The organism is Variovorax sp. YR634 (assembly GCF_900106655.1).
Taxonomy (GTDB): Bacteria; Pseudomonadota; Gammaproteobacteria; order Burkholderiales; family Burkholderiaceae_C; genus Variovorax.
In genome coordinates, this window is record NZ_FNOL01000015.1 from 57,672 (window position 1) to 159,242 (window position 101,571).

General features: G+C 66.2%; 106 protein-coding genes (1 of these 106 cut by a window edge). 53 read left to right on the top strand and 53 right to left on the bottom strand.

Annotated features, from left to right (window positions below):
* The 3 genes in view from BLV60_RS22675 to BLV60_RS22685 are tightly spaced (at most 31 nt apart) and all read left to right on the top strand, a layout consistent with a single transcriptional unit that may run on beyond the window.
* Nucleotides 1–1,097 carry the 3' portion of a peptidase domain-containing ABC transporter gene (locus BLV60_RS22675; RefSeq protein ID WP_093057544.1) on the top strand. Its footprint begins 724 nt before the window's first position, so 1,097 of the gene's 1,821 nt are visible here — the last part of the coding sequence; its start codon lies beyond the left edge, outside the window; it ends in the stop codon at nucleotides 1,095–1,097.
* A 31-nt stretch (nucleotides 1,098–1,128) separates the two neighbouring features.
* A complete protein-coding gene (locus BLV60_RS22680) occupies nucleotides 1,129–2,445 on the top strand; it encodes an HlyD family type I secretion periplasmic adaptor subunit (RefSeq protein WP_093057545.1) in 1,317 nt (438 codons plus the stop codon).
* Nucleotides 2,442–4,016 (top strand): TolC family protein, encoded by a 1,575-nt coding sequence (locus tag BLV60_RS22685; protein WP_093057546.1) that lies wholly within the window; start codon nucleotides 2,442–2,444, stop codon nucleotides 4,014–4,016. The genes BLV60_RS22680 and BLV60_RS22685 overlap by 4 nt, the downstream gene beginning before the upstream one ends.
* A 15-nt stretch (nucleotides 4,017–4,031) precedes the next feature.
* Here the strand turns inward: BLV60_RS22685 and BLV60_RS22690 are convergent, their stop codons facing one another.
* The 16 genes from BLV60_RS22690 to BLV60_RS22765 form a co-directional block, all read right to left on the bottom strand.
* Nucleotides 4,032–5,465 carry a sigma 54-interacting transcriptional regulator gene (locus BLV60_RS22690; RefSeq protein WP_093057547.1) on the bottom strand — a complete coding sequence of 478 codons (1,434 nt, stop codon included), beginning with the start codon at nucleotides 5,463–5,465 and terminating at the stop codon, nucleotides 4,032–4,034.
* A 10-nt stretch (nucleotides 5,466–5,475) separates the two neighbouring features.
* On the bottom strand, nucleotides 5,476–7,518 hold the full coding sequence (locus BLV60_RS22695; RefSeq protein WP_093057548.1) for a TadG family pilus assembly protein: 2,043 nt from the start codon (nucleotides 7,516–7,518) through the stop codon (nucleotides 5,476–5,478).
* 10 nt (nucleotides 7,519–7,528) lie between these two features.
* On the bottom strand, nucleotides 7,529–8,062 hold the full coding sequence (locus BLV60_RS22700) for a TadE/TadG family type IV pilus assembly protein (protein ID WP_256329465.1): 534 nt from the start codon (nucleotides 8,060–8,062) through the stop codon (nucleotides 7,529–7,531).
* A complete protein-coding gene (locus BLV60_RS22705; protein ID WP_093057549.1) occupies nucleotides 8,059–8,532 on the bottom strand; it encodes a TadE/TadG family type IV pilus assembly protein in 474 nt (157 codons plus the stop codon). The genes BLV60_RS22700 and BLV60_RS22705 overlap by 4 nt, the downstream gene beginning before the upstream one ends.
* A 42-nt stretch (nucleotides 8,533–8,574) precedes the next feature.
* Nucleotides 8,575–9,003, bottom strand: a complete 429-nt coding sequence (locus tag BLV60_RS22710; protein ID WP_256329466.1) for a DUF3613 domain-containing protein — start codon at nucleotides 9,001–9,003, stop codon at nucleotides 8,575–8,577.
* The gene (locus tag BLV60_RS22715; protein WP_176928892.1) at nucleotides 9,000–9,890 is read right to left on the bottom strand and encodes a tetratricopeptide repeat protein; all 891 of its coding nucleotides are present in this window, start codon (nucleotides 9,888–9,890) and stop codon (nucleotides 9,000–9,002) included. The genes BLV60_RS22710 and BLV60_RS22715 overlap by 4 nt, the downstream gene beginning before the upstream one ends.
* The gene (locus tag BLV60_RS22720) at nucleotides 9,887–10,843 is read right to left on the bottom strand and encodes a type II secretion system F family protein (protein WP_093057550.1); all 957 of its coding nucleotides are present in this window, start codon (nucleotides 10,841–10,843) and stop codon (nucleotides 9,887–9,889) included. Before BLV60_RS22720 ends, BLV60_RS22715 begins: the two co-directional genes overlap by 4 nt.
* Entirely contained in the window at nucleotides 10,840–11,844 is a 1,005-nt protein-coding gene (locus tag BLV60_RS22725) for a type II secretion system F family protein (protein WP_093057551.1), read from the bottom strand. Before BLV60_RS22725 ends, BLV60_RS22720 begins: the two co-directional genes overlap by 4 nt.
* Nucleotides 11,837–13,150 carry a TadA family conjugal transfer-associated ATPase gene (locus tag BLV60_RS22730; RefSeq protein WP_093057552.1) on the bottom strand — a complete coding sequence of 438 codons (1,314 nt, stop codon included), beginning with the start codon at nucleotides 13,148–13,150 and terminating at the stop codon, nucleotides 11,837–11,839. Before BLV60_RS22730 ends, BLV60_RS22725 begins: the two co-directional genes overlap by 8 nt.
* A 4-nt stretch (nucleotides 13,151–13,154) precedes the next feature.
* Entirely contained in the window at nucleotides 13,155–14,438 is a 1,284-nt protein-coding gene (locus BLV60_RS22735; protein ID WP_093057553.1) for a CpaE/TadZ family protein, read from the bottom strand.
* 36 nt (nucleotides 14,439–14,474) lie between these two features.
* The gene (locus BLV60_RS22740; RefSeq protein WP_093057554.1) at nucleotides 14,475–15,827 is read right to left on the bottom strand and encodes a type II and III secretion system protein family protein; all 1,353 of its coding nucleotides are present in this window, start codon (nucleotides 15,825–15,827) and stop codon (nucleotides 14,475–14,477) included.
* A gap of 39 nt (nucleotides 15,828–15,866) precedes the next feature.
* Nucleotides 15,867–16,868 (bottom strand): Flp pilus assembly protein CpaB, encoded by a 1,002-nt coding sequence (gene cpaB, locus BLV60_RS22745; RefSeq protein WP_093057555.1) that lies wholly within the window; start codon nucleotides 16,866–16,868, stop codon nucleotides 15,867–15,869.
* A gap of 74 nt (nucleotides 16,869–16,942) precedes the next feature.
* Nucleotides 16,943–17,449: an A24 family peptidase gene (locus BLV60_RS22750; RefSeq protein ID WP_256329469.1), complete on the bottom strand. Its 507-nt coding sequence runs from the start codon at nucleotides 17,447–17,449 to the stop codon at nucleotides 16,943–16,945.
* A 10-nt stretch (nucleotides 17,450–17,459) separates the two neighbouring features.
* Complete coding sequence (locus BLV60_RS22755; protein ID WP_093057556.1) at nucleotides 17,460–17,645, bottom strand: Flp family type IVb pilin; 186 nt, start codon at nucleotides 17,643–17,645, stop codon at nucleotides 17,460–17,462.
* Between the two features lie 425 nt (nucleotides 17,646–18,070).
* Nucleotides 18,071–19,555 (bottom strand): L,D-transpeptidase family protein, encoded by a 1,485-nt coding sequence (locus BLV60_RS22760; protein ID WP_093057557.1) that lies wholly within the window; start codon nucleotides 19,553–19,555, stop codon nucleotides 18,071–18,073.
* Nucleotides 19,522–20,625 (bottom strand): nuclear transport factor 2 family protein, encoded by a 1,104-nt coding sequence (locus BLV60_RS22765; protein ID WP_093057558.1) that lies wholly within the window; start codon nucleotides 20,623–20,625, stop codon nucleotides 19,522–19,524. The genes BLV60_RS22760 and BLV60_RS22765 overlap by 34 nt, the downstream gene beginning before the upstream one ends.
* Nucleotides 20,626–20,782: 157 nt before the next feature.
* Between BLV60_RS22765 and BLV60_RS22770 the strand changes: the two genes are divergently transcribed.
* The 10 genes from BLV60_RS22770 (at nucleotide 20,783) to BLV60_RS22815 (ending at nucleotide 30,746) form a co-directional block, all read left to right on the top strand.
* A complete protein-coding gene (locus BLV60_RS22770; protein ID WP_093057559.1) occupies nucleotides 20,783–21,745 on the top strand; it encodes a LysR family transcriptional regulator in 963 nt (320 codons plus the stop codon).
* 130 nt (nucleotides 21,746–21,875) lie between these two features.
* Complete coding sequence (locus BLV60_RS22775) at nucleotides 21,876–22,397, top strand: cupin domain-containing protein (RefSeq protein ID WP_093057560.1); 522 nt, start codon at nucleotides 21,876–21,878, stop codon at nucleotides 22,395–22,397.
* Nucleotides 22,398–22,434: 37 nt separating this feature from the next.
* Complete coding sequence (locus BLV60_RS22780) at nucleotides 22,435–23,442, top strand: hydroxyquinol 1,2-dioxygenase (protein WP_093057561.1); 1,008 nt, start codon at nucleotides 22,435–22,437, stop codon at nucleotides 23,440–23,442.
* Nucleotides 23,443–23,526: 84 nt separating this feature from the next.
* On the top strand, nucleotides 23,527–24,990 hold the full coding sequence (locus BLV60_RS22785; RefSeq protein WP_093057644.1) for an aldehyde dehydrogenase family protein: 1,464 nt from the start codon (nucleotides 23,527–23,529) through the stop codon (nucleotides 24,988–24,990).
* Between the two features lie 44 nt (nucleotides 24,991–25,034).
* Nucleotides 25,035–26,288 (top strand): ABC transporter substrate-binding protein, encoded by a 1,254-nt coding sequence (locus BLV60_RS22790; protein ID WP_093057562.1) that lies wholly within the window; start codon nucleotides 25,035–25,037, stop codon nucleotides 26,286–26,288.
* Nucleotides 26,289–26,293: 5 nt separating this feature from the next.
* Nucleotides 26,294–27,013: an ABC transporter ATP-binding protein gene (locus tag BLV60_RS22795; RefSeq protein ID WP_093057563.1), complete on the top strand. Its 720-nt coding sequence runs from the start codon at nucleotides 26,294–26,296 to the stop codon at nucleotides 27,011–27,013.
* Nucleotides 27,010–27,726: an ABC transporter ATP-binding protein gene (locus BLV60_RS22800; RefSeq protein ID WP_093057564.1), complete on the top strand. Its 717-nt coding sequence runs from the start codon at nucleotides 27,010–27,012 to the stop codon at nucleotides 27,724–27,726. Before BLV60_RS22795 ends, BLV60_RS22800 begins: the two co-directional genes overlap by 4 nt.
* A complete protein-coding gene (locus BLV60_RS22805) occupies nucleotides 27,719–28,582 on the top strand; it encodes a branched-chain amino acid ABC transporter permease (protein WP_093057565.1) in 864 nt (287 codons plus the stop codon). The genes BLV60_RS22800 and BLV60_RS22805 overlap by 8 nt, the downstream gene beginning before the upstream one ends.
* A 14-nt stretch (nucleotides 28,583–28,596) precedes the next feature.
* Nucleotides 28,597–29,604, top strand: coding sequence for a branched-chain amino acid ABC transporter permease (locus tag BLV60_RS22810; protein WP_256329473.1), 1,008 nt, complete (start codon nucleotides 28,597–28,599; stop codon nucleotides 29,602–29,604).
* Between the two features lie 134 nt (nucleotides 29,605–29,738).
* Entirely contained in the window at nucleotides 29,739–30,746 is a 1,008-nt protein-coding gene (locus tag BLV60_RS22815) for a Bug family tripartite tricarboxylate transporter substrate binding protein (protein WP_093057567.1), read from the top strand.
* Nucleotides 30,747–30,768: 22 nt separating this feature from the next.
* On the opposite strand, the gene BLV60_RS22820 is transcribed toward BLV60_RS22815, so the two are convergent.
* Together BLV60_RS22820 and BLV60_RS22825 are read right to left on the bottom strand one after the other, a co-directional pair.
* A complete protein-coding gene (locus tag BLV60_RS22820; protein WP_093057568.1) occupies nucleotides 30,769–32,226 on the bottom strand; it encodes an esterase-like activity of phytase family protein in 1,458 nt (485 codons plus the stop codon).
* A 79-nt stretch (nucleotides 32,227–32,305) separates the two neighbouring features.
* A complete protein-coding gene (locus BLV60_RS22825) occupies nucleotides 32,306–33,091 on the bottom strand; it encodes an IclR family transcriptional regulator domain-containing protein (protein ID WP_093057569.1) in 786 nt (261 codons plus the stop codon).
* 138 nt (nucleotides 33,092–33,229) lie between these two features.
* Between BLV60_RS22825 and BLV60_RS22830 the strand changes: the two genes are divergently transcribed.
* The 4 genes from BLV60_RS22830 (at nucleotide 33,230) to BLV60_RS22845 (ending at nucleotide 37,006) form a co-directional block, all read left to right on the top strand.
* The gene (locus BLV60_RS22830; RefSeq protein WP_093057570.1) at nucleotides 33,230–33,931 is read left to right on the top strand and encodes a 3-oxoacid CoA-transferase subunit A; all 702 of its coding nucleotides are present in this window, start codon (nucleotides 33,230–33,232) and stop codon (nucleotides 33,929–33,931) included.
* Nucleotides 33,932–33,991: 60 nt separating this feature from the next.
* Nucleotides 33,992–34,633, top strand: a complete 642-nt coding sequence (locus BLV60_RS22835) for a 3-oxoacid CoA-transferase subunit B (RefSeq protein WP_093057571.1) — start codon at nucleotides 33,992–33,994, stop codon at nucleotides 34,631–34,633.
* Between the two features lie 32 nt (nucleotides 34,634–34,665).
* Nucleotides 34,666–35,871 (top strand): 3-oxoadipyl-CoA thiolase, encoded by a 1,206-nt coding sequence (gene pcaF, locus BLV60_RS22840; RefSeq protein WP_093057572.1) that lies wholly within the window; start codon nucleotides 34,666–34,668, stop codon nucleotides 35,869–35,871.
* A 130-nt stretch (nucleotides 35,872–36,001) separates the two neighbouring features.
* A complete protein-coding gene (locus tag BLV60_RS22845; protein WP_093057573.1) occupies nucleotides 36,002–37,006 on the top strand; it encodes a Bug family tripartite tricarboxylate transporter substrate binding protein in 1,005 nt (334 codons plus the stop codon).
* A gap of 16 nt (nucleotides 37,007–37,022) precedes the next feature.
* Here BLV60_RS22845 and BLV60_RS22850 read toward each other — a convergent pair whose 3' ends face one another.
* Both BLV60_RS22850 and BLV60_RS22855 read right to left on the bottom strand, forming a co-directional pair.
* Nucleotides 37,023–37,460, bottom strand: a complete 438-nt coding sequence (locus BLV60_RS22850; protein WP_256329476.1) for a ribbon-helix-helix domain-containing protein — start codon at nucleotides 37,458–37,460, stop codon at nucleotides 37,023–37,025.
* Nucleotides 37,461–37,542: 82 nt separating this feature from the next.
* The gene (locus BLV60_RS22855; protein WP_093057574.1) at nucleotides 37,543–38,121 is read right to left on the bottom strand and encodes a DJ-1/PfpI family protein; all 579 of its coding nucleotides are present in this window, start codon (nucleotides 38,119–38,121) and stop codon (nucleotides 37,543–37,545) included.
* 357 nt (nucleotides 38,122–38,478) lie between these two features.
* On the opposite strand from BLV60_RS22855, the gene BLV60_RS22860 reads away from it, so the two are divergent.
* Nucleotides 38,479–38,895 carry a hypothetical protein gene (locus BLV60_RS22860; RefSeq protein ID WP_093057575.1) on the top strand — a complete coding sequence of 139 codons (417 nt, stop codon included), beginning with the start codon at nucleotides 38,479–38,481 and terminating at the stop codon, nucleotides 38,893–38,895.
* Between the two features lie 22 nt (nucleotides 38,896–38,917).
* Here the strand turns inward: BLV60_RS22860 and BLV60_RS22865 are convergent, their stop codons facing one another.
* Nucleotides 38,918–39,433, bottom strand: a complete 516-nt coding sequence (locus BLV60_RS22865; RefSeq protein WP_093057576.1) for a DinB family protein — start codon at nucleotides 39,431–39,433, stop codon at nucleotides 38,918–38,920.
* Between the two features lie 124 nt (nucleotides 39,434–39,557).
* Here BLV60_RS22865 and BLV60_RS22870 point away from each other — a divergent pair, with 124 nt between their 5' ends.
* Nucleotides 39,558–40,154, top strand: a complete 597-nt coding sequence (locus BLV60_RS22870; RefSeq protein WP_093057577.1) for a TetR/AcrR family transcriptional regulator — start codon at nucleotides 39,558–39,560, stop codon at nucleotides 40,152–40,154.
* 4 nt (nucleotides 40,155–40,158) lie between these two features.
* Here BLV60_RS22870 and BLV60_RS22875 read toward each other — a convergent pair whose 3' ends face one another.
* From BLV60_RS22875 to rtcR, 6 genes are all read right to left on the bottom strand, one after another.
* Entirely contained in the window at nucleotides 40,159–40,389 is a 231-nt protein-coding gene (locus tag BLV60_RS22875) for a hypothetical protein (RefSeq protein WP_093057578.1), read from the bottom strand.
* A 140-nt stretch (nucleotides 40,390–40,529) separates the two neighbouring features.
* The gene (locus BLV60_RS22880) at nucleotides 40,530–41,480 is read right to left on the bottom strand and encodes a bifunctional Delta(1)-pyrroline-2-carboxylate/Delta(1)-piperideine-2-carboxylate reductase (RefSeq protein ID WP_093057645.1); all 951 of its coding nucleotides are present in this window, start codon (nucleotides 41,478–41,480) and stop codon (nucleotides 40,530–40,532) included.
* 8 nt (nucleotides 41,481–41,488) lie between these two features.
* Nucleotides 41,489–42,349 (bottom strand): alpha/beta hydrolase, encoded by an 861-nt coding sequence (locus tag BLV60_RS22885; protein WP_093057579.1) that lies wholly within the window; start codon nucleotides 42,347–42,349, stop codon nucleotides 41,489–41,491.
* Entirely contained in the window at nucleotides 42,346–42,921 is a 576-nt protein-coding gene (locus BLV60_RS22890; protein WP_093057580.1) for a 3'-5' exonuclease family protein, read from the bottom strand. Before BLV60_RS22890 ends, BLV60_RS22885 begins: the two co-directional genes overlap by 4 nt.
* Before the next feature lie 4 nt (nucleotides 42,922–42,925).
* The gene (locus tag BLV60_RS34875) at nucleotides 42,926–43,786 is read right to left on the bottom strand and encodes a 2'-5' RNA ligase family protein (RefSeq protein ID WP_371127395.1); all 861 of its coding nucleotides are present in this window, start codon (nucleotides 43,784–43,786) and stop codon (nucleotides 42,926–42,928) included.
* Between the two features lie 16 nt (nucleotides 43,787–43,802).
* A complete protein-coding gene (rtcR, locus tag BLV60_RS22905) occupies nucleotides 43,803–45,410 on the bottom strand; it encodes an RNA repair transcriptional activator RtcR (RefSeq protein WP_093057581.1) in 1,608 nt (535 codons plus the stop codon).
* A 212-nt stretch (nucleotides 45,411–45,622) separates the two neighbouring features.
* Between rtcR and BLV60_RS22910 the strand changes: the two genes are divergently transcribed.
* From BLV60_RS22910 to rtcA, 6 genes are all read left to right on the top strand, one after another.
* A complete protein-coding gene (locus BLV60_RS22910) occupies nucleotides 45,623–47,176 on the top strand; it encodes a vWA domain-containing protein (protein ID WP_093057582.1) in 1,554 nt (517 codons plus the stop codon).
* Nucleotides 47,177–47,962: 786 nt separating this feature from the next.
* Nucleotides 47,963–49,186 (top strand): RtcB family protein, encoded by a 1,224-nt coding sequence (locus tag BLV60_RS22915; RefSeq protein WP_093057583.1) that lies wholly within the window; start codon nucleotides 47,963–47,965, stop codon nucleotides 49,184–49,186.
* Nucleotides 49,187–49,267: 81 nt separating this feature from the next.
* Nucleotides 49,268–49,918, top strand: coding sequence for a zinc-ribbon domain containing protein (locus BLV60_RS22920; protein ID WP_093057584.1), 651 nt, complete (start codon nucleotides 49,268–49,270; stop codon nucleotides 49,916–49,918).
* A 2-nt stretch (nucleotides 49,919–49,920) separates the two neighbouring features.
* Complete coding sequence (locus BLV60_RS22925) at nucleotides 49,921–50,874, top strand: ribonuclease Z (RefSeq protein ID WP_256329480.1); 954 nt, start codon at nucleotides 49,921–49,923, stop codon at nucleotides 50,872–50,874.
* Between the two features lie 29 nt (nucleotides 50,875–50,903).
* On the top strand, nucleotides 50,904–51,752 hold the full coding sequence (locus BLV60_RS22930; protein WP_093057586.1) for a nucleotidyltransferase domain-containing protein: 849 nt from the start codon (nucleotides 50,904–50,906) through the stop codon (nucleotides 51,750–51,752).
* Nucleotides 51,745–52,782: an RNA 3'-terminal phosphate cyclase gene (gene rtcA / locus BLV60_RS22935; RefSeq protein ID WP_093057587.1), complete on the top strand. Its 1,038-nt coding sequence runs from the start codon at nucleotides 51,745–51,747 to the stop codon at nucleotides 52,780–52,782. Before BLV60_RS22930 ends, rtcA begins: the two co-directional genes overlap by 8 nt.
* A 1-nt stretch (nucleotide 52,783) precedes the next feature.
* On the opposite strand, the gene BLV60_RS22940 is transcribed toward rtcA, so the two are convergent.
* Complete coding sequence (locus BLV60_RS22940; protein ID WP_093057588.1) at nucleotides 52,784–53,233, bottom strand: MarR family winged helix-turn-helix transcriptional regulator; 450 nt, start codon at nucleotides 53,231–53,233, stop codon at nucleotides 52,784–52,786.
* A gap of 74 nt (nucleotides 53,234–53,307) precedes the next feature.
* Here BLV60_RS22940 and BLV60_RS22945 point away from each other — a divergent pair, with 74 nt between their 5' ends.
* The 5 genes from BLV60_RS22945 (at nucleotide 53,308) to BLV60_RS22965 (ending at nucleotide 58,122) form a co-directional block, all read left to right on the top strand.
* A complete protein-coding gene (locus BLV60_RS22945; RefSeq protein WP_093057589.1) occupies nucleotides 53,308–54,303 on the top strand; it encodes a Bug family tripartite tricarboxylate transporter substrate binding protein in 996 nt (331 codons plus the stop codon).
* A 7-nt stretch (nucleotides 54,304–54,310) separates the two neighbouring features.
* Nucleotides 54,311–55,282, top strand: coding sequence for an amidohydrolase family protein (locus BLV60_RS22950; RefSeq protein ID WP_093057590.1), 972 nt, complete (start codon nucleotides 54,311–54,313; stop codon nucleotides 55,280–55,282).
* Between the two features lies 1 nt (nucleotide 55,283).
* The gene (locus BLV60_RS22955) at nucleotides 55,284–56,498 is read left to right on the top strand and encodes a 3-hydroxybenzoate 6-monooxygenase (protein WP_093057591.1); all 1,215 of its coding nucleotides are present in this window, start codon (nucleotides 55,284–55,286) and stop codon (nucleotides 56,496–56,498) included.
* A 16-nt stretch (nucleotides 56,499–56,514) separates the two neighbouring features.
* Nucleotides 56,515–56,925, top strand: a complete 411-nt coding sequence (locus tag BLV60_RS22960) for a DoxX family protein (RefSeq protein WP_093057592.1) — start codon at nucleotides 56,515–56,517, stop codon at nucleotides 56,923–56,925.
* 135 nt (nucleotides 56,926–57,060) lie between these two features.
* Complete coding sequence (locus BLV60_RS22965; protein WP_093057593.1) at nucleotides 57,061–58,122, top strand: maleylacetate reductase; 1,062 nt, start codon at nucleotides 57,061–57,063, stop codon at nucleotides 58,120–58,122.
* A gap of 24 nt (nucleotides 58,123–58,146) precedes the next feature.
* Here BLV60_RS22965 and BLV60_RS22970 read toward each other — a convergent pair whose 3' ends face one another.
* Together BLV60_RS22970 and BLV60_RS22975 are read right to left on the bottom strand one after the other, a co-directional pair.
* Nucleotides 58,147–58,503, bottom strand: a complete 357-nt coding sequence (locus BLV60_RS22970) for an alpha/beta hydrolase (RefSeq protein WP_093057594.1) — start codon at nucleotides 58,501–58,503, stop codon at nucleotides 58,147–58,149.
* A 114-nt stretch (nucleotides 58,504–58,617) separates the two neighbouring features.
* Nucleotides 58,618–60,282, bottom strand: a complete 1,665-nt coding sequence (locus tag BLV60_RS22975; protein WP_093057595.1) for an adenylate/guanylate cyclase domain-containing protein — start codon at nucleotides 60,280–60,282, stop codon at nucleotides 58,618–58,620.
* Nucleotides 60,283–60,338: 56 nt separating this feature from the next.
* Here BLV60_RS22975 and BLV60_RS22980 point away from each other — a divergent pair, with 56 nt between their 5' ends.
* Complete coding sequence (locus BLV60_RS22980) at nucleotides 60,339–61,058, top strand: Crp/Fnr family transcriptional regulator (protein ID WP_093057596.1); 720 nt, start codon at nucleotides 60,339–60,341, stop codon at nucleotides 61,056–61,058.
* Nucleotides 61,059–61,070: 12 nt separating this feature from the next.
* On the opposite strand, the gene BLV60_RS22985 is transcribed toward BLV60_RS22980, so the two are convergent.
* Nucleotides 61,071–61,544, bottom strand: a complete 474-nt coding sequence (locus BLV60_RS22985) for a DoxX family protein (RefSeq protein WP_093057597.1) — start codon at nucleotides 61,542–61,544, stop codon at nucleotides 61,071–61,073.
* Between the two features lie 131 nt (nucleotides 61,545–61,675).
* Nucleotides 61,676–62,605 (bottom strand): LysR family transcriptional regulator, encoded by a 930-nt coding sequence (locus BLV60_RS22990; protein ID WP_093057598.1) that lies wholly within the window; start codon nucleotides 62,603–62,605, stop codon nucleotides 61,676–61,678.
* Nucleotides 62,606–62,762: 157 nt separating this feature from the next.
* Here BLV60_RS22990 and BLV60_RS22995 point away from each other — a divergent pair, with 157 nt between their 5' ends.
* The 4 genes from BLV60_RS22995 to BLV60_RS23010 all read left to right on the top strand — a co-directional run bounded on the left by BLV60_RS22995 (nucleotide 62,763) and on the right by BLV60_RS23010 (nucleotide 66,335).
* Complete coding sequence (locus BLV60_RS22995) at nucleotides 62,763–63,602, top strand: intradiol ring-cleavage dioxygenase (RefSeq protein WP_093057647.1); 840 nt, start codon at nucleotides 62,763–62,765, stop codon at nucleotides 63,600–63,602.
* A 33-nt stretch (nucleotides 63,603–63,635) separates the two neighbouring features.
* Nucleotides 63,636–64,241 (top strand): nuclear transport factor 2 family protein, encoded by a 606-nt coding sequence (locus tag BLV60_RS23000; protein WP_093057599.1) that lies wholly within the window; start codon nucleotides 63,636–63,638, stop codon nucleotides 64,239–64,241.
* 6 nt (nucleotides 64,242–64,247) lie between these two features.
* Nucleotides 64,248–65,228: a Bug family tripartite tricarboxylate transporter substrate binding protein gene (locus BLV60_RS23005; protein ID WP_093057600.1), complete on the top strand. Its 981-nt coding sequence runs from the start codon at nucleotides 64,248–64,250 to the stop codon at nucleotides 65,226–65,228.
* 348 nt (nucleotides 65,229–65,576) lie between these two features.
* A complete protein-coding gene (locus BLV60_RS23010) occupies nucleotides 65,577–66,335 on the top strand; it encodes a sulfite exporter TauE/SafE family protein (RefSeq protein ID WP_093057601.1) in 759 nt (252 codons plus the stop codon).
* Between the two features lie 15 nt (nucleotides 66,336–66,350).
* On the opposite strand, the gene BLV60_RS23015 is transcribed toward BLV60_RS23010, so the two are convergent.
* The 5 genes from BLV60_RS23015 to BLV60_RS23035 form a co-directional block, all read right to left on the bottom strand.
* Entirely contained in the window at nucleotides 66,351–66,710 is a 360-nt protein-coding gene (locus BLV60_RS23015) for a DUF1428 domain-containing protein (protein WP_093057602.1), read from the bottom strand.
* A 70-nt stretch (nucleotides 66,711–66,780) separates the two neighbouring features.
* Nucleotides 66,781–68,253, bottom strand: coding sequence for a DHA2 family efflux MFS transporter permease subunit (locus BLV60_RS23020; protein ID WP_093057603.1), 1,473 nt, complete (start codon nucleotides 68,251–68,253; stop codon nucleotides 66,781–66,783).
* A 37-nt stretch (nucleotides 68,254–68,290) separates the two neighbouring features.
* Nucleotides 68,291–68,710 (bottom strand): VOC family protein, encoded by a 420-nt coding sequence (locus BLV60_RS23025; protein ID WP_093057604.1) that lies wholly within the window; start codon nucleotides 68,708–68,710, stop codon nucleotides 68,291–68,293.
* A gap of 17 nt (nucleotides 68,711–68,727) precedes the next feature.
* Nucleotides 68,728–69,255: an SRPBCC family protein gene (locus BLV60_RS23030; RefSeq protein WP_093057605.1), complete on the bottom strand. Its 528-nt coding sequence runs from the start codon at nucleotides 69,253–69,255 to the stop codon at nucleotides 68,728–68,730.
* 42 nt (nucleotides 69,256–69,297) lie between these two features.
* Nucleotides 69,298–69,735 carry a VOC family protein gene (locus BLV60_RS23035; RefSeq protein ID WP_093057606.1) on the bottom strand — a complete coding sequence of 146 codons (438 nt, stop codon included), beginning with the start codon at nucleotides 69,733–69,735 and terminating at the stop codon, nucleotides 69,298–69,300.
* 131 nt (nucleotides 69,736–69,866) lie between these two features.
* Here BLV60_RS23035 and BLV60_RS23040 point away from each other — a divergent pair, with 131 nt between their 5' ends.
* Nucleotides 69,867–70,520: a TetR/AcrR family transcriptional regulator gene (locus BLV60_RS23040; protein WP_093057607.1), complete on the top strand. Its 654-nt coding sequence runs from the start codon at nucleotides 69,867–69,869 to the stop codon at nucleotides 70,518–70,520.
* Nucleotides 70,521–70,538: 18 nt separating this feature from the next.
* Here the strand turns inward: BLV60_RS23040 and BLV60_RS23045 are convergent, their stop codons facing one another.
* From BLV60_RS23045 to BLV60_RS23090, 10 genes are read right to left on the bottom strand one after another with little or no spacing between them, the layout of a single operon-like run.
* Nucleotides 70,539–71,030 carry a MarR family winged helix-turn-helix transcriptional regulator gene (locus BLV60_RS23045; RefSeq protein ID WP_093057608.1) on the bottom strand — a complete coding sequence of 164 codons (492 nt, stop codon included), beginning with the start codon at nucleotides 71,028–71,030 and terminating at the stop codon, nucleotides 70,539–70,541.
* Between the two features lie 46 nt (nucleotides 71,031–71,076).
* On the bottom strand, nucleotides 71,077–72,834 hold the full coding sequence (locus BLV60_RS23050) for an acyl-CoA dehydrogenase family protein (RefSeq protein WP_093057609.1): 1,758 nt from the start codon (nucleotides 72,832–72,834) through the stop codon (nucleotides 71,077–71,079).
* Nucleotides 72,835–72,847: 13 nt separating this feature from the next.
* Complete coding sequence (locus BLV60_RS23055; protein ID WP_093057610.1) at nucleotides 72,848–74,593, bottom strand: tannase/feruloyl esterase family alpha/beta hydrolase; 1,746 nt, start codon at nucleotides 74,591–74,593, stop codon at nucleotides 72,848–72,850.
* Nucleotides 74,594–74,639: 46 nt separating this feature from the next.
* Entirely contained in the window at nucleotides 74,640–75,374 is a 735-nt protein-coding gene (locus tag BLV60_RS23060; protein ID WP_093057611.1) for an ABC transporter ATP-binding protein, read from the bottom strand.
* Nucleotide 75,375: 1 nt separating this feature from the next.
* Nucleotides 75,376–77,190: a branched-chain amino acid ABC transporter ATP-binding protein/permease gene (locus BLV60_RS23065; RefSeq protein ID WP_093057612.1), complete on the bottom strand. Its 1,815-nt coding sequence runs from the start codon at nucleotides 77,188–77,190 to the stop codon at nucleotides 75,376–75,378.
* Nucleotide 77,191: 1 nt separating this feature from the next.
* Nucleotides 77,192–78,232: a branched-chain amino acid ABC transporter permease gene (locus tag BLV60_RS23070; RefSeq protein WP_093057613.1), complete on the bottom strand. Its 1,041-nt coding sequence runs from the start codon at nucleotides 78,230–78,232 to the stop codon at nucleotides 77,192–77,194.
* Nucleotides 78,233–78,254: 22 nt separating this feature from the next.
* Nucleotides 78,255–79,400: an ABC transporter substrate-binding protein gene (locus BLV60_RS23075; RefSeq protein WP_093057614.1), complete on the bottom strand. Its 1,146-nt coding sequence runs from the start codon at nucleotides 79,398–79,400 to the stop codon at nucleotides 78,255–78,257.
* Nucleotides 79,401–79,457: 57 nt separating this feature from the next.
* Nucleotides 79,458–80,222 (bottom strand): SDR family NAD(P)-dependent oxidoreductase, encoded by a 765-nt coding sequence (locus tag BLV60_RS23080; protein WP_093057615.1) that lies wholly within the window; start codon nucleotides 80,220–80,222, stop codon nucleotides 79,458–79,460.
* A 20-nt stretch (nucleotides 80,223–80,242) separates the two neighbouring features.
* Entirely contained in the window at nucleotides 80,243–82,096 is a 1,854-nt protein-coding gene (locus BLV60_RS23085; RefSeq protein ID WP_093057616.1) for a feruloyl-CoA synthase, read from the bottom strand.
* Nucleotides 82,093–82,866 carry a crotonase/enoyl-CoA hydratase family protein gene (locus BLV60_RS23090; RefSeq protein WP_093057617.1) on the bottom strand — a complete coding sequence of 258 codons (774 nt, stop codon included), beginning with the start codon at nucleotides 82,864–82,866 and terminating at the stop codon, nucleotides 82,093–82,095. The genes BLV60_RS23085 and BLV60_RS23090 overlap by 4 nt, the downstream gene beginning before the upstream one ends.
* A gap of 104 nt (nucleotides 82,867–82,970) precedes the next feature.
* Between BLV60_RS23090 and BLV60_RS23095 the strand changes: the two genes are divergently transcribed.
* Nucleotides 82,971–83,837, top strand: coding sequence for an amidohydrolase family protein (locus BLV60_RS23095; protein ID WP_093057618.1), 867 nt, complete (start codon nucleotides 82,971–82,973; stop codon nucleotides 83,835–83,837).
* 12 nt (nucleotides 83,838–83,849) lie between these two features.
* Here BLV60_RS23095 and kefC read toward each other — a convergent pair whose 3' ends face one another.
* Both kefC and BLV60_RS23105 read right to left on the bottom strand, forming a co-directional pair.
* On the bottom strand, nucleotides 83,850–85,715 hold the full coding sequence (gene kefC, locus BLV60_RS23100) for a glutathione-regulated potassium-efflux system protein KefC (protein WP_093057619.1): 1,866 nt from the start codon (nucleotides 85,713–85,715) through the stop codon (nucleotides 83,850–83,852).
* A gap of 2 nt (nucleotides 85,716–85,717) precedes the next feature.
* Entirely contained in the window at nucleotides 85,718–86,467 is a 750-nt protein-coding gene (locus BLV60_RS23105) for a glutathione-regulated potassium-efflux system oxidoreductase KefF (protein ID WP_093057620.1), read from the bottom strand.
* A gap of 92 nt (nucleotides 86,468–86,559) precedes the next feature.
* Between BLV60_RS23105 and BLV60_RS23110 the strand changes: the two genes are divergently transcribed.
* Entirely contained in the window at nucleotides 86,560–87,180 is a 621-nt protein-coding gene (locus BLV60_RS23110; RefSeq protein WP_093057621.1) for a ParA family protein, read from the top strand.
* Nucleotides 87,181–87,258: 78 nt separating this feature from the next.
* Nucleotides 87,259–87,729 (top strand): MaoC family dehydratase, encoded by a 471-nt coding sequence (locus tag BLV60_RS23115; protein WP_093057622.1) that lies wholly within the window; start codon nucleotides 87,259–87,261, stop codon nucleotides 87,727–87,729.
* A 27-nt stretch (nucleotides 87,730–87,756) separates the two neighbouring features.
* Here the strand turns inward: BLV60_RS23115 and BLV60_RS23120 are convergent, their stop codons facing one another.
* From BLV60_RS23120 to BLV60_RS23130, 3 genes are all read right to left on the bottom strand, one after another.
* Nucleotides 87,757–88,053 (bottom strand): DUF4148 domain-containing protein, encoded by a 297-nt coding sequence (locus BLV60_RS23120; RefSeq protein WP_093057623.1) that lies wholly within the window; start codon nucleotides 88,051–88,053, stop codon nucleotides 87,757–87,759.
* Between the two features lie 126 nt (nucleotides 88,054–88,179).
* Nucleotides 88,180–88,641 carry a tRNA (uridine(34)/cytosine(34)/5-carboxymethylaminomethyluridine(34)-2'-O)-methyltransferase TrmL gene (gene trmL, locus BLV60_RS23125; RefSeq protein ID WP_093057648.1) on the bottom strand — a complete coding sequence of 154 codons (462 nt, stop codon included), beginning with the start codon at nucleotides 88,639–88,641 and terminating at the stop codon, nucleotides 88,180–88,182.
* A gap of 31 nt (nucleotides 88,642–88,672) precedes the next feature.
* A complete protein-coding gene (locus BLV60_RS23130) occupies nucleotides 88,673–89,416 on the bottom strand; it encodes a ComF family protein (RefSeq protein WP_093057624.1) in 744 nt (247 codons plus the stop codon).
* Between the two features lie 23 nt (nucleotides 89,417–89,439).
* Between BLV60_RS23130 and BLV60_RS23135 the strand changes: the two genes are divergently transcribed.
* The 8 genes from BLV60_RS23135 (at nucleotide 89,440) to BLV60_RS23165 (ending at nucleotide 95,977) form a co-directional block, all read left to right on the top strand.
* Nucleotides 89,440–90,354: a class I SAM-dependent methyltransferase gene (locus BLV60_RS23135; RefSeq protein WP_093057625.1), complete on the top strand. Its 915-nt coding sequence runs from the start codon at nucleotides 89,440–89,442 to the stop codon at nucleotides 90,352–90,354.
* Nucleotides 90,355–90,590: 236 nt separating this feature from the next.
* Entirely contained in the window at nucleotides 90,591–91,067 is a 477-nt protein-coding gene (locus BLV60_RS23140) for a DUF2244 domain-containing protein (protein ID WP_093057649.1), read from the top strand.
* Between the two features lie 61 nt (nucleotides 91,068–91,128).
* Entirely contained in the window at nucleotides 91,129–92,307 is a 1,179-nt protein-coding gene (gene coxB / locus BLV60_RS23145; RefSeq protein WP_093057626.1) for a cytochrome c oxidase subunit II, read from the top strand.
* Between the two features lie 46 nt (nucleotides 92,308–92,353).
* On the top strand, nucleotides 92,354–93,994 hold the full coding sequence (ctaD, locus tag BLV60_RS23150) for a cytochrome c oxidase subunit I (protein ID WP_093057627.1): 1,641 nt from the start codon (nucleotides 92,354–92,356) through the stop codon (nucleotides 93,992–93,994).
* Nucleotides 93,995–94,021: 27 nt separating this feature from the next.
* The gene (locus tag BLV60_RS34565; protein ID WP_019656111.1) at nucleotides 94,022–94,135 is read left to right on the top strand and encodes a cytochrome oxidase small assembly protein; all 114 of its coding nucleotides are present in this window, start codon (nucleotides 94,022–94,024) and stop codon (nucleotides 94,133–94,135) included.
* Nucleotides 94,136–94,168: 33 nt separating this feature from the next.
* Complete coding sequence (locus BLV60_RS23155) at nucleotides 94,169–94,795, top strand: cytochrome c oxidase assembly protein (RefSeq protein ID WP_093057628.1); 627 nt, start codon at nucleotides 94,169–94,171, stop codon at nucleotides 94,793–94,795.
* Nucleotides 94,792–95,022, top strand: a complete 231-nt coding sequence (locus BLV60_RS23160; protein WP_093057629.1) for a DUF2970 domain-containing protein — start codon at nucleotides 94,792–94,794, stop codon at nucleotides 95,020–95,022. The genes BLV60_RS23155 and BLV60_RS23160 overlap by 4 nt, the downstream gene beginning before the upstream one ends.
* A 73-nt stretch (nucleotides 95,023–95,095) precedes the next feature.
* Nucleotides 95,096–95,977, top strand: coding sequence for a cytochrome c oxidase subunit 3 (locus tag BLV60_RS23165; protein WP_093057630.1), 882 nt, complete (start codon nucleotides 95,096–95,098; stop codon nucleotides 95,975–95,977).
* Between the two features lie 77 nt (nucleotides 95,978–96,054).
* Here the strand turns inward: BLV60_RS23165 and BLV60_RS23170 are convergent, their stop codons facing one another.
* Nucleotides 96,055–96,285 (bottom strand): twin transmembrane helix small protein, encoded by a 231-nt coding sequence (locus BLV60_RS23170; protein ID WP_093057631.1) that lies wholly within the window; start codon nucleotides 96,283–96,285, stop codon nucleotides 96,055–96,057.
* 27 nt (nucleotides 96,286–96,312) lie between these two features.
* Between BLV60_RS23170 and BLV60_RS23175 the strand changes: the two genes are divergently transcribed.
* From BLV60_RS23175 to BLV60_RS23200, 6 genes are read left to right on the top strand one after another with little or no spacing between them, the layout of a single operon-like run.
* Nucleotides 96,313–97,164 (top strand): SURF1 family protein, encoded by an 852-nt coding sequence (locus BLV60_RS23175; protein ID WP_093057632.1) that lies wholly within the window; start codon nucleotides 96,313–96,315, stop codon nucleotides 97,162–97,164.
* A complete protein-coding gene (locus BLV60_RS23180) occupies nucleotides 97,151–97,831 on the top strand; it encodes a hypothetical protein (protein WP_093057633.1) in 681 nt (226 codons plus the stop codon). Before BLV60_RS23175 ends, BLV60_RS23180 begins: the two co-directional genes overlap by 14 nt.
* Nucleotides 97,832–97,839: 8 nt before the next feature.
* The gene (locus BLV60_RS23185; protein ID WP_093057634.1) at nucleotides 97,840–99,072 is read left to right on the top strand and encodes a COX15/CtaA family protein; all 1,233 of its coding nucleotides are present in this window, start codon (nucleotides 97,840–97,842) and stop codon (nucleotides 99,070–99,072) included.
* Nucleotides 99,069–99,974, top strand: coding sequence for a heme o synthase (gene cyoE / locus BLV60_RS23190; RefSeq protein WP_093057635.1), 906 nt, complete (start codon nucleotides 99,069–99,071; stop codon nucleotides 99,972–99,974). Before BLV60_RS23185 ends, cyoE begins: the two co-directional genes overlap by 4 nt.
* A 10-nt stretch (nucleotides 99,975–99,984) precedes the next feature.
* Nucleotides 99,985–100,602 (top strand): SCO family protein, encoded by a 618-nt coding sequence (locus BLV60_RS23195; protein WP_093057636.1) that lies wholly within the window; start codon nucleotides 99,985–99,987, stop codon nucleotides 100,600–100,602.
* A gap of 16 nt (nucleotides 100,603–100,618) precedes the next feature.
* Complete coding sequence (locus BLV60_RS23200) at nucleotides 100,619–101,440, top strand: DNA alkylation repair protein (RefSeq protein WP_093057637.1); 822 nt, start codon at nucleotides 100,619–100,621, stop codon at nucleotides 101,438–101,440.
* Nucleotides 101,441–101,571: the final 131 nt, after the last annotated feature.

Below are 101,571 nucleotides of genomic sequence, written 5' to 3' on the forward strand. Positions count from 1 at the left end.
AGACCTACAACTCATGGCTCACCGAGAGCTTCAGCAAGAACGGCCAGATCGAAACCGCGCGCGACGGCACCACCGTGCTGCTCACCGTGTTCTCCGTCGTCGTGGTGACCGTGGGCGCGGTCTCGGTGATGGAGCAGTGGATGACGGTGGGCGGCCTCGTCGCATCGAACATGCTGGCGCTCAAGGCGCTGCAGCCGGTGGCGGGGCTGGTATCGAACTGGCGCTCGCTGGCCACCGCGAAGGAAGCCGCCAAGCGGCTCGAAACCGTTCTGCGCGAACCGGTCGAGAAGCCGCCCACGGGCATGACGCTGCCGCAGCCGCTGGGCCGCATCACCCTGAAAGACGTGAGCTTCAGCTTCACCGAAACGGCGCAGCAGCCGGTGCTGGAAAACGTCGACCTCGACATCGGCCCGGGCGGGCTGCACGTGATCGTCGGGCGCAACGGCGCGGGCAAGTCCACGCTGGTGAAGCTGCTGTCGGGCCTGTACACGCCCACGCGCGGCATCGTCAGCATTGGCGAGTACGACCTCTCGCAGTTCGGCCGCGAAGAGCTGTCGCACTGGATCAGCTATCTCTCGCAGGAGGTCTACTGGTTCGGCGGCTCGCTCATCGACGTGATGCGCCGCACGGCCCCGGGCCAGAGCGACGAGCAGATCGTTGCGGCCTGCAAGCTCTCGGGCGCGCACGACTTCATCTCGCGGCTGCCCGACGGCTACCGCACCATGGTCGGCGAAGGCGGCACCGGCGTGTCGGTGGGCGAGCGGCGCAAGCTGGCGCTGGCCATGAGCTTTCTGCGCAAGCCCTCGGTGCTGGTGCTTGACGAGCCCAGCAACGACCTCGACTTCCAGAGCGAGCGCAACCTGCTCGCCACGCTGCTCGCGGTGGCCAAGGTGCGCACCGTGGTGGTGGTCACGCATTCGCTGCGCATCGTCTCCGCCGCCAGCGTGGTCTACCACGTCACGGGGCTGGGCAATGTGGAGCAGGGCACGGCTGCGCTGATGGTGCCTAAGCTGTTCGGCGTGAAGAAACCGCTGGTCGCGCTGGGCGATGCGGAAGACGGTGCAGCGGGGGCCACGGCCTCCCGCTCGATGGCGTGATGCGCGAATGACGAGTGACCGGGGACGCGACTTGAAATCAGATTTGCCGCAGATTCTTCAGGACGAGAACGACAAGCGCGCGGCCCAGACCTCGCCGCAGGGGCGGCGGCGCCAGTGGATCATCGGCGGCGCGATCGGCGTGCTGGCCCTGGTGGGCCTTGGCTTCCCGATGGAGACCGTGGTGGTCGCGCCCGGCCGCGTGATCCCTTCTGACCGCGTCAAGTCGATCCAGCACCTGGAAGGCGGCATCGTCAGCAACGTGCTGGTGAAGGAAGGCGACAAGGTCAAGCAGGGGCAGTCGCTGGTCGAGATCGACCTGGGCGGCAGCGGCCTCAACCTCGAAGAACTCACTGCCCGCTATGCCGCCACGCAGGCTACCCGCGTGCGCCTCATCGCCGAGAGCCGCGGCCAGCCGCTCAAGCGCGAATCTTTTGCCGCCGACATCGACGAGGCCGTGTTCGAAGGCGAGACCGGCGCCTACCAGGCGCGCGCGCTCGAACAGCGCGGCGTGATGGCCGGCGCCGTGTCGGGCCTGGAGCAGGCGCGCAGCAAGCAGCTGGAGCAGCAGGCCAAGGTCAAGGGCTTGAGCGACCGGTTGGTGCTGGCGCAAAAGGAACTCGAAATTTCCGAGCAGCTGCTCAGCGAGAAGCTGGTCGGCCAGGTCGAGGTGCTGGAGAAGCGGCGCCAGGCCGAGAGCGCGCGCAGCGAACTCGCGGTGGCGCGCCAGGGCGTGATTTCGGCCAACGCTTCCATCACCGAGGCGCAGGCCAAGATGGCCGAGGCCGAAGGGCGCTTTCGCCGCCGCGCATCGGATGAACTGGCCACGGTCGAGCGCCAGTTCGCCAGCCTGAGCGAAGACCTGGCGCGTGCCCGCACCCAGCGTTCGCGCACGGTGGTGAAGGCGCCGTCGGACGGCATCGTCAAGGGCCTGCGCAACTCCAGCCCGGGCTGGGTGGTGAAGCCCGGCGAGTCGATTCTCGAAGTGGTGCCCGACGAGGACGAAATCATGGTCGAGGCGCGGCTCAATCCCAACGACCGCGGCTTCATCGAAGTGGGCCAGCAGGCGCGGGTGAAGATCACCGCCTACGACTACCTGCGCTACGGCGCGGTCGACGGCAAGGTCAAGCTGGTGGCGGCCGATGCCGACCGCGACCCGGCCATTTCCAGCGGTGCGCCGTACTACCGGCTGCTCATCAGCATGTCTCAGTCCCACGTGGGGCGCGACGAGAACCGCATTACCGCCGGCATGGAGTCCGAAGTGGACTTGCGTGTGGGCACCGACCCGTTCATCTGGTACATCCTGCGACCTGTGCTCAAGCTGCGGCGCGAAGCCTTCCGCGAACCATGAAGTACCGCAAACCGGTCGACCTGCGCCGCATGGGCTCCGGCGCTGTCTGCGCAGCGTTGTGCGCGAGCTTCGCGCTGCCACCCGCTGCCTTTGCGCAGGAGCAACAACAGCAGCAGCAGGAGGCAGGTGCCACGCTCATGCTTGCGCGCCGCCTGTCCCCGCCGTCGCTCGGCGCCGCGAGCTACACCCAGCAGGTGAAGCAGGCCCTGATAACGCTGTCGCAGGAATACCCTGAAGTGCAGACCGCGCAGGCGGCAGCCAACACCAGCAGCTACAGCGTGGATGCGGCCAAGCAGGCGCGCTACCCGCGCTTCAAGCTCGGCACTTCGTCCGGCAACTACAACAGCGGCGCGGAAAACGCCAAGACCCAAAGCTACACCGTGCTCACCGCCGAGGCGCGCATGAGCCTGATCGACGGCGGTGCCATGAGCGCCGCGCAGCGCGCCGCCGAAGCGGGCAACCAGGCGGACGACGAAGCCGTCATCACCACCTCGCAGAAGGTGGTGCTGGACGCGCTTACCGCCTACCTGCAGGTGCAGCGCTTCGACCTCAAGAAGCAGATCGCACACAAGGCCACCGAAGTGGTGGCCGAAATCTCCAAGGCCGAGGCCCGCCGCGTGGCGCTGGGCGTGAGCGGTGACAACGACCTGAACATGGCCGCCTCGCGGCGCGCGCTGGTGGCCGCGCGCGAGTCCGACTTCGAGGCGCAGCGCGACGAGGCGCTCGCCAAGTTCCGCAACTACTTCAAGTTCTCGCCCAATCCCGAGTCGCTGCCCGTGCTCGCGGCACCGACGCAATGGCGCATCGGCTCGCAGGAAGAGGCGCTGCGCCGTGCAGAGTCGCGCAGCACTGAAATTGCAGAGGCGCAGGGCCGCATCGACCGCGCCAAGGCGCTGGCCGACCAGCAGGACGCGAGCCTCTACCCGTCGCTCGACGCCGTGCTCGTGAAGAGCAAAGACCCGCGCGGCGTTTCGCCGCAGGACCCGACGCGCGCGGCCGTCGAACTCAACTGGAACTTCGGCAACGGCTTCGACCGGCAGCTGCGCCTGAAGTCGGCGCTGGCCGAAGTCGCCAACCAGGAAGCCAAGCTCGAAGGCGTGAAGCTCAACCTGTTCGAGCTCACGTCGGCATCGTGGTCGCGCACCGTCTCCGGCCGCGAGCGCGAGAAGCAACTGATGGAAGCCGTCAGCACCGCCGGCCAGGCCTTCCGCGGCCGCCGCCGCCTGATGGAGTTCGGCCGCGAGACCCTGCCCAAGGTGCTCGACGCGCAGCTCGACTACTACACGCTGCTGTTCGACTACGTCGACGGCGTGTTCGACCTGCGCATCTCCGAGCTGCGCCTGGCGCGCACCACTGGAGAACTGCGCATCGACCCGGTGGGCACCAACGGCTGGATCGACCGCCTCTTCGGCGCGCCCAGCCGCCAGGTGCTGACGGAAGACGGCCTGCTGGCAAAGCTCTGTATCTCGAGCAACACGGCCTGCGCGAGCGAGCCGGTGGCCGAGCGCAGCGTGGACGCGGCTGGAGCGAACCCGCCGCTGCGCAAGACCCCGCGCCTTTCGACGCCCTGAGGCCGCTGTCGTCGGTCAGGCGTCTTCGGGGATGCCTGGCTCGCCGTCGAGGATCTGGTACTTGCGCATCTTCTCCCACAGCACCTTGCGGCTGATGCCCAGGTGCTGCGCGGTGTCCTGGCGCTTCCAGTCGTTGATCTCCAGCGCCGCGATGATGCGATTGCGCTCGCTGCTGTTCCAGCCCTTGCGGTCGGCGCTGCCATCGAGCGAGCTGCCATTGCCGTTGCTGCTGCCGCCGCCCATGCCATTGCGGTCGGCGAAGATCGCCGGCGCGGGCGTGCCGCGCGTGAGTGCGATCGCGCGCTGGATCAGGTTCTGGTCCCAGGCGTGCAGTTGCCGCGCGATCACGCCCACGCGCTCCGCGAGATTGCGCAGCTGCCGCACGTTGCCCGGAAAGTAGGTCTCGGCCACCGCGTCGCTGAGCCAGTGCGGCGTTTCGCCGAGCGTTTCGAGCTCGTCGCCCAGCACGTTGGTCAGCAGCGCCTTGAAGATCGCGATCTTGTCGACCTCGCCGCGCTCTTCGAGGCTGGGCACGTGCAGCTCGATCACAGCGAGCCGGTAGAACAGGTCGGCGCGGAACTCGCCGCTCGCCACCATCTCGCGCAGGTTGCGGTTGGTGGCCGCCACCAGCCGGAAGTCGACGCGCACCGGCGCCGTCGCGCCCAGCCGCGTGACCGCACTGTCTTCCAGCACGCGCAGCAGCTTGACCTGCTGGTAGCGCGGCAGGTCGCCGATTTCGTCGAGGAACAGCGTGCCGCCCGTGGCCTGCTCGAAGTAGCCGCGATGCGCATGCACCGCGCCCGTGAAAGACCCCTTGGTGTGGCCGAAGAACAGCGACTCGAAAAGCCCGTCGGGAATCGCGCCGCAGTTCACCGCCACGAACGCGCCCTTGCTGTAGTGCTGGTGCCCCAGGTGCAGCTGCTGCGCAATGCGCTCCTTGCCCACGCCCGTTTCGCCGCGCACCAGCACGCTGTGATCGCAGTCGGCAAAGGCGCCCACCTCGGCCAGCAGCGCCTTCATTGCTTCGGAGTGCGCCACCAGCACATCGGGCGGCTGCGGCGCAACCTCGCGCGCGCGCAACTGCCGCACCAGCTTCGCGACCATCGTGCGCAACTCCGCGCAGGTGAAGTCGTACGGCAGCACGTGCAGATATTCGGGCGGATAAGTGCGCGAATCGCGCTCGCGCGACCCCGCCGCAACCCAGATCACCGGCATGCCCTGCAGCAGCTCGGTGGCATGCGCCAGCCCGCCGCTGTCGATGACAGTGACGCTGATGATCGCCACCGAAGGACGCAGCGCGGCACCGCGATCCTGCGGCGGAGGCGGCAGGCCATCGGCCCGGATCACCTCCACGTCGAAGCTCGCCATGCACCGCGCGATGCGGTCGAGGATGTCGGCTTTGCCTTCCCAGACAAAGAGGTCGAGTTCGTCGAAGTTGGAGGCGCTCATAAAAATCGATTCAATAAACCAGTTGCGCTCCACCTTGGCACGTGAGTCTTGCTCCCACTTCGGTCTTCGCGAGATCGATGCCCAGCGCCGTGATCAATGTATTCACCAGAGGATCCAGAAGGGGTGAAAGTGCGCTGGAGATCACTCCACGCAACAATCCAACCACCGTGTCGATAATGTTTCCAACGCCCACCAGCAGGTCGCCGAGGGCACTGTCGACCGACGGCTTGTACATGTGGATGTCGATCTGCGCCAAGGTCTGGCTCAGGCTGCCGACAAGGTTGCTCGCGACCACGGGCTGGTAGGGCGTGGGTATCTGGGTGGCAGAGATGTCGGGCAGGTTGGCATCCGCCGGTGCTGCGAAGTCCAAGGTATCGCTCGATCCGAGTACGGGGGTATTGGTCATCAGGCCGATGCCGCCTCCGGCGAAGGCCTGGCGATCGGCTGTGCTCTTCTGGCTGTCGGGGACCCAGGTGTTTCCCTTTTTCCAGGAGTAGGAGCAAAGCAGTGCGAGGCAAGTCTTTCTGACAGTCATCGAACCGATATCAACCAGGGGAATGGGTTCGACATTCGGGGGATCTTTGCTGGCGAAGGCTTGTGCGGCAGCATCCGCGGCACTGTTGCCGATCTTCCCCACGCGCAGGGTGGCAGCCGAGGTGTCTGCAATCACGGAAAGCGTCTTACTGCCGCCAGCAGGACAGCTGTATTTGTCGACGCGCGCCTTCCCTGCGGCAACGTCGAGGTTGATGTCGATGCGAAACGGCGATGACACCAGGCGCAGGTCCGTCACCTTATTTTCGCAACCGATGCAGAGCACGTTGCTCAATACGCCAACCAAGTCTAGATGAAGGAGGCTGTTGAGCAGATCGGTCACGGGCTGCGTCAGCTTGAGAACCTCGTTGAGCAGGCCGGTGACACCGTTCAGCGCGGTCGTGAAATCCACCGATATCAGCGCACGCACCTGGGCCGTGCGCACGCGGATGCCGTTGGCCCCTAACGGATCTAGCATGGCCAGTTCCGGATTTCCGATGGCTGAAACCTGTGGCGGTTCGATGACCTTGACGGTGGTAACGACGTTGGCCAGGCCCAGCAGATTGGCAGGCGCGCTGACGGTGGCCGCATGCTGGCTATTCGCAAGTTGCACGAAGGCCTGCGTCAGCTGGAAGGCCTGCAGGTTGACGTCCAGGGCGCTGCTGGGCGTACCTGTGGCTACGCCCAGGATCTCGGCAACGCTGAGTTGGACGTTGGAGACTTGCGTGGTCAGGGCCACCATGTCGTTGAAACCGTTGAGTGCCACGTCCGCCAAGGCCCCGTTCTTTTGGAGAACCGTTGCGAGTGCCTGCAGCAGCTTGCCTGCTGTGATTTGCGAGTTGAGCACCTGCTCGTACTGGCCAGCCTGCAGGCCGACCTGCAGTGCGATGGCATCCAGGAAAGACAGCAGGTTGACCTGGGTGGTCACCAAGCCTTGCCAGCCAACCGCGGTGAGCGCCACGTTGCCGCCCAGGAGCTTGCCGAAGACGGTGTCCAGCAGTGCGGATTTGGTCGTGTCAACAGTCAGCAGCGTGCTCCGGATGCTGAGCATCGCCTGGGGAACCGACTGGTAGGCGATCGCCGAGACGACGATCGAATGCTGCGCGTTACCGGTGAACGAAAGCGGCAGCATCGAAGGGCTTCGCGTGATGGAGATGCGCACCGCATTCAACTGCTCTCCCGGATTCGGCGCGCCGAAGTAGAGCGGAGGCGTGCGAGAGAGCGGGTCCCAGTTCCCGCATTCCACCTCGGCATTTACCAGAGGATCGATACCGACAGGGAAGTTCTTGGCGGCGTTGTCCTTCGCTGCCTGTTGTGCGGGCGCGCATGCCGAGGGCTTCAATGCCTGCGCACCAGCCAGCGCGGCGAGGTCAACGGTTTTCTGCAGTTCCCGCTTCATGAAGAACAGGTAGCCGAGTTCCGTTCCGATCAGAACGATCAGGATCAGGCTCATGGCAATGGCCGTGTTGACCAGGATCGAGCCGCGATGCCGTTGGCGAAGAGATGGCGATTCATGTCTCATGGCGTGCCTTTCAGGACGGAAGCGCGGCGGCCGCCCGGCCCGTGACGGTATCCGGCATCCAACGACTGGTGTCCAGGAGAGGCAGCGACGGCAGCAACCGGTTCGCGCTGTAGGGATAGGCCACGGTCACTACTGCACCCGTGGCGGGAGCCGAGCCGCCCGCGCCCGTCATCACCACCGTCACGGTCACATGACTCTTGATCCAACCGAGGCGGCTCGTCGAGTCGGCATTGCTGGCTTCCGGCACGACCAGCGAACCAGCCAACGATTCATGGACGGCGTCCTGGACCCGCTGCTTGCGCAGGGCGTCGTCCGAAAGACCCATCATCGACGGCTGCGACAGCGCGCGCGCGCCGTCCTCGCCGGCCCGCGATACGGCCTGCTGAACGTACAAGACCGACCCGAACGTGGCGATGCCATAGATGACCAGGAACAGGAACGTGAACGTGAACGCGAACTCGATCGCCGCAATGCCGCGTTGACGGCATTGGCGGCCAGTGGCGAATCGGGCCCCTTCCCGTGGCGTTGCGACGCGCTTCATCATGGTGTCCTCCCGTCGAGCAGCATGCTCGCCTTGGCAACCAGGGTGTCGGGTACGGCAAAAGCGGGGAGCGGCGGCAGCATGTCCTTGAGGCCCGATGCCGTGATCGTGACTACGATCTGGCAGCGCTGTTCCCAGAGGATGCTGCACACGCGGGTGGCCGAGCAGTCGTTGCTGGCTACCTGGCAGATCTTGGCGTCCACGGTCGGGGCGATGGGCAGCAGGCCGCTGGCCTGATCGCGCGCGACGTCGTACGCCTTCGCGGCTCTGGTTGTCGCGCCGACCGGATAGCGAAGCGCGGCGCGCGCGCCGTCCTCGGCGGCGTTCTGCAGGCCAAAGCGAATGGCGAAAAGGACGCCGTAGCAAATGATGGCGTAGAGCAGGGTGAAGAAGATCAGAAAGGCGATCGCGAACTCAAGCGCGTAGACGCCGCGCTGGGTGCGCGGATTCGTCCGAGGGGGCGAGAGTCTCATGGTGTGCGGTGGTGGTTCGAGCAGGAACGCCGCCTTGGCGGCCTACTTGCTGCCGCTCGTGTTGCTGCCGGTCTTGACCGTCGAGTTCAGCCGCTCGGGGATCGGGTATTCGAAGCTCTTCAGATAGCGCTCGTAGCTTCGCCGTGCGACATCGCCCGCAATCGGACGCGGAGTGGGCGAGGCGATGCCGCCATCGCGTTGCCATGCGAGCAGGCTCGATGCAGCGTCCCCAACCTGCAAGGGCGGCGCGTCCTCGAAGTCGGCCATTTCATACGCTGCCGCCTGCCCGACGCCTTCTTGCATCGAAGCGCCCGAGGCCGGTGCAGCCACAGGGGTTGCTTGTGGTGTCGGTTTCGCCTCGGGTGCGAGCGCGGTGGGTGCGGTCTGCGCGGAAGCGGCGGCGACCATCAGCGCAAGGGCGAGTCCGGTCACGGGCCAGGCGGTGTTGGAGCGGGGAAGGCGATTGTTCATTCTGTACCTCGTGTGATCGGGCTGATGGAGGTGGCCGGACCTGCATTGGCCTGCGCTCCGCCCATGCCTGGCCAGCGTGCGGCCTTGAGACGCAGGGGTATGGCGTTGTCGTCCGGAGCACTCGCGCGTGCAATCGCAGGTTGGGGAGTAGGCTGCGCGGAAGCCAAAGGCGCACTGCCAAGTTGACGTGCGCTCTCGCGAATCGCGGCGCGTGTTGCGGGCGACATGCGGTGGGCCTCCATCAGTGCGTCGGCTTGGGCCTGCTGTTGCGTAACCTCGAGGTACAGCGCGAGGTTGGCTTGTGCCTGGGTATTGTCGGAGCGAAGTTGCAGCGCTTGCATCAACGGCAGGCGCGCCTGCGCGATGAGTCCCGCGCGCAAGCTGGCGTAACCGAGGTCGCTCAGAAGTACTGCGTCGGTAGGGTTGCGCCGTTGTGCTTCCTTCAGCAGTGCGACGGCTGTGGAATAGTCGCCGCGCCCGCCTGCCAGCAGTCCGAGGCCGTGGTAGCCGGCGCCTTCGAGCGGGGTACCAATCAGGCGCTTGTAAGAAGCCTCACTGCTTGCCGTCTCGCCCGTCTGGCGCAGTGCGTCGGCACGCAGGCGACTCGATTCGGGAGATACGCCCCAGCGTTGCTCGAGGGCATCGATATGCGCAAGCGATGCGAACCACAGGCCGTCCGTCTGCATCTGCTCGACGAGCTTCATGTACGTTGCGGCGGTGTCGATGTTCGTCGCGTTCTTCTGCGTCGCAGCAGTCTCTGCCGCCATCCGCTGTTGCGCATCGGCGGCTGCCGGATACAGGCCTTTGGGCCCACCGCAGCCGGCCAGCATCACCAGGGCCACGAGCAGCGCGCAAGCGCACTTTGAGTCTTGCAAGACGATGTTCATTTGGACATGGCTCCCAGTGAACGGATGATGGCGATGAAGCCTGGGCCAGCGGTCACGATCACGAGCGCCGGCAGAAGCGTGCTGACCATCACGCCGGTCATCTTCACGGTGATCTTGCCGATGCGTGCTTTCATTTCCGACTTGCGGTGTTCGCGCAATCGGTCGCTGAAGATGCGCAGGGGTTCCTGGACGGCACCGCCATGACGATCGACCTGCACAAGCAAGGAGACCATGCCCGCGAGGTTTTCGTTCGCATGCAAGGTTCCGAGGCGCGCAAGCGAATGTTCGCGCGTGCGGCCGCGGCTGTATTGGCTGTTGGCGAGCGTCAGCTCATGGCCCAGTACCGGCATGACGTGTGCGAAATCGTTGGCCATGATCTGCAGGCTCTGGTCGAGGCTCAAGCCTACGCCCTGAAGAAGCCGAAGGAGGTCAATGAAGAGCGGCAGCTCATGTGCCACGCGCTCGCGCCGCTTGGCGGCGAGTCGGCCGAGCAACCATTTCGGGACCATGAAACCAATGCCGATGGCCGATGCTGCAATGATGGTCAGCTTTCTCGTCGAGACGAGACCGGGCCAGAACAACAGAGCCAGCGTGGGCAGCAGAATTGCCAGCGCGATCCGTGTCACCAGAAAAACGAGTTGCGCCCGCATCGAAGAAAAGCCGCATTGATCGATCAACCGCCGGTCTTCATCGGCGACCAGGGCCTTGCCGATCCGGGTATTGAGCCAATGCAACGGCAGGTCGGCGTCGGCGCGTCTCGCGGCCTCGACTTCCGATGAAGCATCGACGACTGCATCGATGACTGCATCGTCGCGGTGAAGTGCCCGGCCCAAGGCTTTGCTGCGCTGGGCGCGCCGCACTTCGTTGACCAGCAGGCCAGCTGCTGCGGTGCAAAGACCCAGCGCCAGCAACACGAGACTCCAAACGGCGAGCTGCGCGGGAGTGAACATCATGTCAACCTCGCCAGTCGATAGAGCAGCACGGTGCCGAGCAACTGCAGGCCTACCGCACCGAAGATCATCATCTGGCCGGTGGAGTCGTACCACATCCGCAGGAAGTAGCCCGGGTTGGAGATGATGATGAAGCCGCCCACGCCCAAGGGCAGGAGGCCAAGGATCCACGCCGAAAGCCGCGTCTCGGCCGACATTGCGACGAGTTCGTGCTGGGCCTGCTCACGGTCGCGCATGAAGTTCGCAACGCGTTCCAGCAGCAGGTCCGCACGTCCGCCATAGCGCACGCCCAGCCCGAGGATAGATGCCAGGAGATACATTTCCTCGACGCGCACGCTGGCCGCCGTCTGGTGCAGTGCACGGTCGAGGTCCACGCCGGCGCGCACCAGATTCGCCGAACGTTCGAGATAGCTTTGCAGCGGTGGCTGCGTCGATGAAATCGCCAGTTGAAACGCGGCTTGCGTGGAGTTGCCGATGGTGATGAGGCGCACCATCGAATCGATAAATGCGGGAAGCTGGCTGACCAGTTGGCGGCGAAACTTCTGAAGACGCAGCCACAGCCCGAACAGCGCCAGGGCCAGCAGCACGACGAATGTCGCGATAGCGCCGATCCAGCCGGCGAACAGGCCGGCCACTGCGCTCAGGGCCACGATCGCGAGAGCAGCCAATGCAATCGCCTGCACCGAAATGGCACCTTCCAGCCAGGACGGCAATAACGCCTGGAGGCGGGCCCTGCGGGTTGGAGTCGCTGGTGGCTCGCCGCCGGCATTCATCCACGGGTCTGCCGCGATGCCGCTGCCGGGCGTGTCGATGAACGACGTGCGCGGCGAAGCCGACAGCGAAGCTTCCACGGCGACTGCAACGGCCTTGGCCTCGAGTTGCTGCGCCAGATGGCGATAGACAGCTTGCCGCTCTTGACGCCCTCGCGCCCATTGCCAAAGCAGAATGCCTGCCGCCGCGAGCAGCAACGCTAGGCAAACTACGATCAGCAGAATCTCATCCACGGCGATCCCCTTGCGAACGCGTCATCATCTGCCGGAACCGTGTGATCTTGGGCGAGTGGGGTGCAATGCCGAGGGATATCCACCGGTCGCGCTCTTCGCCGTCGGGCGACACGATCGGGTCATATCGGTATAGCTCCTGCATCGCCACGACGTTGTCGTTGACGCCCGTGATTTCGCTCAGCGACACGATGCGCCGTTGACCACCAGACATGCGCCCGATCTGCACAATGAAGTCGATGGCGTTGGCAATCTGGCGGCGCAAGCTCACTTCGCTACCCTGGTAGCCCGCAAAGCCCGCAAGCATCTCTAGGCGATAGAGGCATTCACGAGGCGAACTGGCGTGGATGGTGCCCATCGAGCCTTCGTGACCCGTGTTCATCGCCTGCATCATCTCGATTACCTCGGCGCCCCGGACTTCGCCAACGATGATGCGGTCCGGCCGCATGCGCAGGCTGTTGCGCAGCAGGTCGCGGATCGAGACCACGCCGGTGCCGTCGAAGCCGCCAGGACGGCTTTCGAGGCGCACCACGTGGGTGTGGCCGAGCGAGAGTTCCGCGGTGTCTTCGATCGTGATCACCCGTTCGGCGGGCGGGATGAAGCTAGCGAGGGCGTTGAGCAGAGAGGTCTTGCCGGAACTCGTGCCGCCGCTGACCAGGATGTTGCAGCGTGCGCGTACGGCGATCTCGAGCAGTTGAGCCATGCCTGCATCGAAGGTGCCCAGCTTGACCAAGTCTGCCGGTGTAAGCGGCTCCTTGCGGAATTTCCGGATCGACACCGAAAGTCCGTCGATGGCCAGGGGTTCGATGATGACGTTGATGCGGCCTCCGTCGGGAAGCCGCGCATCGACCATCGGGTTGGCTTCATCGAGCCGTCGGCCCAGTGGGGCAAGGATGCGGCGCACGATGCGCATCACGTGTTCGGTATCGGCGAAGCGCAGCGTTTCGCGTTCGAGCACGCCATTGCGCGATACGTACACGTTCGTGTGCCCGTTGATGAGGATGTCTTCGACCGCGGGATCGTTGAGCAGGTCTTCCAGCGGGCCGAAGCCCGCCAGCTCCTTTGTGAGCGCGTCGGAGATGAGCTGCATTTCGCGATCGTTGATCGGCACGCGGCGCAGCCGTACAAAGCTGTCGACCTCCAACTCGACGAACTGCTGGATCGATGCTCGCGACCAGCGACCGAACTCTGCCCCGAGCTCCTCGATGCGGCTGAGCAAATGGTCGTGCGTCCAGCTCTTGATGTCCTGGAACTGCTGCGAATTGATGAATGCCTGATCGTCGTCGGCAAATTCGATATCGGTGGACATTGGCTCAACTTTCGTTTGAACTCTTCCAGAGCCCGGTGATTTGCGACATCAGTGCAACCCAGCGCTGATCTTTCGCTGGCGGTTGGCCCGACGCGGACATGTACTGCTGATGGAGGCTTCGAGCGAGGCCCGTGACGGCCTGTGAATAGGGGTCGCTACGCGCGGTACGCACCAGCATTTCCCCGCGGCTTGCGGCCGCCAGCAACGGTGCGCTGCGCGCGGGCAACACATGAAGCAGCGGCAATTCGAGGCGCTCGGCGATGTCCTTCGCCGACAGGCCGACATGACTGTCGAATTTGTTCACGACCAGGGATAGCTGCTCGGTCTCGACGCCGCGTGCGCGAAGCTCTTTCAACAGATTGGCTGTGGAGACGATGGCACCGATGCTCTGGTCGCACACGACCCAGGTCTGCTGTGCCTCGCGCAGGGTTTGAGCGATGAAGTCGACGGTAGAGAAGCCGCCGAGGTCCGCGATCTGGAAGTCGAAGAAGTCGGAGAGTCTCTTGATCAGCGCCACGGAATCGGCATGCGAGATCTCTCGCACCTGCGACAGGCTGGCGGGCAGTGGCAGCACGGCGACACCGCTGGTGTGGTGCGCAAGGGCCGTGTGCAGCAGCGTCTGGTCAAGGCGCCGCAGGTTGCGCACGCCGTCGACGAAGCTGAAGCCGCTCTGGGTGTCGAGGTAAAGCAAGCCGTCGCGCGCAGGGAGGCCGAGATCTAGCAAAGCCACCCCGTGCCGCGTCGCGCGCGACGGTGGTCTTGCGGGCGCGTGGGCCAACTGAGCATTCAGCATGAGGGCCAGGCTGGTCGCCAGCGTGGTCACTCCCAGCCCAGCGCGCGCGCCAAGCAACGCGAGGGTGTTGCCGCGGGTACCGCCTTGCAAGCTGCTGCGCCGCTCGAGCAGTGTTTTCAATGTGGTCACTGCTTCACTCGGCGCTGCTGCAACATCGACGAAATCATCGACGCCCGCGCGCAGAGCTGCAAGCATCGCCGTGGGCTCCGCCGACGTTCCCATGGCAAGCACTGGCAAAGCGGGCCAGTCCCTTTTAAGCCGCTGGTGAAGCTGGTTGGCACCAGCCATCTGGTCGGGTGAAAAGTCGATGAATATCGCGACAGGACCGAGCAGGGCGATGCGCTCGTCGATCGACTTCGTGTCTGGAGCAAGCACGACCACGGAACCCAGCCGCCCGAGCGCGTCGGTCAGCCAGGTGATGTGGCTGCCGTTGCTCGATGCGAACAAGTAGGTCTCCGCGCCCGTTTCCGGAATGCTGTCGCGTGGTGCGTTCATGAGGTCAGCATTTCTGGCGTTCACGCCGGTGTCTCTTCAACGCGAGAAGCCTGGAAGCGCGGTGTTGGCTGCGCCGCCCAGGAAGATCGAGCGCCACACCGCGCCGTCGCGTTGTTCTGCGGTACCCGGCAGGAATGGAGCGAGATCGGTGTTGCGTGCGATGGGCTTGACCAGATGCGGCGTCACCATGATCACCAGTTCCTTCTCGCTCATCGTGTACTTGTTCTGCCTGAAGAACGAACCGAGGATCGGGATGTCGCCGAGCAGCGGCACCTTGTCGACATTGGATGACGTGGTGCGACTCACCAAGCCGCCGATGACGAAGCTCTCGCCGTCGCCGAGTTCGACGGTTGTGTCCGCGCGGCGCGTCGTGATTGCGGGAACCGCGACGCCGTCGATGCTCAGGGCGTTGGTGTAGTCGAGGTCGCTTGCTTCCGGCGCGACCTTCAGGACGATTCGGTCGTTCGACAGGACCGTGGGGGTCACCGACAGCCCGATGCCGAAAGGCTTGTACTCGATAGTCGTCGTGCCGAGGCTTTGCGGTACCGGAATCGGCAACTCGCCGCCGGCGAGGAAGCTTGCGCTCTGGCCCGACATCGCCACCAGTGTCGGTTCCGCAAGCACGCGGGCGAGGCCGTTACCTTCGAGCAGATTCAACGTCAACGTCATGCCGCGGCCCTTGTTGGCGTTGCCGAAGCCCAAGGCAAGGCTGAATGCGTCGGCGAGGGCCCCGGACGGGCTGATGTTGCTGAAACTGAAGCCATGGCTGTTGGCGCCATAGGACGAGAGATTGAACCCCGCTTCTTTCAACACGCTTCGACTGAACTCCACGACCTTGACCTCGACTTGCACCGTGTGGCTGCGCACGTTCACGATGGAGCGGTCTACCAGCGGGGTCTTCTCGTCTGCGCTCGAAAGGGCGATGTCCGTGGCTTGCTGGTGAGCCGGGAGGCTGTCGGTGGAGCCCGTCACGATTGCCGCACGGCGGCGCACTTCCACTGCGTAAGTCGTGGCGGCCGGGTTGCCTTTTTCCCAGACCATCAAGGTCGTGCGGCCGGCGGCCTTGGCCGTGACGATGAGGCGTGCGGCGGGTGAACCCGCAGCCTTTCGGGTCAGCGTTACGCCGACCACGGCTTCGTCCGCGATGGCCATGCGGTCGATGCCCTTGTCGACCAGCAATTCTTTTTGCGTGCCGGCCTGCATGACGAGCGTGTCGGATTGTTGGCGCGCCGGGCTCGCTGGCTTTGCCTGCGGACCGGCGGCCCGCGAGATGGAGGGGAAAGCGCTGATCGAAGCGAGAGACAGCGCAATGAACACGAGACGAAACTGCTGCGGCCCATTTCGGGTGGACTGGCGATGAAAATCGTCCGACTTCACGCGGTGCGGCATGTGTTTTCTTTCTTGTTGGGCGGTCATTGGCTCGGCCAGTCAATAGCGCACGGTTTCACTGCGTTCGCCGCGAATCACTTCAACTTCAGTGCCTCCGCGTGCGGGCAGGCCGGAATTTCCGGGAGAGGGCGACCGGGCTGCCGCATGGGGGCGTCGACTGCCTTCAGCCACGTTGCCGGAAACAAAATCCATTGCCGTCAGGCCGGCTTGCGCCTTGTCCAGTCCCCCAAGCGGCGCCCGGCGTGGTTCGCCAGGCTTGGCGGGTGCGATCGTCAAGGCGGTAGGCAATTCCGCGAAGAGCTTGGGGTCGGGCTCGGCAGTGTCGGTCGGGTTGCGCAGTGCAAGCAGCAGCCGGCCGCTGGATTCGCCGAGCGTCAGCCTATTGATCTCGTCGACTGCAACTGCCAGAACGGCTGTCCTGGCTGCTTCGGTGCGTTGTGTGGGTGGCTGTGCCGTGCCCGCCTTGCCGTCGGCTCCCTTGGGCTGCATGCCGTCGACGGAAGCGCTGCCGAATGCCAGCACGCGCTTGCGTGCGAGCAGCAGTCGGGCCTGGCTGCGGTCGATGTCCTTGCCATCTGACTTGAACATCACGAAGACATCGACGAAGTCGCCTGGCTGAACCTTGTTGCCGACGCCCATGACTTCGTCGGCCTTGACGGCCACGGCACGCTCCCCCTCTGCCACGCGCAGCGCGAGACCCGAGACCAACTGTCCTTCCTGCAACGGCGTGCCCTCGCCGAGATTCAGTACCGGTACACGGCCGACGGCATCAGCGGTCGTCTGGAATGCACCTGCGGGATTGATCGGCAGGCGTTCGATGCGCAGTGCCTCGGCGGCAATGACTTGTCCCGCCAGCAGGGGCTTCGACGCGACGACCACGGGATAGGTTGTCGTTTCCCGCGCCTTCGTCGGCGCAGCAGTTGGTGCAGCAACGGTTTTTGTGGGCGGAGGCGCTTGGCGGCTGAGCATCCACGCGTAGCCACCCAGTGCAATGGCGAGCAGCACGAGGATGGCAGCGACTATCTTGGTGAGGTGGATCATGGGCGGCGTGTTGAAAGTGAGGGGGTGGGCGACACGGAAATCGACGATCCGCGGGCTTGCCGCTGTGTGTGCGATTACCTCTGTCGCCCCCAAATCAGCCATACCGCGGTGGCCAGAGACAGATAGGCCGCATAAGGGACAAAACGCGCACGGCGTTCGATGGGCACTGCGCCTTCGGCTGTCGCGCGTTGCCTCGAAAGCAGGAGTGCGAGCCGTGGAAACAGCGGCCAGCGCTGCAGAGCCAGCCAGAGGATGCCGTGAGCCGCGGCGAGAAGACTGCCTCCGATCCAGACAGGAAAGAGTGCGGCTGGGCCGATCCACAGACCGAGAGCGCCTGCGAACTTCACGTCGCCTGCTCCCATGACGCCGAGGGCGTAGAAAAGCAGGAGAACACCGAATCCCGCGGCAAAGCCGAGCAAGGCTTCCGACCAGCCGATCCCCACGGGTTGGAAGCCGAGGGCGAGCTGTGCGAGCGCCGCAACGGCGCCCGACAGCACCAGCCAGTTGGGAACGATGCGCCTGCGAAAGTCATGGACGGCGATCAGGGCCAGCCAGAGAAGCAGGACGAATTCCGGTCGCAAATCGATGCTCTCAGCTGTCCGCTTTAGGCAGCTTTCCCCCGATGTAGCTGAACATATCAATCAGTGCCTTGCCGATGCCACTTGTTTCGGAAAAGATCCCAATCAAGATAATTGCCATGAGCCCCGCAATAATTCCATATTCAATTGCGGTTGCACCTTCTTCGTCGCGCAGAAAACGAGTAATAGAGCTAAGCATGATTTCCCCTTTCAGGAAGTGTTAACAAAGGCTTGCAAGGTGGATGTTATACAGCGTAACTCCGTGTATCAACAAGGCAAACCCGCAAGACTTTCGCCCAGGTGTGCTAGCCAAAAGGAGTAAAGCAGGGTGGCTGCAAGCCTCCTGCCAGCCCGAGCCAGGAAGAGACCTGGTCAGCTGGTGGACAGTTTGGAAGTGAATTTTTCCCTCTGTAGGGCGCGCGGCGCCTCCCATGAAGAGGGGATGCGACGTTACGTCGCCGGGAACGCGCGAAACGGGGGTGTTACGGGAACAAGTGCGTTACGTGTTACGTAGCACGAAGCCCCAAAGGGCCAGATGTAACAGTGAAAAAAGGCTAAACCCGTGAGCAAAAAGTCACGGGTTTGAGGGGGTGACCCCGTCGCCGAGAGGGATTCGACCGGGCCTCAGCCCAGGATTTCTTCGTGAAAGAGCTTCCAGTCGGTACCCTGGCGCAACCAGTACTGGCGCCGGGAACGTCCGCTCTTCTCGCCTTCGAACACTTCGCCGAAGGTAACAATCATGGTGTCGTCACCGTCCCGCCAGTGGAGGTACGACATGTCCTTGAATTGCACGCGCTTGCCCTGCGCGTATTTCACTTCTTCGTCGACAGCCGAAATTCCTTCAGTGGATTTCTTGCTGCTGCGCTGGAAATCGGGCAGATAGAATTTCTTCAATTGCGCTTCATTTCCATTGGCTCGCGCATCTTTCCAGCCATTGATAGCGCTTGTAATTGACTGGGTTTCTTTTTCGGCCTGCGGTTGTGAAATCCATTGCAGGCTGCGCGCGGTCACCACCGGGGTGGCGCCAATTTGCACTTTTCGCAAAAGCTGCTTCAGGTCAGGGTTTGCCATGACCACGCAGCCGTCGCTGGCCAGCGGCGCCCGGGCGAACTGCTGGGGCGGGGTGCCGTGCAGCCAGATGCCGCCGCCGGTCTTGCCGCGCCGCACGTCGTACGGATTGGGGTAGTTGATGGGCAGGGCGCCCGCGCCGTAGAAGTCTTTCAGCGACTTCGGATCGAGGCTGCTGGTGATGTAGTACACGCCCAGCGGGGTGCGCGCGTCGCCCTCGGTGACCTTGTCGGTGCCCGACTTGCCGACCGAGATGTAGTAGTCGGCCGTGAGCTTCAGGCCCTTGTCCGAGTTCTCGAACAGGTACAGCCGCGAGCGCGAGGCGTCGACGGCAATGGCGTAGCGGCTGCGGGTCGAGAGCGTCAGGAACTGCGACGGCACGGTGTTGGCCGGCGGACGCTCGCGCAGGGCCTGCAGGCGGCGCTTCGATTCCTCGTGCAGCTCGGCCATGGCGGGGTTGCCGCGCATCTTCGCGATGCTGGCGGTGTCGGGCAGGGCATTCGACGGGGGCACTTGCGCCGCGAGCAGGTCGCCGTAGACGAGCTGCGCAAGCTGGAAGTTCGGATAGTCGCGCACCAGGTCGCGGGCCTTGGCCAGCGCAGGGCGGGCCTGGCCACGGCCAAACATTTCATAGACCGCGATCAGGCGGGCTTCGGCGTTGCTGGCTTCCTGGATGGAGGAGGCGGATGCCGCCCTGCGTGTGGGCCTTGTTGCCGTCGCGGCAGCTGTTCGGGCCTCTGCAGCGGCCACGCCCTTCTTGCCCTTGGCGGAGGCAGACCGGCCGTTCGCACCGCGCGTGGCGGAACGGCTGCTGTTCGCAGCCTTGGCCTTGGTGCTGCCGCTGGCGGCTTTGGCGCTGCCTGCCTTGTGGGTGCTGTTCGACGCCAGCGCCGCACCGGGCGCCGCCAGCATCAGCGCCGATGCGGTCATCAGCGCTGCGAGCAGTTGTCCGCTGCGCAGACGAAACGGGGGATTCTGAAGCCGGCCGAGCCGGACGATGTCTGCCACTAGCCGCCGACGCTTTCCTTGCGAATGTGCCATTGATTGCCGGAGCGCTGCAGGTCCAGCGTCTTGCGGCTCGAAACGTTGAGGTTGTCCGCGCGATAGATCTGGCGGAACTTGGCCGTCGCGTTCTGTCCGTCGACTTTGATCGCGAGGTTCTCGATGTTCACGCTGATGCTCGACTTGCCGACGATGCGGGCGCGGCGATCTTCTTCCCAGCTCTTGCGGCTCTGGCCGCCGGTGGGCGTGAAGTCGGGGCCGTAGGCCGCGAGGTAGCGGTCCATGTCCTGGCTGGCCCAGGCCGAAGCCCAGGCGCGCACTGCGGATTCGACTTCGGCATTGGAAGCGGTGCTGGCGGCGGGGGCCGGTGCGGGGGCTGGAGCCGGCGCCGCTTCGGGCGCCTTTGCCTCGGGCGCCTTGGGCGCGGCGGCCACCGGTGCGGGAGCGGCTGCAACTTTGACTGGCGGCGGCGGCGCAGCGGGGGCTGGCGCGGGAGCCGGCGCCTTTGCCGCCGGGACAGGTGCTGCCGAGGCCACCAGGGCTGCCGGCTTGGCGCCCGGCGGTGTCGGCGTGAAGAGCGTGCGGATCACCGCCAGCTTGGGCTGCACGGCCGTGTTGTTCTGGTCGAGCTGCAGGGCCTTGCTGTAGGCCTGGCTGGCCAGCCGTGCATACACGTCGCCGAGGTTTTCCTGGGCGGTGGCGTAGCTGGGGTTGGTGCGAATGGCGCTTTCGAGGGCGCTGCGTGCCTTGTCGAACTGGTTCTGGCTCGCGTAGATCACCGCGAGGTTGTTGTACGGCTCGGGCAGCTCGGGCGCGTCCAGCGTGAGCTGGGTGAAGGCGGCGATGGCCTCGTTGCGCTTGCCGGTGTCGAGCTGGATCACGCCCTTGAGAAAGCGCATCTGCGGGTCGCGTGGCTTGTCTTTGAGGAAGGCGTCGGCCTTCGTCAGGGCCTCGTCGAGCTTGCCGGCCTGCATGAGCTTGTCGACCTCCTCATGCTCGATGGCGGCCAGCGCCGGGAGCACGGCGCCACAGGTTGCCGCGGCCAGAAACAGGGCGCGCACGGTGGGGGAGAAGCTGAAACGGGCGCGTGGCCGGGGGCTCTTGGGCATTGCGGACAAGACCTCGTAGGGGTGGGTGATGCGGCAGGGATTGTAAGTGGGGCACGTAACTCCCCGACACAGGGATAACGGTCTTTCGAGGCCTTTAGGCTTGCCCGCAACGTCCCGTGGCGCCCCGCGCCGACCGGCCCCGCAGTACAGTGCCGCCGTGGACCGCCTCCAAAGCATTGAAACTTTCGTTCGCGTCGCGCAGACCCAGAGCTTTGCGGAAGCGGCGCGGCAGCTGCGCGTGGCCAACTCGGTCGTCACCACGCGGGTCAAGCAGCTCGAAGAGTTCCTGGGAGCGCCGCTGTTCCACCGCAGCACGCGCGTGGTGAGGCTCAGCGACATGGGCCAGGCCTTTCTGCGCGACTGCACCGAGCTGGTGGGGCGCGCCAACGACATCGTCGACCAGATGCGCGATGCGCGCGGCACGCCCTCGGGCATCCTGCGCGTGCATGCACTCACCGGCATGGTGCTGGGCCGTTTCGCCACGCTGCTGCGCGAGTTCCAGACGACCTACCCTGACATCCACCTCGAGCTGATCGTGAGCGACGCGGTGGCCGACCCCGTGAAGGCCGGCGTCGACTGCGCGCTGCAGATCTTTCCCGCGGCCTCGCAGGAGCTGGTGTCGCGGCCGCTCTTTCCGGTGCGGCGAGTGCTGTGCGCCACGCCGGCGTACCTCGAAGCGCACGGCACGCCCGCTGCGCCGCGCGACCTGCACCGGCACAAGCTGGGCCTCTACTCGGGCTACCCCACGCGCGACCGATGGACCTTTCACCACGAGGGCGAGCAGACCACCATCTACCTGAACGCCGCGCTGCTGACCAACAGCGTGCACCTGCTGCGCGAATATGCACTGGAGCATGCGGGCATCGTCTGCCTGCCCACGCTGGTGGCGGGCGACGCCATTGCGCGCGGTGAGCTGCGCGTGGTGCTGGCCGAGCACCAGCTATCGTCGTTTTCGCTGAGCGCGGTTTATGCGGGCACCTCGCGCAATGCACTGAAGCTGCGGCTATTCATCGAACACATCGCAACCCGCTTCACGCGCGTGCCGCCGTGGGACGCCACGCTGATCGAGCGAGGCCTTATTCCTGCCGAGCTCATCGAGTTCAGCCGCTCCAGCGGATAGCGTCCGAACGGGGGTAAACCCCTGCGATTGTTCGGAAGCTCCGAATAATCCTCTTCCAAACTGGTCCCTACCGGTGCCGCCGCTTGACTCCTAGAGTTCACCCATCACTGGAGACAACAGGAGACAAGCCATGACAGCCACCACTGCGACCGCCTACAAGACCCGCTTCGGTTCACTCAAGCACTTCGAGAAGGGCCACGTCGAGCCCATCGACGACGACGTTCGCCACTACGCCTTTTCCAACTGCTTCGAGATCGCGAGCATCAGCAAACCCTACGAGAAGGTCGTGTTCGGCCAGAACCAGATCTACGTATTGGAGACGCTGCGCGCCGAAGGCACCTCGCCCTGGTACACCTGCGCGCACGACGAGTTCGCGCTCGTGATGGACGGCGACGTCGAAGTGCACCTCGTGCAGCTCGACGACGGCCAGGCAGTGGCCGACAAGGAAAAGAACGGCGCCGTGCTCGTCAAGGGCGAGCCCAAGGGCAAGAAGATGGGCTGGATGAAGCTCTCGCGCGGCCACCAGGGCCTGCTGCCGAAGAACACCGCCTACCAGTTCCGCAGCGCTGGCGAGCCGGGCGTGATCGTCCTGCAGAGCTGCAAGGGCGATCTGTCGGTCGAGAAGTGGGCCGACATCTGCCAATCGCACTGAGTGCATTGACCGCACCCGAATCCAGGAGCCACACACCATGAACGCACCCGCAGAACTCGCCAAGGTGATCGCGTCGCAGCCCGACGCCACGCTCGGCTACAAGGACTTTTCGCTCGGCAGCTTCAGCTTCCGCCGCGACGAATACTTCGTGCACATCGGCTGGAAGACCCGCGACGGCCGCCCCATGAGCCACACCATGGACGCCGGCAGCTACCTGCGCGCACTGATGCGCGACGTGGCCTGGGGCTTCTTCTACGGCTGGGTCAACTTCGACGACGTGTTCGGCACCGTCAATCACTACGAGTCGGTCGACCTGTACGCCGGCAGCTTCAACGGCACCATGAAGGACGCGGGCATCGACCTGCTCGAGAACTTCCCGACCGCGCAGATCCGCGCCACCTTCGAGGCCATGCTCGACGACTGGACCAACGAGAGCTTCGACCCCTTCGCCGCGCCGCAGGAAACCGGCTCGCCCTACGGCCGCAAGAACGGCAACAACACCGCCAAGATCACGAGGGCGCGCGAACTTGCCAAGCGCTGCGTGGGCCTGAAGGGCGACCTCGACCTGCGCAGCGACGAACGCGGCGCTCCGGTGAACCGCGCCTTTGCCGACGTGCCGCAGGGCCAGCCCGAGCTGCACCCCGAGCCCGGCTTCGAGAACGACGTGCACGCCTTCAATCTCTTCGGCTTCCTGAGCCGCTCGCAGGTCACCTGGAACCCGAGCTTCACCTCGGTGGTGAAGCACAGCTACATGTGCCCGACGACCGAGGAGCACATCCTGCCGATCATCCACGGCAACGATCGTGTCGAGTGGTTCTTCCAGATGACCGACGAAATCCACTGGGACTGCGGGGACAAGAACACCGGCAGGCCCATGGCCCGCGTGATCATGAAGGCCGGCGACATGGCAGCCATGCCCGCCTACTGCCGCCACCAGGGCTTCAGCCCCAAGCGCTCGATGCTGCTGGTGTGGGAGAACGGGTCGCCGAGCCTGGTGTACGAAATCCAGAAGGGCGAGAGCCCGGAGATTCCGGTCGAGTTCTGACCGGTTTTTTTTCTCCCTCCCGACGCCCTTCCATCCAACTCTCCCCAAGCGGGGAGGGAGAGGAAACTCATGCCTGCTCTTTCCATTCGCCACCAGCTCTTCATCGACGGCCGCTTCGTCGATGCCGAATCCGGCGAGACCCTCGCCACGCTGAACCCGCACGACAACACGCCCATCGTTAATGTCGCGCTCGCCGGCAGGGCCGACGTCGACAAGGCCGTCGCCGCGGCGAAGCGTGCCTTCCCCAGATGGAGCCGCATGGCTGCCGCCGACCGTGGCCGCATCCTGCTGAAGCTCGCCGACCTCATCGAAGCCAACGGCGAAGAGCTCGCGCGCCTCGAATCGCTCGACACCGGCCACCCGATCCGCGATTCGCGCCGGCTCGACGTGCCGCGCACGGCAGCGTGCTTCCGCTACTTCGGCGGCATGGCCGACAAGTTCCAGGGCGAGACCATTCCGGTCGAAGAGGGCTTTCTCAACTACACGCTGCGCGAGCCCGTCGGCATCGTCGGCCAGGTCGTGCCGTGGAACTTTCCGCTCATGTTCACCAGCTGGAAGATGGCGCCCGCCCTCGCGGCCGGCAACTGCATCGTGATGAAGCCGGCCGAGATCACGCCGCTGAGTTCGCTGCGCATCGCCGAGCTGATGGCCGAGGCCGGCCTGCCGCCCGGCGTGGTCAACATGCTGCCGGGGCTCGGCAGCGTGGCGGGGCAGTACATCGCCGAGCATCCGGAGATCGCCAAGATCGCCTTCACCGGCAGCACCGCCACGGGCCGGCGCATCGTGCAAGCCAGCGCGGGCAACCTGAAGAAGGTGCAGCTCGAACTCGGCGGCAAGGGGGCGAACATCGTCTTCGAAGACGCGAACCTGCAGGCCGCAGTCAACGGGAGCGCGTGGGCCATCTTCCACAACCAGGGGCAGGCCTGCATTGCGGGTTCGCGGCTGATGCTGCACGAGAAGATCGCCGATGCCTTCCTCGAGCAGTTCATTCCGCTTGCGAAGTCGATCCGCCTCGGCAACCCGCTCGACGAGGCGACGGAGATGGGCCCGCTCACCAGCGCGCAGCATCGCGAGCGCGTGCTGAGCTATGTGGAAGTGGCGCTGGGCGAGGGCGGCGAACTGCTCGCGGGCGGCAAGTCGCCAGGCGGCGATCTTGCGAAGGGTTGCTACGTCGAGCCCACCGTGATGCGCGCCAGGTCATACAAGGACCGCGTCGCGCAGGAAGAGGTGTTCGGCCCCTTCGTTACCGTGCTCACCTTCAAGAACGACGAAGAGGCGATGCAGATCGCCAACGGCACCGACTACGGCCTCGGCAGCGGCCTCTGGACCAACAACCTGCAGCGCGCCCACAAGGTCGCGCGCGACCTGCACGCCGGCATGGTCTGGATCAACAGCTACAAGCGCGTGAACCCCGGCTCGCCCTTCGGCGGCGTCGGCCAGAGCGGCTACGGCCGCGAGATGGGGTTCGATGCGATGCGCGAATACACGCAGGTGAAGAGCGTGTGGGTGAACGTCGACGCGCAGATACCGCCGCACTTCGCGCGCTGACCCCTGATCGGGCGGCACAAAAAACACAAGAGACGGAGACAACCATGACATTCAATCGCAGACAGTTCACGCAGGCCACGGCCGCGCTGGTGGCTTCGGGCGCAACGCCACTGGTGTTCGCGGCCGACACGCTGAAGATCGGCTACGTGTCGCCGCAGACCGGTCCGCTCGCGCCCTTCGGCGAGGCAGACAAATGGGTCATCGACCAGATGAAGACCGCCTTCAAGGACGGTATCAGTGTCGGCGGCAAGAAATACGCGGTGCAGATCGTGCTGAAGGACAGCCAGTCGAACCCCAACCGAGCGGGCGAGGTGGCGAACGACCTGATCCTGAAAGACAAGGTCGCGCTGGTGCTCACCGCCGGCACGCCCGAAACCGCCAACCCCGTGAGCGATGCGTGCGAACTCAACGAGGTGCCCTGCATCTCCAGCGTGGTGCCGTGGCAGCCCTGGTTCTTCGGCCGCAAGGGCGACCCGGCGAAGGGCTTCAACTGGACGTATCACATGTTCTGGGGCCTCGAAGACGTCATCGCCAACTTCACCAACGGCTGGAAGACGCTCGCCACCAACAAGAAGGTGGGTGGCCTGTTCCCGAACGACGGCGACGGCAACGCCTGGGGCGACAAGGAGCTGGGCTTCCCCAAGCCACTCGCGCAGATGGGCTTCACGCTCACCGACCCTGGGCGCTTCCAGAATGGCACGCAAGATTTCAGCGCGCAGATCGCGGCCTTCAAGAAAGAGGGCGTCGAGATCGTCACCGGCGTGGTGATTCCGCCCGACGCCAAGACCTTCCTCACCCAGGCGCGGCAACAGGGCTTCAAGCCGAAGATCATCACGCTCGGCAAGGCACTGCTGTTCCCTGGCGCGATCGAGGCGCTGGGCGACCTGGGCGATGGCCTGTCGACCGAGGTGTGGTGGAGCCCATCGCATCCGTTCACCTCGAGCCTCACGCAGCAAAGCGCCAAGGTGCTGGCCGATGCCTATGAAGCCGGTGCGAAGAAGCAGTGGACGCAGCCCATCGGCTTTGCGCATGCGTTGTTCGAAGTGGCAGCGAATGCACTCGGGCGTGCCAAGTCGCTGAAGGCTTCGGACGTGCGCGACGCCGTGGCATCGACCTCGATCAACTCGGTGGTCGGCCCGGTGAAGTGGGGCGGCCAGGGGCCGTTCAAGAACGTCAGCAAGACACCGCTGGTGCTCGGCCAGTGGGGCAAGGGCCAGAAGTACAAGGTGGAGCTGACCATCGTGAACAACGAGGCGGCGACGAACATTCCTGCCGGCGGCAAGCTGCGGCTGCTCTGACCGTCATGACGCTGCTGGCACTGCATGCCGTGAGCAAGTCCTACGGAGCGCTCAAGGTCACGGACGACATCACGCTGTCGGTGGCCGAGGGCGAGACGCTGGGCATCCTCGGGCCGAACGGCGCGGGGAAGACCACGCTGTTCAACCTGATCTCGGGCGACGTGCGCGTCGATGCGGGGCGCGTGGAATACGCGGGCCGCGACGTCACGCGGCTGCGGCCGCACCAGCGCTGTCATGCGGGCATCGGGCGCAGCTACCAGGTGCCGCAGCCCTTCGGCAACATGAGTGTGTTCGAGAACCTCGTCACGGCCGCCTGCTTCGGCGGGCAGCAGACCGAGCGCGAGGCATGGCAGACGGCGCACGAGGTGCTGGAGCAGACGGAGCTGATGCCGCATGCGAACAAGCCCGCAGGTGGGCTGACCCTGCTCGACCGCAAGCGGCTGGAGCTGGCGCGCGCGCTGGCGACGCGGCCGCAGTTGCTGCTGCTCGACGAGATCGCGGGCGGGCTGACGGAGCCAGAGGCCGCGGTGCTGGTCGGGGAGCTCAAGCGCATCAAGGCACGGGGCGTGACGATGATCTGGATCGAGCACGTGGTGCATGCGCTGCTGTCGCTGGCGGACCGCTTGTTCGTCATCAACTTCGGGCAGAAGCTGGCGGAAGGCGAGCCGCGCGCGGTGATGAACGATTCGGAGGTGCGGCGGGTGTACATGGGGATGGAAGCATGAGCGCGCTGCTTTCCACCCACGCCCTCAAGGCTTTCTACGGCGACGCCCAGGCCTTGTTCGGCATCGACTTCTCGCTGGCCCGTGGTGAGCTCGTGGCCATCATCGGTGCCAACGGTGCAGGCAAATCGACCTTCCTCAAGAGCCTTACGGGCCTGGTGCGCGCGCCCCGCGAAGCGATCAGCTTCAAGGGTGAGCCCATCGGCGGGATGCCTCCCGGCGACATCGTGCGCCGCGGCCTCGCCATGGTTCCCGAAGGCCGGCGCCTGTTTCCCAGCCTCAGCGTCGAAGAGAACCTGCTCATGGGCGCCACCGCCGCGCGCAAGGGGCCGTGGAATCTTCAGCGCCTGTACGCGCTGTTTCCCATACTCGCCGAGAAGCGGCACCAGCCCGGCACGTCGCTATCGGGCGGCCAGCAGCAGATGGTCGCGCTCGGCCGCGCGCTCATGAGCAACCCCGAGCTGCTGCTGTGCGACGAGTTGTCGCTCGGCCTCGCGCCCATCGTCATCCGCGAGATCTATGCCGCCATGCCGACCATCACCGGCGAGGGCATGACCGTCGTCATCGTCGAGCAGGACGTGACCATGGCGCGGCAGGTCTCTCAGCGCATCTACTGCTTCCAGGAAGGCCGCGTGTCGCTCGAAGGAAATTCCGCCGACCTCACGCGCGAACAGATCTCGCAGGCCTACTTCGGCATCGAGGCCGCCCATGCTTGAAACCATCGTCCAGGGCGTGCTGCTCGGCGGCCTCTACACGCTGTTCGCACTGGGCCAGTCGCTGATGTTCGGCGTGATGCGGCTCACCAACACGGCGCAGGGCGACTTCATCATCCTCGGCGCGTTCGCGGTCATCGCGGGCGTGTCGCTGACGGGCGATGCCATGCCCTGGCTCGTGGCGCTCGCGGTGCTGCCGGTGGCCTTCGGTTTCGGCTATGCGCTGCAGCGCTATGTGCTCAACGGCACGCTCGGCAAGGACCCGCTGCCCTCGCTGGTCGTCACCTTCGGCCTGTCGATCGTCATTCAGAACCTGCTGCTCGAACTGTTCTCGGCCGATCCGCGTGCCATCGAGACCGGCGGGCTCAGCACGCAGGGCATTGCGCTGGGCGATGCGATGTCGCTCGGTGTACTGCCTCTGGTTGTGCTGGCCATTGCGGTCGTTGCGACGGGCGCTCTGCAGTGGCTCTTTGCGCGCACGGCGCTGGGCCGGTCGTTTCGCGCCGTGTCCGACGACCGCGAGATCGCGGAGCTCATGGGGCTGAACGCGAAGAAGGTCTACGCGCTTGCCACTGCGATCGCCTTCGTGCTGATCGCCATCGCGGGTGCGCTGCAGGGCATGCGAACAACCGTCTCGCCTTCCGACGGGCCGCTGCTGCTGCTCTTTGCCTTCGAGGCGGTGATCATCGGCGGCATGGGCTCCTTCTGGGGCACGCTGGCCGGCGCGATGATTCTCGGCATCACGCAGCAGATCGGCTTCAGGCTCGATCCGGGCTGGGGCATATGGTTCGGGCACATCGTGTTCCTCGTCGTGCTGGTGCTGCGCCCGCAGGGGCTCTTTCCGAAAACGCGTGGATGAACCGAATGACGAGCATGCCCCCACCCCTCATCGCCGTCGAGCGTGCCACCGCCGCGAGCCGCGCCGCGCTCTTCGTCGGCATCGCCCTCGTGCTCGTTGCCGCCAGCCTTCCGTGGTGGGGCGAGTCGAGTTGGATGCGCGAGTTCGTCGAGATCGCCTGCTACTTCATCTTCGCAATGATGTGGAACCTGCTTGCCGGCTACGGCGGCATGGTGAGCATCGGGCAGCAGGCCTTCTTCGGCTTCGGCGGCTACGTGATGCTGATGCTCGGCAACTTCGCGGGCATCAATCCGTTCATTGCGATTCCGCTGGGCGCGCTGGCGGCGGGGCTCATCGCCATTCCCGTTTCCTTTGTCGCGTTTCGTCTGTCGGGTGGCTACTTCGCGATCGGCACATGGGTCATCGCGGAGGTGTTCCGCCTGAGCTTTGCCAACGTGTCGGCGGTGGGCGGCGGCTCGGGCACCACGCTGACTGCGCTGCGCGGCATCGAGAAGGCCACGCGCGAAAGCACCACCTACTGGATGGCGCTGGCCTGCGTGGTCGCGGCCATCGCGCTGGTGTACCTGTTCCTGCGCAGCAAGCGCGGCCTGGCGTTGCTGGCGATACGCGACAACGAAGTGGCGGCCGAGTCGCAAGGCATTCCGGTGGCGCGCATGAAGCTCGCGGTGTATGTGGTCGCGGCCTTCGGCGCGGGTCTCGCGGGGGCGCTGTACTTCGTGGGCAATTTGCGCATAAGCCCCGATGCGGCCTTCAGCGTCAACTGGACGGCTTTCGCCATCTTCATGGTGGTCATCGGCGGCATCGGCCGCATCGAGGGGCCGCTGGTGGGCGCGCTCATCTTCTGGGCGCTCAACAAGTTCCTGAGCGACTACGGCACCTGGTACCTGCTGGGCCTGGGCATGCTGGCGATCCTCGTCACGCTGTTCTTCAAGCAGGGGCTGTGGGGCTATGCGCAGCAGCGCTGGGGCTGGTCGCTTTTTCCGACGCAGAGGCGGTTGCTGGGGGCTTCGTCGCGAAGGTGAAGTGCTGTCGCGTCCGACGCGAAAAAGGCCCTGTGCAAACCTCCTTCTGACTTGCGCAGCAGAGCATGATCCTGTAACGTTTGAAACAAAGTGGTGACATTTCACCGCTTCTTTTCATCGCTCTGGAGCCTCCCTTGACGATCACTAAACGCCGCTTGCTCGAAGGCGGCGCTGCAGCCGTTGCCACTTCGTTGTTCGCACCGGGCTCCTTGGCCCAACAACGCCCGGCAGCCGGTGCCGACGCCTGGCCGACCAAGCCCGTCCACATCCTCGTGGGCTTTCCCGCCGGCGCATCGCCCGACCTCGCGACTCGCGCCATTGCCGAACCGCTGTCGAAGATCCTGCGCCAGCCGGTGGTCGTCGAGAACAAGCCCGGCGCCAGCGGCAACACCGTGGCCGACCTGGTGGCCAAGGCCACCGACGATCACACCATCGGCGCGCTGATCAACGGCAACCTCACCATCGCCAAGCTGCTCAATCCGGCGCTGCCTTTCGACCCCGAGAAAGACTTTGCGCCCGTCGGCCTCATCGGCACCGCGCCGCTGGTGCTGGCGGTCTCGGGCAGCGCCACGGGCAAGACCGCGGCCGACCAACTGCTGTGGGTGCGCAACTTGGGCAGCGGCGGCAAGTACGGTACGCCGGGCGTGGGCACCGTGGGCCACCTGGGCATGGAGCTCATCAAGAGCCGCGCAGCCATCACCGCGCAGCACAAGCCCTACACCGGCAACCCGCAGGTCATTGCGGGCCTGCTCGCCAACGAGATCCAGCTGGCGCTGCTGCCGCCCGGCCTCGCGTTGCCGCACATCAAGTCGGGAAAGATCAAGGCCATTGGCGTGACCTCGCCCGAGCGCAGCCCGCTGGCCAGCGAGCTGCCCACGATTCGCGATGCGGACGTGCGCGGCGCCGACCTCGAAATCTGGACCGCGCTGGCCGCGCCCGCCGGCATGAAGCCCGCGGCAGTCGCCAAGCTCAATGCAGCGCTGGTCGAAGTGATCAGCTCTCCCGACGTGAGCGAGGCGCTGCTGAAGACCGGCTGGCAGGCACAGCCCGGCTCACCCGACACGCTGGCCAAGCGCATGCGCGCCGACACCACGCGCCTGGGCGGCGTGATCATCATGAAGGGCATCCACTCGGAGAGCTGACCGAGGGGAGCCCCGGCTCTCCTTACATCTTCGACGCGACGCGCTTGAACAGCGCTTGGTCGAAGCGGATCGTGATGACTTCCGTGTCGTCCGGCTTGCCGGGAACGCGACCGTCTTCCGTCGGGAAGTTGGTGTCGATCGCAACGGCCAGGGTGTTGTCGTCCACCACCTCGACACTCTCGACCGAATCGAAAGGCATGCTGAACTTGCCGGCCACCACGCTGGCCAGCGGACCGCCGATGTCCGTCGGGTCGGAGATGTTCAGCAGGTCGACCAGCAGCGTCTTCTTCAGCACACCGTTGGCATCCTTCACGTCGAGGTCGACCATGTACAGGCGCTTGACCACTGCCTTCGAGCCGTACAGGCTGTCGCGCTCGATCAGTACGAACTTGTTGCCGCCCACGTTGGTCATGTCGCCGATCACGATCTGGTTGTCCTTGGCGGGACCGTCCTTCTTGTAGACAGGGTTCTTGCCGGTGTAGAGCATCGAGGCGGGGTCGAACTCGAAGAAGTTCAGGTAGCGCTCGTCGTCTGCCACCGGCCGCAACGAGGCCAGCGAGGGCGCTGCTTCGGGCACCGCGTAGAGGCGGCTGCTGTCGCCGTTGAAGGCCAGGCTCTCGAAGCCCCGGCTCGAGAGCGAGGTCGCGGTGGCGCCGTCGTTCATCACCAGCGGGTTGGACGGGCTGCGCAGGAACGGATGCGGCACCGGGTCGCCCATCAGCGTGCCGTTCTTGTCGAAGTGCAGGATGTAGGGGCCGAACTCCTCGCCCACGAACCAGGTGCCGTCCTTGGCGCGGGCGATCGACTCGACGTCGAGGTCGAAGCCTGTCAGCAGCCGGCCGCTGACGATGCGCGCATCCACCGGCTTGCCGCTGTCGACCAGGTTGTTGCCGGACACCGTCTGGTAGCTGGCGTAGTCGGCGGTGATCTTCAGGTCGACGCCCTTGCCGTCCTTCAGGAAGCCGTTGGCGTCGTTGAAATTGACGTGGCTGTTCACCTTGATGGTGCCGGGCACCGTCGTGCCGTTGGCCGCGGTGCGGAAGTCGATGTTGACGTTGTAGAAGCCGACCACGAAGTCGCCGGAGTTGCCCTTGCTGCCGTAGCCGTTGTCGGGCATGGCGGTCCAGGTGCCGTCATCGTTCTTCAGCAGTGCCGAGAAGCCCGGCAGCGGCTGTCCGTCGACGAAGGGTGGCGTCACGCCGAGCGCGGCGGTGATGAACTGGCCGGTGGTCGGGCCGGGCCAGCGAAACGTGTCGGCCAGGGAGGCCCAGCCGGTCAGCTTGTGGGGCAATCCTGCCGAGTCGTCTTGTGGCGGCTGGGGCGTAGGTGCGGGCGCTGGTGCCGGAGCGGGTGTTACAGCCACCGGAGGAAGGGCAATGCCGCCTCCGTTACCGCCACCGCACGCGGCGAGGGCAGCGGAAGAAACGACTGCCAGCATCAGGTGACGCGGCAAGTTGGACGAGGCGAAGCGAACGGACATGAATGGACCCTCCCATGGTTTTTAGTGCGAAGCGCAATCTAAAAAGCCGGTGTGACGTGTCCATGAATACCCATTCGGGTCAGAGCATGCGCGAGATCCGCTCCGCCGCTTCGCGCAGCGCGGGCAGCATCGTCTCCTGCATTGCCTTCGCGCTGGTGCGGTTCGCCTGTCCGCTGATGTTGAGTGCGGCCACCATGCGCCCTTGCCGATCGACGATAGGTGCGGCTACCGAGATCAGGCCTTCTTCGAGTTCCTGGTTCACCAGGCACCACTGCTGCTTGCGTGCCTGCGCCACCTTGGCCATGAGCGCATCGATGTCGGTCACCGTGTGCTTCGTCAGCGCCTCGATGTTCGAGGCTTCGAGTCGCGCGCGCGCCTCGTCGTCATCGAGATCCGCCAGCAGCAGCCGGCCGAGCGACGTGCAGTAGGCCGGCAGGCGAGAGCCCACACCCAGGTTGATGTGCATGATCTTCTTCGTCGGCACGCGCAGCACGTAGACGATGTCCGTCGCGTCGAGCACGGCGGCCGAGCACGACTCCTGCACCTGCTGCACCAGCGCTTCCATCACCGGCTCGGCGCGGTTCCAGATCGGCATGGACGAGAGGTACGCAAACCCAAGGTCGAGGATGCGCGGCGTGAGCGTGAAGAGCTTGCCGTCGGTCACCACATAGCCCAGCGTCTGCAGCGTGAGCAGGATGCGGCGTGCCCCCGCGCGCGTGAGCCCGCTGCCGGCGGCCACCTCGCTGAGCGTCTGGTGCGGCGCATTGGCGCTGAACGAGCGGATCACCTGCAGCCCCCGCGCAAAAGACTGCACGTAGCTGTCGCCGGGTGCGGGTGTATCGGGTTGTGTGGGGTGGGTTGCCATGGTGCGCGATCCTCTCTAAAATTCATTATACGAACAAATGTTCTTTAGACGAACAAATCGGCGGTTCGCAGAATCGGTCGGCGTGTTCAGGCGGTTCGCTTCCTCGCTTTCTTTTCTTCACTCCCGGAGACAGGCTTCATGATCAACAAGATCGCGCGCTCGGTCGCCGATGCCCTGGCAGGCATCCCAGACGGCGCCACGGTTCTCATCGGCGGCTTCGGCACCGCCGGCATTCCCAACGAACTCATCGAGGGCCTCGTCGAACAGGGCGCCAAGGACCTCACCGTCGTCAACAACAACGCAGGCAACGGCGAGACCGGCCTCGCGGCGCTGCTGAAGGCCGGCCGCGTTCGCAAGATCATCTGCAGCTTCCCGCGCCAGGCCGACAGCCAGGTGTTCGACGGGCTCTACCGCAGCGGCAAGCTCGAGCTAGAACTCGTGCCCCAGGGCAACCTCGCCGAGCGCATCCGCGCCGCGGGCGCCGGCATTGGTGCCTTCTTCTGCCCGACCGGCTACGGCACGCAACTGGCCGGCAACCGCGAGACCCGCGAGATCGATGGCAAGCAGTACGTGCTCGAGTACCCCATCCACGGCGACGTGGCGCTCATCAAGGCCGAGCGCGGCGACCGCTGGGGCAACCTGGTCTACCGCAAGGCCGCACGCAACTTCGGCCCGGTGATGGCCATGGCATCGAAGAAGACCATCGCCACCGTGCACGACATCGCAGAACTCGGCACCCTCGACCCCGAAACCATCGTCACCCCGGGCATCTTCGTGCACCAGGTGGTGCGCATCGAACGCGTCGCCACGCAGGCCGGCGGTTTCAAGAAGGCAGCTTGAGCTGCCGGGCCGCCCCAAAGCGAAAACCGTAGCGCGAAAGCGCGGAGGAATCTAATTCTCATGACTTACCAACGTCGCACCAAGGACCAATTGGCCGCCCGCGTGGCGCAGGACATCTTCGACGGCGCCGTCGTCAACCTCGGCATCGGCCAGCCCACGCTGGTGGCCAACCACCTGCCCAAGGGCCGCGAGGTCATCCTGCAGAGCGAAAACGGCATCCTCGGCATGGGCCCCGCGCCCGAAGCCGGCGAAGAAGACTATGACCTCATCAACGCCGGCAAGCAGCCCGTCACGCTGCTGCCGGGCGGCTCGTTCTTCCACCACTCCGACAGCTTCGCAATGATGCGCGGCGGCCACCTCGACATCTGCGTGCTCGGCGCGTTCCAGGTGTCTGCCACCGGTGACCTCGCCAACTGGCACACCGGCGAGAAAGACGCCATTCCCGCAGTCGGCGGCGCGATGGACCTCGCCATCGGCGCCAAGCAGACGTGGGTCATGATGGATCTGCTGACCAAGCAGGGCGTGAGCAAGCTGGTGAAGGAATGCACCTATCCGCTGACCGGCATCGCCTGCGTCAAGCGCGTGTACTCCGACCTCGCCACGCTCGAATGCACGCCGCAGGGCCTGAAGCTGGTCGACCTCGTCGACGGCCTCAGCCGCGAAGAACTCGAAAAGCTCGTCGGACTTCCGATCGCAGCCTGATCCTTTTTCAAGCAATCAAAGAGAGACAGCTCATGACCAACCAAGCCTTCATCTGCGACGCCGTTCGCACTCCCTTCGGCCGCTACGGCGGTTCGCTCAGCAGCGTGCGCACCGACGACCTGGGCGCCGTGCCGCTCAAGGCGCTGATGGAACGCAACAAGAACGTCGACTGGCAGGCCGTGAGCGACGTGCTCTACGGCTGCGCCAACCAGGCCGGCGAAGACAACCGCAACGTCGCGCGCATGTCGGCGCTGCTGGCCGGCCTGCCGCTCGAAATCGGCGGCGGCACCATCAACCGCCTGTGTGGCTCGGGCCTCGACGCCGTGGGTACCGCAGCGCGCGCCATCCGCGCAGGCGAAGCCGGTTTGATGATCGCCGGTGGCGTCGAGAGCATGAGCCGCGCGCCCTTCGTCATGCCCAAGGCCGAGAGCGCCTTCAGCCGCAACAACGCCGTGTACGACACCACCATCGGCTGGCGCTTCGTCAACAAGCTCATGAAGGCGCAGTACGGCGTCGACTCCATGCCCGAGACGGCCGAGAACGTGGCCACCGACTACAAGATCGAGCGCGAAGCACAAGACCTGATGGCGCTGAACTCGCAGCTGCGCGCCGTGGCCTCGCAGAAGTCCGGCTTCTTCGACGCCGAGATCGTGCCCGTGAGCGTGCCGCAGAAGAAGGGCGACGCGATCATCGTCAACAAGGACGAGCATCCGCGTGAGACCAGCCTCGAATCGCTCGCCAAGCTCAAGGGCGTTGTGCGCCCCGACGGCACGGTGACCGCAGGCAACGCCAGTGGCGTGAACGACGGTGCCTGCGCGCTGCTGCTGGCCGACGAAGCCAGTGCCGCGAAACACGGCCTCACGCCGCGCGCCCGCGTGGTCGGCATGGCCACCGCCGGCGTCGCGCCGCGCGTGATGGGCATCGGCCCCGCGCCCGCCACGCAGAAGGTGCTGGCGCTCACCGGCCTCACCATCGACCAGATCGACGTCATCGAACTGAACGAAGCCTTTGCCGCGCAAGGCCTTGCCGTGCTGCGCCTGCTGGGCCTGAAGGACGACGACGCCCGCGTCAACATCAACGGCGGCGCCATTGCGCTGGGCCATCCGCTGGGCGCCAGCGGTGCTCGCCTGGCCACCACCGCAGTCAACCAACTGCACAAGGGCGGCGGCCGCTACGCGCTGTGCACGATGTGCATCGGCGTGGGCCAGGGCATCGCGGTGATTCTCGAACGCGTCTGACCGCTGAACGAACACGCGACGACAAAAAGATAACCAGAGAAGCAAGAAGACAAGGCCATCGGAAGCCGCAGGCATAGCGGCCCGATGGCATTTTTTTAACCCAAGAGGACAGAGCGAAAAGGATCAGAGGATGAAGAACCACACGTCGAAGACAACGCGCCGCAGCGCCGGCCTGGCCGCGCTTGCGCTGGCAACCGCAGCCCTGCTGCCTGCAACGGTACCGGCGCAGCAGGCCTTTCCCAGCAAGCCCGTGCGCATCATCACGCCGTTCCCCGTGGGCGGCGGCCCCGACGGCGTGGCGCGCCTGGTGGCCGACAAGCTCTCGCGCGCCTGGGGTCAGCCGGTGGTGGTCGAGAACCGCCCGGGTGGCAACGGGTTCATCGCCATCGACGCCTTCAAGCGCGGCGCCAAGGACGGCCACGACATCATCGTGCTCGACAACGTGCACCTGGCCGCGTACCCCGCGCTGTTCAAGAAGCTGCCCTACGACTCGGCCAAGGACTTCGACGCGCTGCTGCCGCTGTTCAAGACCTACTTCTTCTTCACCGTTGCCACCAACAGCAAGTACAAGACCGTGGGCGACCTGATCGCCGACGCCAAGGCCAACCCCGGCAAGCTCGACTACGGTTCGTGGTCGGTCGGCAACCCGGTGCACCTGGGCTCCGAGCTCTTCGAGTCAGCCACAGGCACGCAGATGGAACACGTGATCTACAAGGAGACCACGCAGCTGTACACGTCTGTGGCAACCGGTGAGCTGGCATTTGCTTTGGGCAGCAGCGCCACCGCCGGCCCGCTGCAGCGCGCGAACAAGCTGCGCTTCCTGGCGGCTGCCGCGCCGCAACGCGTGGCCGCCTTCCCCGACGTGCCGACGGTGTCCGAGTCAGGTGGTCCGAAGGGCTTCGAGGTCATCGGCTGGAATGCGATCGCGGTGCCCAAGGGCCTGCCCGCATCGGTCACAGAGAAGATCAAGCGCGACATCGAGAAGGGCCTGGCCGAACCCGACGTGCTGGAGAAGTTCAAGAGCTTCGGCTATGAGCCGTTCCCGACCACGCGGCCGCAGTTCGACGAGTTCGTGGCGAGCGAGACGAAGCGGTTCACCGACGTGATCCGCAAGGCGAACGTTTCGCTGGACTGACGAGGCAGGGGGCGGCCTACGCGTGCCGCCGCGCCGCCACGTGCAGCGTGCGCACGCGGGCCGGCGTCTGCACATCCGCAGCAGGCCGTTGTTCGGGCAGGGGCCTGCCCCAGCCCTGCGGCAGTTCGTGCAGCACGGCCTTCGCATCGAGCGAGCGGATCGCCACCGTGTTGTCGGCCGGAATGCGTCCCTGCGCCAGCAGCGCTTCGTAGCGCAAGGCGCTCACCCGCAGGAACGACGCGAAGTTACCGACCTCGCCGCGCGCAGCCACCAGCTCGTCGTAGAGCCGCTCGATGAGCTGCACCACGACCATGCCGTCGCGTTGCGCAATTTCTTCGAGCACCTGCCAGAACAGGTTCTCGAGCCGGATGCTGGTGACGACGCCGTGCAGCCGCACCGAGCGCGTGCGCGCGTCGTAGCTCTGTGGGTCTGCACTGATGAAGACTTCGCACATGGGCCGTCTCCTTGAGGGGCGTGGGGTGGTTGGACGACGCACGCACTGTAGCGCCGCCCATCTGCCGAAGCGAGCCGGCGGCTCAGTGTTCGATGCGCGTGCCCAGCACAACCAGGAACTGCGAGAGCCACGCCGGGTGCGCCGGCCATGCAGGCGCGGTGACCAGGTTGCGGTCGGTCACGGCCTGGTCGACCGGAATGCCCATGTACTCGGCGCCCGCCAGTTCCACCTCGACCTGGCAGGCCGGGTAGGCCGACACCTTTCGGCCCTTCAGCAGGCCCGTGGCCGCGAGCAACTGCGCGCCGTGGCACACCGCCGCCAGCGGCTTGTCGGTGGCCAGGAAGTGCCGCGCGATCTCGACCACGCGGCTGTGCATGCGCAGGTATTCGGGCGCGCGGCCACCGGGAATGACGAGGGCGTCGTAAGCCTCGGGGCGAACGTCGGCGAAGTTGGCGTTCAGCGTGAAGCGGTGGCCCGGTTTCTCGCTGTAGGTCTGTGCGCCCTCGAAGTCGTGGATGGCGGTGTGAATCCAGTCGCCGGCCTTCTTGTCCGGCGCCACGGCATGCACCGTGTGGCCCACGGCGAGCAGCGTCTGGAAGGGCACCATGGTTTCGTAGTCTTCGGCGTAGTCGCCGCAGAGCATCAGGATCTTGCGAGCCATTTCTTGTCTCCTTCGAATGAGGTTGGAATGCGGCTTGGCGCCGGGGCGCCTGCCGTCGCCGCATTATTCGAAGGGGGAGTGCCCAGCGGGTAGCAGCCGGCTGTGACTCCGCTGCACCGGCCTCAGATGAGCGTCGCGCGCACGCCGCGCGCCATCGCGGGCGCGCCTGGTTGAGGGAAGGCGCTGGTGCAGTTAACAGAAGTTCGCAAAGATTGCAGGGCGTGCCAAAGAGCTGTGCCGCGCCACAGGGTCGTCATTGACCTGCCTTTTCGCCTGAATAGTCTCGCTCAGGGTTTTCCCGTATCTCCGGGTCGACCTCATCCGGACAGACAGACAACTTACAGAAAAGGCCGAATCATGAAGACCACCCAACTCGCCCTCGCTGCTGCGCTCACCGTGCTTGCAGTCGCTTCCGCCAATGCCCAGCAACGCACTCGCGAAGCCGTCGAAGCCGAAGCCATCGCCGCCGCTCATGCGCCGGACCAGAACGTCACGCGCGGCTCGCGCGGTGCCGATCCGTTCAAGTCCGTGGCCGATCCCGAAGCCGTGTACAAGCAAGCCGTCGAAACCGCCAGCGCGCCCAACCAGAACGTGACGCGCGGCTCGCGTGGCGCCGATCCGTTCACGTCCAGCCGCGACCCGGCTCAGGTCTATCAGGAAGCCATGGCCACCGCCGCGGCGCCCGACCAGAACGTGACCGGCGGCTCGCGCGTCAACAGCCGGGTCATCTCGACCATGCAGAACCCCGTGCTGCAGTCGGCACAGGGCAAGTAAGCAAGCTCCGAAAGCGCCGCCGCTACGCACTGCTCCGCGCGCGGCGCGCGGGCTCGGCCTGATGCAGATAGCCGGTGAAGGTGTCGGGCGGCGACGAGCCCGTGAGCCGGGTCAGGATGCGGCCGACTTCGCCCCGGTGATAGCCTGCATGGGTCGCCACGTGGGCCAGCATCTCCTCGCGCGACATCCGCCCCGGGTTTCCGTCGGTGAACGTGAACTCGATGCTTTCCGCAAGTTCTTGCGGGTTCAGGCGCGCGACGTAGTCGACGTACCAGCGATCGGTTTCCTTCACTGACTCGGCCAACGCTTGCAGCAGCGGCGGCTCTTGCGCACCCGTCGCGGTGTAGGCATGCGTCATGCGCTGGACATTCGCGACGAAGATGCGGTCGACGATGCAGGCGTGGTTGAAGACGCGAAGCGCCATGCGGTATTCGTCGGGCGGGCCTTGCCTGGCCAGGTCGGCCAAACCCGCGAGCAGCCCCTCGTCGGCCCAGGCCTTGTACTGGAACAGCGAAGTCAGAAGCGTCTGCGTACTCATCACAATCTCCCCTTGAACCATGAAATGCACGCCTCGCGTTTCATCGGATGGCCGCCAGCGTGCGGTCCTATTCTTGAGTGGAGCCTCGAACTTGGGTACTCGCATTCCCCCGCCGCGCAGGACCATGCGCAAAGCGCCGCGCCAGCAGCGTTCGCGCGTCACGGTGGACGTGATCGTCGAAGCCGCAACTCGCGTTCTGGCGCGCCGCGGATGGGCGCGGTTCACGACCAACGAGATTGCGGCCGTCGCGGGCGTGAGCGTCGGCTCGCTCTACCAGTACTTTCCGAACAAGCTGGCGATTGCCGAAGCGATCCGCCAGCGTCATCTCGACGAGGTGCTCGTGGCGTTGTCCGGCGCCGGGGACGACAACGAGGCCATCCCGCTCGACCAGCGGGCGGCGCGGTTTGCCGACGGTGTCATTGCCGCCCATTCGGTCGACGAGGCGCTGCACCGGGTTCTGCTCGACGAGGTGCCGCTCGTGGCGCGGTCGAGCTATGCGGAGTTCGAGGCGGAATACCAGCGACGCTATCGGGCGCTGATCGCCGCGAGCGCGAGCGGTGCCGCTGGTGACGACGAGACGGCCGCCCGCGTGCTCTCATCCGCCGTTGAAGGGGTCGTCCACGCGGCGGCGCATCGTGGCGACCTGGGCTTGCCCGCGCTCAGAAGCGAACTTGTCAGGTTGATCCTTGCCTACCTGCGCGACCGCCAGCAGGCAGCGTGAACGCTCAGGCGTAGGCCTTGGTCGAGCGCAATTGCAGCAAGGCCAGCATGCGCGCTTCCTCCGCATCCCGCAGGCTCTTGGCAGCCCGGCTGGCGGAGTACGACACGTAGAGCGTGTCGATCGCTTTCTCCCAGCACTGGGCCGTCTGGTAGATGCTGTCGGCACTTCCCGGCTTGGCCGGCACGGCGTATCCGGCCTTGTGGAGGATGTTGGCTTTGTGGTCGGTGCTGAGCATGACGTGGTCCCCCCAGTCGATGGTGTGAGGAGCACGATATCCGCGATGCGCCGTGTGCGCTATTGGCCACACGACGTATCCAGATGTAGGAAAAACCCGCCCCCAAGGGGCTTTGGCGGTCAGAAACTAGGCCATAAGGCTTAGATCATGTCTCTCGATTGCCACACGAGGGTGGCGGCAGTCAGGTCTTCCAGGGCACTGCCGACGGCCTTGAACACGGTGCGTTCTCCGGCGGCCGAGCGACCCGGATGCTCCGCGCGGCACAGCGTGGCCAGCGTACCCCGGACCTCTTCAGCGCGCAGCGTGCCGGCGGCCATCGCGTCGAGCAGATCGCCGGATTTCTGCAGCGCCTCTTCCGTGTCCACGAAGGTTTGCGCGCCTGCAAAGCACAGCACGTCGGCCTCGCGCATCGCGGGTGTGAAGCTGCCGATCAGGTCCAGGTGCGAGCCCGGCGCCAGCCATTCGCCGCGCACCAACGGCGCGGTGGCCAGCGTGGCGCAGCTCACGATGTCGGCCCGGCGCACGGCTGCTTCCAGGTCGGTGGTTGCCCGCGCGTTCCAGCCCTCGGCACGCCACCGCGCGGCCAGCGCTTCGGCGCCTTCGGCCCGGTGGTTCCACACCCACAGTTCGTCGATGGGCCGCACGCTCGCGTGCGCGGCCGGCAGCATGCGCGCGATGCGGCCGGTGCCCAGCACCAGCAGCCGATGCGCGTCCTGCCGTGCCAGAAACGAGGCCCCGAGTGCTGACGCCGCGGCCGTGCGGCGCGCGGTGATCTCGTTGCCGTCCATCATCGCCAGCGGCACGCCGGTGTGCGCGTCGTACAGCACATAGGTCGCATGCAGCCCGGGCAGGCCGCGCGCGCTGTTGCCGGGAAAGATGTTGATGGTCTTGATGCCCAGGAAACCCGCGTCGCTCCACGCCGGCATGATGAGCACGGTGCCTTTGCTGCTGCCGTCGCTTCCCGCGGTCTCGATGCCGTGCACATGGCGCGGAGGCACCTGGGCTCCGGCCGCGAAGGCCGCGTGCAGCGCGGGCACCAGCCGCTCGAAGCTCAGCGGTGCGCGGGTGGCGGCTTCGTCGAAATGCTTCATGGCTGTCGTCATTGCTGCAGCGGATGCTGCGCGGATTCGAAGAACGCGGTCAGCGCCTTGCGATAGGCGGCGCCGTACCGCAGGGCCGTCATCGGTTCGAGGTGGCTGGCGCCCGGCACTTCGATCAGCCGCTTGGGCTCGCGCGCTTCGGCCAGCAGGCGCCTCGAATGCGTGGGCGAAATCACCTGGTCGGCCGTGCCGTGGATCAGCAGCAGCGGAATGGGCGACACGGCTGCCACGTACTTCGACGCCGCGTACTCGTCGCTCACCAGCATGCCCGCACCCCACAGCTTGTCGTTGGCAATCGATGAGTAGGAATAGAAGGTCGACTCGATGGCCGCCGCCCTCACGCCCGCCCGGTTACCCGCACCGACCACCGCAATGGCATTGGTGCCGCCCAGGCTCTGCCCGAAGACGAACAACCGCTGCGCATCGACATCGCTGCGCGAGCGCACGTAGTTCAGCGCGGCGTTGGAATCCTCGAACACGCCCTTGGGCTCAGGCTTGCCTTCGGACTGGCCGTAGCCGCGGTAGTCGAACACGAACACGTTGTAGTCCTGCTTCGGCAGCCAGGCCGCGAAGCGCCAGTGCGTGCTCATGTTCTGCGCGTTGCCATGGAAGTGCACCACCGTGCCCTTGGCTTCCTTCGGGTTCCGGCGGTTCTCCGCGGGCAGGAACCAGCCGCTCAGGCGCGTGCCGTCTGCGCTGGTGAATTGCACGCTCTCGTAGCGCAGGCCCAGAACGTCGGGCGTTTCATAGGCCACGCTGTCGGGGTAATAGAACATCGACTGCACGCAGCCCGTCAGCATGAGCGGCAGCGCGCACAGCGCCAGCTTCTTGCACCACCGGCGGACAGCGCTGTTCGTCATGTCTGCTTGCTGCCTGCGGTGGCCGCGCGGTTCTCCGCGAGCATGTTGCAGAAGAGGGCACCTTGCTCGATGGCGTCGTCCAGCGCGACGTGCGTGTGCGGCAGCTTGTCGAACCAGCGGCGCGGCATGGCGCGCTTGGTGCTGTCGCGGTAGTCGAGCTTGAGCATTGCCATGGCGAACGACTTGACGTCGAGCGCCGAGTGGCTGAACGGACTCTCGCCCGCAAAGCGCATCAGGTACCAGTAGACAAAAAGAAAGTCGAAGCCCGCCGGGTAGGCGACGAACACCGGCCGCGCGGGCAGGCCCTTGAGCCAGCTCACGTAGTTCTTCATCGCGTGAGCCGGGTCCTGCAGATCGGTGCGGCATGCGGCCCAGGCCTCGGGCTGGGTCTTCCACCAGGCAGCGGTCTTGGGGTCGGCCTCAGCGCCGGGCAGGGTGTGCAGGTTGGCGCTGAAGGTGGAGACGAGTTGCTTGTCGGCCGTGTAGGCGGCCGAGCCGAAGCTGAGCATCGAGTTCGGGCCCGGGATGGGGCCGTCGGATTCGACGTCTGTGCTTATGTAGATTTCTGACATGGGTTCAATCGATTTCGAGGATGGACCCGACCGAGCGCTGGAGTTCTTCTATCAGCTCGGGGTCCATGTATTTGTATTCATCGGGAATGTCGAGCACATGGATCGGCTTGCCTTCCAGCATCCGCGTGAACTCGGCCACCAGGCGTGACTTGTGTTTTTCTTCCATCACGAGGATCACGTCGGCCCATTCGATGTCGTCGACTGACACCTTGTGCCGCGCGTTCGGGCTCGTGCCGGCGGAGCGTGCGGAAATCAGCGGGTGCCGGCGCCAGAGTTGTTCCGCGGTCGGGCTGCGCCACTGGTTGCGGCTGCAGATGAAGAGGACGTTGCGCATGAATCGGGTGGAGGCTTGGGGCAGCTGGAAGACATGCATGTCTTGCCAGCGCCCGGACGAGTTTTCGATCAGCGTGACTTCGGTGCAGGTCGCATGCACGGCGCCAGATGCGAGGAGGCGAATCTGCAGTTCGGCGGCTGCCGCATCCGCGTCGAGCGTGTTGCCGTGGGCCACCGTCAGATGCGGAATGACGCCTTGGTGTTCGCCGCCGTACGGCGGGAAATTAGGGAAGGCTTCCACGAGCGCCATCGTCATTTCGATGAAGGGCGCGGCCGGCTCCGGTGCGAGGTAGGCGGTTTCGGGGAAGCGCTCGACCTTGGCCAGGGAAAAGTCAAACGACGGCGTCTTGTTCAGAACCTGCTGCGCACGCTCCAGCACTTCGGGTGTGATCAGTGCAGGGTCCATGAAAGGCACGAGCACTGTGATGTGCGCCGGTACGCCGAGTGCGACAGTCGCGTCGTAGCGGCGGCGCAGGTCCCCGACAAGAGCCTCGGCAGCGGGGACTTTCACGGCGAATGCGGAGATGGCCATCGCGGCGGAGGATAGCTCAGGCGTTGGCGATCTGGCCCCAGTCGAGCCCGTGCTTGACGAGGTACTTGCGCAGCCTGTCCGCATCGTTCACCACGCTGCGTTGCGCGCGCGAGGCCTGGAAGAGCTGGCGGCCCGCATCGGACAGGCTGCGCGATTGCCGGCAGACGCGCACCACCGCTTCGAGCTGCAGGCGGTCGAACAGGTCGAGCGCTGCTGCGCGCGCTTCGCCGAGCAACGCATCGAGATCGACGTCGCCGCCCGCGGCTGCCGACGGCCCCTGGTGCTTCCACAGCCACCGCAGCCGCGCAATCTCCGCCTCCACCAGCGCCACCGGAATCCGTCCGCCATCGGCCAGTGTCGCCAGACGCGTCACGCTCGCCGACAGGTCGCGGAAGTTGCCGCTCCAGATCGCCTCGCCGCTCTGCGCAAAACGCAGGTAGGCCGCGCGTGCCTCGGCGTTGAAGCGCACCACGCGATGGTTCTCCGTTGCGTGAATGGCCAGCAGGTGATCGACGTTGGGCTCGATGTCCTCGGGGCGCTGCGCGAGGCCCGGCAGGTCGTAGGTCCAGAGGTTGATCCGTGCGAACAGGTCATCGCGGAATCGGCCTTCGGCCACGTCGCTGCGCAGGTCGCGGTTGGTGCCGGCGATGAGCTGGAAATCGCTCTCCACTTCCTTGTCTGCGCCCACTGGAAAGAAGCGCTTCTCTTCGATCGCCTTCAGCAGCATTGCCTGCTCGTCGAGCCCGAGTTCGCCGATCTCGTCGAGGAAGAGTGCGCCCTGGTGCGCAGTGCGCAGCAGGCCCGCGCGCTCGCTTGCCGCTCCGGTGAAGGAGCCCTTCTTGTGCCCAAACAGCGTGGACGCCGCCCCGTCGCCGCGCAGCGTTGCGCAGTTCACTTCCACGAATGGCCCCGTCATCTGGTGCCGTGCCTGCTTCAGCTCGAACATGCGCCGCGCCAGGAACGACTTGCCAGCGCCCGTCGGACCGATCAGCAGGATCGGCGCGCGCGATCGCACGGCCACGCGTTCGATTTCGTCGATCAGCGCATTGAAGCGTGCGTTGCGCGTGGCGATACCACTCTTCAGAAACGCGACCGCATCGCGCTGCTCTGCATCGAAGCGCCGCGCGATCACGTCGTAGCGCGACAGGTCGAGGTCGATCAGCGTGCACTTGCCGGCCTCGCCTTCGCGCTGCTTCCTGGGCGGCGAAGTCTGTGCCAGCACGCCGGGCACCACGCGCGATTCCGACAACAGAAACATGCAGATCTGCGCAACGTGCGTGCCGGTGGTGATGTGCGTCCAGTACTGCTCGCGCTCGGTGTCGAAGCTGTAGCTGCGCGCCCAGTCGTACAGGCGCGTGTAGACCTCGCCGAAATCCCACGGGTCCGCAAGGTCGAGCGGCACGAGGTTGACGGTGGTCTCGGGAGACACGGTGGCGATGTCGGCCTTCACCACTTCCGCCAGCGCCTTGTGCCGCAGCGTGTAGAGCAGCTCCATGCGCGAGACGACCATGTCCTCGTGCTGGGCGAGCGAGACGGTGGGACGCCACTTGTTCCAGCGGCCCGCGCCTTGGCCGGCATCGAGCTGGGTGCCGAGGAAGCCGATGACGACGATGGGTTTTTTCATTTATTCGCTAAATAGCTAGCAAAAATTATAAGAAAACTGGATAAGTCTTTTGGGATTTTTGAGATCAATCAGGTCTGAGGTGAAAAAAGCTCAACCAAATCAAGGACTTGAAATATTCAAAGCCGAACAGGCCAGCACTGGCACACCCATTGCAATAAGGATCACACACAAGAAAACAACTGAACAAAAAGAACCTCGCAAGGAGCAATCAAATGGCCAACCTGCAACTCTTCCAGACCCTGCGCGGCGCACTGCAGCCGCAAGCCGCAGCCCGCAACGAAGCCGGCGGTGCCGCCTACGCGCTGTCGCCCAAGCACCAGCTGGCGCAACTCGCAGCCACCGGTTGCCTGAACAACACCTTCTACGCACAAGCGCAGGATCAACTCGACGCCGTGCTGGCTCTGGCCCGCGAGGTCGATCCGGTGTTCGTGGCCAAGACGGCCGTGTACGCCCGCCGCGCCGGCCACATGAAGGACATGCCGGCGCTGCTGGCCGCCACGCTGGCGGTGCGCGACGTGTCGCTGCTCGCCAAGGTGTTCCCCCGCGTGGTGGACAACGGCAAGATGCTGCGCAACTTCGTGCAGATGCTGCGTTCCGGCGCGGTGGGCCGCAAGTCGCTCGGTACGCGTCCGAAGAAGCTCGTGCAGCAATGGCTGCTCGAAGCGACTGAAGCGCAGCTGTTGAACGCCTCGGTGGGCAACACGCCGTCGCTGGCCGACGTGGTGAAGATGGTTCACCCGAAGCCCGCCGAAGCCTGGCGCGCAGCGTGGTTTGCGTGGTTGATCGATCGTCCGTATGCGCTGGAGGCACTGCCTCCGGTGACGCAGGCCTTCGAACGCTTCAAGCGCGACCGTGCGCAAGAGGTGCCCGACGTGCCGTTCCAGATGCTGACCGCACTGGAGCTGGATACGCAGGCATGGGCGCAGATCGCGCAGCGCGGTTCGTGGCAGATGGTGCGTCAGAACCTGAACACCTTTGCCCGCCACGGCGTGTTCGCACTGCCGGGCCTCGCGGAAGCGGTGGCTGCCAAGCTGCGTGATCCGCAAGCGGTGGCCAAGGCCCGCGTGCTGCCGTACCAGTTGATGGCGGCCTACACCGCAACCGGCACCGAGGTGCCGCACGTGGTGAAGGAAGCGCTGCAGGACGCGATGGAACTCGCGCTGGCCAACGTGCCGGTGTTCGAGGGCCGCGTGGTGGTGTGCCCTGATGTGTCGGGCTCGATGAGCTCGCCCGTGACGGGCCACCGCGGCTCGGCGACCACTGCGGTGCGCTGCATCGACGTGGCCGCGCTGGTTGCTGCCGCTGTGCTGCGCCGCAATGCGGATGCGCGTGTGCTGCCCTTCGAGACGAAGGTGGTGTCGTTGCAGCTGAATCCTCGCGATTCGGTGATGACCAACGCAGCCAGGCTGGCGGCGGTGGGCGGTGGCGGTACTTCGTGCAGCGCGCCGCTGGCGTTGCTGAACCGCGAGAAGGCGCAAGCCGATCTGGTGGTGCTGGTGTCGGACAACGAATCGTGGGCCGACCCTGCACGTGGCCGCGGTACCGCGACCATGCAGGAATGGGCGGCGTTCAAGGAGCGCAACCCGAAGGCCCGGATGGTCTGCATTGACATCCAGCCATACGCGACCACCCAGGCGCAGGAGCGTGACGATGTGCTGAACATCGGCGGCTTCAGCGACGAAGTGTTCAAGCTGCTGGCGGTGTATGCCGCGGGTGGCCTGGGCGCCGACCACTGGGTGGGTGTGATCGAGGAGACCTCGATCTGAAAGAAAGGAGGGTGTCGCGGGCTCGGCTCGCGGCACCACCCGAGAAATTGATTGATGTCGTCGTCCGGCGAATGCAGATGTGAGTACATCCAACCATGTTTCCCTCACATCGAACGTTAGTCGCCGGACGGGGGCAAAGGGTTGAAGTGCGAATGCAGGCAGGACTACATCTGGACGCCCGGGGGTCGAACCCCAACACCAGTTCGCTGGTGGGCATGTCTTGCCATCCTCGTCGCACTCTTTTTTTGCAGCGAATGCTGACGGAACTACAGACTCCTAATCTCGTGGTCGCGGGTTCGAATCCCGCCGGTCGGAAGACCGTAGCTCAGTGGTTAGAGCACGCCGTTTCGTCGATTCTTGTCGCTGCTTTTTTGTTTTGAGGTGAATGCAGGCGGGTTTACAGGTAAGAGCGTCATGGTCTTGGCCATGAAGGTCCCGGGTCCGAGTCCCGGTCTGTTTCGGCAGATAGCTCAGTTCACAACCCGCCGCTCCTGGTCACCTCTTTTTGTTTCGGGCACGCAGGCACAGAAGGGAGCGCCACTGCCAAAAATGTTGATATTGCCGGCAGCCTGGGTAAGACCAGGTACGGCGGGAAAGTCGGTTGACGAGCAAGGTTGAGGATGCAGGTGCTGGCTCCGATGACGGGTCTGTCACTGGCGCGCGTTTCCAATCGTCGACTGGGCCATCGGACTCAAGAACCATGGTCGCCGTATTGATGCGGGTTCGAATCCCGCCGTGTCCACCAGTTGGTCGTAAAGAATAGATAGATAGACAGAGAGAAAAGAAATGGAACAGAACTACAACCTCCACGAAGTCGAAAACGGCGTGCCTGTGAAGATGTGGACCCGCGGCGTGCCCGTGGAAGCCGAAGCGCAGAAGCAGCTCGAGAACGCAGCACGCCTGCCTATCGTGTTCAAGCACATTGCGGCCATGCCCGACGTGCACTACGGCATCGGTGCGACCGTGGGGTCGGTGATCCCGACCTTCAAGGCCATCATCCCGGCCGCGGTGGGCGTGGACATCGGTTGCGGAATGATGGCGTGCAAGACCACGCTGCATGCCAACGACCTGCCCGACAACCTGGGACCGCTGCGCGGCGCGATCGAGAAGGCCGTGCCACACGGTTCGAACCCCAAGCGCATGGGCCGCGATAAAGGCTCGTGGGAAACGCCACCGAACGAAACCGACGTGGCGTGGGGTGCGCTGAAGGACGAGTTCGACGCGATCTGCGAAGCCTACCCGCGCCTGAAGAACACCAACAACCACAAGCACCTGGGAACGCTGGGTACGGGCAACCACTTCATCGAGGTGTGCTTGGATGAAGCGGGTTCCGTGTGGTTCATGCTGCACTCGGGTTCGCGCGGCGTGGGTAACGCCATCGGTACGCACTTCATCGAGCTTGCCAAGAAAGACGCCGAGCTGCACCAGCGCAACCTGCCCGATCAGGACCTGGCGTACTTCGAAGAGGGCGCCCAGTATTTCGGCGACTACGTGCGTGCAGTGGGCTGGGCCCAGAAGTTCGCGCGTGCGAACCGCGAAGTGATGATGCAGCGCGTGGTCGCGGCCGTGCGCAAGGTCATCACCAAGCCTTTCGAGGCGCATGTGGAAGCGGTGAACTGCCACCACAACTACGTGAGCCGCGAAACGCACTTCGGTGAAGACGTGCTCATCACCCGCAAGGGCGCGGTGAGCGCAAAGGCCGGTGAGCTGGGGATCATCCCCGGCAGCATGGGCGCCAAGAGCTTCATCGTGCGCGGAAAGGGCAACCCCGAGAGCTTCATGAGCTGCAGCCACGGCGCCGGTCGAAAGATGAGCCGTACCAAGGCGAAGAAGCTCTACACCGTGGCCGACCAGATCGCCGCGACCGAAGGCGTGGAATGCCGAAAAGACGCCGACGTGATCGACGAGATTCCGATGGCCTACAAGGACATCGACGCGGTGATGGATGCGCAGAAAGACCTGGTGGAGGTGGTTTACACGCTCAAGCAGGTTGTTTGCGTGAAAGGTTGAACGTGATGCTGTAGGAGGGGAAAGGGTCCGCGACAAGCGGGCCCGCCTTCGTAGCGTCGCATTACGAAGGTTCGAAGAAAAATGAAGAGCAACAAACAACGCCGCGCCGAGATCAAGGCGCATCGCCTCAATCGCGCTGTCGCACAGGCTGCACGCCTGCGCGCGCAGGATGTCCGGCCGCTGCGGACCGACGACGAATACTCGCCTGGACGGGAGCTGGCGGATCGGCTCGTTTTGCAGCTGCATAACAACACGTATGGAATGCTGCCTGCCTTCTACGTAGCGCGCCCTTTCACCTGCCGCGATTGCGGTGCCGAAGAGGTGTGGACCGCCAAGCAACAGAAGTGGTGGTACGAGGTAGTGCACGGCGCCATCGATAGCCGGGCGGTGCGTTGCCTTGCATGCCGCCGCGCGCGTCGCCAGTGCTTGCGGAACACCGGGCCGGGCGCGAACCTTCTGCGCGAGCAGACGGATCGCCTGCGTGCGTTGGGCGCAACGAAGCCGAATGCGCAAGCCGAAGCCGAAATCGAAGCCGCACTGCAAAGCAAGTGGTGGAGCCTGCGTGTCGTAGCGATTCAGACGCTCGGTCGTTGGGGAGGCGCGGAGAATCTCGCAAGGCTCCATGCGTTCATGGCGGCCCGTCCGGAAGGCGGACGCCGATACTTTGGTTGGGAGCGGGTCGCTGCGGACGCCGCGAGAAGCGCACTGATGTACAGGGAGCGATCGACGTGATGATGAAACTGACTTTCCTGGGGACCTCCTCAGGCACCCCCACGCGCCACCGCAACGTCTCCGGCCTCGCCGTGCAGACGGTGCTCAACGCCGACTGGTTCCTGATCGACTGCGGCGAGGGCACGCAGCATCGCGTACTGCAAACGTCGCTGTCCTTGAACGACCTGGTCGCCGTCTGCATCACGCATGTGCACGGCGACCATTGCTACGGCCTGCCGGGATTGCTCGCGAGCGCGGGCATGGGCAAGCGCACGAAGCCGCTGAAGCTGATCGCGCCGCTGCCGGTGTGGGAGTGGTTCGAAGCCACGCGTGCGCTGACCGACCTGCATCTGCCCTACGAGGTGGAGCACGTTGATCTCGAAGACCAGCCGCTGGTATACGAAGCGCCCGGCGTGCGCATCGACCGCCATGTGCTGCGGCACCGGGTGCCCAGCCACGCCTACCGCGTGCAGGTCGAGACTCGCCGTTCACGGCTGAAGGCCGATGCGCTGCGTGCCATCGGCCTGCCGCCGGGCCCTGCATGGCGCGCGCTGCAGACCGGCGAAGACGTGCCCTTCAACGGCGAGGTACTTCGCAGTGCCGACTACGCGGACACGCAGGTGGACACGGCAATCGCGGTGCTGGGCGGCGACAACGCCGAACCCGCGCTGCTGCGCGATGCCTGCAAGGGCGCGCAACTGCTGGTGCACGAAGCCACCTTCACGCAGGACGCGCTCGACAAGGTCGGCCCCGGGCCGATGCACAGTTCCGCGCGCCTGTTGGCCGAGTTTGCGCAAATCGTCGAAGTGCCGAACCTGATCCTCACGCATTTCAGCGCGCGCCACCAGAACGAAGAGGGTATGACGGCGCTGATGGCCGAGACGCAGGCGCACTACAGCGGCAATGCGTTCCTGGCCAATGACCTGGACGTGTACGAGCTCGACAGTGCCGGCAAGGTGACAGTCACGCGGGCCTGACGAGAGAAAAGAAGAAAGAAGAATCGAAGATGAGTACCGAAGAAGAATTCCTGCGCTCCGCCCACCCGATCGAGCCCGCTATGCGCGCGCAGATCATGGAGGCCCTGCGCGACATCGAAGCGAAGCACGACGTGACTGTGCTCTTCGCCTGCGAATCCGGCAGCCGCGGCTGGGGCTTTGCCTCGCCCGACAGCGACTACGACGTGCGCTTCATCTACGTCAACCGCCTGCCGTGGTACCTCACGGTGACGCCGCGCCGCGACGTGATCGAGGTGCCGATCAGCGGCGACCTCGACATCAACGGCTGGGACCTGCGCAAGGCGCTAGGCCTGATGCGCGAGTCGAACCCGACGCTGCTCGAATGGCTGCGCTCGCCCATCGTGTACCGCGACGACGTGGTGGCGATGCCGCGTTTCCGCGCCCTGTCGGAGGCGGTGTTTTCCAACGCGCGCGGCTGGCACCACTACAGCTCGATGGCAAAGAAGAACTTCCGCGAGCACCTGCAGGCCGACGAGGTGCGCTACAAGAAATACCTCTACGTGCTGCGCCCGCTGCTGGCCGCGCGCTGGATCCGCTCGCAGCCCGGCGTGCCGCCGATGCGCTTCGCCGACCTGGCGCAGCGCACGCTCGACCCGGTGCGCGATGCGGCGCTGATCGACGAGATCAACGCGCTGCTCGAAGTGAAGATGCGCGCGGGCGAAGCCGCGACCAGCCCGCGCTGGCCCGGCATCCATGCGTTCATCGAATCCGAGCTGGCAGCCAATGCGGCGGAGCCGGTGACGCCGCTGCCGCAGGCCGAAGAGGCCGGTCTCGATGCATTCCTGTACGAGACGGTGCTGCGCTTCGAGAAGGCAAAGACGGAGGCCGCGCATGATTGAACTCGACGGTTCGCAAGGCGAGGGCGGCGGCCAGATCCTGCGCACCAGCCTCGCGCTGTCGGTGGTCACGGGCCAGCCGCTGACCATCGAGAAGATCCGCGCGGGCCGCGCCAAGCCGGGGCTGATGCGCCAGCACCTTGCGTGCGTGAACGCGGTTGCCGAAATCAGTGGCGCGCAGGTTGAAGGCGCGGAGCTGGGTTCGCAGTCGCTGCGCTTCCAGCCCGGCCCGGTGCGCGCGGGTGAGTACCGCTTCGCGATCGCCAGCGCGGGCAGCTGCATGCTGGTGCTGCAGACGGTGCTGCCACCGCTGCTGCTTGCTGGCGCGACGAGCCGTGTGCATCTGAGCGGCGGTACGCACAACCCGATGGCGCCGCCGTTCCACTTCCTGGAGCGCGCCTTTGCACCGCTGGTGCGTCGCCTGGGCGCGGACCTGCAACTGACGCTGCGCCGCTGCGGCTTCTATCCGGCCGGTGGCGGCGAGGTCGAAGCGACCATCGTGCCGGCGGCCGGCGCGCTGCAGCCATTCGATCTGATGGCGCGCGGCGCGCACCAGTCGAACTACGCCGAATGCCTGGCGCCCGGCCTGCCGCGCCATGTGCCGACGCGTGAGCTCGACACGCTGGGCGGCGCGATGGGTTGGTCTGGCGAGCAGCTGCGCTTCGGCACGGTGCGCCAGAACGAAGGCCCCGGCAATGCGCTGATGGCCACGCTGGCGTACGAGCACGTCACCGAGGTCTTCACGGCCTTCGGCGAGAAGTCGCTGAGCGCCGAGCAGGTGGCGCACGGTCTGGTGAAGGAGCTGCGCGCGTTCCAGAAGAGCGAAGCCGCGGTCGGCCCGCACCTTGCGGATCAGCTGGCGTTGCTGCTGGCGCTCGCGGCGTGGCAGAGCAAGAAGGCCTGCGCCTTTACCTGCAGCGAGGTGACGGAGCACACACGCACCAACTGCGCGGTGATCGAGCGCTTTCTGCCGGTGCGCTTCGCGATCACCGAGAGCCGCCAGGATTCGACGGTGCAGGTCTCGCCGGCCTAGCTCAGGCCAGCGGCGTCGCGTTGGCGTACAGGCGCAGCAGCATCGCGCGCAGCGTCTTCACTTCCGCCGCGCTGAAGTCCGAGGTGGCCACCGCCTCGTAGTGCTGCGCGAGCGGAATCAGCTCGCAGGTCAGCGCGAGGCCGCGCTCCGTGAGCGCGATGCGCACCGCGCGCTTATCGGTGTCGCACTTCTCGCGCGCCACCAGTTCATTCGCCGCCAGCCGGTCGACGATGCGCGACAGCGCCGACAGGTCGGTCGACGCGTGCGTGGCCAGTTCAGACAGTGTCTGCCGCGGCGTGTGCTGCAGCGACGCACACACGCGCCATTCGCTGAGGCTGAGTCCGTAGGGCTTCAATGCCTTCGCAAAGGCATTGCCCATGCGCGCGCCGGCGCGTGCCAGTAGGAAGGGAATGGCCTTCTCGAGGTCGTGATCTTGGGGCAGGGTTTTCATCTAGACATGCTTGAACAATCAAGTATATAGTCTGCCGCAATTACTTGAATAATCAAGCAAATACGGAGACGATCATGAGCCTGAAGCCATCCCGCAGAGCTGCCCTCGTATGCGCCATCGCACTGTCTTTCCTGGGAACGATGCCGCTGGCAAACGCTCAGGGAACGGCTGCCAAGTGGCCCCAGCAGGCGGTGCGCTTCGTGGTGCCGTTCCCCGCAGGGTCGGCGCCCGACGTGCTGATCCGCCATGTGGGCGCCAAGCTCGGCGAGAAGTGGGGACAGGGCGTGATCGTCGACAACAAGCCCGGCGGCAGCGGCGTGATCGGCATGAACGCGATCCTGGCTGCGCCTGCCGATGGCTACACCTTCGGCTTCGTGCAGGGCTCGGCGATTTCGGTGGCGCCCAGCACCATCAAGGGCGTGACCTACGACTTCAACCGCGACTTCGTGCCGGTCACGCTCGCGGCCGTCGCGCCCTTCATGCTCGCGGTGCCGGCCAATTCGCCCTACAAGACGCTCGCTGACTTCATCGCCGCCGCACGCGCCAAGCCGCAGGGCATCGAGGTGGCAGACAACGGCCGCGGCACCGCGCCGCACCTGGCTTCGGCATTGCTTGGGCTGCAGTCGGGCGCGCAGTTTCTCGAAGTGCACTACCCGGGCGGTGCACAGGCCATGCAGGCCACGCTGGGCGGGCAGACCCAGATGATGGTCGAGACCTACAACGTGGTCGCCGGCAACGTGCAGGGAGGGCGCATGCGCGTGCTGGCCAGCATGGGCGACCGCGTCGAGGCCGGGCTGGAGCAGTTCCCGCTCGCGAGCAAGACAGTGCCCGGTGCGGTGGCGCACGGCTGGTTCGCCGTCATCGCGAAGAAGGGCGTCGACCCGCAGGTGCTCGCGAAGCTCAACAAGGACATGAACGAGGCGCTGCTGCTACCCGACGTGGTGGCCAAGTCGCGCGAGCTGGGCACCTACCCGCGCCCTGGCACCCCCGAACAGCTGGCGCGCTACATCGCCGACGACCGCAAGACCTGGCAGGACGTGCTGGACAAGCTCAACATCAAACCGGAGTGATTCATCGATGAAGAACAAGATAGCGCTCGAAGAGCATTTCGCGATCGACCTGACGATCGGCGACTCGCAGGTATACGCCCGCCCCGAGGTGTGGCAGGGCCTGAAGAACAACCTGCTCGACTTCGAGCAGCAGCGCATCGAGCAAATGGACGAGTGGGGCACCGAACTGTCGATCCTCTCGCTCAACTCGCCGGCGGTGCAGGCCATTCCCGATGCGAAACGCGCCGTCGAAGTCGCGCAGCGCGCCAACGACTTGCTGGCCGAGCAGACGAAGCGCCATCCCACGCGCTTTGGTGGGTTCGCGGCGTTGCCCATGCAAGACCCTGAGGCGGCCGCGCGCGAGCTGGAGCGTTGCGTGACGCAGCTGGGCTTTCACGGCTTCCTGGTCAACGGCTTCTCGCAGGTGGGCGACGAGAACACCGTCGTCTATTACGACGACCCGCGCTTCACCGATTTCTGGGCCGTCGCCGCTGCATTGAAGAAACCCTTCTACATGCACCCGCGCGACCCGTTGCTGAGCCGCGAGCCCATCTACGAAGGAGCGCACTGGCTCACCGGCCCAACCTGGGCCTTCGCGGTGGAGACCGGCCTGCATGCGCTGCGCATCATGTCGAGCGGCCTGTTCGACCGGCATCCCGATCTGCAGATGATCCTCGGCCACTTCGGCGAGGGCATTCCCTTCAACATCTGGCGCGTCGACCACATCCTGCGAAAGGGCCGGCGCGGCATGCCCTGCGACAAGGAAATCGGCGACTACCTGCGCAGCAACGTGCACATCACGACCAGCGGCAACTTCCGCACGCCCACGCTGCTGTCGACGATGCTCGAAGTGGGGGCGGACCGCATCATGTATTCGGTCGACTACCCGTTCGAGAAGCATGAGGACGCGGCCCGCTGGTTCGACAAGTGCGAGATCAGCGAGAACGACCGCCAGAAGATCGGCCGCGACAACGCGCGCAAGCTGTTCGGATTGAAGTGACATGCGCACCGTGAAAGACACCCGCCCCGTGCTCGTGGCCGGCGGCGGCATCGGCGGGCTCGCCGCTGCGCTGGCGCTGGTGCGCGAGGGCTATCGCGTGAAGGTGATCGAACAGGCCGGCCAGATCGGGGAGATCGGTGCCGGCATCCAGCTCAGCCCCAACGCCTTCGCGGCTTGCGACGCGTTGGGCGTGGGCGAGCATCTGCGCGCCAAGGCGGTCTACACCGAAGAGATGGTGATGTTCGACGCCATCGACGCGAAGCGCGTGGCGAGCATCTCGTTGTCCGATCGCTTTCGCGAGCGCTTCGGCAACCCCTATGCGGTGATCCACCGCGCCGACATCCATGGTGCGTTGCTCGAAGGCGTGAAGGCCACGACAGAAGGCATCGAGTTCCTCACCTCGACCAAGGTCGTGCACATCGAGCAGGACGATGCAGGCGTGACGCTGATCGATGCACAGGGCGGCCGTCACGAGGGCCAGGCCGTGATCGGCTGCGACGGCGTGCGCTCGGCGGTGCGCCAACAGTACGTGGGCGACAGCATCCGCGTATCGGGCCATGTGGTGTTTCGTGCCGTGATCGACACGGCCGACTTCCCCGAGGCGCTGCGCTTCACCGCGCCATGCATCTGGGTCGGGCCCAACTGCCACCTGGTGCACTACCCGTTGAAGGGCGGCGACAAGTTCAACATGGCCGTCACCTTCCATAGCGACCAGCCTGAGGAATGGGGTTCGATGGACGGTGACCCAGCCGAGGTGCAGCGCTACTTCCGCCCGACCTGCGAGCAGGTGCAGCAGCTGCTGCGCATTCCGAAGGCGTGGAAGCGCTATTCGACAGCCGACCGCAATCCCATCGAGCAATGGACCTTCGGCCGCGCCACGCTGCTGGGCGATGCGGCGCACCCGATGGTGCAGTACCTGGCGCAGGGCGCGTGCATGGCCTGCGAGGACGCCGTGACGCTGGGCCTCGCGCTGCGCCGCGAAGAGGGCGACTGGCCGCGCGCGCTGGCTTTATACGAACGCTCCCGCGTTGCCCGCACCGCGCGTGTCGTGCTCTCGGCCCGCGAGATGGGCCGCATCTACCACGCCAAGGGCGTCGAGCGGCTGGTGCGCAACAGCATGTGGACGGGCAGGCCGCAGGAGCGCTTCTACGACGCGCTCGAATGGCTCTACGGCTGGACGGCCGCCAACTGCCTGGGCGACGAGAAGGCCGCGTGAAATTCAAGGAAACGACATGACGACAAACGAACCCTTTCGCGGCTGGACCGTGGCCGCCCGCGTGCTGATGGCGGTGATCTTCCTGGTCGCGGGTGTGCGCAAGCTCATGACCTATGGAGCGACGCTCGGCTACTTCGCCAAGCTCGGCATCCCGCTGGCCGACGTGGTGCTGCCGTTGACCATCGCGCTCGAGATCGGCGGCGGGCTGCTGCTGATCGCCGGCTGGCGCGTGCAATGGGTTGCCGGCGCGCTGGCCTTGTTCACGCTGGCCACGGCCTTCGCAGCGCATGCGTTCTGGGCCGCCGACGCGGCGCAGTTCAACGCGCAGCTCAACAATTTCCTGAAGAACGTGGCCATGGCCGGCGGCTTTCTGCTGCTCATCGTTCAGGCGGGCGCTGGCGAGAGGGCTGCTGGCAATCGGGGCTGAGCGGAAAACTCCTTTCCGTTCCTGTCGTTGAATGAGTAGGCGGCCCGGCGGGACACTCGCCCGGCGGGCCGTCGGCGTATCGTGATGCCCGGCATCGGCCGTTCATGAACATTCGAGAGACAGACAGGAAAAGCCATGACCACACCATCGTTCGTCTACACCAGCGTGCCCCAGCGGGTGGTGTTCGGCGCGGGCTCGCTGCAGCACCTGGCGCGCGAGATCGACCTACTAGGTGCGCGCCGGGCCCTGGTGCTGTCCACGCCCGAGCAGCGCCCGCAGGCCGAGCGCGTGGCCGACATGCTGGGCGCGCACGCGGCCGGTGTGTTCGACCGTGCCGTGATGCACGTGCCCATCGAAACGGCGCGTGAGGCGCGGGAAGTGGCCGCCCGGCTGGGCGCGGATTGCGCCGTGGCCATCGGGGGCGGTTCCACCACCGGGCTGGGCAAGGCCATCGCGCTCGATTCGGGCCTTCCGATCCTCGCCATCCCTACAACCTACGCGGGCTCCGAGATGACGCCGATCTACGGCATCACCGAAGCCGGCATGAAGAAGACGGGCAAGGATTTCAAGGTGCTGCCGCGCACCGTCATCTACGACCCCGAGCTTTCGCTGGGTCTGCCCGTGGGCATGAGCGTGACCAGCGGCATCAACGCCATCGCGCATGCGGCCGAAGGGCTCTACGCGGTCGATTCGAATCCGATCATGGACCTGATGGCGCAGGAAGGCATTGCAGCACTGGGTCGCGCGTTGCCGGCGATCCGTGCCACGCCCAAGGATGCGAGTGCCCGCAGCGACGCGCTCTATGGCGCCTGGCTCTGCGGCACGGTGCTCGGCAATGTCGGCATGGCGTTGCACCACAAGCTGTGCCACACGCTGGGCGGCAGCTTCAATCTGCCGCATGCCGAGACCCACACCATCGTGCTGCCGCATGCGCTGGCCTACAACGCCGAAGCGGCGCCGCAGGCCATGGCGCGTATCGCGCAGGCGCTTGGAGGAAGCACTGCCGCGCAAGCCGTGTACGACCTTGCACGCGACAACGGTGCGCCGGTTGCGTTGCGCGACATCGGCATGAAGGAATCCGATCTCGACCTGGCCTGCGAGCATGCGCTGAAGAACCAGTACCCCAATCCGCGCCCTCTGGAGCGCGATGCGATTCGTGCCTTGCTGCAGAACGCATGGGAAGGTGTGCGGCCCTGATTTGCGGCAGGGCCGCGTCGCCGCTTACAGGCCGGCCTGGCGCGTGAACGACACCGTCGGCTTGCTGTAGGCCGAGGGCACCTGGTCGCGGTAGAACGCGCGGCGGTCCAGGCTTTGCAGCGGGTCGTGAGCGGTGGCCACGGCCTGGTCGCGCACCGCATTGCGGTCGAGCGTGGAGTTGACGGCCACAGTGCCTTCAGCGGCGCTGTCGGAGTAGGAGTTGCCGGCGCGCGCGGCAGCCACGGCTTCGGCCTGCACGTCCATGCGGCTGGCGGACGAGGTGATGGCGTGCACGCCTTCGTAGGTTTCAGCGTGCGCGCCTGCCGCGCCGAGCATGGCGAATGCGGCGGCGGAGATGGCGATGAGTTGCTTGGTGTTCATGATGCGAGTCCCTTTGACTGTCAGTGTGGGCGGCGGACATTCGTCGTTGCCACGGAATGCAGTGTGAAACCGCATCGTGGTTGGCGCTGTGCGTTTGCGCACCGCTTTCGGCAACTACGGAAGAGCGGCGGCGTGCGGCGCGTAGAGCACCGCAAGAGGCTCTGAGCGGCCGCGCACGGTGAGCGTTTCGACCGCACCCATGGCATTCGCAACGCCGGCCTGCTCTGCCGCGAACAGCGAGACGACGAGGCGCGATGCGGCCGTCTTCGAGTGGTCCTGCAGCCGGCTCGCGGTGTTGACCACTTCACCGATGGCCGTGAAGGTCGTGGTTTCCAGATAGCCCACTTCACCCACCGCCGCACGGCCCGCATGCAGGCCCATGCCGAACTCCAGCCGCTGGCCGAACTGCGCCTCGAAGCCTTCGCTCCATGCATCCATGCGCTGGCCGATCAGCTCCGTCGCGTGCAGTGCCTGCCTGCAGGCGGTGGGCAGGTCGCATTCGAGCCCGAAGATCGCCATCACGCTGTCGCCGATGAACTGGTTCGGCACGCCGCCGCTTTCGCGCACCGCCGCACCGACGGTGGCGAAGTAGCGGTCGAGCACATAGGCCAGATCGAAGGGCCACTGCCGCTCCGACAGGCCTGACCAGCGCCGAAGGTCGACGAACAGGATCGCCACGTCGCGCTCGCGCCCGAAGCTGCCGACCGGCGCGGGCCGGCCTTCATTGGGCAGCGGCGCGAACAGCGGCGTGACCTCGACGTCGCCGCGCGGGCGCAGCTGGCAGGCCAGGCGCACGTCGGCCGGCGCGCGCACGCGTTCGAGCGTGCGCTGCTCGTCGCGACCGGGTTCGCCGATGTGTTCGACCGGGCCGGCCACGCGCACGCGGCAGGTCGAGCAGCGCGCCCGTCCGCCGCAGATCGACACATGAGCGATGCCGTGCGAGCGGCTCGCTTCCAGCACGCTCCAGCCGCGCGGCACCTGCACCGTGCGGCCGGGGTAGCGCAGCGTGACCGATGGCTGCCGCGACCAGCGCGCAAAGCTGTTGCGCCCCCAGCGCGCCCCCAGTAGCGCGACCAGCGCCAGCCCGTAGAACCACTTGATGTTGCCTTCGGCCGTATTCAGCGCCTTGCCCTGCTCGGGCGTGGGAAGCACGGTCGGCGGCACGCCGCTCCACTGGAACTCGCGCCCCATGGAGACGAAGCCCATCGCCGCCGCCAGCGGCAGCACAACCGCAATGGCCAGCAGCAGGTAGGAAAAGCGTCGCCAGGCCGGCTGCGCCCGCAGTGCGAAATGCAGGCCCAGGCAGCCGTGGACCCAGGCCGCCAGCATCATCAGCAGCTGTGCGGCCGCGCCCTGCCAGTCCCACAGCCCCCAGACCACGCGCACATACGAGCCCTCGATGCCATAGGCCAGGTAGGCGCCGCGCATGGCAGTGAGGTGCGTGGCCAGCAGCAGCGGCAGCGCAAAGCCCAGCAGTACGCGCAGGCCTTCGAGCGGCGGCATGCGCAGGGTGCGGCGCTCCCACAGGGCGACCACGGCCAGCGCCAGGTGGGTGGCGGCCGCGCCGTACAGCAGCACGGTGCCTGGCAGGCTGTGCCAGAACTTCTGCACGCCGCGCAGCACGGTCTCGGCCGCGGCAAAGGAATAGATGCCCAGCGAATGGTTCAGCAGATGCGCCGTGATGTAGGCCATCAGCACCAGCCCGCTCGCCCAGCGGAGATTGCGCCGTGTCGGCGGTCTCAGGGAAAAAGGGGGAGCGTGAGGGGAACGTCTGTCCATGAACGGGTTCGAAGCGGCACCCGAGCATAATCCGCGCGCCCCTACCTAGCCCTGGCATGGCCAAACCTGAACTCACCCCCCGCTCCAGCCTCGCGCTGCGCCAGATCGCGCTGCTCGAAGGCCTTTCAGACCAGCGCCTGGACCTGCTGGCCCAGCAATGCCTGTGGCACAGCGTGGAAGCCGGCAAGCCCCTGCTGCTGCGCGCCGAGCAGCAGGGCGACCTGTTCCTGCTGGTCTCGGGCCGGGTGCGGGTGACGACCTACTCGGCCAACGGCCGGCAGGTGACTTTCCGCGATTCCGAAGCCGGCGAGCACTTCGGCGACATTGCCGCCATCGACGGCGGCCCGCGCTCCGCCGACGTGGTCACGCTCGAACCCAGCGTGGTCGCCAGCCTCGACCGCGCTGCCTTCGTGACCCTGCTGCACGACGAGCCGCTTGTGGCCCAGCGCGTGATGCTGCGGCTGGTGTCGCTAGTGCGGCAGTTGTCGGAGCGCGTCATCGACCTGAGCACCCTCGGCGTGCAGAACCGGCTGCATGCCGAACTGCTGCGCCTGGCCCGCACCGCCGGTATCGTCGGCAACCAGGCCCGGCTGGACCCGGCTCCCAAGCACGCGGCGCTGGCCAGCCAGATCAGCACCAACCGCGAGCAGGTCACCCGCGAACTGAACGTGCTGGTGCGCGGCGGCGTGCTGCGCAAGGACGACAAGGCCCTGCTGGTGGCCGACGTCGCCCGCCTGGAGCTGATGGTTTCGCAGGTCAGGGGCGACGCCGGCTGAGCCGGAAGACGCTCAGTTCCAGCGACCCTTGACGCCACCGATGGAGAAGCGGCCGGCACCCAGCAGCACCACCGTCAGCGCGCCGAACAGGTACAGGCCCTGCAGTTCCAGCGCCCAGCCGCCCTGCTTGGTCAGCGAGAACAGGTCGGCCATGTGCACGAGGCCGAAGGCCACCAGCATGTTGATGACCACCACGGCGGCGGCCGCGCGGGTGAAGACGCCCGCGATCATCAGCAGCGGTGCGACGATTTCGCCCACGTACACCAGGTAGGCCAGCCCACCCGGCAGCCCGGCCTTGGCCAGCATGCCGCCGATGAAGCCCACGCCGGCCGACAGCTTGAAGATGCCGTGCAGCAGCACCAGGAAGCCGATCGTCACGCGAATCAGCAGCTTGCCGGAATCGTCCAGCGCGGCGGGGGAGAGGGCGGAAAGCGGCGATGCGATCGGCGCACGCGGGGTGTTGGCGGCTGCGGCCTGGGTGTTCATGGCAGATCCTTGCTTGGTGGAAAACGGTGGTCCGCCGCGGAATGCGACGGTTGCGGTTTCAGTTTGCGAGGCCGCCGAAATGCGGGATGTGCGTTTACGCACATGTTTTGGCGAAAGGCCGTTTTGCCCGGTCAGTGGCTGCCGAAGTGGCCTGTCCACTTTCTTTCGTAGTCCATTTTTGCGAAATGCGCCGCCATGAAGTCGATGAAGCTGCGCACCTTCGCCGACAGGTGCTTGCGGCTCGGGTACGCCAGGTTGATGGTCAGGTGTGGCAGGTCCCAGTCGTCCAGCGTGGGCACCAGCCGGCCGGCCACGATGTCTTCGTAGACGATGTAGGTCGGCTGCACCAGGATGCCCATGCCGTCGAGCGCGGCGGCGCGCAGCACCTGGCCGTCGTTCGATTCGAGCAGACCCGTCACCGACACCGTGTGCGTCTCCCCGCCACGGCTGAAGCGCAGCTCGTTCGGGTTGTTGGCGTAGGTGTAGATCAGCAGCTTGTGCTGCTTCAGCTCGTCCAGCGTCTTCGGAAAACCGTGCTGCGCAAAGTAGCGCGGCGATGCCGCCAGGATGCGCCGCGTTTCGCCGAGCCGGCGGATCGTCACGTTCGAATCGGGCTCGTACTCGCGCGTGCGGATCGCCACATCGATGTTGTTGTCGATCAGGTCGAAGTAGCGGTTTGCGGCCTCCACGTGCACCGTCACGCCCGGGTAGCGCTGCGTGTATTCGCGCAGCAGCGGTGCGATGTGATGGATCGAGAAAGAAAGCGAGGCCGTCACGCGCAGCACGCCGGTGGGATTGAGCGCGGTGGCGTTCACCGTCGATTCGGCGTCCTCCAGGTCGGCCAGGATGGTGCGGGCGCGGCCGCAGAACTCGCGGCCGGTGTCGGTGAGGTACAGGCGGCGCGTATTGCGCTCGACCAGCCGCGCGCCCAGCCTTTCTTCGAGCGCACTCAGGTGGCGGCTCGCGGCGGCGTTGGAGAGGCCCAGCGCCTCGGCCGCGCGGCTCAGGCTGCCGGCATCGGCGATCTGCACGAGCAGGGCGATTTCGGTCCAGCGGTCCATGGGGTGGTGTCTCCGGGCTTGTTTTTCAGGGCTGGACGATTTTGGCGCAGGGCAGGCTCGACCGTTCCGCTGGGCGGAAAAATCATTTGCGCCCTGGTGCTTTCGTGTGAGCGGCGTGCGGCCTACAGTGCGCCGAGACAACATGGAGACAGCCACGATGCGCAACCTCAACCAGGACAACATCACCCAGGCCGTGCTCGCGCGCTTCGCCGATACCCCCAGCCCGCGCCTGCACGAGATCATGACCAGCCTGGTGCAGCACCTGCACGCCTTCGCCCGCGAGGTGAAGCTCACCGAGGAAGAGTGGTTCCAGGGCATCCAGTACCTCACCGCCACCGGCCAGAAGTGCGACGACAAGCGGCAGGAGTTCATCCTGCTGTCCGACGTGCTGGGCCTGTCGATGCTCACCATCGCGATGAACAACGACAAGCCCGCCGGCTGCACCGAGGCCACCGTGTTCGGCCCCTTCTACTTCGAGGGCGCGCCCGAGTACGAGCACGGCGACGACGTGGCCAACGGCGCTGTAGGCGCGCCCTGCGACGTGTTCGCCACGGTGCGTGGACTCGACGGCGAGCCGGTGGCCAATGCGGTGGTCGACGTGTGGCAGGCCGACGAAGGCGGCCACTACGACGTGCAACACCAAGGGCTGGATCACGCAGAGAACCGCGGTCGCCTGCGCACTGCGGCCGATGGCTCGCTGCACTTCCGCAGCGTGCTGGCCGAGGCCTATCCGATCCCGGTCGATGGGCCGGTGGGCGACCTGCTGCGTGCGACCAAACGCCACCCATGGCGGCCCGCGCATCTGCATTTCAAGATCGAGGCGCCGGGCTACGAACGGCTCATCACCCACGTGTTCCGCGACGGCGACCAGTGGCTCGACTCCGACGCGGTGTTCGCGGTGCGGCAGTCGCTGGTCGCGCCATGGAAGAAGCAGGACAACGGCCGCTGGCGGCTGGACTTCGACTTCGTGCTCAACCCGTTGAAGCAGCCTGCCTGATCCAAACAAAAAACAATGAAGGAGACAACGCAAATGACAGACACCCTGCAGCAGGAGCTGCTGATCCGCCGGATGATCGAGCGCTGGGCCGTGTGGCGTGACGCTGGCGACTGGGAGCGCTTCGCCACTGTGTGGCACCCCGATGGCGTGATGATGGCCACCTGGTTCCAGGGCCCGTACACCGAGTTCATCCGCGTCACGCAGGAGGGCTGGGCCAAGGGCGTGAGCATCCTGCACTTTCTGGGCGGCTCGGCCGTCGAGGTGGCTGACGAGCGCGCCATCGCGCAGACCAAGATGACCATCTCGCAGCGCGGCATGGTCGAGGGCGTGCTGTGCGATGTGGTGTGCACCGGCCGTTTCTACGACTTCGTGGAAAAGCATGGCGGCGAATGGACGCTGCTGCACCGCCAGCCGATCTACGAGAAGGACCGCATCGACCCGGTGGACCCTGCCGCCACGGTGAAGCTCGATGCAGCCGTGCTGGCCGACCTGCCCGAAGGCTATCGCCACCTTGCGTACATCCAGCAGCGCATCGGCTACACGGTGAAGCTGGACATGCCGATGCTCAAGGGGCCGGCGGCGGAGGCGCTGTACCAGCGCGGCGCGCGCTGGCTCGCTGGCGGCGCACTCGAGCGCTGAACGGCCATGGACACCACACTCGACCGCCGCAGCGTCATGGCTGCGGCGCTGGCGATGCTCGCCATGCCGAAACTCGTGCTTGCACAAGACTGGCCTGCGAAGCCGCTCAAGCTCGTCGTGCCGCAGCCACCCGGCGGCGGCTTCGACTTTGTCGGCCGGCTGCTTGGCGAGCGTCTGTCGCGCGCACTGGGCCAGCCCGTGATCGTCGACAACCGCTCGGGTTCCGGCACGGTGGTCGGCACCGACTTCGTCGCCAAGGCGCCGGCCGATGGCTACACGCTGCTGGTCGGCTCGGTGTCGAACCTCGCGCTCAACATGGGGCTGTACAAGAACCTGCCCTACGACTCGCTGCGCGACTTCGAGCCGCTGGGGCTGGCCGTGGCCTACAGCTACACGCTGATGGCGCGGAAAGACCTGCCGCAGGCCACGCTGAAAGACGTGGTGGCGTTTGCCAAAGCCAACCCGAAGAAGCTCAACTACGCATCGGCGGGCAACGGTTCTGGACAGCATGTGATCGCGGCGGCGCTGTGGCAGCAGGCCGGTGTGGAGCTGACGCACGTGCCGTATCGCGGTGCGCAGGCGGCGTATCAGGATCTGCTCGGTGGGCGGGTCGATCTGTTCTTCGATCTTTCGCCGACGGCGCGGCCGCAGGTGGTGGCTGGCAACGCGAAAGCGCTTGCGGTGTCGGGTGCATCGCGGCTGCCGACGCAGCCTGACGTTCCCACCATTGGCGAGACTGGCGTGGCGAAGCTGGAGCTTGAATCGTGGTTCGGCCTCTTTGCTCCGGCGAAGACACCACCGGCGGTGCTGGAGCGACTGCGTGCCGAGCTTGCAAAGGTCATCGCAATGCCTGAGGTGATGGATTCGTTCGTGAAGGCCGGTGGCAAGCCGCTCGCGCTGTCGCAGTCTGACACGCACGCGCTGGTGCGCAAGGACGTGGAGCGTTGGAGTCGCACGGTGCGTGAGCTGGGTATTCAGCCGGAGTAGATCGTTTCGGTTGCTCGGCTGTGTGTTGTGTTCGGGGTGCGTGCGAATGACACCGGGTACTCCCCTCCGCGAATGTCCCCCGCCTTCGGCTCCTCCTTTATTTCGCTGCGGGGAGCACCCGGTGCCATTCGCACATGGACGCGGCTGTCGTGCTGGCCGATCAACGACTGCGCTGAACGATCACGTCGATGGGGTGCCTTGCGCAGCGAAATAAAGGAGGAGGCCGAAGGCCGGGGGACATTCGCGGAGCAAGGTACCCCGTCGGCGTGAGCGCGCCCCAATCTAAAGGCCTGCTACGCTAGCGAAGCCCGCCGCCCCGGTGGGCTTTTTTCTGCGCTTCTTCTGCCCATGGCCTTTCCCCTCATCACCGACCCGCATTTCTATGCGGTCGCTATTCCCGCCGTGCTGTTGCTCGGCATCAGCAAGAGCGGCTTCGGTGCGGGCTTCGGTTCGCTCGCGGTGCCGATGATGGCGCTGGCCGTCACGGTGCCGCAGGCAGCCGCCATCCTGATGCCGCTGTTGCTGCTGATGGACGTGCTGGGCCTGGCGGCGTTCCGGCGCGACTTCGATCGCTCGCTGCTGAAGTTTCTGATTCCGTTCGGGCTGCTGGGCACGGTGATCGGCACGCTGCTGTTTCGCATGCTGTCGGCGCACACGGTGGCGGGCATCGTCGGTGTGTTCACGTTGCTGTTTCTGGCGCAGCGCCTGCTGCTTCCGCCCAAGCCCAACGACCCGCTGCCTTCGCGCGGTGTGGGCGCGGTGCTGACCACCGTTTCGGGCTTCACCAGCTTCATCGCGCATGCGGGCGGGCCGCCTATTAATGCCTATGTGATTCCGCTGCGGCTCACGCCGGTGGTCTTCACGGCCACCATGGCCTACTTCTTCTTCGTGGTGAATCTCAGCAAGTGGATTCCCTATGCGTGGCTCGGCCTGCTCGACTTTCGCACGCTGGCCACGTCGCTGGTGCTGATGCCGCTCGCGCCCCTCGGCGTGTGGGTCGGCATCCGCATCGCGCGGCGCATCGATGCGACGTGGTTCTATCGCTTCGTGTACCTGGGCATGTTGCTCACGGGCCTGAAGCTCGTCTATGACGGCTTCCTGGCCTGAGCGTGTCGGGCGAGGTCAGAGCTCGACGATGCTCTTGAAGCCACCGAAGATCATCCGCTTGGCATCGAAGGGCATGGTCTTCGGGTCCATTGCCGCGATGCGCGGGTCGGCCATGACCTTCGCGTTCACCGTGTCGCGGTGCTTGCGCGACTTGTAGACGATCCACGAGAAGGCCACGGTCTCGTCGGTCTTCAGCTTCACGCTCTGCGGAAACGAGGTCAGCTTGCCGGGCTTCACGTCGTCGGCGATGCACTCCACATATTCGATCGCGCCGTATTCCATCCAGACCTTGCCGGCCTTGCGCGCCAGCTTGCGGTAGGCCTCGACGTTGGCGGTGGGAATGGCGACGATGAAGCCGTCTACATAACGAGCCATGGGTGTTCTCCTGAATAAAGAGTGGAACCGTTGAAGAAAGAAAACCGGCGGTTGCATGGCGTGTTGCCGCTCACGATGCCGCCGTCCCCCGGGGTGCTCCTTTTCCGTCAGCCTTTTCGTTGTTCTCCATTTGCCCAGGCATGACGGTGCGAAGCAGCAAGGCCCCGATCAAACCCGCCGCCGCCGCGAACACGGCGCCGACGAGAAACGCAAGGTTGTAGCCACCGGTGAGGGCCAGCGGCATCTGCGCGCCGGCCGCTTCCATCGATGCGCTGCGCGCTGCCGCGGCGCTGGCCAGCACGGCCAGGCCCAGCGCGCCGCCCATCATGAAAGAGGTGTTGACCACGCCCGAGGCCAGGCCCGAATCGGACGGGCTCACCTCGCTCATGGCCGCCAGCAGCACCGGGTTGAAGGCCATGCCCGCGCCGAGGCCGAGCAGCATCATCCCGGGCAGCACGTCGGTCACGAAGCTGCCGTTGACCGGCGCGCGCGCGAACAGTGCCAGCCCGATGGCCGCGAGCCAGAGCCCGGCGGCCAGTGGCTTGCGAATGCCGAAGCGCATCACGATCTTGGCCGAGAGGCCGAGCGAGAACACCGCCATGATCACGTTGGCCGGCAGGAAGGCCAGCCCGATCTGCATGGGCGTGTAGTTCAGCACCAGCTGCATGTACAGCGCCGAGATGAAGAACCACGCGAACATTGCCGCGGCCCACAGCACGCCGACCACGTTGGAGACCGACACGCTGCGCAGCTTGAACAGGCCCAGCGGCATCAGCGGATGCTGCACGCGCGACTCAATGCCGATGAAGATGGCCAACAGCACCACGGCCGCGCCGAGCAGGCTCACCGTTTGCGTGGAGCCCCAGCCGGCCTCGTTGCCGTTGACCACGCCGTACACCGCGAGCATCAGCGACAGCGTGACGGTGATGGCGCCCGCAACGTCGAGCTTCTCGCCATGCGCATGGCCGCGCGCGCTGGGCAGCAGCGCCACGCACAGCGCGTACACGGCCACGCCGATTGGCAGGTTCACCAGGAAGATCCAGTGCCAGCTCAGCGTGCTCGTCAGCAGGCCGCCCAGCAGCACGCCGATGCTGCCGCCGCCCGCGCACACGAAGCCGTACACGCCCATGGCTTTTGCGCGGTCGGCCGGTTCGGTGAAGAGATTCATGATGAGCGAGAGCGACACGGCAGAGACCACTGCGCCGCCCAGGCCCTGCACCGCGCGCGCCGCCACCAGCAGGCCCTGCGAGGTCGAGACCCCGCAGGCCAGCGATGCCAGCGTGAACAGCACCAGGCCCGCGAGGAACACGCGGCGGTGGCCGTACAGGTCGCCGAGCCTGCCGCCCAGCAGCAGGAAACCGCCGAAGGTCAGCATGTAGGCGTTCACCACCCAGACCAGCGAGGTCTCGGTGAAGCCCAGGTCGGTACGGATCGAGGGCAGCGCCACATTCACGATGGTGGTGTCGAGCACGATCATCAGAACGCCGAGGCACAGCACCATCAATGCGAGCCAGCGCTTTCGGCTGTCGAGTTGGTTGGTCATGGGAAGTGCAATTCCTGTAGAGCGATGGGAGGAAGGGTCAGACCAGCGGCTTCCCGCCGTTGATCAGCCACGGCGTGCCGAAGCGGTCGGTCACCATGCCGAAGCCTTCGACCCAGAAGGTCTTCTCGAAGGGCATGGAGACCTTGCCGCCGTCGGCAAAGGCGTCGAACACGCGGCGCGCTTCGGCGACGGTATCGAGCGTCAACGCAACGCCGAAGCCCTTCATGCCTTCGTACGGCTGGCCGGGCATGGAGTCGGAGGCCATGAGCATGCCGTCGCCGTAGGCCAGGGAGGCATGCATGATGCGCTTCTTCGCCTCGGGCGGAAACTGCTCGGTGTCGGGTGCTTCGCCGATGGTCATCATCATCTGCATGGTGCCGCCGAGCGTCTTCTCATAGAAGCGCATGGCCTCTGCTGCGTTGCCGTCGAACGTGAGGTAGGCGTGGATGGGGGACATGAGGTTTCCTTGTGGGGTTACTTTTCGGTGGCCGTCTTGAGATTGGCAAGGCCTGCTTCGAAGTCCTTGCCGATCATCTGGTCCATGTTGAAGAAGATGCCCATGAGCTTTGCAACGTAAGGGCTGGGGCCATGCATGGCCCAGGTGACCTGCGTCGCATTGCCCTGGGGCTGCAGTGTGAATTCGGCCGTGTTGTGGCCTTCGAAGGGCTTGATGAAGTCGAGCTTGATCGCGACCTTCGACGAAGGCGTCGACTCCACGATCTCCATGCTCCCGGCGCCCGCCTTGTCGTTGCCCTCCCAGGCGTAGGTTGCGCCCTTGCCGCTCGCCGTGCCGCCGAAGGTGCGCTTCATGGCGGGGTCGAGCTTCTCGTAGGGCGACCATGCGCTCCAGCGGTGGAAGTCGTCGATCATCGGAAAGATCTTGTCGGCCGGCGCGTCGATGCGCGCAGTGCGTTCCACGCGGAAGGTGTCGGGCCGGGTGGCGGCGAAGATCAGCAGTGCGGCGATCGCGAGCACGATGACGAGGGCGATTTTCTTGAGCATGTCGGGAGCTTTTTCGGAAGATGGATTGGAGCGTGCGGGGAATCAGGTGGGGTGCGCGACGACCAGCAGCCAGCCCACGCCGAAGCGGTCGGTCAGCATGCCGAAGTTCGAGGTGAAGAAGGTCGGCACCAGCGGCTGCATGACCTGGCCGCCTTCGGCGAGTGCGTTGAACCACTTGACGACTTCGGTGTCGGTGTTGGCGGTGAGCGCGAGCATGATGCCCTCGAACTTCGCCTGTCCCGAGCAGCGGCCATCGGAGGCCATCAGCTCGGTGTCGCCGATGCGGAACACCGCGTGCATCACCTTGTTTGCATCGGGTGTGCCGCCGGCACAACCGGCTTCGGCGTTCTCTGAAGGGGCTCCTGCAGGCGCTTCGCTGTAGCGCATGAGCTGCACGACCTCGGCGCCTAGCGCCTTCTTGTAGAAGCCGAGCGCTTCGTCGCAGCGGCCTTCGAACGAGAGGTAAGACTGGACTTTCATGGCGATTCCTTTGGATTGGAGAGGTGACTCGGAGGCCCCCGGTGTCATGGGCCGCAAACAATCGGATTACTTTGTGTACACCGTCCACAAAGAATAACAGGGATAATGGACAGTGTCCACATGGAATTGCAATGAAGCTCAACAACGTCCCCGACAGCCTGCCGCCCGCCCGCAGCACTTATCGCCACGGCGACCTGCGCAGGGCGTTGCTGGACGCGGGCATTGAACTGGCGCGCGACGGCGGCCCCGGCGCGGTGGTGCTGCGCGAGGCCACGCGGCGCGCGGGCGTGGTGCCCAACGCGGCGTACCGGCACTTCGGCAGCCGGCAGGAGCTGTTGCTCGCGGTGCGCGAGGCGGCCCTGGCCGCGGCGGCGACCGCGATGGAAAAGGAGCTGGCGGTGCTGCCCTGCGACCAGCCGCCGGCAGACTTCGCACGGGCGCAGGTGCGCGCCGTCGGCACCGCCTATCTGCGCTTCGCGCAGGCCGAGCCGGGTCTGTTCCGAACGGCCTTCGTGATCTCCGACGAGGGTAGTGGCGAACTCGGCCCGGGCAAGGCGGGCGCCGGTGGACTGGACCCGTTCCAGCTGCTGGGCAAGGCCATCGACCGGCTGGTGGACGCCGGCGTGCTCGACCCGGCGCGGCGCCCGAATGCCGAATATCTCGCGTGGAGCGCGGTGCACGGGCTGGCGCTGCTCATCATCGACGGGCCGCTGCGCGAGATGCCGGCCGAGGCTGCCCACAGCCTTGGTCAGCAACTGATCGATATGGTTGAAAGAGGCCTGTAGGAAAGAAGGCCCGGAGCCTCAGAGGTAGATTTTCTGCAGCAGCCGGATCAGCGTCTCGCGTTCCCGCGCGGTCAGCTTGGCGCTGGCGTCGGCTTCGAGCTGGATCACGGTCTGCTCGGCCTCGCGGACCAGCGCTTCGCCAGCCGCCGTGAGATGCAGGCCGACGGCGCGGCCGTCATGCGGGTGGGGGCGGCGTTCGATCAGGCCCCGGCTGTCCAGCGTGGCCACCAGGCTCACGAGGTTCGGCGGCAGGATGTCCAGCGCGTTGCACAGCTGCCGCGACGTGGCGCCCGGGTTGTGCGCCAGCAGCGACAGCACTGAAAAGTCGATCTGCTTCAGCCCGTAGGGCGCCATGCGCTCCGCAAAGAAGGCGCTGACGATCAGCCACGCTCGGCGCGCGTTGTAGCCGACCAGGGTTTCGAGCATGCGTGCGTCGAGCCGGTCCTGCTTGCCTTGCGGCACTACGGCCTGCTCGCCTTTCGCGGGGGCGGATTTCGGGGAGGGTGGCATGGCCCGAGCGTAACCGCGAGTGGATGCATGCGAGCGATTCGAGTGGCTAGTTGGCGACACCCGGGGGCGTCGCGGCATGATGGCTCAGGGCCACCGTCTCGCAGGCCCGCTTGACGATGCCCAGGCGCATTTCGAACTCGGGCAGCACCCAGCGGCGAAAGGCGGCCGCCGCCCGGGCCTTGTCAGCGTCCTGCGGCGCCACTGCCTCGATGCGCGCCCAGGCCCACGCCATCATCGCGAGCATCGTCACGCGCAGGTAGTCGTCGGCCACCTCGTAGGGCAACACGGGGTTGGCATGCGCCGCCATCGCGACGGTGGTGCCTAGGTAGCGCAGCTGCGCCAGCCGGCGCTGCACGTCGGCATCGGCCTCGCGCGAGGCGTCGAGCGTGTCGCGCAGTTCGAGCAGCACGGCTGACATGCCCACGCCGCCGTCGGGCAACACCTTGCGCACCAGCAGGTCGATGGCCTGGATCTCGTTGGTGCCCTCGTAGATCATGGTCACGCGCGCGTCGCGCACGATCTGCTCGATGCCCCACTCGCGCACGTAGCCGTGGCCGCCGAACACCTGCAGGCATTCGCTCGCGCCGTGAAAGGCCTGGTGCGTGCACGCGGCCTTCAGCACCGGCGTGACGAACGAACACCAGCGCTGCGCTCGCTCGCGTGCCTTCGGGTCGGCGTCATGCGCGGCGACGTCGAGCATCAGCGCACTGCGGTAGGCGAGGGTGCGCGCACCGTCGATCCAGGCGCGCTGCGTATCGAGAATGCGGCGCACGGCCGGGTGTTCGGCGATCAGGTCGGCCGGCTCGCTGCCGCGGCTGGCGGGCACGGGGCCGGGGGCTCGCATCTGGCGGCGCTCGGCGGCATAGGCGTCGGCCTTCTGCCAGGCGGCGTCGAGCAGGCCGATGCCTTGCAGCGCCACGTGCAGGCGCGCCGAATTCATCATCACGAACATCGCAGCCAGGCCGCGGCCGGGCTCGCCGACCAGCCAGCCGGTGGCGTCGTCGAAGCGCATCGTGCAGGTGGGGCTGCCGTGCAGGCCCATCTTTTCTTCCATGCGTTCGCAGTGCACCGCGTTGCGTGTGCCGTCGGGCAGCAGCTTGGGTACCAGCACCAGCGACAGGCCCTTGGGGCCGGCCGGCGCATCGGGCAGGCGACACAGCACGAGGTGCACGATGTTCGGCGTCAGGTCGTGTTCGCCGCCGGAAATGAAGATCTTGCCGCCGTTGACCCGCAGGCTGCCGTCGGCCTGCCCCATCTGCGGTGTGGCGCGCGTGCGCACCTGCCCCAGGTCGCTGCCCGCATGGGCTTCGGTGAGGCACATGGTGGCGAGCCACTCGCCGGTCGCGATCTTCGACAGATAGCGCTGCTTCAGCTCCTCGCTGCCGTGGTGCTTGAGGCAGGCGTACGCGCCATGCAGCAGGCCGGGCGCCATCGTGAGGCCATGGTTGGCGGCGGCCAGCCATTCGTAGAGCACCGCTTCGAGCACCGCGGGCAGGCCCTGGCCGCCGTCTTCCGTCGCGGCCGACAGCGCGGGCCAGCCGCCGTCGACGAAGGCCTGGTACGCCTCGCGAAAGCCCGGCGGCGAGACCACTTCGCCGTCGACAAAGCGGCAGCCGATCTCGTCGCCGCCACGGTTGATGGGCGCCACCACCTCGCCGACGAAGCGGCCTGCCTCTTCGAGCACTTGCGATTGCAGGGCCTCGTCGACTTCGGCAAAGGGCGCGAGCGTCGCCAGGCGCGCGGGCGCGTCGAGCACGGCATTGAGCAGGAAGCTGACGTCTTCGGGGCGGGGCTGGTAATCCATCGGAAGCTCGGTATCAAGGCGTCGGGAGCTTGCACGCGAAGCTGCTCGCGCGTTCGGTGTCGCCGTCGGTATAGGTTGCGACTTGCGGGTAGGGGCACAGCGGCCGCGTGCGTTGCGCCGACCAGTTGGCCGGCACCTCGGCGTTGGGCACCGCCGCGCCCGTGCCGCGCGCCGAGGCGGTGACCGATGCGGGCGCCTTGCCCTGCTCGACCCAGTCGACCAGCGCGCTCAGCATGTCGAACTGGTCGGTGGCCGGGCCGCCCGCGCAGTGGTTCATGCCGGGCACCGGGAAGTAGCGTGCGAACGACGAGGCATCGCCGCCATTCGCGGCCTGCACACGGTCGTACCAGGCTTGCGTGTCGTCGGACGAGAACACCGGGTCGCTGGTGCCGTGGTAGACGATCATGCGGCCTCCGCGGTTGCGCAACGCGCCCAGGTTGGCCGCGTCGGGCGGCGTCATGAACGACAGGGCCGATTCGCGGAACACGCCATCGGTGGCCGCGATGCGCGGTGCGTCGCGGTCCATGTCGAAGCCCAGCGCAAAGGGCAGGCCCTGCGGCCGGTCGGCCAGTGGCGGCGTGCTGAAGATGAAGCCCACGGCACCCGCGTCGCGCGTCGGCGGGCTCGCGAACTTCCACTCACGCCAGTTGGCGCCGCTCACGCCCGCGTCGAACGGAAAGCTGCTGTAGATCGCCTGGCCCGCACTGTTGCGCGCGCCCTTGAACACGTCGGCGAGCGCCCTCTTCTGCGGCGCGCTGAGGCACATGCCGTCACGCGTACCCGCCGCGCAGGTGGGCACCGCCGTCTGGATGTCGAAGCGCGTCTTGCAGGCATTGACGTTCGACACGATGCCGTCGGCCAGGCCGTCGAGCGCGTCGCAGCGCTGCAGCACCTTGTCGGCCACCAGCTTCAGCTCGGCCGGCGTGAACGCGCTCTGCAGGTCGGGCTGGCCGGCGGGTGTCTTCGCGCTGGCCACCGCCGCGTATTGCTGCGCGCCGTAGAGCTGCGCGACTGCCGCCTTCGGCAGGTTGAAGCCGGGGTCGCCCGCGAGGATGCCGTCGTACTGGTCGGCCGAGCGCACGGCAGCCACCATCGCGTGCCGCCCGCCGTTGGAGCAGCCACCGAAGTAGGAGCGGTCGGGTCCGCGGCCGTAGGCCTTGGCGATCAGGTTCTTGGCCATCGGCGTGAGCTGCGCGACGGCGTTGTAGCCATAGTCGAGCCGCGCCTGCGGGTCGAGCCCGAAGCGCGGGCCCATCGAGCCCGCGTGGCCGGCGTCGGAACTGATGACGGCAAAGCCCATCTGCAGCGCGCTGCTGCGCGGGCCGCCACCGCCGATGCCGCCGAGCGCCGCCACCACGACGCCGTCGAGCCCGCCGTTGGCCTGGTAGAAGAAGCGGCCGTTCCACGCAACGGGCAGCCGCATCTCGAAGCCGATGGCATAGCGCTGGTTGTCGACGGGGCTCATGCGCTCGTTCATGTGGCCCTGCACGAGGCAGTGCGCGGGCGCGCTCATGGCCACGCCGCCGACCGTGACGGTGCCGGCCGGCACGTCGGTGACCGAGGTGTAGACCGTGCCTGGCAGCGCGGCGCGGGCGGCAAGGTCAGTGCAGGCCTGGAGCGTGCCGGGCCGCGCGGCGGCCAGCGGCGCATGCGGTGCCGTATTCGGTGCCGCGGGCCGGCCCGCGCAGGCCGCGAGCAATGCGGCAACGCCGAGCGCGGTTGCGCACAGGCCGAGGTGGACGTGGCTCTGTCGGGTCATCAAGTTGTCTCCTTGCCGCGCATGCCGCGGCTTTCTTTTCTTCTCGTCAGGCGGCTTTTCTTGCCGCGCCCAGGTAGGTGTCGATCACGCGCGAATCGACCGCGAGTTCTTGCGCCTTGCCTTCCAGGCTCACGCTGCCCATCTCGAGCACGTAGCCGTGGTCTGCCACTTCAAGCGCTGCGCGTGCGTTCTGTTCCACCAGCAGGATCGTCACGCCCGTGGCGCGCAGCGCATCGACCGTGCGGAAGATCTCCTGCACCACCAGCGGCGCCAAGCCCAGGCTGGGCTCGTCGAGCATCAGCAGCGTGGGGCGCGACATCAGTGCGCGGCCCACTGCCAGCATCTGCCGCTCGCCGCCCGACAGCGTGCCGGCCAGCTGAGCGCGGCGCTCCTTCAGGCGCGGGAACAGCGTGTAGACCTCGTCGATGCGGTCGCGCCACTGCCTGTTGCGCAGCCGCACCTGGCGGAATGCGCCGAGCACGAGGTTGTCTTCCACCGGCATGGTGCCGAACAGCTCGCGCTTCTCGGGCACCAGCGCAATGCCGAGCATCACGCGCTCCTCGAGCGACAGCGCCGAGATCGGCTGGCCCTTGAACTCGATGACGCCCTTGGCGGGCAGCACGCCCATCAGCGCATTGAGCAGGGTGGACTTGCCGGCTCCGTTCGGGCCGATGACGGTGACGACGCTGCCCTGGTCGGCTTGCAGGTCGATGCCGTGCAGCACTTCGGCGCGGCCGTAGCCGGCGTGCAGGTCGCGGATGCGGAGCAAGGGGGTTGTCATTTCAGTGCTCCGTGCCCAGGTACGCGGCGCGCACCTTGTCGCTGTTCTGCACCTCGGCGGGCGTGCCCTCCATCAGGTGCGTGCCGAATTCCATCACCACGATGTGGTCGCAGATGTCCATCACCAGTCCCATGTCGTGCTCGACCAGCAGGATGCTCATGCCCTCGCCGCGCAGTTGCCGCAGCACCTTGCCCAGCGCTTCCTTTTCCTTGTGGCGCAGGCCGGCCGCGGGCTCGTCGAGCAGCAGCAGGGCCGGGTCGGCGCACAGCGCGCGTGCAATCTCAAGCAGGCGCTGCTGGCCCATCGCGAGGTTGCCAGCGAGTTCGTGCAGCAAGTCGCCCATGCCCACGCGCTGCAGCTGGCGCTCGGCCTCGCGGAACAGCGCGCGCTCTTCGGCGCGGTCGATGCGCAGCATGGCTGCAATGGCGCCCTTGCGCCCGCGCAGGTGCGCGCCCAGCGCCACGTTTTCCAGCACCGTCATGTCCGCCACCATCTTCACGTGCTGGAAGGTGCGAGACACGCCGCGCTGCGCGATCTGCCGTGCGCCGAGCCCGCCGATGGCCTCGCCGCGGAAGCGCACGGCACCGCCCGAGAGGCCGAGCACGCCGGTCACCAGGTTGAAGGTGGTCGACTTGCCCGCGCCGTTCGGCCCGATCAGGCCGACGATCTGGCCGGCGCGCGTCTGGAAGCTGATGTCGTTCACCGCCACCAGTCCGCCGAAGGTCTTGCGGATGGCCTGCACGTCGAGCACGACTTCGCCGGCTGCCGGCTTGGCGCGCGCGGGCAGGTCTTTCGCGCCTTGCCAGTCGACGCTGCGGCGCGGACGCGGCAGGCGCCGGTCGATGAATGCCCAGAGCCCTTCGGGCAGGTACTTGAGCACCAGCACGATCATGATGCCGAACACGATCAGCTCGTAGCTGCCGGCCGTGCCGATCAGCTTGGGCAGCAGCACCTGCAGCTGGTCTTCGAGCAGCTTGACCACGCCCGAGCCCGCGATGGCGCCCCACACATGGGCCGCGCCGCCGAGCACCGCCATGAACAGGTACTCGATGCCCATCTTCAGCCCGAAGGGCGAGGGGTTCACCGTGCGCTGGAAGTGAGCGAACAGCCAGCCCGAGATCGACGCGAGCATGGCCGCCAGCACGAAGATGCCGATCTTGAAGCGCAGCGTGTTCACGCCCATGGCCTCGGCCATCTGCGAGCCGCCCGCCAGCGAGCGGATGGCGCGGCCGCTGCGCGAGTCGAGCAGGCGGATCACCGCGAACGCGGCAAGCAGCGCGAAGATCCACACCACCGCATAGAACATGCGCTGCTGCCCGACCTCGAAGCCGAACACGGTGAGGCCCTTCACGCCTAGGATGCCGTCGTACTTACCGAGTGCATCGAGGTTGCCCATGAGGTAGTACAGCGACAGCGCCCACGCGATGGTGGCCAGCGGCAGGTAGTGGCCCGACATGCGCAGCGTGATGGCGCCGATGATCGCAGCGCTGAGGCCAGTGAGCGCAAGCCCGATGAAGAGCGTGACCCACGGCGAGAGGCCGGTGTTCACCGTGAGGTAGGCGGTGGTGTACGCACCGATGCCCACGAAGGCCGCCTGCCCGAAGGAGGTGAGGCCGCCCACGCCGGTGAGCAATACCAGGCCGAGCACGGGCAGCGTGTAGATGCCGATGTAGTTGAGCTGGATGATCCAGAAGTCGGGCAGCGGCAACAGCGGCAGCGCGATCAGCACCAGGATCAGCGCGAGCGGGCCCCAGGTGCGCAGCGCGCTCTTGTCGGATGCCGGTGCCGAAGAGGAAGGGTTCAGGAGCGCTTCCATCTCAATGCTCCTCGTCCGAATGGCCGCTGGTCAGCGACCGCCACAGCAATACCGGCAGGATGATGGTGAACACGATCACTTCCTTGAACGAGCTGGCCCAGAACGAGCCGAAGGCCTCGATGACACCCACTGCCAAAGCACCGAGCAGCGCACCCGGGTAGCTGGCGAGACCGCCGATCACACCAGCCACGAAGCCCTTCAGGCCGATGAGAAAACCCGAGTCGTAGAACACCGTGGTGGTCGGCCCGATCAGCAGCCCCGAGAGGGCGCCGATCAGCGCCGCCATCGCGAAGGTGAGCTGCCCGGCCGCCTGCGTCGAGATGCCCATCAGCCGAGCGCCCAGCCGGTTCACCGCCGTGGCCCGCAGCGCCTTGCCGTACAGGCTGCGCTCGAAGAACAGCCACAGCAGCACGATCAGCGCGGCCGATACGCCGAAGATGATCAGCGCCTGCCCGCTCACGTTGAGCGGCCCGAGCGCCATGCGCTCGTCCCAGAACGGCGGGTTGCGAAAGCCTTCCGCGCCGAAGAACAGCAGGCCCAGCCCGGTCATCGCAAAGTGCACGCCCACCGAGACGATCAGCAGCACCAGCGAACTCGCGCCCGCCAGCGACTGATACGCCACGCGATACACAAGGGGCCCGAAGGCCGTGACGATGAACACCGTGAGCAACGCCTGCACGCCGATCGGCAGGTTGCGCGGGCCGGCCCAGGCCGACACCGCGCAAATGATGGCGGGGAGGGCGAATGTGCGCAGCGCTGCCTTCAGCCCGCTCGCCGCGCTGCCGCTGTGGCGCCAGGTGGTGACCAGGTCCATCAGCGCGGCAACGCCGGCCAATATGAGCAGCAGCCACACCGTGCCCGGCGTCTTGCCGGTCTGGAAGATCGCCAGCGTCAGCGCGCCGTACGCCACGAATTCGCCCTGCGGGATGAAGATGACGCGGGTCACCGTGAAGACGAGCACGATGCCCATGCCCAGCAGGGCATAGATCGCGCCATTGGTGAGGCCGTCCAGCGTCAGGATGCTGGCGATTGAAAGATCCATGGCGTGCGGTCGTGGCGAAGGATTACTGTTCGACCTTGAAGGCGCCGTTCACCACCTTGAGCATCACGCCGGTCTCGGTCGTGTAGCCCCAATGGTCCTGCGCCGTCCAGTTGAGCACGCCGTGCGCGAGCACCGTGCGGCCCATGCTTTCGAGCGCGTCACGCAGCGCGGCGCGGAACTCCGGCGTGCCGGGCTTGGCCTTCTTGAGCGCGACCGGCACGGCCTTCTCGAGCACTGTGAGCGCATCGGCCGAATGGCCGGCGAACTGGTTGCGCGAGCCGGGGCCGTAGACCTTCTCGTAGCCCTGCACGAAGGCGACCGCGGCGGCTTTCGACGGGTGGCTGTCGGGCAGTTGCTCCGCCACGGTGGCGGGGCCCGACACCACGAAGGTGCCTTCGGCGTCCTTGCCGGCGGTGCGCATCAGGTCTTGCGTGGCGGCGGCGTGCGTCTGGTAGACCTTGCCTTTGTAGCCGCGCTCCATCACTGCCTTTTGCGGCATGCCGGCGCCGCTGCCCGAGGCCACGATCAGGATCGCATCGGGGTTGGCGGACGTGAGCTTCAGCACCTGGCCGGTCACGCTGGTGTCGGCGCGCGCGAAGCGCTCGGTGGCGACGATCTTGATGCCGTTCTTCGCCGCTTCTGCGGTCAGCGCCTTCAGCCACAGCTCGCCGTAGGCGTCGGTGTAGCCGAGGAAGCCGACCGTCTTCACGTTCTGCTTCTTCATGTGCGCGACCACTGCGAAAGCCATCACGTCATTCGACTGCGGCAGGCGGAAGAACCATTTGTCCTTGCCCGGCGGCAGGCCGGCGGGCGCGGTGGAGATCTGCGGCGTGCCCGCTTCGGCCGTCACGTCGGCCATCGGGATGGCGACCGGCGTGGCGCTGGAGCCGACGATGACGTCGGCCTTGTCTTCGGTGACGAGGCGCTGCGCGTCCTTCACGCCGGTGGTCGGGTCGGTGGCATCGTCGAGCACGACGACCTTCAGCGTTTCGCCCGCGATGGTCTTGGGCCAGATCATGATGCCGTTCTTCACCGGAATACCCAGGCCCGAGGCGGGGCCCGTGAGCGGCTGTACCACGCCGATGGTGATGTCGGCATGGGCCATGCCGACCATGCCGGTGGCCATGAGCGCCAGCACGGCGGCGAGGGTGGTCTTCTTGAAGGTCATCGATGTCTCCTGATACGTTGTGAGGCGAGAACTTGGGAACGCGAAAAAAGCGGCGGCTCAGCGCGGCGCCATGCGCAGTGCGCCGTCGAGGCGGATCACCTCGCCATTGAGGTGGCCGTTGGTGACGATGTGGCAGGCCAGCTCGGCGAACTCCGAGGGCTTGCCCAGGCGCGGCGGGAAGGGAATGGATGCTGCCAGCGAGTGCTGCACCGCCTCGGGCAGCTCCAGCAGCAGCGGCGTGGCGAACAGGCCAGGCGCCACGGTGCACACGCGAATGGCGTGCTGCGCAAGGTCGCGCGCCATCGGCAGCGTCATGCCGACCAGGCCGCCCTTGGAGGCGCTGTAGGCCTGCTGGCCCACCTGGCCGTCGAAGGCGGCGACCGAGGCGGTGAAGAGCATCACGCCCTTTTCGCCGTTGTCGAGCGCATCGAGCTTGGCGCAGCGCGCGGCGAACAGGCGCGCCATGTTGTAGCCGCCGATCAGGTTGATGTTGACCACGCGCACGAAGTCTTCGAGCGGCGCGGGGTTGCCGTCCTTGCCGACGATGCGCTTGGCGCTGCCGATGCCCGCCACGTTCATCAGGATGCGCGCGGTGCCGTGCGCGGCCTCGGCCTTGTCGAGCGCGGCGTTCACGCTGTCGGTGTCGGTGATGTCGCAGACGCAGGCGACGCCGCCGATCTCCGCCGCCACCTTTTCAGCGAGCGCGGCATTGCGGTCGAGCACTGCGACCTTGGCGCCCAGGCGTGCGAGTTCGCGTGCGGTGGCTTCGCCGAGGCCCGATGCGCCGCCGGTGACGAGGGCGGCTTGTCCTTCGATCTTCATTCTTGTGTCTCCTGGATGGGTTAGCGGGGCTTGACGGTGAAGGGCAGGGTGCCGTCGTGCATTGCATCGGCCAGCGCGGCGCGGTGCTTGAGCACGGAGCGCTGGTTGATGGAGCCCTTGTCGGTCACTTCGCCCTTGTCGATGGACGGCGGCTCGGCCATCAGGTGCAGCCGCGCGATGCGGTTGGCACTGCCGGTGGCGCTCGCAGCCAGCGTGTCGGCGACCTGCTGGAAGTGCGCCTGCACCGGTGCGCTTTCGAGCACCTGCTGCATGGTGGCGTCGGGGGCCAGGCCGGCGAGCTGCCGTACCTTCTGCGTAGGGAAGATCAGCGCGCCGACTTCCTTCAGGTTGATGCCGGTCAGTACCGCGTCCTGCACGTATGGCGCGCCGGCCGCGATGATCTTCGCGCGCATCGGGCCCACGCTCACGAAGGTTCCGGTGGCGAGCTTGAAGTCTTCAGCGATGCGGCCGTCGAAGCGCAGGCCGCAGTGGATGTTGCCGTCGTCTATCCACTTCACGGCGTCGCCGGTGGAGAAGAAGCCTTCGTCGTCGAAGGCCTCGGCCGTGGCATCGGGCGCGCGCCAGTAGCCGGGCGTGATGTTGGGGCCGCGGTAGCGCACCTCGGTCTTGCCGTCGACGTCGATCAGCTTGAGCTCGATGCCGGGTGCCGGCAGGCCCACGTCGCCCGACTTCACGTCGGGGCCGGTCACGTAGAGCGCGAAGGGGCCCGATTCGGTCATGCCGAGGCCGGTGCCCATGACGATGCGCTCGCCGACTTCCGACTCCTGCGTCTTGTGCAGGCTGTCCCACACGGGCTGCGACAGCGCGGCGCCCGAGTAGAAGAACATCTTCACGCGCGACAGCAGGTTGCGGCGCAGCACCGCGTCGGTTTCCATGGCGTGCGCGATGGCCTCGAAGCCGGTGGGCACGTTGAAGTAGATGGTGGGCGCGATCTCGCGCAGGTTGCGCAGCGTCTCGGCCATGCCGCCGGGCGTGGGCTTGCCGTCGTCGACGTAGAGCGTGCCGCCGTTGTCCAGCACGATGCCCACGTTGTGGTTGCCGCCGAAGGTGTGGTTCCAGGGTAGCCAGTCGACCAACACCGGCGGCTCTTCGCCCAGCGCTGGAATCGACTGGCGCAGTTGCTGCTGGTTGGCGCACCACATGCGGTGCGTGTTGATCACGGCCTTGGGCATCTTGGTGGAGCCCGAGGTGAAGAGGAACTTGGTGATGGTGTCGGGGCCGGTCGACTGCATGACCGCGTCGATGGCCGGCGTGGCGAGTGTCGAGGCCAGTGCGTCGAGCGAGGTGGTGGCGCGGCCTTCGAGCTGGCCTTCTGCAATGACGACTTCGGTTTCGGCGGGAACGACGGCTGCGATGGCGCGGCCGTAGCGCGCGGCATCGGTGGCGAACACGAGGCCCGGCGTCAGCGTGTCGAACACGTGGCGCAGCTTCTCGAAGTCCTGGCTCACGAGCGAGTAGGGCGGCGACACGGGGCAGTAGGGCACGCCGGCGTAGAGGCAGCCGAGTGCGAGCAGCGCGTGATCGATGCCGTTCTCGCTGAGGATGGCCACAGGGCGCTCGGCATTCAGGCCGCGGTTCAACAGGGCTTGTCCGATACCGCGGGCCTTCTGCAGCGCCTCCGCGTAGCTCACGCGGATCCAGTCGCCGGTGCTGCCGTCGGCCAGCCGTTCGCGGCGGGCGATGAAGGTGCGATCGGGCGTCTGTTCGGCCCAGTGTGCGAGGCGGTCGGTCATGCGCTCGCGGTAGGTTTCGAGCTGCGTCTCGGCGGTCAGGTACTGCGTGCCCGGTGCGCCGTCGCGCAGCACGGCGCGCGTCACGCCGAAGGCCAGGGGGCGGTATCGGATGGCGGTCATGTCTTGCTCACCTTCGCGCCCCGGCCTTCGAGGAAGTCGCGCACGCGTTCCTTGGCTTCGGGGGCGGCCTGTGCGATGCCGGCCATCAGCGCTTCGGTGAAGAAGCCGTGGTCGGCCGACTGTTCTGCAATGCGCGGCAGTGCGTGCATCAGCGCGTAGTTGGTCAGCGGCGCGTTGGTGGCGATGCGCTTGGCGAGTTCGAAGGCCTTGTCGAAGGCCGTGCCTTCGTCGACCAGGTACTGCGCGAAGTTGGCGCGCTCGCCGTCCTCGGCGTTGTAGACGCGGCCGGTCATCATCATGTCGGTCATGCGGGCCACGCCGATCAGCTTGGGAATGCGCACCGAGCCGCCGCCGCCCACAAAGATGCCGCGCGAGCCTTCGGGCAGTGCGTAGAAGGTGCTGCGATCGGCCACGCGGATGTGGCAGGCGCTGGCCAGTTCGAGCCCGCCGCCGACCACCGCGCCGTGCAGCGCCGCTACTACCGGCACCGGGCCATGCTGGATGAGATCGAGCGCCGCGTGCCACATGCGCGAGTGCTGCAGGCCTTGGCCGGCGTCGCGCTCTTTCAGCTCGCTCAGGTCGAGGCCGGCGCAGAAATGCGGGCCTTCGCCGTCGATCACCGCGGCGCGCACCGTGGAAGGCAGTTTCTCGAAGGTGTCGCGCAGCGCGAGGATCAGGCCGTCGGACAACGCGTTGCGCTTGGTGCCGCGCGTCAGGCGGACGATGGCGACTTCGTCGCGGAGCTCGATGTGAAGGTCTGGATTGGTCATGATGGTGTTCGGGGTTGCGTTGGATTATGGTTATGAGAAATAATCAATTCAAGGCATTTGGACCTGCCCGATGCTAGGGACTTACCCGTACTGGAGACAAACACATGGACCACCAGAACCTGATTGCGATCGACATCCACACCCACGCCGAGGTGAGCTGCTGGAACCCTTTCGACAACTACGGCGAGGAATACGACCGCGCCGCCGACAAGTACTTCGGCTCCAGCGGCCGGCCCACCATTGCGGAGAGCGTGGCGTACTACCGTGAAAGAAAGATCGGCCTGGTGATGTTCATGGTCGACGCCGAATCGAACATGGGCCGCCGCCGCATCCCGAACGAGGAAATCGCCGAGGCCGCGCAGAAGAACAGCGACATCATGATCGCCTTCGGCAGCATCGATCCGCACAAGGGAGAGATGGGCGCGCGAGAGGCGCGCCGGCTCATCGAGGAGCACGGCGTGAAGGGCTTCAAGTTTCACCCGACGGTTCAGGGCTACCACCCCTACGACAAGATGGCATGGCCCATCTACGAAGTGATTGCCGAGTACGGCCTGCCGGCCATCTTCCACACCGGCCACAGCGGCATCGGCTCGGGCATGCGCTGCGGCGGCGGGCTGCGGCTCGAATACAGCAACCCGATGCACCTCGACGACGTGGCCATCGACTTCCCCGACATGCAGATCGTGATGGCGCACCCCAGCTTCCCCTGGCAGGACGAGGCGCTGAGCGTGGCCACGCACAAGCCCAACGTGTGGATCGACCTGTCGGGCTGGAGCCCCAAGTACTTTCCGAAGCAGCTGGTGCAGTACGCCAACACGCTGCTGAAGGACCGCATCCTGTTCGGCAGCGACTACCCCCTGATCACGCCCGACCGCTGGATGCGTGACTTCGAGGCGGCGGGGTTCAAGCCCGAGGTGATGCCGGGCATCCTGAAGGGCAATGCGGTCAGGCTGCTGAAGCTGGCGGCCTGACGGCGGCGGTCGCTACGCGTCCGCTTCTTCCTTAGGCGCGGTTTCCTCGCCGTCCAGCCGGTCCCAGTCGCGCCCTGAGCGGCGCTGCCGCTCCTCGCGCTCGCGCGCCATCTGTTCCTCGAACTGTTGCCGGCCCGCCTTGTTGGCGGCGATCAGCTTGGCGCGGTCCTTGTAGTGAGGATAGATCTCGTCGCTGAGCTTGATGTTCCGGCGGCGAAAGCGCATCGTCGATTCGCGCGCTTCATGTGCCGGCCAGCCCAGCGCTTCGAGCGTCGCACGGGCGCTGCGCAGCGACGATTCGAACACCTCGCGCTCGACCTCCGTCACGCCGCGGTCGCGCAGCTGAAAGAGGTGCGTCACGTTGCGCGCCCGCGCGATGATGCGGGCCTGCGGAAAGTTCTCCTTCACGAGATCGACGATTTCGAGCGACTGCTCGATGTCGTCCACCGCCACCACGATGGCCTTGGCCGTGCCGGCTCCCGCGGTGCGGAGCAGGTCGAGCCGGGTGGCGTCGCCGTAGAACACGCGAAAGCCGAACTGGCGCAGGCCTTCGACGGTGTCGGCGTCGTGGTCGAGCACCGTCACGCGCAGGCCCTGCGACATCAGCATGCGCCCGACGATCTGGCCGTAGCGGCCGAAGCCGCAGATCAGCACCTTGGCGTCCTGCTGCTCCGAAATTTCTTCGAGCTGCGGGCCCTGGTTGCGGCTGTAGCGCGGCAGCACGAACTTGTCGAGCAGCACCAGCAGCAGCGGCGACAGCAGCATCGACAGCGCCACTGCGCCGATCAGCAGCGATGTGATCTCGGGCGGCAGCACATCGGGCCCCGCGGCCTGGAACACCACGAATGCGAACTCGCCGCCCTGCGCGAGCAACAGCGTGAACACGGGCCGCTCCTGGTAGGCGATGCCCATCGCCTTGGCGAGCGAATAGATCACCACCAGCTTGATGACCATGAAGCCGACCACCAGCATCGCCATGACCCACGGGCTCGCGATCAGCACGCCGAAGTTGATCGACATGCCCACGGCAATGAAGAACAGGCCCAGCAGCAGGCCCTTGAAGGGCTCGATGTCGGTTTCGAGCTCGCGCCGGTATTCGCTTTCTGCCAGCAGCACGCCGGCGAGAAAGGCGCCGAGCGCCATCGACAGGCCCACCAGCTGCATCAGCGCCGCGATGGCCACCACCAGCAAGAGGGCGGCGGCGGTGAAGATCTCGGGCGTATCGCTGCGCGCGATCCAGCGCAGGATGGGGCGCAGCAGCAGCCGGCCGCCGAGGATGATGCCGCCGATCACGCCGAGGATCTTTGCGGCTTCCAGAGCCCGCTCCAGCCCGGTGATCGACTGTTCGGCCGCGGTGGCGCCGGCAAGCAGCGGCAGCAGCGCGAGGATGGGGATGGCCGCCACGTCCTGGAACAGCAGGATCGAGAAGCCGGCCTGCCCGCTGGGCGTCTTCAGCAGGTTGCGTTCGCCGAACACCTGCAGCGCGATGGCGGTGGACGACAGCGCCAGGCCCAGCGCGGCCACCAGTGCCACGCGCCATTCGGCGCCCACGGCCCAGCCCACGGCGAACAGCACCACGGCGCAGCTCAGCACCTGCGCTGCGCCCCAGCCGAAGATGGGACGGCGCAGGCTCCACAGGCGCTTGGGTTCGAGTTCGAGGCCCACGAGAAACAGCATCAGCACCACGCCGAACTCGGCGAAATGCAGCACGTCTTCGACGCTGGACACGAGCCCCAGCCCCCAGGGACCGATGGCGATGCCGGCCACGAGGTAGCCGATGATCGAGCCGAGGCCCAGGGCCTTCGAAAGCGGCACCACCAGCACGGCGGCGCCAAGATAGATAAGGCTGCTGGTCAGCCAGGCGGGTGCGTGTTCCATGCTCAGGCCGCCTTCTTGCCGTGGTTGTCTGCGGAGGCGTTCGCAAGGCCGTGGGTCACGGCGGCATGGAAGGCGCTGGCGGCCGCCTTGTCGAGCTCATCGATCTCGGCCGGCCGGTCGCTCTCGGGCACGGGGCAGGCCACGCAGGCGTCGATCTCCTCGATCTCGGGCCAGTCGGGGTAGCTGCCCAGGCGCTGGGCGAAGGTTTCGACATGCGACTTCACATCCGCCTCGCTGGCGCTGCGCGCGCCGTAGAAGATCAGCGGCGGCAGAAAGCGCATGCCGCACAGCGCAGCGGTCTGCTCGTAGGGCGGCAGGAAGGCGTCGAAAAAGTAGCGGTGGTAGTTCTGCGGGTGGTAGCTCGCTTCGGGGCTGCCCGTGGTGGCGACCAGCCACAAGTCCTTGCCCTGCAGGGCCGTGCCGCCGGGACCATAGGCCCAGCCGTAGCTGAGCACGTCGTCGACCCAGAGCTTCTGCAGCGCGGGCATCGAGTACCACTGGATCGGGTGCACCAGCACCACGAGGCTGGCCTGGGCGAGCCGGGCCTGCTCGGCCTCGACGTCGATGGCGAAGTCGGGGTAGCTGCCGTAGAGGTCGTTCACGTCGACGCCGGGCACGGCGCGCGCGGCGGCGAGCATGCGGCGGTTGACTCGGGAGTCGCGCCAGTGCGGGTGCGCCGCCAGCACGTAGATGCCGCTGGAATTGCCGCCGGAGCTGTCGGCGGGATTTCCCATGGATGTTGTTGTCGTCATCCCGCGAACATATCTCAGTCGGGGCCGATGCGTCGGGCAAAAACGCGCCAGCGACTACCATTCCAGCTGTCCCAGTTCTGGAGGAGAGCTTTATGCCGGTGGTTCTGGTCGCCAATCCCAAGGGTGGGGTCGGCAAGTCGACGATCGCGACGAATGTTGCGGGCTATTTCGCAAGCCGTGGTCATGCCGTGATGCTGGGCGACGTGGATCGCCAGCAGTCTTCGCGGCTCTGGCTGGGCCTGCGCCCGCCGCTGGCCCGGCCCATCGCCACTTGGGAGGCCTCGGGCGAGAGCACGGTGGTGCGGCCGCCGCGCGGCACCACGCACGCGGTGCTCGACACGCCGGCCGGCCTGCACGGCTGGCGCTTCAAGGAGGTGCTGGCACTGGCCGACCGCGTGATCGTGCCGCTGCAGCCGAGCATCTTCGACATCTACGCGACACGCGATTTCCTCGACCGGCTGCAGGAGAACCGCCGCGCCGAGAAAACGAAGATCGGCCTCGTCGGCATGCGCGTGAACGCCCGCACGCTGGCGGCCGACCGGCTCCACGAGTTCATCGCCGGGCTCGGCGTGCCGGTGATCGGCGAGCTGCGCGACACGCAAAACTACGTGCAGCTCGCGGCGCGCGGGCTCACGCTGTTCGACATCGCTCCCGGCCGTGTGCAGCGCGACCTGGAGCAGTGGCAGCCGATCTGCGAATGGCTCGACGCCTGAGCCGCCAGCCTGCTCCCGGTTTTCCCTGAGCCCGGTTGTCGCCCGCCCGACAGCCGTGCGGGCGCCCCAGACGCCAGAATGCCTCGCATGACAAAAAAGACATTCCAGACCCTTCAGGACCTCGCTGCCTGCGTCGGCCAGGAAGTCGCCGTGAGCGACTGGATCACCATCACGCAGGAGCAGGTCAACCAGTTCGCCGAGGCGACGGGCGACCACCAGTGGATCCATGTCGACATCGAGCGAGCCAAGGCCGGCCCCTTCGGCGGGCCGATTGCCCACGGTTTCCTGACGTTGTCGCTGCTGCCGCGCTTCTACGAGACGGCACTCGACGTGGTCGAGTCGCGCATGGGCGTGAACTACGGCTTGAACAAGGTGCGCTTCATGTCGCCGGTGCCGGTGGGCAAGCGTCTGCGGGCTCGCATGAAGCTGCTGACCTCAGAGGCGATTGCCAACGATGGCTTCCAGATGACCTGGGAAACCACCATCGAGCTCGAAGGCGCCGCCAAGCCGGCCTGCGTGGCCGAGTCGGTGGTGCGCCGCTACCGCTGAGGAAGCGGCGGCCCTCCCTCTTTCTTCTTACATCCGGCGGTCGGTCACTTCGCCGTAGGCCGCGGCGCCCTGGCGGGTGATGCTCCGCGCGTTGGCGCGCACCGCGTTGCGGTCGACGTTGCCGCTCCTGGCCTGCTGCACGCCGGTGCCGCCGTTGCTGATCTGCAGCGGCTGGCGTGCTTCGGCCTGCACTTGCGCGCGCGACAGCGTCGACTGGAAAGGCGCGGGCGGCAGCGGGTTCTGTTCACCCTGGAAGGCCTGGGCGCTGCTGGCGAGGGCGAGCGTGGCGAAGGCGGAAAAGGCAATCGACTTGATGGCATTCATGGCAAGACTCCTTGGGGCAAGGCGGTGGATGGACCAGATGCCGGGTCGCTTTTGCGGCCGGCATGTCTTCCATACGGCGCGTCTTGCCGATCGGATGTGCCCCTGATGTTCGAAGGGGCGACCGCTTCAGCCGAAGCCGTTCTGCCGCCAGGCCTCGAACACCGTCACGGCCACCGCATTCGAGAGGTTCAGGCTGCGCTGCCCTTCGCGCATCGGCAGCCGCAAGCGCTGCGGCTCGGCGAAGCTGTCGCGCACGGCGGGCGGCAGGCCGCTGGTCTCCGAGCCGAACACCAGCCAGTCGCCGGGCTGGAAGCGCACGTCGTGCACGGCCCGCGTGCCGCGCGTGGTGAGGGCGAACATGCGATCGGCGGCAGGCTGCTCGGCGGCGAGCAGGGCCTGCCAGTCGGCATGGCGCTTGACCTCGGCGTACTCGTGATAGTCGAGCCCGGCGCGGCGCAGCAGGCGGTCGTCCATCGAAAAGCCCAGCGGCTCGACCAGGTGCAGCGTGCAGCCGGTGTTGGCTGCGAGCCGGATCACGTTGCCGGTGTTCGGCGGGATTTCGGGGTGGACCAGGACGATATGGAACATGCGCCCATTGTCGGCGCGCCGCATCGAAGGCTCAGCGCGGCGGATCGGTCCGGGCCAGCACGACGGCGGTGATGTGGGCCGCACCAGCCAGCCGCAGCACCTCGGCGGCCGTGAACAGCGAGGCGCCGCTGGTCATCACGTCGTCGACCAGCACGAGGCGCCGGCCGCGCAGCTTTTCAGCGCGCATCGGTTCCACCGCGAAGGCGCCGCGCAGGTTGCGTAATCGGTCCGCGCGCGAAAGGCCGCTCTGGGCGGGCGTCTCGCGGGTGCGCAGGAGCAGGGTGGCGTCAGTCTTGGAAGGTGCCAGCCGCCGTGCCAGCTCGTGCGCCTGGTTGAAACCGCGTTCGCGCAGCCGGCCGGGTGCCAGCGGCATCGGCAGCACGACGTCGCAGGCCTCCAGAGCCGGCTCTACCCAGGGCGCGCTGCGCAGCAGCGTGGCGAACGGCCCGGCCCAGCCTGCCTCGCCACGGAACTTGAAGGCTGCGATGGCGTCCGGCCACGGCCACGCGTAGGTGCAGGCCGCGAGGCAGGCGTCCAGCGGCGGCGGGTGCTTCACGCAATCGCCGCAGCGGCTCACGCCCTCGGGCACGGGCAGGGCGCAGCTGCCGCATCGCGCGGTGGGCGGTGCGAAGCGGGCCACGCAGGCATCGCACACCGGGCGCGAAGGCCAGGCGCGGCAGACCGCGCACTGGCTGGGCAGCCGCGCAAGCAGCGAAGTGAAGGCCCCGAGAGGCCTGAAAGGCAGGAAAGGCCACAGGGCCCGATGGCTGAGCATTGCCTCAATATACTCACGGCCCCATGGCCACCGACCCCTCACAACGACCGCCGACCATCGATGCCACGGCGGCGGCCCGCTGGCGCCGGCTTGCGCCTGCCGACGGCTCCCCCTGGCTGCACGAGGAAATCGGCCGCCGCATGGAAGACCGGCTGCAATGGATCAAGGCCCAGCCCCGCACCTGGGCCGACTGGGCGCCGCTGCGTAGCGGCCTCGAGGCGCACGAGCTCGTCGCTCGCCGCTACAAGGACGCCGCTTCTTTCGTGATCGAACCCGAGCCCGGGCTGGCCGCCGCAACCGGCCAGGCGCTGAGCGCGCCGTGGTGGAGCGCGCGCCGCTGGCAAGCCGGCAAGGCGCGCTTCGACGCACCGCCCGAAGACGGCGTCGACCTGCTCTGGGCCAACATGTCGCTGCACATGGCGGCCGACCCCGAAGCGCTCATTTCGCACTGGCACAAGCTGGTGGCGACAGACGGCTTTCTCATGTTCTCCTGCCTCGGGCCCGATACGGTGCGAGAGCTGCGCGCACTGCATGCCCGCCTCGGCTGGCCGGCCGCGGGCCATGAGTTCACCGACATGCACGACTGGGGCGACATGCTGGTGCACGCCGGCTTCGCCGAACCCGTGATGGACATGGAGCGCATCGTGCTGACCTGGGCCACGCCCGAGGCAGCGCTGGCCGAGCTGCGCACGCTGGGCCGCAACCTGCACCCGTCGCGCTTTGCGGCGCTGCGCGGCAAGGCCTGGCACCAGTCATTGAAGAAGGCGCTACCCGAGCTCGCGCCGGCCGAAGAAGGCGGCGGGCGCATCGCGCTGACCTTCGAGGTCATCTACGGCCACGCGTTCAAGCCGGCGCCGCGCGTGTCGTTGTCGGCCGAAAGCGCGGTGTCGCTGCGCGAGATGCGCTCGATGCTGCAACGGGGTCGTCCGGGCGCTTGATCGCCCGTTCGATCGCCTGTTGATTGCTCGGCAAAAACGCTTGGCGCACGAGCCGTTTTTTGCCTACTAGTAGTGACCCGTAGGCGTCCCATAGGGCACTCGGGCGCAGATATCTACCCGCTACAATCCGCCGTTGCGTGAAACTCGCGGGTATTGTCCCGCGATCGAGGGGTGTCGAATCCTGTTTGTACGAGGGGTTTGGCGACCGTCGACGCACCGATTTGCTGAACTCGCCCGTGTCGAATTCCGTGTTTCGATTTGCCACCGTTTCAGGCCAGAGCATCCACTGGTTCCTGAAGCGAAATTGCTCGGTGACGCCGAGCCAGCTGGGCTGGCTCTACGCCTCGCTGTGCGTGGTATCGCTCGGCATCGGCACCCTGTTCTGGCTGCACGGTGCGCCGCTGGTACTGCCTTTCGCCTGGCTCGAGCTGGCCGCTGTCGGATTTGCGTTCATGGTCTATGCACGGCATGCGACCGACGGCGAAAAGATCGCGCTGCAGGAAGGGCGGCTCGTCGTGGAGCTCGAGAACGGCGGGCACTACGAACGCACGGAATTTCTTCCGCACCAGGTGCGGATCGAACCCCAGACCGGCGATCGCTCGCTGATCGAGGTCTCGGGGCAGGGTCGATCGGTCAGGGTGGGGCGCTATGTACGCCCGGAGTTGCGTGCGGCGTTGGCCCGCGAGATTCGCATGGCGTTGCGTGGCGCCTGAGGGGGCTCGCGCAGTGCTGCACGGTTGGGTTTGTCGAAAAAATTGAAGAAACGTGAACACGATGAAGAGCATTTGGCGCAATAAGTACAGGCCGGCGAATCTGTTGCTGGCGGCCGGCGCGGCTTTCAGCAGCGCGGCGCACGCAGTCAACGATCTGCCCGGCGGCCCCTCGGTGCGCCAGTTGAATCTTCCGGTCGGCGTGACCAAGATCGCGCAGGAGCAGCATCTGCTCCACACGATCATGATGATCCTGTGCACGGTCATCTTCGTCGCCGTGTTCGCGGTCATGTTCTATTCGATCTGGAAGCACCGCAAGTCGGTCGGCCACAAGGCGGCCAACTTCCATGAATCGGTGGTGGTCGAAGTCATCTGGACCATCGTGCCCTTCCTCATCGTGATCGTGATGGCGCTGCCCGCCACCAAGGTGCTGGTGGCCCAGAAGGACACCACCAACGCCGACCTCACGATCAAGACCACGGGCTACCAGTGGAAGTGGGGCTACGACTACCTGAACGGCGAAGGCGAGGGCCTGGCCTTCATCTCCACGCTCGACAGCTCGCAGCGCGCCATGTCCGACGCAGGCGCCAAGGGCGCGATGCCCGACGACTACCTGCTCAAGGTCGACAACCCGCTGGTGGTGCCGGTCAACAAGAAGATCCGCATCATCACCACCGCGAACGACGTGATCCACGCCTTCGCCGTGCCGCAGCTGGGCCTCAAGCAGGACGCGATCCCCGGCTTCGTGCGCGACACCTGGTTCCGCGCAGAGACCGAGGGCGACTACTACGGCCAGTGCCAGGAGCTGTGCGGCAAGGAACACGCCTACATGCCCATCCACGTGAAGGTGGTCTCGTCGGCCGACTACACGACCTGGGTGGCAGCCAAGCGCAAGGAAGCCGCCGCCAAGCTCGACGACCCGACCAAGGTCTGGGCGCTGCCCGACATGCTGGTGCGCGGCGAGAAGGTCTACGCCGCCAACTGCGCCGCCTGCCACCAGGCCAACGGCAAGGGCGCTGGCCCGATCAAGCCGCTCGACGGCTCCCCGAAGGTGACCGACGCCGATCACAAGATCCAGCTGACGGTGCTGCTCACCGGCCAGAACAACGGCGCGATGCCCTCCTGGAAGCAGCTGAGCGATACCGATCTCGCGGCAGTGGCCACGTACACCAAGAACAGCTGGTCGAACAAGACGGGCCAGCTGGTGCAGCCGGCCGAAGTGCTGGCCCTGCGCGCCAAGTGATGCGGCAGCAGCGCCCCGCGACGAAGAAATTGCAAGGAACAACGAAATGAGTGCAGTCCTCGACCCCCACGGTCACGCAGTCCCCGGCGACCACGCACACGACGAGCATCACGATCACCATGCGCCCACCGGCTGGCGCCGCTGGGTGTTCGCGACCAACCACAAGGACATCGGCACGCTCTACCTGCTGTTCAGCTTCACGATGCTGATGGTGGGCGGCGTGCTCGCGCTGCTGATCCGCGCCGAGCTGTTCCAGCCCGGCCTGCAGCTGGTGAACCCCGAGCTGTTCAACCAGTTCACCACCATGCACGGCCTGATCATGGTGTTCGGCGCCATCATGCCGGCCTTCGTGGGCTTCGCGAACTGGATGATCCCGCTGCAGGTGGGCGCCTCCGACATGGCGTTCGCGCGCATGAACAACTTCAGCTTCTGGCTGCTGATCCCGGCGGCGCTGATGCTGGTGGGCTCGTTCTTCATGCCCGGCGGCGCACCCGCTGCCGGCTGGACGCTGTACGCGCCGCTCACGCTGCAGATGGGCCCCTCGATGGACGCCGGCATCTTCGCGATGCACATCATGGGCGCCTCGTCGATCATGGGTTCGATCAACATCATCGTGACCATCCTCAACATGCGCGCCCCCGGCATGACGCTGATGAAGATGCCGATGTTCTGCTGGACCTGGCTCATCACCGCCTACCTGCTGATCGCCGTGATGCCCGTGCTCGCCGGCGCCATCACGATGACGCTGACCGACCGCCACTTCGGCACCAGCTTCTTCAACCCCGCAGGCGGCGGCGACCCGGTGATGTACCAGCACATCTTCTGGTTCTTCGGCCACCCCGAGGTCTACATCATGATCTTGCCGGCCTTCGGCATCATCAGCCAGGTGGTGCCGGCCTTTGCCCGCAAGCGCCTGTTCGGCTATGCCTCGATGGTGTACGCCACCTCGTCGATTGCCATCCTGTCGTTCATCGTGTGGGCGCACCACATGTTCACGACCGGCATGCCGCTCACCGGCCAGCTGTTCTTCATGTACGCGACCATGCTGATCGCGGTGCCTACGGCCGTGAAGATCTTCAACTGGATCGCGACCATGTGGCAGGGCTCGATGACCTTCGAGACGCCCATGCTGTTCGCGGTCGGCTTCATCTTCGTGTTCACGATGGGCGGCTTCACCGGCCTGATCCTGGCCGTTGCGCCGATCGACACGCAGCTGCAGGACACCTACTACGTGGTGGCCCACTTCCACTACGTGCTGGTGGCCGGCTCGCTGTTCGCCATGTTCTCGGGCTTCTACTACTGGGTGCCCAAGTGGACCGGCGTGATGTACAACGAAACGCGCGGCAAGGTGCACTTCTGGTGGTCGCTGATCTCGTTCAACGTGACCTTCTTCCCGATGCACTTCCTGGGCCTGGCCGGCATGCCGCGGCGCTATGCCGACTACCCGATGCAGTTTGCTGACTTCAACGCGGTGGCTTCGGTCGGTGCCTTCTTCTTCGGCTTCGCTCAGGTGTACTTCTTCCTCTTCATCGTGCTGCCCACCATGCGCGGCAAGGGCGAGAAGGCCACGCAGAAGCCGTGGGAAGGCGCCGAGGGCCTCGAATGGGAAGTGCCTTCGCCGGCACCGTTCCATACCTTCGAGAACCCGCCCAAGCTCGACGCGACCGCCACCAAGGTGATCGGCTGATCACCCGGTGACTGAATCGAAAGCACGATGACACCCGAACAGAAAAGGAACAACCGTCGCATGGGGCTCACGCTGGCTTCCATCGCGGTGGTGTTCTTCATCGGCTTCATCGTTCGCATGGTCTGGTTCAGCGGCCGCTGAACCGCCACCCACGCAACGAACGGGAGCACACGCATGAGCCTCGGTCCACGCATCCGCCGCGCCAATGTCCGCATGGTCGGCAAGCTGGCCGTCGTGGCCTGCGGCATGTTCGCGTTCGGCTATGCGCTGGTGCCGATGTACCGCGCCATCTGCGAGATGACCGGCATCAACATCCTCGCGCTCTCCGAGCTCGAGGTGCCGGGCGGTGCCAGCGGCGGCAAGAACGTGCGCGTGCCCGACAACACGCAGGTCGACATGACCCGCACCATCACGGTCGAGTTCGACTCCAACGTGCGCGGCGGCCTCTGGGACTTCAAGCCCGCGGAGCGGACCATCCAGGTGCACCCGGGCCAGCTCAACACGGTGATGTACGAGTTCCAGAACGTGCAGAACCGCCGGATGGCCGCGCAGGCCATTCCGAGCTACGCGCCGCAGCAGGCCGCGCCGTACTTCAACAAGCTCGAGTGCTTCTGCTTCAACCAGTACACGCTCGATCCGGGCGAGAAGAAGCAGTGGCCGGTCGCGTTCGTGATCGACCCCAAGATTTCCAAAGACGTGAAGACCATCACGCTGTCGTACACCTTCTTCGAAGTGGGCGGCAAGACACCCGCGGCGCCTGTGGCGGCCGTTTCGAACACCGCCAATGAGCCGCGCTCGTGACCGATCCGCAGAACCAGCCAAGGCCCCGGCCGAAGGCTTCGCTGTGGGACACAGTGAAGGCGGTGGGCTGGTCGTTCTTCGGCGTGCGCAAGAACAGCGCCTACCAGGAAGACCTGGGCAAGCTGAACCCGCTGCACATCATCGCGGTGGCGTTCGTGGCCGTGATCGTCTTCGTGGTCGCGCTGGTGCTGCTGGTGCGCCATGTGGTCGCATCGGCCGCAGCCTGACTGACGAAAAAGCATTCCGCGACAGCAAGCAGAATCCATTGAATCGAGAGAAGAAAGAAAGCCAGGAGCTGATATGAGTTCAACCACCCACGGCACCACGCCCTACTACTTCGTGCCCGGACCGTCGGCCTATCCGGTCTCGGCCGCGATCGGCCTGTTCTTCGTGATCCTGGGTGCCGCGCAATGGATCAATGGCCACGAGTGGGGCGCGTGGTCCCTGCTGGCGGGCATGGTGATCTGGCTCGGCACGCTGTTCGTGTGGTTCCGCACCGCCATCGGCGAAAGCGAGAGCGGCCAGTACGGTCACAAGGTCGACCTCTCGTTCCGCTGGAGCATGAGCTGGTTCATCTTCTCGGAAGTGATGTTCTTCGGCGCGTTCTTCACCGCGCTGTGGTGGGCCCGCACCCATTCGCTGCCCGCGCTCGGCAGCCTGGACAACGCGATCCTCTGGCCCGACTTCAAGGCTGTGTGGCCCAGCGTCGCCGCAGGCGCGACCGCTTCGCCGGCCGGCATCGTCGAGCCCTTCCAGACCGTCGGCCCGTTCTGGCTGCCCACGATCAACACCGCGCTGCTGCTGAGCTCGGGCGTGACGCTCACCATTGCCCACCATGCGCTGCGTGCCGGCCACCGTGCACAAACGATCCGTTTCATGTGGCTCACCGTGCTGCTCGGCATGATCTTCCTGGGCGTGCAGGGCTACGAGTACCACCACCTGTACACCGAACTGAACCTCAAGCTCAGCTCGGGCACCTACGGTTCGACTTTCTTCATGCTGACGGGCTTCCACGGCCTGCACGTGTTCATCGGCATGCTGATGCTGCTGTTCATCACGCTGCGCCTGCGCAAGGGCCACTTCACGCCGGAGCGCCACTTCGGCTTCGAAGGCGCGGCCTGGTACTGGCACTTCGTGGACGTGGTCTGGCTCGGCCTCTACATGCTGGTCTATTGGCTTTGAGCGAAGAACCTCGCGGCATTCCACGAAAAAGGCGCCGTAAGGCGCCTTTTTCGTGGTTCTCGTGGAACGAGCACCATCTACTTGCCGAGCGGGAGTCCGGTGGGCTGGATGTAGCCGAGTTTCCAGGCGAGCAGCATGCAGAGGAACAAAAACACCGACAGGCCGATCCGAAAGGTGAGCGCTCGCGCCATGCCGCCGCTCTTGGCGCGCCCGTTGCGCCCGTCCTTCAGCATGAAGTACAGGGCGAACGCGAGGCTCGCGAAGATGCCCAGGAACACCAGGGCGACGAAATATTTCATGACCCGCATTATCGGCCGCACGCCCCGTTCTCTCCAGTGACCCCCGAACCCTTGTATTCCGAAGACCGGCGCCGTCCGGGCCGTTTCTGGCTGATCACCATCGCCGCCGTGCTGACCGTGGCGGCCACCGTTTCGCTAGGCCGCTGGCAGCTCTCGCGCGCCGCGCAGAAGGAAGCGCTGCAGGCCGACATCGACGCCCAGAAGCTCAAGCCGGCGTTGACCCAGGCCGAATTCCTGGCGCTGGAGAAAGCCTCCGACTCGCTGCACCGTCCGGTGCGCCTGCGCGGGCTCTGGCTGCCAACGCAGACCGTGTACCTCGACAACCGCCAGATGCACGGCACGCCCGGCTTCTACGTGCTGACGCCCTTCGCCCTCGAAGGCACCGAGCAGGCGGTGATGGTGCAGCGCGGCTGGATCCAGCGCAATTTCGTCGATCGCACGCAGCTGGGTGCGGTCGAGACGCCAGCCGGCATCGTCGAGGTCACGGGCCTGATCGAGCCGCCGCCGAGCCATCTGCTGGAGCTGGGCACGTCCGCACCGACGCCCGTGCCCGCCGCCTCTGCGCCCGCCACGGCAGCCTCCGCGCCGGCCGCCCCGGCACAGGCCGCCGAAGGGTATTCGCCCATCCGGCAAAATCTCGACCTGGAGGCCTTCCGTGCCGAGACCAAACTGCCGCTGCGCACCGACGTGTCGCTGCAGCAGAGCGGACCGGCTTCCGAGGGCCTGCAGCGCGACTGGCCGGCCCCGGCGCTGGGCCTGGAGAGGCACTACGGTTACGCATTCCAGTGGTTCGGCCTGTCGGCCCTCGTCGTCATCCTCTATGTCTGGTTCCAATTCATCACACCCTTCCGCCGCTCACGGCGCCGCGCACGCGATGGCCGCTTCTGACGAGCCGCTGGGCCTGACGGTGCATTCGATGCCGTCGCCCAACCAGGCGCTCGACGGTGCAGAGGGCCGGCGCACGGTCGTCGGGCGCTGGAAGATGATCGCCGTGATGCTGATGTGCGCGGCGCCGGTCATTGCCTCGTACTTCACCTACTACGTGATCCGGCCCGAAGGCCGCAGCGTCTATGGCGAGCTGATCGATCCGCAGCACGAGCTGCCGAAGCTGATCGCCACCGACCGCAACGGCGCACCGGTCGACTTCGCCACGCTCAAGGGCCAATGGCTGCTGGTGGCCGTGGCCGATGCGGCCTGCGACGCGCTGTGCGAGCAGCAGCTCTACCTGCAGCGGCAGTTGCGCGAAAGCCTGGGCCGCGAGAAAGACCGCATGGACCGCGTCTGGCTCGTGAGCGACGCCGCTCCCGTGCCTGAGCGCCTGAACAACGGCCTGCACGGCGCCACCGTGCTGCGCGTGCCGGCCGACCAACTGGCCAAGTGGCTCGCGCCTGTGCAGGGCCACTCGCTGGCCGAACACCTGTACGTGGTCGACCCGATGGGCAACTGGATGATGCGTTTCCCCGCCCGCATGGACGCCGCCGGCGCCGGCCGCGCCAAGCGCGACCTCGATCGCCTGCTGCGCGCCTCGGCGTCGTGGGACGAACCGGGCCGCTGAAACCTCGCATGGACACGAGCTCGCTCTACGATCTGAAGCCCATCGCCTGGCTCATGGCCGCCGGCGTGCTGATCGCGCTCGGCCCGCTGGTGTGGGTGTGGCGCCGCAACGCGGGCGCAGGCCCGGCGCGGCGGCTGCATGCGCTGACCGTGCTCACGCTGTTTCTCACTTTCGATCTCACGCTGTTCGGCGCCTTCACGCGGCTCACCGATTCGGGCCTGGGCTGCCCCGACTGGCCCGGCTGCTACGGCAATGCCAGCCCGGCCGGCGCACGCCACGAGATCGCGATGGCGCAAGCCGCACAGCCGACCGGCCCGGTGACGCACAGCAAGGCCTGGGTCGAGATGGTTCACCGCTACCTGGCAACGGGTGTCGGCGTGCTGATCCTCGTGCTGGCCCTGGCGACCTGGCTGGTGCGCTGGTGGCCTTCCATCGGGCCCAAGGCCGGCAACGCGCCGCAGCCTCCGCCTGCCATCGCGCAAGTTGTGCTGAATCCTTGGTGGCCGACGGCGACGCTCGTTGGCGTGAGCTTGCAAGGCGCATTCGGCGCGCTCACCGTCACCTGGAAGCTGTTCCCGGCCATCGTCACCACGCATTTGATGGGCGCCATCGTGCTGCTGGCGCTACTGTGCATCCAAGCGGTGCGCTACCAGCAGAGCGCGGCGCAGCGACTGCCCACGGCCGTGTCGCCCGCGCTGCGCAACGGACTGATCGCAACCACCGTCCTGCTCGTGCTGCAGATCGCGCTCGGCGGCTGGGTCAGCACCAACTACGCGGTGCTGGCCTGCACGCAGTTCCCGACCTGCCAGGACAGCTGGTGGCCAGCCATGAATTTCGCGCAGGGCTTCGAAATCTGGCGTCACCTCGGCGTGACCGGCGAAGGCCAGCCGCTCGATTTTTCCGCGCTCACCGCGATTCACTACGCGCATCGGCTGATGGCCTATGCCGTGTTCGTCGCGCTCGGCGTGCTGGCATGGCGCCTGCGCCGCATCGAGACACTCCGCCCGCAGGCGCGATGGCTTGCGGGCCTGGCGCTGCTTCAGCTGGCCACGGGCCTTGGCAACGTACTGCTCGGCTGGCCGTTGGCCGCGGCCGTGCTTCATACCGGCGGCGCCGCAGCGCTGGCCGTTGTGCTCACCTGGGCCCTGTGCGAGAGCCGGCGCGACCTGGCGGCGCAGACTGCGCGCGCCAGTGACAATGCACCAGGTCACAACAACAATCAAAGGAAGGCCGCCGCGTGAGCACCCCGATCCCCGTTCAGCAAACCAGTACCGCGAATGTGCTGCGCCAGTTCTACGCGCTGACCAAGCCGCGCGTGGTGCAGCTGATCGTGTTCTGCGCGTTGATCGGCATGGTGCTGGCCGTGCCCGGCCTGCCTTCGTGGGCCGATGTGCAGCGCGCCGTGCTGGCCTGCATCGGCATCTGGCTGGTGGCGGGTGCAGCGGCGGCGTTCAACTGCCTGGTCGAGAAGGGCATCGACGCCAAGATGAAGCGCACCGCCTGGCGCCCCACGGCGCGCGGGCAGCTCAGCGATCTGCAGGCGCTGATTTTCTCGGCGCTGCTGTGCGCTGCCGGCTCGGTGCTGCTGTGGTTCACGGTCAATCCGCTCACCATGTGGCTGACCTTTGCCACCTTCGTCGGCTACGCGGTGATCTACACCGTGATCCTCAAGCCGTTGACGCCGCAGAACATCGTGATCGGCGGTGCGTCGGGCGCGATGCCGCCGGTGCTGGGCTGGGCCGCGATGACGGGCGACGTGGGGCCCGAGGCGCTGATTCTTTTCCTCATCATCTTCCTGTGGACGCCGCCGCACTTCTGGGCGCTGGCGCTCTACCGCGTCGAGGACTACCGCAAGGCCGGCCTGCCGATGCTGCCCGTCACGCACGGCAACGAGTTCACGCGGCTGCAGGTGCTGCTCTACACCTTCATCTTGTTCGCGGCCTGCCTGATGCCCTTCATCTACGGCATGAGCGGCTGGCTGTACCTGGCGGTTGCCGTTGCCGTGAGCATCGGCTTCACCGGTTATGCGTTCGCGCTGTGGCGCAACTACTCCGACACGTTGGCGCGCAAGACCTTCCGCTTTTCGCTGATCCACCTGAGCGTGCTGTTCCTGGCGCTGCTCGTCGATCACTACATTCACTGACCACGTTTCCATGAACAAGCGCAACGCTCTTCGACTGATTGCCGCGGGCGCCGGCTGGGTGGGCGTGACCGCCACCCTCGGCCTGGGCCTCTCGGCCTGCAGCGAGACCAAGCAAAGCTTCACTGCGGTCGACATCACCGGTGCCGACTACGCCAAGGACTTCTCGCTGAAGGACGCGGACGGCAAGGTCCGCACCATGGCCGACTTCAAGGGCAAGGTGGTCGTGCTGTTCTTCGGCTACGCGCAATGCCCCGACGTCTGCCCGACCACGATGACCGAGATGGCGCAGGTTAAGCAGCAACTCGGCAAGGACGGCGACAAGCTGCAGGTGCTGTTCGTCACGGTCGACCCCGCGCGGGACACGGCCGAGGTGCTTAAGGCCTACATGGGCGCGTTCGACCCGAGCTTCGTCGCGCTGATCCCGACGGCCGACGAGCTGGTCGCGCTCGCGAAGGACTACAAGGTCTACTACAAGAAGGTCGACGGCAAGACGCCGACCAGCTATTCGATGGACCACTCGGCCGCCAGCTACGTCTACGACACGCAGGGGCGGCTGCGGCTCTATGCGCGCTACGGCGCCGGCGTGCCGTCGATGGTGTCCGACCTGAAGACGCTGCTGGCTTCCTGAGAAGGGCTCCGGGCACATGGACGCCGGCTCGGTCGAGCACCTGAAAGGGCGCAAGGGGGCCTTCCGTATCGCGCTGATCCCGCCCGAGGTGCTGGGCGCCCTCAACGACGGGCTGCTCGAAACCGTCAACCTCAACGAATTCATGGCGCTGGAGCTGCCCCGGCTGGCGCGCAGCGTGGCGGGGCACATCGGTCTCGATGCGCAGAGCGAACGGCTGGCAGACACGATCGCGATGCTGAGCGCCTTCAAGCCGATGCAGCGGCACGGGCACATCGCGCGTGCGCTCTACGACCTGACGGCGCTGCATGGCGAGCGCGATGCCGTCGCCCACCGGCTGGCTACGCACGCAAGCGACGTGGCCCGCTGCTGGGCTGCGCAGTGGGTCACGCTCTCGGGCCTGCCGCTGCCGGCGCAGCTGGAGGCGGTGCGCCGCTTCGCCGCCGACTCGCATTTCGGCGTGCGGGAAATCGCATGGATGGCGGTGCGCGACGCGGTCATCGAGTCGCTCGACGAAGCGTTCGCACTGCTGCAGCCGTGGGTGCTTGACGCCGACCCCAACATCCGCCGCTTTGCCAGCGAGCTCACGCGTCCGCGCGGCGTGTGGTGCGCGCAGATCGATGCGCTGAAGACCGAGCCGTGGCGTGCGCTGCCGCTGATCGAACCACTGCGCGCCGACCCCAGCCGCTATGTGCAGAACTCGGTGGCGAACTGGCTCAACGACGCGAGCAAGAGCCAGGGCGAGTGGGTCGACAAGCTCTGCGCGCGGTGGGTGGCGGAGTCGGACACGGCCGAAACCCGCTACATCGCGAAGCGGGCGATGCGAACGCTTTCCAAATGAAAAAAGCCCGGAGATACCGGGCTTTTTCCTTGGAGGTGACCCGTCCTGACCTGGGTTGACACCTTTTCCCTCAGAAAAGGCGAGTCAATGGAATCAGGCATCAAACGCACGCAGCGGGACTACACGCTGGC

Bases quoted from the DNA above. Each gene is read 5' to 3' on its own strand.
- BLV60_RS22685 (WP_093057546.1), top strand. From the start codon at position 2,442: ATGAAGTACCGCAAACCGGTCGACCTGCGCCGCATGGGCTCCGGCGCT.
- BLV60_RS22690 (WP_093057547.1), bottom strand. From the start codon at position 5,465: ATGAGCGCCTCCAACTTCGACGAACTCGACCTCTTTGTCTGGGAAGGC.
- BLV60_RS22695 (WP_093057548.1), bottom strand. From the start codon at position 7,518: ATGAGACATGAATCGCCATCTCTTCGCCAACGGCATCGCGGCTCGATC.
- BLV60_RS22700 (WP_256329465.1), bottom strand. From the start codon at position 8,062: ATGATGAAGCGCGTCGCAACGCCACGGGAAGGGGCCCGATTCGCCACT.
- BLV60_RS22705 (WP_093057549.1), bottom strand. From the start codon at position 8,532: ATGAGACTCTCGCCCCCTCGGACGAATCCGCGCACCCAGCGCGGCGTC.
- BLV60_RS22710 (WP_256329466.1), bottom strand. From the start codon at position 9,003: ATGAACAATCGCCTTCCCCGCTCCAACACCGCCTGGCCCGTGACCGGA.
- BLV60_RS22715 (WP_176928892.1), bottom strand. From the start codon at position 9,890: ATGAACATCGTCTTGCAAGACTCAAAGTGCGCTTGCGCGCTGCTCGTG.
- BLV60_RS22720 (WP_093057550.1), bottom strand. From the start codon at position 10,843: ATGATGTTCACTCCCGCGCAGCTCGCCGTTTGGAGTCTCGTGTTGCTG.
- BLV60_RS22730 (WP_093057552.1), bottom strand. From the start codon at position 13,150: ATGTCCACCGATATCGAATTTGCCGACGACGATCAGGCATTCATCAAT.
- BLV60_RS22735 (WP_093057553.1), bottom strand. From the start codon at position 14,438: ATGAACGCACCACGCGACAGCATTCCGGAAACGGGCGCGGAGACCTAC.
- BLV60_RS22740 (WP_093057554.1), bottom strand. From the start codon at position 15,827: ATGCCGCACCGCGTGAAGTCGGACGATTTTCATCGCCAGTCCACCCGA.
- cpaB (WP_093057555.1), bottom strand. From the start codon at position 16,868: ATGATCCACCTCACCAAGATAGTCGCTGCCATCCTCGTGCTGCTCGCC.
- BLV60_RS22755 (WP_093057556.1), bottom strand. From the start codon at position 17,645: ATGCTTAGCTCTATTACTCGTTTTCTGCGCGACGAAGAAGGTGCAACC.
- BLV60_RS22760 (WP_093057557.1), bottom strand. From the start codon at position 19,555: ATGGCACATTCGCAAGGAAAGCGTCGGCGGCTAGTGGCAGACATCGTC.
- BLV60_RS22765 (WP_093057558.1), bottom strand. From the start codon at position 20,625: ATGCCCAAGAGCCCCCGGCCACGCGCCCGTTTCAGCTTCTCCCCCACC.
- BLV60_RS22775 (WP_093057560.1), top strand. From the start codon at position 21,876: ATGACAGCCACCACTGCGACCGCCTACAAGACCCGCTTCGGTTCACTC.
- BLV60_RS22780 (WP_093057561.1), top strand. From the start codon at position 22,435: ATGAACGCACCCGCAGAACTCGCCAAGGTGATCGCGTCGCAGCCCGAC.
- BLV60_RS22790 (WP_093057562.1), top strand. From the start codon at position 25,035: ATGACATTCAATCGCAGACAGTTCACGCAGGCCACGGCCGCGCTGGTG.
- BLV60_RS22795 (WP_093057563.1), top strand. From the start codon at position 26,294: ATGACGCTGCTGGCACTGCATGCCGTGAGCAAGTCCTACGGAGCGCTC.
- BLV60_RS22800 (WP_093057564.1), top strand. From the start codon at position 27,010: ATGAGCGCGCTGCTTTCCACCCACGCCCTCAAGGCTTTCTACGGCGAC.
- BLV60_RS22805 (WP_093057565.1), top strand. From the start codon at position 27,719: ATGCTTGAAACCATCGTCCAGGGCGTGCTGCTCGGCGGCCTCTACACG.
- BLV60_RS22810 (WP_256329473.1), top strand. From the start codon at position 28,597: ATGCCCCCACCCCTCATCGCCGTCGAGCGTGCCACCGCCGCGAGCCGC.
- BLV60_RS22820 (WP_093057568.1), bottom strand. From the start codon at position 32,226: ATGTCCGTTCGCTTCGCCTCGTCCAACTTGCCGCGTCACCTGATGCTG.
- BLV60_RS22825 (WP_093057569.1), bottom strand. From the start codon at position 33,091: ATGGCAACCCACCCCACACAACCCGATACACCCGCACCCGGCGACAGC.
- BLV60_RS22830 (WP_093057570.1), top strand. From the start codon at position 33,230: ATGATCAACAAGATCGCGCGCTCGGTCGCCGATGCCCTGGCAGGCATC.
- BLV60_RS22835 (WP_093057571.1), top strand. From the start codon at position 33,992: ATGACTTACCAACGTCGCACCAAGGACCAATTGGCCGCCCGCGTGGCG.
- pcaF (WP_093057572.1), top strand. From the start codon at position 34,666: ATGACCAACCAAGCCTTCATCTGCGACGCCGTTCGCACTCCCTTCGGC.
- BLV60_RS22845 (WP_093057573.1), top strand. From the start codon at position 36,002: ATGAAGAACCACACGTCGAAGACAACGCGCCGCAGCGCCGGCCTGGCC.
- BLV60_RS22850 (WP_256329476.1), bottom strand. From the start codon at position 37,460: ATGTGCGAAGTCTTCATCAGTGCAGACCCACAGAGCTACGACGCGCGC.
- BLV60_RS22855 (WP_093057574.1), bottom strand. From the start codon at position 38,121: ATGGCTCGCAAGATCCTGATGCTCTGCGGCGACTACGCCGAAGACTAC.
- BLV60_RS22860 (WP_093057575.1), top strand. From the start codon at position 38,479: ATGAAGACCACCCAACTCGCCCTCGCTGCTGCGCTCACCGTGCTTGCA.
- BLV60_RS22865 (WP_093057576.1), bottom strand. From the start codon at position 39,433: ATGAGTACGCAGACGCTTCTGACTTCGCTGTTCCAGTACAAGGCCTGG.
- BLV60_RS22870 (WP_093057577.1), top strand. From the start codon at position 39,558: ATGCGCAAAGCGCCGCGCCAGCAGCGTTCGCGCGTCACGGTGGACGTG.
- BLV60_RS22875 (WP_093057578.1), bottom strand. From the start codon at position 40,389: ATGCTCAGCACCGACCACAAAGCCAACATCCTCCACAAGGCCGGATAC.
- BLV60_RS22880 (WP_093057645.1), bottom strand. From the start codon at position 41,480: ATGAAGCATTTCGACGAAGCCGCCACCCGCGCACCGCTGAGCTTCGAG.
- BLV60_RS22885 (WP_093057579.1), bottom strand. From the start codon at position 42,349: ATGACGAACAGCGCTGTCCGCCGGTGGTGCAAGAAGCTGGCGCTGTGC.
- BLV60_RS22890 (WP_093057580.1), bottom strand. From the start codon at position 42,921: ATGTCAGAAATCTACATAAGCACAGACGTCGAATCCGACGGCCCCATC.
- BLV60_RS34875 (WP_371127395.1), bottom strand. From the start codon at position 43,786: ATGGCCATCTCCGCATTCGCCGTGAAAGTCCCCGCTGCCGAGGCTCTT.
- rtcR (WP_093057581.1), bottom strand. From the start codon at position 45,410: ATGAAAAAACCCATCGTCGTCATCGGCTTCCTCGGCACCCAGCTCGAT.
- BLV60_RS22910 (WP_093057582.1), top strand. From the start codon at position 45,623: ATGGCCAACCTGCAACTCTTCCAGACCCTGCGCGGCGCACTGCAGCCG.
- BLV60_RS22915 (WP_093057583.1), top strand. From the start codon at position 47,963: ATGGAACAGAACTACAACCTCCACGAAGTCGAAAACGGCGTGCCTGTG.
- BLV60_RS22920 (WP_093057584.1), top strand. From the start codon at position 49,268: ATGAAGAGCAACAAACAACGCCGCGCCGAGATCAAGGCGCATCGCCTC.
- BLV60_RS22925 (WP_256329480.1), top strand. From the start codon at position 49,921: ATGAAACTGACTTTCCTGGGGACCTCCTCAGGCACCCCCACGCGCCAC.
- BLV60_RS22930 (WP_093057586.1), top strand. From the start codon at position 50,904: ATGAGTACCGAAGAAGAATTCCTGCGCTCCGCCCACCCGATCGAGCCC.
- rtcA (WP_093057587.1), top strand. From the start codon at position 51,745: ATGATTGAACTCGACGGTTCGCAAGGCGAGGGCGGCGGCCAGATCCTG.
- BLV60_RS22940 (WP_093057588.1), bottom strand. From the start codon at position 53,233: ATGAAAACCCTGCCCCAAGATCACGACCTCGAGAAGGCCATTCCCTTC.
- BLV60_RS22945 (WP_093057589.1), top strand. From the start codon at position 53,308: ATGAGCCTGAAGCCATCCCGCAGAGCTGCCCTCGTATGCGCCATCGCA.
- BLV60_RS22950 (WP_093057590.1), top strand. From the start codon at position 54,311: ATGAAGAACAAGATAGCGCTCGAAGAGCATTTCGCGATCGACCTGACG.
- BLV60_RS22955 (WP_093057591.1), top strand. From the start codon at position 55,284: ATGCGCACCGTGAAAGACACCCGCCCCGTGCTCGTGGCCGGCGGCGGC.
- BLV60_RS22960 (WP_093057592.1), top strand. From the start codon at position 56,515: ATGACGACAAACGAACCCTTTCGCGGCTGGACCGTGGCCGCCCGCGTG.
- BLV60_RS22965 (WP_093057593.1), top strand. From the start codon at position 57,061: ATGACCACACCATCGTTCGTCTACACCAGCGTGCCCCAGCGGGTGGTG.
- BLV60_RS22970 (WP_093057594.1), bottom strand. From the start codon at position 58,503: ATGAACACCAAGCAACTCATCGCCATCTCCGCCGCCGCATTCGCCATG.
- BLV60_RS22975 (WP_093057595.1), bottom strand. From the start codon at position 60,282: ATGGACAGACGTTCCCCTCACGCTCCCCCTTTTTCCCTGAGACCGCCG.
- BLV60_RS22980 (WP_093057596.1), top strand. From the start codon at position 60,339: ATGGCCAAACCTGAACTCACCCCCCGCTCCAGCCTCGCGCTGCGCCAG.
- BLV60_RS22985 (WP_093057597.1), bottom strand. From the start codon at position 61,544: ATGAACACCCAGGCCGCAGCCGCCAACACCCCGCGTGCGCCGATCGCA.
- BLV60_RS22990 (WP_093057598.1), bottom strand. From the start codon at position 62,605: ATGGACCGCTGGACCGAAATCGCCCTGCTCGTGCAGATCGCCGATGCC.
- BLV60_RS22995 (WP_093057647.1), top strand. From the start codon at position 62,763: ATGCGCAACCTCAACCAGGACAACATCACCCAGGCCGTGCTCGCGCGC.
- BLV60_RS23000 (WP_093057599.1), top strand. From the start codon at position 63,636: ATGACAGACACCCTGCAGCAGGAGCTGCTGATCCGCCGGATGATCGAG.
- BLV60_RS23005 (WP_093057600.1), top strand. From the start codon at position 64,248: ATGGACACCACACTCGACCGCCGCAGCGTCATGGCTGCGGCGCTGGCG.
- BLV60_RS23010 (WP_093057601.1), top strand. From the start codon at position 65,577: ATGGCCTTTCCCCTCATCACCGACCCGCATTTCTATGCGGTCGCTATT.
- BLV60_RS23015 (WP_093057602.1), bottom strand. From the start codon at position 66,710: ATGGCTCGTTATGTAGACGGCTTCATCGTCGCCATTCCCACCGCCAAC.
- BLV60_RS23020 (WP_093057603.1), bottom strand. From the start codon at position 68,253: ATGACCAACCAACTCGACAGCCGAAAGCGCTGGCTCGCATTGATGGTG.
- BLV60_RS23025 (WP_093057604.1), bottom strand. From the start codon at position 68,710: ATGTCCCCCATCCACGCCTACCTCACGTTCGACGGCAACGCAGCAGAG.
- BLV60_RS23030 (WP_093057605.1), bottom strand. From the start codon at position 69,255: ATGCTCAAGAAAATCGCCCTCGTCATCGTGCTCGCGATCGCCGCACTG.
- BLV60_RS23035 (WP_093057606.1), bottom strand. From the start codon at position 69,735: ATGAAAGTCCAGTCTTACCTCTCGTTCGAAGGCCGCTGCGACGAAGCG.
- BLV60_RS23040 (WP_093057607.1), top strand. From the start codon at position 69,867: ATGAAGCTCAACAACGTCCCCGACAGCCTGCCGCCCGCCCGCAGCACT.
- BLV60_RS23045 (WP_093057608.1), bottom strand. From the start codon at position 71,030: ATGCCACCCTCCCCGAAATCCGCCCCCGCGAAAGGCGAGCAGGCCGTA.
- BLV60_RS23050 (WP_093057609.1), bottom strand. From the start codon at position 72,834: ATGGATTACCAGCCCCGCCCCGAAGACGTCAGCTTCCTGCTCAATGCC.
- BLV60_RS23055 (WP_093057610.1), bottom strand. From the start codon at position 74,593: ATGACCCGACAGAGCCACGTCCACCTCGGCCTGTGCGCAACCGCGCTC.
- BLV60_RS23060 (WP_093057611.1), bottom strand. From the start codon at position 75,374: ATGACAACCCCCTTGCTCCGCATCCGCGACCTGCACGCCGGCTACGGC.
- BLV60_RS23065 (WP_093057612.1), bottom strand. From the start codon at position 77,190: ATGGAAGCGCTCCTGAACCCTTCCTCTTCGGCACCGGCATCCGACAAG.
- BLV60_RS23070 (WP_093057613.1), bottom strand. From the start codon at position 78,232: ATGGATCTTTCAATCGCCAGCATCCTGACGCTGGACGGCCTCACCAAT.
- BLV60_RS23075 (WP_093057614.1), bottom strand. From the start codon at position 79,400: ATGACCTTCAAGAAGACCACCCTCGCCGCCGTGCTGGCGCTCATGGCC.
- BLV60_RS23080 (WP_093057615.1), bottom strand. From the start codon at position 80,222: ATGAAGATCGAAGGACAAGCCGCCCTCGTCACCGGCGGCGCATCGGGC.
- BLV60_RS23085 (WP_093057616.1), bottom strand. From the start codon at position 82,096: ATGACCGCCATCCGATACCGCCCCCTGGCCTTCGGCGTGACGCGCGCC.
- BLV60_RS23090 (WP_093057617.1), bottom strand. From the start codon at position 82,866: ATGACCAATCCAGACCTTCACATCGAGCTCCGCGACGAAGTCGCCATC.
- BLV60_RS23095 (WP_093057618.1), top strand. From the start codon at position 82,971: ATGGACCACCAGAACCTGATTGCGATCGACATCCACACCCACGCCGAG.
- kefC (WP_093057619.1), bottom strand. From the start codon at position 85,715: ATGGAACACGCACCCGCCTGGCTGACCAGCAGCCTTATCTATCTTGGC.
- BLV60_RS23105 (WP_093057620.1), bottom strand. From the start codon at position 86,467: ATGACGACAACAACATCCATGGGAAATCCCGCCGACAGCTCCGGCGGC.
- BLV60_RS23110 (WP_093057621.1), top strand. From the start codon at position 86,560: ATGCCGGTGGTTCTGGTCGCCAATCCCAAGGGTGGGGTCGGCAAGTCG.
- BLV60_RS23115 (WP_093057622.1), top strand. From the start codon at position 87,259: ATGCCTCGCATGACAAAAAAGACATTCCAGACCCTTCAGGACCTCGCT.
- BLV60_RS23120 (WP_093057623.1), bottom strand. From the start codon at position 88,053: ATGAATGCCATCAAGTCGATTGCCTTTTCCGCCTTCGCCACGCTCGCC.
- trmL (WP_093057648.1), bottom strand. From the start codon at position 88,641: ATGTTCCATATCGTCCTGGTCCACCCCGAAATCCCGCCGAACACCGGC.
- BLV60_RS23130 (WP_093057624.1), bottom strand. From the start codon at position 89,416: ATGCTCAGCCATCGGGCCCTGTGGCCTTTCCTGCCTTTCAGGCCTCTC.
- BLV60_RS23135 (WP_093057625.1), top strand. From the start codon at position 89,440: ATGGCCACCGACCCCTCACAACGACCGCCGACCATCGATGCCACGGCG.
- coxB (WP_093057626.1), top strand. From the start codon at position 91,129: ATGAAGAGCATTTGGCGCAATAAGTACAGGCCGGCGAATCTGTTGCTG.
- ctaD (WP_093057627.1), top strand. From the start codon at position 92,354: ATGAGTGCAGTCCTCGACCCCCACGGTCACGCAGTCCCCGGCGACCAC.
- BLV60_RS34565 (WP_019656111.1), top strand. From the start codon at position 94,022: ATGACACCCGAACAGAAAAGGAACAACCGTCGCATGGGGCTCACGCTG.
- BLV60_RS23155 (WP_093057628.1), top strand. From the start codon at position 94,169: ATGAGCCTCGGTCCACGCATCCGCCGCGCCAATGTCCGCATGGTCGGC.
- BLV60_RS23165 (WP_093057630.1), top strand. From the start codon at position 95,096: ATGAGTTCAACCACCCACGGCACCACGCCCTACTACTTCGTGCCCGGA.
- BLV60_RS23170 (WP_093057631.1), bottom strand. From the start codon at position 96,285: ATGCGGGTCATGAAATATTTCGTCGCCCTGGTGTTCCTGGGCATCTTC.
- BLV60_RS23180 (WP_093057633.1), top strand. From the start codon at position 97,151: ATGGCCGCTTCTGACGAGCCGCTGGGCCTGACGGTGCATTCGATGCCG.
- BLV60_RS23185 (WP_093057634.1), top strand. From the start codon at position 97,840: ATGGACACGAGCTCGCTCTACGATCTGAAGCCCATCGCCTGGCTCATG.
- BLV60_RS23195 (WP_093057636.1), top strand. From the start codon at position 99,985: ATGAACAAGCGCAACGCTCTTCGACTGATTGCCGCGGGCGCCGGCTGG.
- BLV60_RS23200 (WP_093057637.1), top strand. From the start codon at position 100,619: ATGGACGCCGGCTCGGTCGAGCACCTGAAAGGGCGCAAGGGGGCCTTC.